The sequence below is a fragment of the Streptomyces sp. NPDC000348 genome (genome assembly GCF_042898795.1).
Taxonomy (GTDB): Bacteria; Actinomycetota; Actinomycetes; order Streptomycetales; family Streptomycetaceae; genus Streptomyces.
This window is the reverse complement of record NZ_JBIAZD010000011.1, coordinates 165,829-269,195: the sequence shown is the minus strand read 5'-3', so window position 1 is coordinate 269,195 and position 103,367 is coordinate 165,829. Positions and strand designations below refer to the sequence as shown.

Genomic DNA, 103,367 nt, shown 5'->3' with positions numbered 1-103,367 from the left:
AAACGCCCGGTTACATTCCGAACCCGGAAGCTAAGCCTTACAGCGCCGATGGTACTGCAGGGGGGACCCTGTGGGAGAGTAGGACGCCGCCGAACAATTTGTGGGAAAACCCCGTACCGTTACCGGTGCGGGGTTTTCTGCGTTTCAGGACGGTTCCACCAGTTTCGTGTCGTACGCCAGGATCACCGCCTGGATGCGGTCCCGTGAGCCGGTCTTCGCGAGGATCCGGCCCACGTGGGTCTTCACCGTGGATTCGGCCAGGTGCAGGCGGGCGGCGATCTCGGCGTTCGTCCAGCCCTTTCCGATGACCGTGAGGATCTCGCGTTCCCGCTCGGTGAGGGCGGACAGGCGTGCGTCGGCGGAGGGAACGTCCACGGTGCCGTCGCCGGTCGGCAGGTGCTGGGCGTAGGCGTCGAGGAGGCGGCGGGTCAGACCGGGGGCGACGACCGCGTCCCCGCCCGCCACGGAGCGGATGCCGAAGAGGAGTTCCTCCGGCTGGGCGTCCTTGACGAGGAAGCCGGAGGCGCCCGCGCGGAGGCCGGCGTAGGCGTACTCGTCCAGGTCGAACGTCGTCAGGATGAGGACGCGGGTGCGGTCGCCGGTGGCGACGATGCGGCGGGTCGCCTCGATGCCGTCCAGGCCGGGCATGCGGATGTCCATCAGGACCACGTCGGGGTGCAGCTCCGCCGTCATGCGGATCGCTTCGGCGCCGTTCGCCGCCTCGCCCAGGACGGTGAGGTCGTCCTGGCTCTCCAGGAGCATGCGGAAGCCGAAGCGCTGGAGGGGCTGGTCGTCGGCGATGAGGACGGTGGTCACTGCGGGGATTCCTCCGGAAGGTGCAGACGGACGCGCCAGCCCTGCTCGGGCCGCGGTCGGGGGCCGGCCTCAAGTGTGCCGCCGTACAGGGCGGTTCGTTCACGCATGCCGGGGAGGCCGCGGCCGTCGGCGGGGGCGGTCGTCGTCGGGTTTCCCGTGTCGGTGACGGTGACCGTGACGGCGCCCTTGTCGCCGTAGCCGATGGAGATCTCCGAGGTCGCACCGGGACCGGCGTGCTTGAGGGTGTTGGTGAGGGCTTCCTGGATGACGCGGTAGACGGTGAGCTGGCGGCCCGGGGGAAGGGCGGCCCGGCCCTCGACGGTGGTGTGGACGGGCAGCCCCGCGCTGCGGACGCCGTTGATCAGCTGGTCCAGGTCGGCGAGGGCCGGCTGGGGGGCCAGGTCCGCGGGACGGGCCGCTGTCCCCTCGTCCCTCAGGACGTCCAGGAGGCGGCGTAGTTCGCCGAGGGCCTGGCGGCTGGTGGTGGAGATGGCGTCCAGGGCCTGGGCGGCGCGTTCCGGGGACTTGCCGGCCGCGTACTTGCCGCCGTCGGCGAGGCCCGTGATGACGGAGAGGTTGTGGCCGATGATGTCGTGCATCTCGCGGGCGATGCGGGCGCGTTCGGCGGCGGCGGCGAGTTGGGCCTGCTGGTCGCGCTCGACCTCCAGGCGGCGGGCGCGGTCCTCCAGGGCCTCGGTGTAGCTCTGGCGGGTGCGGACCGTGATGCCGATGAGGACGGCCACGAGGACGGACGTCAGCTGGGAGCCGATCTGCTGGCTCCACTCGCCCTCGCCGTAGCGGGCCGCGGAGACCGCCACGGGGACGAGCACCAGGGCCGGGGCCCACCACAGATGGCGCAGGGGCAGGCGCAGGGTGATGTGGTAGATGACGACGAGCTGGAGCAGCGCCGCCTGGAGCGTGACGCCGGACCAGGCGTTGACCAGGGCGAACGGGGCCATGACGAGCAGCACCGCCGCGGGGTGGGTGCGGCGCCGCAGGAGGGGGAGGGACAGACCCAGGCTCAGGGCGAGGAGGAGCCAGCCGGGGGCGTCCGGGTTGTGGGTGACGTTGCGCCAGCCGTCGCCGGTGTAGTCGACGAGGGCGGCCATCACCCAGAAGCCGGTGAAGTGCAGGTCCCACAGCAGCGGGTGGCGCCGGTCGAAGGCGCGCACCCACTGGTTGGCGCGTTGCAGGTACGGGGTGAGGGGTTCGGCCGTCCGTATCCCCGTCGGTGGAGCATCCTGGTGGTCCGTCACGGGGTCCATGGTCGTGGGCGTGTCCGCCGGGGGGAACACGGTGGGGCGCACGGGTCAGACGTCCCGGCGGCGCAGGGTGGTCGCGGCCGCGGCGAGGGAGGCCGCCGCCCACAGGGTGAGGGCGAGCAGGGACGTGCCCGGGGAGGCGGTGTCGGCGGCGGTGAGGGACTGCAGGGCCTGGGCGGGGAAGTGGTCGACGGCGTCGTCGACGACGGCGTACGGGAGCATCGCCAGGACCTCCGGCACGATCATGACGAGGCCGATGTACGCGCCGGTGGCGAGGGGTACCGAACGGGTCACGGCGCCGATGCCGAGGGCCGTGACGGCGAGGAGGGTGAGGGCGGCCGCGTTGCCGACGAGGCCGCGCAGGACGCCGGGGTCGCCGAGGGCGGCGGACTGGTCGGTGTCCGTGAGGAAGGCCTGGGCCAGCGGGAAGGTGAGCAGGTTGGTCCACAGGCACAGGGGGAAGGCGACGGCGGCCAGGACGGCGGCCTTGGACCACAGGACGGGCAGGCGGCGCGGTACGGCCGTCATGGTGGCCCGGATCTGGCCGGTGGAGTACTCGCCGGCGGTGGCGAGGATGCCCAGGACGGCCAGGTTGACGGTGGCGAACTGGGTGCCGAGGAGGACGAAGACGACCGTGTCGAGGCCGCCCTCGCCGGTGCCGTCGTAGGCCGCGCTGATGCCGATGCCCATGGCGAGGGTGAGGGCGCTGGTGGCGACGAGGTTGATCCAGGTGGAGCGGAGCGTCCACAGCTTGTGCCATTCGGAGCGCAGGACGTGGGCCGGGGTCACCCGGTGGGGCTGGACGGCGGTGGTCATGCGGCTGTTCCTTCCAGGGCGGCGGGATACTCGACCGCGTCGTGGGTGAGCTCCATGAACGCCTCCTCGAGGGAGGCGGTGTTCGGGGTGAGTTCGAAGAGGGGGATGCCGTGGGCGGCGGCCGTGCGGCCGATGTGCTCGGCGTCGGTGCCGTGCACGGTGAGGGTGCCGGGGGCGTCGGTGGTGACGGTGACTCCGGGCGCGGTGAGACGGCGTACGAGGTCGGCGGCGTCCGGGGTGACGACCTTGACGGTGCCCGCGCCCGAGTGGCGTACGAAGTCGGTGACCGTGGTGTCGGCGAGGAGCCGGCCGCGGCCGATGACGACCAGGTGGTCGGCGGTGAGGGCCGTCTCGCTCATCAGGTGGGAGGAGACCAGGACCGTACGGCCCTCGGCGGCCAGGGACTTGAGGAGGGTGCGGATCCACAGGACGCCCTCGGGGTCGAGGCCGTTGACCGGTTCGTCGAGGATGACCGTGGCCGGGTCGCCGAGGAGCGCGGTGGCGATGCCGAGGCGCTGGCCCATGCCGAGGGAGAAGCCCTTGACCCGGCGGTGGGCCACCTCGGTCAGGCCGGTCAGGCCCAGGACGTGTTCGACGCGGCTTTTCGGGATTCCGTGGGTGAGGGCGAGGGCGCGCAGGTGGTGGAAGGCGGTGCGGCCGGGGTGGACGGAGCGGGCTTCCAGCAGGGCGCCGACCGCGGTGAGGGGTGCGGGGTGGGCGGCGTAGGAGCGGCCGCCGACGGTGGCGCGGCCGCGGGTGGGGGCGTCCAGGCCGAGGATCATCCGCATGGTGGTGGACTTGCCGGCGCCGTTCGGGCCGAGGAAGCCGGTGACGGTGCCGGGGCGGACGGTGAAGGACAGGTCGGTGACGACGGTCCGGTCGCCGTAGCGCTTGGTGAGGTCCTGTGCCGTAATCATGCTTCGATGCTCGGCCGTGCGGGGGCCGCGGGCGTCGGACCGTCGGCCGCATTCCGGGTGGCGGGTGGTACCCCGGTACTACGGCGGCGGCCATGAGCGCCGTGCCCTTCGGGGACGGTGTGATCCGGCCGGTGCGCGCGGCGGAGCGGCGGGGGAGCGGGAGGTGGTCCTCGGGCGCTGACGCGCTTACACCGGCAGTTCGTCGTGGGGCCAGCGGGAGCGGGCCTGCTCGCGGGAGCGGAGCAGCGCCAGGGTGGGCAGGCCGCGGTCCGCGCCGGTGGCGAGCAGGTCCGGGAGCTGGGGGAGCGGGGCCACGGCCGCCACGTCGTCCAGGACGAGGGTGAGTGGTGGGTCGAGCCGACCGGAGGATGACCGTTCGGCCATGCGCCGGCCGTGCTCGACCACGTGTGAGGCGAGGGCCGTCAGCAGGGGCATCGCGCCCGGGCTGCTACGGGGATCCTCGATGGATTCACCCACGACATAAAGCGTGCCCCCTTCGTGGACGAAGGAATCCAAGGCGAGGGCATCATTTCGGTGGGGAGTGCACGCCTCGCGGACGTTGACGGTGGAGAGCGCGGCCAGGGCGCGGGTGGTCAGCTGCTGGGCCATGTCCCGGCGCTCGGGGTGCGCGGTGAGGGCCGCCTCGAGCTCGCCGGCGGCGCCGGGGGCGGCCTTGGGGCTGGTGCGGAGGATGCGTACGGCGTCGTGGACCTGGAGGCCCTGGGACCAGCGGTGGACGTGGCGGATCGTACGGCCGTCGACGGCGGCGGCGTGCACGTAGCTGCGGAGCAGGGTCTCGGCGGTGTCGCTCACCGCCTGGTCGAGGCGGGAGGCGGGACGGACGGGGGCGAGGAGTGCGGCTGCCCTGGCCTTGGCCGTGTCCTTGCCCTCGCAGCCGGCCGTGGGGGACCAGTGCAGGCGGGCCGGGGTGTCGCAGAGGTGGGTGGGGTCGTAGAGGTGGGTGGGGCCGAGTTTGGCGCGGGCGTCCTTGGTGTCGTGCCAGAGGGCGGGGTTGGAGGTGAGGACGAGGACGGGGCCCTCCGCGTCGCGTACGGCCCGGGCCGCGGTGGGGTGGCGGGTGGCCGGGGGGCCGTAGTGGATCCCCATGTCCTCGGAGCGGGGTGGTTCCCATCCGCCCGCCCGTTCGTCCTTGGAGAGGGGGGCGAACGCCGCTTCCTGCGGTGCGGGTGACTGCCGGGGTGCCGGGGTCCGCACCGGCTCCGGTGCGGGCGTCTCCTGCTCGGGTCCTCTCGGGGCCGGTACCTCGTGCGGTTGCGGCGTCGGCCGCGGTTCCCGCTCGGGCAGGTGCTCCGGCTGCCGCTGCGCGGTCCCCGTCGCCCGCTGTGCCCGGCGCCGGGCCCGTACCGCTCTCCAGCGGGCCACCGTGCCCACGGCGAACACCGTCAGGACGGCCAGGATCATCAGCTGGCCGATGAGCAGGCCCCAGAAGAGGCCGTACCCCGAGAGGGCGGAGTCCGGGGCGTCCGGCCAGGCGCCGGGGAGGTCCTGCGGGGCGGCGACGAGGTGGCGCATGGCCATCGGCGTGCGGGCGAAGGCGACGCCGGACGGCCAGTGGCCGTGGGCGAGGAGGCCCGCGAGGCCGGTGGCCGTCCACACCATCGTGGTGACGCCGATGAGGAACGCGAGGATGCCGATCAGCAGCCCGTCGGGGATGCCGCCGCCCTGGCCGCCGGCCCGGCCGTGCCCACGGTGATCGTCCGGTCTCACGCGTGCTCCCCTACGCCACCGTCGATTCGGAGTCGCCGACGTGCTGCTCCACGAAGGCCGCCGCCCGTTCCTCCGCCTCCCGTTCGGCGGCGCGCAGGGCGTCGTCGGAGAGGTCGGCGGAGGACTCCGTCATCGCGCGGTCGGTGAAGACCAGCGGGCGTTCGGTCTCGGTGACCAGGTGTTTGACCACCTGGACGTTGCCGTTGACGTCCCAGACGGCGATACCGGGGGTGAGGGTCGGGATGATCTCCACGGCCCACCTGGGCAGGCCGAGCACCCGGCCGGTCGCCCTCGCCTCGTCCGCCTTCTGGGCGTAGATGGTCCGGGTCGACGCCATCTTCAGGATGGCCGCCGCCTCCTTCGCCGCCGCCCCGTCCACCACGTCGGACAGGTGGTGGACGACCGCGACGAACGACAGACCGAGCCGTCGGCCGAACTTCAGCAGTCGCTGGAACAGCTGGGCCACGAAGGGGCTGTTGATGATGTGCCAGGCCTCCTCGACCAGGAAGATGCGCTTCTTCCGGTCGGGGCGGATCCAGGTGTGCTCCAGCCACACGCCGACGATCGCCATCAGGATCGGCATGGCGATGGAGTTGCGGTCGATGTGGGACAGGTCGAAGACGATGAGCGGCGCGTCCAGGTCGATGCCGACGGTCGTCGGGCCGTCGAACATGCCGCGCAGGTCACCGTCGACCAGACGGTCGAGGACCAGGGCGACGTCCAGGCCCCACGCCCGTACGTCGTCTATGGGGACGTTCATCGCCTCCGCCGACTCCGGTTCGGGGTGGCGCAGTCGCTCGACGATGTCGGAGAGGACCGGCTGGCGTTCGACGATGGACTCGTTGACGTAGGCGTGCGCGACCTTGAGGGCGAAGCCGGAACGCTCGTCCAGGCCGTGCCCCATCGCGACCTCGATGATGGTCCTCAGCAGCGCGAGCTGCCCGGTGGTGGTGATCGACGGGTCCAGGGGGTTGAGCCGGATGCCCTGGTCGAGCGCGGCCATCGGGTCCAGCCGGATCGGCGTTATCCCCAGCTCCTGGGCGATGAGGTTCCATTCGCCGGCGCCGTCCTCGCCCTGGGCGTCCAGGACGACGACCTGGCGGTCGCGGAAGCGGAGCTGGCGCAGGACGTACGTCTTCTCCAGGGCCGACTTGCCGTTGCCGGACTCGCCGAGGACCAGCCAGTGCGGGGCGGGGAGCTGCTGGCCGTAGAGCTGGAAGGGGTCGTAGATGTAGCCCTTGCCGGAGTAGACCTCGCGGCCGATGATGACGCCGGAGTCGCCGAGGCCGGGGGCGGCGGTCGGGAGGTAGACCGCCTGCGCCTGGCCCGTGGACGTGCGCACCGGCAGCCGTGTCGTCTCGACCTTCCCGAACAGGAAGGACGTGAAGGCGTCGGTGACGACGGACAGCGGATCCCGCATATCGGCTCAGCCCCTACCTTCGAATGCCGGTGGCGAACGGGAGTGTGTTCACGAACGCGCGGTGGTGCTCGCGGTCGCACCACTCCAGCTTCAGGTACGACTTTCCGGCCGACGCCCGTATGGTCCGCTTGTCGCGGGCCAGGGCCTCGGGATTGCGGGAGGAGACGGTGATGTAGCCGACCAGGTTGACGCCGGCCGCGCCGCTGGCGAGGTCCTCGCCGCGCTGGTCCAGGCGGCTGTGGGCGGCCATGTCGCGCGGGTCGACGGTGCGGTTCATCTTGGCGGCGCGGGACGCCTCCGCCACGTCGTTGGTCTTCTCGGTCAGCATCCGCTCGATGGCGATCTCGGTGGGTTCGAGGTCCATGGTGACGGCGACCGTGCGGATCACGTCCGGGGTGTGGACGAGCAGCGGGGCCAGGAAGTTGACGCCCACCGGGGTCATCGGCCACTCCTTGATCCAGGCCGTGGCGTGGCACCAGGGGGCGCGGGTGGCGGACTCGCGGGTCTTGGCCTGGAGGTAGGTGGGCTCCATGGCGTCCAGCTCGGCCGGCCAGGCGTTGCGCTGCGTCATCGCCTGGATGTGGTCGATCGGGTGGTCCGGGTCGTACATGCCGTGGATCAGCGAGGACAGCCTGCTCTGGCCGAGCGGCTGCCGTACGCGGATGTCGGCCTCCTGGAGCCGGGAGCAGATGTCGGTCAGCTCACGGGCCATGACGACGGCGAGCCCCGCGTCCCGGTCCACCTTGCCGCCGCCCTGGCTGCGCATCGCCCGCGCCATGGCGTTGGCCTCGGCGGCCAGTTCGCGCGTGTAGTGCATGCAGGCGACGAGGTAGGCGCGGTGCTGCTCGCTGCTGGTCGACACCATCGACTGGAGTTGGTCGTACGACTGCTGCAGCCACGGCGGCGACGTGGCGTCCCCGCGGACGGCGACGTCCTTGGCGTGGGCGTCGGGGTCGGCGGGCAGGGTGCGGGCCAGCATCTGGATGCGGGTCACGAAGCCGTCACCGTTGGCGACGTGCTTGAGCAGCGTGCCGAAGCGGTCGACGAGGGCTTCCTGGTCCTCGGAGTCGCGCAGGCCGACGCCCGGGCCCTCGATCTCGATGGCGGCGGTGACGGTCTTGCGGTCCGCGTGCAGCAGGACGGCGATCTCGTCCGGGCCGAAGGGGGCGGCGAGCCAGGTGATCCGCCCGATCCCGGGCGGCGGTCCGATCTCCACCTCGCGCCCGTCCAGCCGGGTGCCGGCCTCGACGGCGCCGGAGCGGTAGGTGGTGCCGCGGCGCACGGTGCGCTTGTAGCTGCGGTTGATCTCGAACCATTTGTAGAAGGTGCGGTGCTTGTACGGCACGTACACCGCGGCCAGCGCCAGCATCGGGAGGCCCGCGAGCAGCACGATCCGCACGGACAGGACGGGGACGAGCAGTCCGCACATCATGCCGAGGAACGCGCCCACGACGATCAGCGCGATCTCACCGGTCTCGCGATTACGGCCGACGATCGCGTTCGGCCGGGCGCGGCCGATCAGATACGTACGGCGGGGCGTGACCGGATGGGACACATGGGCCTCGGTCGTCAACGCCCTTCACCTCCCGTGCTGTTGGTACTGCTGTTGCGGGTGTTGCTGGCGTGGGGGGTGTTCACCGGGCTGCTCGAGCGGGGTGCGGGGGCGGGGACGGACCCGCCGCCGTTCGACGTGCGCGAGCTGTGCGCGGCGACTCCGCCGGAGGCGGGGTTGGAGGGGCGGGGGCCGGTGGACTGGCCTCCGCCGCCTCCGTGGTTGTTGTCGGCGCGGGTGCTGTGGGTCTTGATGCCCTGGGAGACCAGGCTTGCCGGGGAGCTCATGACCGCGGCGGCCTTGCCTTCGGCACCCTGCATGAGGCGGTTGTTGCGGGAGTTGGCCAGTTCGTCACCGAAGCCGGGGACGAAGCGGTAGATCATCGCGGAGGCGAAGATGGCGAGCAGGATGATCGCCAGTCCGGAGACCACGGCGGAGAAGGCGCCGGGCCCGTCCTCGGCGGACAGTGCCCCGGCGAGGCCGAGCACGATCACGATGACGGGCTTCACCAGGATCACGGCGATCATGATGCCCGCCCAGCGGCGGACGTGGCCCCACAGGTTCTTGTCCACGAGGCCGGCGTAGACGACGGTGCCGAGGAGGGCGCCGACGTAGAGCAGGGCGGCGCGGATGACCAGCTCCAGCCAGAGGACGCCGGCGGCGAGGATCGACACGAGGGAGACGACGATCAGCATGATCGGGCCGCCGCCGATGTCGTCGCCCTTTTCGAGGGCGGCGGAGAACGTGCCGAAGAACGTGTCCGTCTGGGCGCCGGTCGCCTTGGCCAGGACCTCGGAGACGCCGTCGGTCGCCGACACGACCGTGTAGAGGATCAGCGGGGTGAAGGCGGAGGCGAGCACGGTCAGCCAGAGGAAACCGATGGCTTCGGAGAGGGCGGTGGTGAAGGGGACACCGCGCACCGCCCGCTTGGTGACCGCAAGCAGCCAGAGCACAAGGGTGAGGATCGCCGATGCCGCGAAGACGATGGCGTACTGCTGACGGAACTGGGCGTTCGTGAAGTCGACGTTCGCGGTCTCGTCGACGGCTTTGCTGAGCTGCTTGATGGTCCAGGAGGCCGCGTCGGCACAGCCCTGGGCGAGGGAGGCGAGGGGGTCGAGGGCGGAGGTGGGGTCGTTGAGGGTGGAGGAGCCGCCGGTGGAGTCGCCGCCGCTTTCGCCTCGTTCGCAGTAGTCCTTGGCGGGGCCGACGATGAGGTCGCAGTTGTCGTCCGACGGCGTGGGCGACGGCGTGGGTGCCGCAGTGGCACGGGTCGCCAGCAGCAGGACAGAAGCCTGTACGGCTGTGAGGGCTGCGGCGATCCTGAGTACGCGGCGCGGGCTACCGGGCATAGGTGAAGCCTCCGTACTCCTGGACGGCCTTGGCCATCTCCTCGGCGGTGGACGCCTTCTCGTCTCCGGGGACGGGCGCGGGCCCGTTCTTCTGCGAGAAGCTGTCGACCTTCCAGTCGCCGTCTTCCCAGCGCAGCTGGAGCGACATGGTGAACCAGTCGCTGGTGACCGGGTTGGTCGTCTTCTCGCCGGCTGTACCGAACACCCCTGTGCACCAGACCTCGACGGTGGCGGCGGTGCCCGAGTAGTTCGTGACCTTGGTGCCGACGGGCATGGTGCGCGAGATGTAAGGGCTGCCCGCCGTCGCGTTGCCGTTTTCGTCGAGACCGAGGTTGCTCAGGAACTCCTTGGTGTACGCCTTGTTGAAGCGGTCTTCCAGGGAGGCCTGCTTGGCTGCGGCGAAGACCTGTCGGACGATCTCCGTCCGCCGCGCGGGCTTGAGGATGTCGGCGGAGACGAGCACCACCGCGTAGTTCGCCGCCGCGCTCTCCGCCCCCTGGCGGTCATGGGCGAAGCCCGACGGGATGCCGGCCGCCTTCGCGTCCACCGGCTTCTCCCCCGAAGGGGCCGTCGCCGCCGACTGGGGGGAGTCGCCGGAGCCGCCCTCCTCCTCGGCGGAATCGCCGCCTCCACGGTTCGCGAAGGCGATCGCCGCGATCAGGAGGACCACCACGCCGACCACCGTCACCAGGCTGCGCGACGACGAACGGCCGCCTCTGCGCGCGCCGCCGTACGGATCGCCGCCCCGTTCCGGCAGGCGGGTACGGGTCTGACCCGTGTCGTCTCCGAGACTCATACCGCGTACGCCCCCTCAGCGTCGTGCGGAAACACCTCGTACTCCGCGTACTCCATGTACGACGGTAGCCGTGCTGGTCCCCGCGCGGGCGCGGTGTGGTGACTGGACATCAGGGAAACGCAACCTCAGCCGGTGGGCACGACGGGCGGGTGGGATGGAGGGGGCGCCGGGCGCACCCGGTCGGGAGCGGTGGGGCGGGGTTACACGGCCATTCCGTACACGATGGTGAACAGCGTGCCGAGCGAGCCGATGATGAAGACGCCCGTGAGTCCCGCGATGATGAGGCCCTTGCCCTGTTCGGCACTGAACGTGTCCCTCAACGCGGTGGCGCCGATGCGCTGTTTGGCCGCCCCCCAGATGGCGATGCCCAGGCAGAGGAGGATGGCCACCGCCATGACCACTTCGATCATGATCTTGGCCTCGTTGCCCAGGCTGCCGAAGGGGCCCCAATCCGGAGCGATCCCGCCGATAATGGTGTTGATGTCTCCCTCGTCGGCCGCGAAGAACATGTAAGTCACCGCCCCTGTATGGGTAGTTCCGCATCCCCTGCGGTTGTGCAGAGGTCAAGCCTCATTGTCGCCGACGATGAGGCCGTCGCATGTCGACTTGGCGTCATCTGTTGGCGGGTTTCGTACGAATAGCTTGCCACCGGCGCGCGCCGGACTCCGGGAGGGGCGCGCTCCGACGGGTGAGAAGTCGTATCGTTACTCTATGTATCACGCAGAGTAACGTCGAGCAATGATGTGGGGCTCCGCGCGGTCCGGGAGGTGCCGCCGGGGCGCGAGACTTCGCCGCGCCCCGTGGCAACCGCGCCAAAGTGCCGCGTGATCATTCCGAAGGACGGGCGCCGCCTCTACACTGACGTGCGGCAGTGGACTGCCGGACAGCGAGGGGCGGTTGACGGTGCGCAAGGCATGGGTCGCGGCGGGGATCGCCGTCAGTTCCGCGCTCGCCTTCGTGATGCTGCTCGTCGTCGGGGTCTACGTGGTCGCCGGGAACCTCGTCAACGGGGTCGGCGGGGCGGCCAAGTCGCTGGCCAAGGGGAGCGTGCCGGCCGCGTACCAGGCGCTGGTGCAGAAGTGGGGCAATTCCTGTCCGGCCATCAACCCGGCGCTGCTCGCCGCCCAGCTCTACCAGGAGAGCGGGTTCAACCCGAGGGCGCAGAGCCATGCGGCGGCGCAGGGCATCGCCCAGTTCATCCCCGGTACGTGGGCCACGCACGGGATCGACGGGGACGGGGACGGGGACCGTGACGTGTGGGACCCGGCGGACGCGATCCCGTCGGCGGCGATGTACGACTGCGCGCTGGCGTCCTATGTGAAGGACGTCGGCGGGAATCTGACCGAAAACATGCTCGCCTCGTACAACGCCGGGGCGTATGCGGTGATCAAGTACGGGGGCGTCCCGCCGTACGAGGAGACGCAGAACTACGTCAAGCGGATCCGGGCGCTGGAGGACAGCTTCGCCGCGCCGGTGGGGCGGGTCGATCCGTCGAAGCAGGCCGCCGGGGCCATCGCGTACGCGCAGAAGAAGCTCGGGACGCTGTATCTGTGGGGCGGCAACGGTACGCCTGAGCAGGGCGGACGGTTCGACTGCTCGGGGCTGACCAAGGCGGCGTACGAGAGCGTGGGGATCACGCTGCCGCGGGTGGCGAACGACCAGTACAACGCCGGGCCGCATCCGAAGCGGGACGAACTGCTGCCGGGCGATCTGGTGTTCTTCTCGGACGACCTCACCAATTCCCGGGCCATCCGGCATGTGGGTATTTATGTCGGCGGCGGGTACATGATCGACGCGCCCCGGACCGGGGCCGTGATCCGATTCGACCCGATCGACACGCCTGACTACTTTGGTGCCACCCGCGTCACCGAGGATGGCGCGAAAGCACTCCCCACCACGGTGTGAGCGGAGCGTTAACCCTCCCCCTGAGCTGCGGAGACGCATCTCTCTTCGATAACGTCTGCGTGATCATTCGGTGGAGGGTGGAACGTATCGGCGGGGACCGTGCGTTCCTGTTGTCGTAGCCGAGCGAACGAGCGGATCTACGGACCACGGGGGTGGCAGGAGAGGCGTGCGAACCGTGCGCCGGGAGACATGACGAAGGGGCCGCGCAGCACCATGGCTGGACTCGCCGATTCCGGGTCGAACCCCGACGTCGACCTGCTCTACGACATCAACGGCCTGGCGAAGGCCGCGCCGCCGTGGTTCGACCACCTCATGGAGTTCGTGGGCGAGTACGGCCTGCTCTTCGCCTTGCTGGCGCTCCTGGCATGGTGCTGGTGGGGCGTCAGGCGACGGGGCGGCGAGGACGCGGCCCCGACCGTGGCGGCCCTGGTGTGGGCCCCGCTCGCGGCGGGCGTCGCGGTCCTGGTGAACGTGCCGATACGCGGGTTCGTGGAGAGGCGCCGGCCCTTCCTCGACCATGAGGGGCTCGAGGTCCTGGTCGACGGCAAGAACGACTACTCGTTCGTCAGCGACCACGCGACGCTCTGCATGTCGCTGGCGGTGGGGCTGTTCCTGGTCAACCGGCGGCTCGGGATCATCGGCCTGGTGCTGGGGCTGCTGGGCGGGTTCATCCGGGTCTACATGGGTGTGCACTACCCGACGGACGTCGTGGGTGGGCTCGCGCTCGGTACGGCCGTCACCCTGCTGCTCTCGCCGCTCGCCATGGCGCTGCTGACGCCGTTGATGCGGGCGATCGAGCGGTCGCCGCGGGGTGGGTGGCTGGTTTCCGCGCGGGGGCGGCGGTGGGTCGAGCGGGGGCAGGTCGCTCCGGGTGCCCGGAACGGGGCGGCGGGGGCGGAGGAGCGGGACTTGGCGGCCTGAGCCGCCGCTGTTCGTCGGCGTACTGCTTCCGTTGCTGGGCGTGGGGTGTTCGCGCAGCCCGGCGTTTGCGGGGTGCCTCCCCCACTCCCGACTTCTCCCCCACTCTCGACTTCTCCCCCACTCTCGACTTCTCCCCCACTCTCGACTTCGCTCGAGCGGGGGGACCCCCATGAGCGGGGGGACCCCATGAGCGGGGGACCCCCATCGCCCACCCGTGCCGCCCTGGGGGTACCTCCCAGGCCCTTGAGGCACTGAGTGAGGCCGACTGCCCGCAGTTACTTGGCGGGTGGGCGCCCCAGCGGTATGGCTGCCCGCAGTTGTGCGGTGGCCGTGCCCCGGTGACGTCACTCCCCGGTGTGGTTCTCGGCGTCTTTTCTGGCCTGGCTTCTGGCTCTTCTGGCCGGGCCCCGCCAGCCGCAGGTGCAGTGGGCCGTGCAGAAAGGGCCCTGTTCGGTGGTGGTCGTGGTGTGGGGCGCGGAGGTCGGCTCGTCGTCCTGGTGCGGCACGTCGACCACGGTAACGCCCCGATCGCCGGCGTGACGGGGTCACTGACCGATCGTTGACCGGGCATGGCTCGGATGCGCGGCGTGGTGGCTGGGTTCGGGGTGGTGTGCTGTCTGGGGCTCGGGGGCGCGGGCTGCGCGAGCGGCGGCGCCGTGACCCCGGGGGCTCCCGCCGGGGATCCGGTGCGGGTGCTGCGGCAGGCCGCCGACGCGCTGGTGGACGCCGGGAGTTCCAAGGCGCGTACGTCCCTGGAGATGGCGACCGGCGGGACCCGGGTCACCATCCGGGGCGAGGGCGTGTACGACTACCGCAGGCGGCTCGGGCGGCTGAAGGTCCTGCTGCCGCAGGATCCGGCGGGGGGGACCGTGCGCCGGCCCATCACCGAACTGCTCGCTCCCGGGGCACTGTTCATGAAGAACCGGGGGGCCGGGGTGCCCGCCGACAAGTGGGTGCGGGTGGACACCGGGACGCTGTCCGACGGGAACCTCGTCACCGGCGGGGCCACCGATCCGTTCGCCGCCGCCGAGGTGCTGCGCGGGACGTGGTCGGCGACGTTCGTGGGGCGGACCGAGGTCGCGGGGGCGAAGGTGCGCCATTACCGGGGGACCGCCGACCTGCGGCGGGCCTCCCGGGACGCCTCGGACGCCAACCGGGAGGCGCTGGGCGCGGCGGCGAAAGGGTTCGCCACCGCGCGGGTGCCGTTTGAGGCCTACCTCGACGACGAGGGGCGGATCCGCAAGCTCCGGCACCGGTTCAGCTTCGTCAACGGCCGGCAGGACCGGCCCGTCGCGGTCGCCTCGACCACCCTGCTGTACGACTTCGGGGTCCCGGCCGACGTGCGGCTTCCCGAGGGCGGGGACATCTACGCGGGCCGGATCGCCGAGGAGCGGGGCCGGGAGTGACCGGCCTGAACTAGCCCTTCCGTGCCATGCGCGGTGTGTAGGGCGCTCCCTACTCTAGGAAGTCGGTGACGACAGGGACGAGGTGAGGCGCGTGGCACCGCTCGGCGGTGGGACGGTTCCGGTTCAGGACCACGTGGCGCTCGCCGAGATCGAACTCTGCGGGGAGCTGATCATCGCCGCCTCCAACGCCGAGGAGCGGCTCAGCCTGGAGAGCATCGACGAGGTGCTGAGGGTGGCCGAGGCGCGGGCGGAGCCGGACGGGCCCTGACACCGGTCAGGTGCGGAGCATGCGGGCGATGGCCTGCGTCGCCTCCTTGACCTTCGCGTCGATCTCGTCGCCGCCCTTGACGGCCGCGTCCGCGACGCAGTGGCGCAGGTGCTCCTCCAGCAGTTGCAGCGCGAACGACTGCAGTGCCTTGGTGGAGGCGGACACCTGGGTGAGTATGTCGATGCAGTAGACGTCCTCGTCGACCATGCGCTGCAGGCCCCGGATCTGGCCCTCGATGCGGCGCAGGCGCTTGAGGTGCTCCTGCTTCTGCTGGTGGTAGCCGTGGACGCCGCGGTCGTGATCGGTCACGATGTCCGTCGCGTCCGGGGAGGAGGGCGCGTTCGCGCCGGTCTCGGTGGTCGTCATCGCGTCCTCCTGGTGCACTGGCGGGCGACATATACCCCTGGTGGGTATATGGTAGCGAACTTTGCTGGGTATAGGCCCCTTGGCCGATGACATGCGCAGCGGCCGGAAACGGACCACGGACCGCCCCCGTGCCCATCACCCTGCCTGATGGGCGACACTGGTGGGCGGCCCGTTAGTCGTGGCCGGATGATGCGCCTAGCATCAGCCTGACCGAAACCGATGCTCACTGAGGACCCCACGTGCGCTTTCGTCTGACCCCCAGGGAGACGAGCTTCTACGACATGTTCGCCGCGTCCGCGGACAACATCGTCACGGGCTCGAAACTCCTGATGGAACTGCTCGGGGCGGACCCCTCCGCCCGGGCCGAGATCGCAGAGCGTATGAGGGCCGCGGAACACGCAGGTGACGACGCCACGCATGCGATCTTCCACCAGTTGAACTCCTCGTTCATCACGCCGTTCGACCGTGAGGACATCTACTCCCTCGCGTCGTCCCTCGACGACATCATGGACTTCATGGAGGAGGCCGTCGACCTGGTCGTCCTCTACAACATCGAGGAACTGCCCAAGGGCGTCGAGCAGCAGATCGAGGTCCTGGCGCGGGCCGCGGAGCTGACCGCGGAGGCCATGCCGCACCTGCGCACCATGGAGAACCTCACCGAGTACTGGATCGAGGTCAACCGGCTGGAGAACCAGGCCGACCAGATCCACCGCAAGCTGCTGGCCCACCTCTTCAACGGCAAGTACGACGCGATCGAGGTGCTGAAGCTCAAGCAGGTCGTGGACGTACTGGAGGAGGCGGCCGACGCCTTCGAGCACGTGGCGAACACGGTGGAGACCATCGCCGTCAAGGAGTCCTGAGCCCTTCATGGACACCTTGGCTCTGGTCGTGACCATCGGCGTCGCGCTCTTCTTCACCTACACCAACGGCTTCCACGACTCGGCGAACGCGATCGCCACGTCCGTGTCGACGCGGGCGCTGACGCCCCGGGCGGCGCTGGCGATGGCGGCCGTGATGAACCTCGCCGGCGCGTTCATGGGCTCCGGGGTCGCCAAAACCGTCAGCGAGGGCCTGATCCAGACGCCCGAGGGGTCCAAGGGGATGGGTATCCTCTTCGCCGCGCTGGTCGGGGCGATCGTCTGGAACCTGATCACCTGGTACTTCGGGCTGCCCTCGTCCTCGTCCCACGCCCTGTTCGGGGGCATGGTGGGGGCGGCGCTGGCCGGGGGGACCACGGTGTACTGGAACGGGGTGGTCGACAAGGTCGTCATTCCCATGTTCGTGTCGCCGGTGGTGGGCCTGCTCGCCGGTTATCTGGTGATGACCGCGATCCTCTGGATCTTCCGGCGGACCAATCCGCACAAGGCCAAGCGGGGGTTCCGGATCGCGCAGACGGTTTCCGCGGCCGGCATGGCGCTGGGGCACGGTCTGCAGGACGCGCAGAAGACGATGGGCATCGTGGTGATGGCGCTGGTCATCGCGGACGTCGAGGACTACGGCGATCCGATCCCGGTGTGGGTGAAGATCGCCTGTGCGGTGATGCTGTCCGCGGGGACGTACGCCGGTGGGTGGCGGATCATGCGGACGCTGGGGCGGAAGATCATCGAGTTGGATCCGCCCCAGGGGTTCGCCGCGGAGACGACGGGTGCGTCGATCATGTTCGGGTCCGCGTTCCTGTTCCACGCGCCCATCTCCACGACGCATGTGATCACCTCGGCGATCATGGGTGTGGGGGCGACGAAGCGGGTCAACGCCGTGCGGTGGGGGGTGGCCAAGAACATCGTTCTCGGGTGGTTCATCACCATGCCGGCGGCGGCGGCGGTGGCTGCGCTGTCGTTCGGGCTGGTGAATCTGGTGGTTCTGTAGCCGGTCTCGCCGGTGCTGTGTGTGGGTGCTGGGCGGGGGGTTGTTGCGCAGCCCGGCGTTTGCGGGGTGCCTCCCCCACGCTCGACTTCGCTCGCGCGGGGGGACCCCCATCGCCCACCCGTGCCGCCCTGGGGGCACCTCCCAGGCCCTCAAGGCACTGGGGGAGGCACGACTGCCCGCGGTGGCGCGGCAGCGGTGCCCCCAGTGACGCGGGAGTGGTGTCCGTGGTTCGTCGGCGTGTACGTGGAAGGGCCCGCCCCCGGGAGTCGGGGGCGGGCCCTTCGGGCCTCGCGGTGGCACCGCCATGCAGCACCGCGAGGAGTGGGGCGGTCTAGCCGAAGCGGCCGGAGATGTAGTCCTCCGTGGCCTGGACCGACGGGTTGGAGAAGATGCGCTCCGTGTCGTCGATCTCGATCAGCTTGCCGGGCTGGCCGACGGCCGCCAGGTTGAAGAACGCCGTGCGGTCCGAGACGCGCGCCGCCTGCTGCATGTTGTGCGTCACGATGACGATCGTGAAGCGTTCCTTCAGCTCCCCGATCAGATCCTCGATGGCGAGGGTGGAGATCGGGTCCAGGGCGGAGCAGGGCTCGTCCATCAGCAGGACGTTCGGCTCGACCGCGATGGCGCGGGCGATGCACAGGCGCTGCTGCTGACCGCCGGAGAGGCCCGAGCCCGGCTTGTTCAGCCGGTCCTTGACCTCGTTCCAGAGGTTGGCGCCCTTGAGGGACTTCTCGACGACGTCGTCCAGCTGGGACTTCTTGTACTTGCCGTTCAGGCGCAGGCCCGCCGCCACGTTGTCGTAGACCGACATCGTGGGGAACGGGTTCGGGCGCTGGAAGACCATGCCGACCTCACGCCGCACGGCCACCGGGTCGATGCCGGCGCCGTACAGGTTCTCGTCGTCGAGCATGACCTTGCCGTCGACCCGGCCGCCGGGCGTCACCTCGTGCATGCGGTTGAGCGTGCGCAGGAAGGTGGACTTGCCGCAGCCGGACGGGCCGATGAAGGCGGTCACGGAACGGGGTTCGACGGTCATCGAGATGTCCTCGATGGCCAGGAAGGAGCCGTAGTAGGCGTTGAGGCCGCTGACATCGATGCGCTTGGCCATGGGTATCACTTCTTCTTTCGGGTCCGGGGGGCCTTAGCGACCGGTCTTCGGGGCCTTCCAGCGGGCGATGCCGCGGGCCACGAGGTTGAGGATCATGATGAAGCCGATGAGCGTCAGGGCCGCCGCCCAGGCCCGGTCGAACGCCGCGCCGGAGCCGCCGCTGTTGGCGTACTGCAGGTAGATGTACATCGGCAGGGACGCCTGCGGGTCCTGGAACGGGTTGGTGTTGATGAAGTTCGTCACCCAGACCAGCAGCAGGACGGGAGCGGTCTCACCGGTGATGCGGGCGATCGCGAGCATCACGCCGGTGGTGATGCCGCCGATGGACGTGGGCAGGACCACCTTCAGGATCGTGCGCCACTTCGGCACGCCCAGGGCGAGGGACGCCTCGCGCAGCTCGTTGGGGACGAGCTTGAGCATCTCCTCGGTGGAGCGGACGACCACCGGGATCATCAGGATCGACAGGGCCATCGAGCCGGCGAAGCCGGACGGGCCCATCTTCAGGATCAGCACCCAGAGGCTCAGGATGAACAGACCGGCGACGATCGACGGGATGCCCGTCATGACGTCGACGAAGAAGGTGACGGCCTTGGCGAGCTTGCCGCGCCCGTACTCGACCAGGTAGACCGCGGTGAGCACACCGATCGGCACCGAGATCAGGGTGGCGAGGCCGACCTGCTCCAGCGTGCCGAGGAGGGCGTGGTAGATGCCGCCGCCGGGCTCGGAGTCGGCGACCACGCCCATCGAGTGGGTGAGGAAGTAGCCGTCGAGGACCTTCACGCCGCGCTCGGCCGTCTCCCAGATGAGGGAGGCCAGCGGGATCACGGCCAGCAGGAAGGCGACCCACACCAGGCTGGTCGCGGTGCGGTCCTTGGCCTGGCGGCTGCCCTCGACCTTCGAGGAGATGGCGTAGGAGCCGACGACGAAGAGGACCGCGGCGATCAGGGCCCACTGGATGTCGCTCTCCAGGCCGGCCACGGCGCTGACGGCGTAGCCCAGGACGAGGGAGCCGGCGGCGACCGCCCAGGCGAACCACTTGGGCAGGGTCGCGCCACGCAGCGAGCTGCGCCGGGGGGAAAGGGTTGCGTTGCTCATGCGTTGGCCCCCGAGTACTCCTTGCGGCGGGCGATGATCAGGCGGGCCGCGCCGTTGACCAGCAGGGTGATGACGAAGAGCACCATGCCGGAGGCGATCAGCGCGTCCTGGCCCATCACGGTGGCCTCGTTGAACTTGCTGGCGATGTTCTGGGCGAAGGTGCCGCCGCCCGGGTCGAGCAGGCTGGCGCTGATGTCGAAGGACGGCGAGAGCACCATGGCCACGGCCATCGTCTCGCCGAGCGCGCGGCCGAGGCCCAGCATCGAGGCGGAGATGATGCCGGAGCGGCCGAAGGGCAGCACCGACATCCGGATGACCTCCCAGCGCGTGGCGCCGAGGGCCAGGGCGGCCTCCTCGTGCATCCGCGGGACCTGGCGGAAGACCTCGCGGCTGACGTTGGTGATGATCGGGAGGATCATCAGGGCCAGCAGGATGCCGACGGTGAAGAGCGAGCGCGCGGGGCCGCCGTCCCACGCGAAGAGGCCGGTCCAGCCGAGGTAGTCGTCGAACCAGCCGTAGAGGCCGTTCATGTGCGGCACCAGGACGAGGGCGCCCCACAGGCCGTAGACGATGGACGGGACGGCGGCGAGCAGGTCGATCACGTACGCGATGGCACCGCCGAGCCGGCGGGGGGCGTAGTGCGTGATGAACAGGGCGATGCCGACCGAGATCGGGACCGCGATGACCATGGCGATGATCGACGACACGACGGTGCCGAAGGCCAGGACCGCGATGCCGAACTCCGGCGGTATGCCGCTGGGGTTCCACTCGAAGGACGTGAAGAAGTTCGCCTCGTCCTTGCTGATGGCCAGGGACGCGCGGTAGGTGAGGAAGACCGCGATGGCGGCCATGAGGACCAGGACGAAGATGCCGGATCCGCGGGAGAGCCCGAGGAAGATCCGGTCACCGGGGCGGGTGGCGCCGCGCGCGGCACGCTTGTCCTGCGGCGCGGCCGGTCCGGGTGCGGGGGGAGCGGCTGGTTGCTGTGTGGTGGTGTCCATCGGGTTCTCCGGTCTGCGGAACCGCCGGGACGGGCGGCTCGGTCGGAGCCTCCCGACGGCCGGGGGGCTCCTGATGGCGGTGCACCGGACGGTGCGGACCGGCCCCGTGGCACGGGGCCGGTCCGCACACTCGGGTCAGGCGAGGCTCGAGATGGTCTCGCGGACCTTGGTGATGATCTCCTCGGGCATCGGGGCGTAGCCCGCGTCGGCCAGCAGGGCCTGGCCGTCCTCGGAAGCCATGTAGTTCAGGAAGGACTTGGTGGTGGGCAGGGTCTCGGCCTTGTTGCCCTTGTCGCAGGCGATCTCGTACGTCACCAGGACGATCGGGTAGGCGCCGGCGGCGGACGGGGTGTAGTCCAGCTCCAGCGCGAGGTCCTTGCCGGTGCCGACGACCTTCGCGGCGCCGATGGCGGCGGTGGCGTTCTCGATGGTGGCCTCGACCGGCTCGGCGGCCTCGGTCTTCACGGAGACCGTCTTCATGCCGTCCTTGGCGTAGGACAGCTCCATGTAGGAGATCGCGCCGGGGGTCTGCTTGACCTGCTGGGCGACACCGGAGGAGCCCTGCGCGGACTGGCCGCCCTTGGCCTCCCAGGACTTGCTCGGCTCGTACTTCCAGTCGTCGGGCGCGGCGGCCTGGAGGTAGGTGGTGAAGTTGTCCGTGGTGCCGGACTCGTCCGAGCGGTGGAAGGCCTGGATCTTCAGGTCGGGGAGCTTGGCGTCGGGGTTGAGCTTCGCGATCGCCTCGTCGTTCCAGTTGGTGATCTTGCTGTCGAAGATCTTGGCGAGGGTCGGCGCGTCCAGGACGAGGCTGTCGACGCCCGTGACGTTGTAGCCGACGGCGATCGGGCCGCCGACCATGGGCAGGTCGATGGCCTGGCCGTCCGTGCAGACCTTCTTGGACTGCTCGATCTCCTCGGCGTCCAGCGCGGAGTCCGAGCCGGCGAACGCGGTCTGGCCCTGGAGGAACGCGGTGATGCCGGCGCCCGAACCGGTCGGGTTGTAGTTGACCTGAACACCCTTGCACGCCGCGGCGTACTGCTTGACCCAGGCGTCGATGGCGTTCTTCTGGGCGGAAGAGCCGGAGGCCTGGAGCTGGCCCTTGGCGTCGCCGCAGTCGATGTTGCCGGCCTGCGCGGTGGCGGAGGCGTCGCCACCGTTGCTGTTGCCGGTGTCGTCGGAGCCGCACGCCGTGAGGGCCAGGGCGCCGGAGACGGCGAGAGCACCGAGAGCGAGGGCCCGCCGGTTCTTGCGCTGAAGCTTCACTTGAGTCCCTTCCAGTGGCCGCCGTCCTGAATTCGGCGGCGTGCGAAGTGTGGGTGACACGGTCACCCCTTCTCCGGGCGATCCGCATCGCGTAAGGCCGAAATTAGGCAGAACAGGTGAAGCAGCCGATGGGCGTAAATGAACGCGGGGTGAACCCCTGTGGACGGTGCGGTGAGGTCACGGAACGCTCACGTCGAGGACACGGGGGGATACCGGGCGGGAACGGGACACTCACGGTGCCGGGCGGAGGGTGGCGAGGAGGGCGTCCACCAGATCGGCGTCCCGGGGCTCGGTGAGGCGGACGCGGGCGGCCTCCGGGGGGAGCCAGAGGACGCGGTCGACCTCGTCGTTCGGGGTGAACGTGCCGGAGACGGCCTCGGCCGCCCAGTAGCGGACCCGCTTGGGGCGGCCGTTCGCCAGGTACCGCGCGCTGGGGAGTTCGGCGGACGGCACGGCGGTGTGGCCGGTCTCCTCGGCCACCTCGCGCAGGGCCCCGGCCAGCGGGTCCTCGCCGCGCTTGAGCTTGCCCTTGGGCCAGGACCAGTCGTCGTACTTCGGCCGGTGGACGAGGCAGAGCTCGAGCCCGCCGGTCACGGGGGAGCGGCGCCACAGGACGCAGCCGGCGGCCTGGACGGTGAGGGTGCGGTGCCGCGCGGAGCCGGGGGTGCTCACCGGGTGCCTCCCTATAACGTGCCGAGGGCCTCCTTCTGCCAGGCCCGCTGGAACGCGTACCGCGCCGCCTCCACCTCATGCCGCTGGTCGGCGTGGAGCACGCCCAGCGCGTACGCCGTGGCCGGGGCGATCCGCGGGGTCCGGGCCGCCTGCGCGGCGGCGGCCGCGGCCTCGGAGGCGTCGCGGTGCCGGTCCAGTGCCTCGCCGGCGGCGAGGAGGCCCGGCTCCGGGCCGGCCCGGAGGACCTCGAGGGCGTAGCGGTGCAGGCGCAGGAGGAGCCGGACCTGGTGCCAGGGGGCGTCCTGCGGGTGCGGGGCGGGGTCCGGGGAGAGCCCGTGGATCAGCGCCTCGGCGTTGTACGGGCTGCCCGCGGTGAGCAGGGGCAGCGCGGCGACGGCGTCGGCGAGCCGCTCGCGCGCGGCGTCGGCGAGCGGGCGCAGATCGGCGCCGGCCGCCGCCGGGGACAGCGGGACCTCGCTGGCGAGCACGGCCACCTTGTCGGCGACCGCGTGGAACCGGGAGGAGCCGAGGGCCTGCAGCGCGGTGGAGTGCGCCCGGGTCCGCGCCAGCGTCAGCTGCCGGTCCAGCAGCGCCCCGGCCTTGGCGGCCCCGACGGTCAGGTTCCCCCGGTCCGGCGCGGGGACGGTCCGGTCGGCGAGCACACCGGTGCGGGGGCCCTTGGGGGCGGTCGCGGTGACCTTGCGGTCGGCGGTGGCCGTCACGGTGCCGGACCGGTGGGCCGAGGCGGCCACGGCGCGCCGGGGCGCGGCCGTACCGTCGCCGGCCGCGCCGACGGTACGGCCGGGGGCGCTGCCCGCCGTGCCGGCCGTCACGGTGGCCGCGGGGCGCGCGCCGTCGGCCGGGGCGGGGGACTCGCCGGCGGGGACGGTGGCGCGGCCGGGGGCCGTGCCGGCCGTCACGACGGCCGGGGGGCGGGTCGTCGCCGCGGTACGGGGCGTGCCCGTCGCCTCGTCGGGGGTGGGCGGGGGCGTGTCCGTGGGGCCGTCGCCGGTGGGGGCGGTCGTGCCCGGCGGGCCCGCCGCGGGCCCCCGGGAGGGGAACGGGGCCGCGCCCGACAGGCGGTGGAGGGCGAGGAGGAGCTGGTCCAGGCGGGACGTGCAGGCGTGTTCCAGGGCCAGGGTGCCGGAGACCCAGGCCAGTTCGGGGCGCATCGCCTCCGACCAGTCGGGGTCCAGGACCGGCTGGAAGGTGTGCAGGCTGGCGCTGATCCGGCGGGCCGCGCGGCGCAGCGCGCGGGCCGCTTCGACGGGGCCCTCCGACGCGGCCGCGCCCGCACCGGTCTCCCGGTGGAGGCGCAGCGCGCGGAGGAACTCGGTCGCCTGGGCCCGCAGGTAGCCGGCCAGGACGTCCGCCGGTACCGGACCGGCCGTCGGGTCAAGGTGTCGCTGTGCCACGCCGGCGCCTCCGGGCGTCTATGAGCATCTCCTGGACGTTGCGCAGGGGCTGGCCGTCCGCGTCCGTCGCGTGCCGGGTCCACTCGCCGTCCGCGCCGAGGTGCCAGGACTGGGTGGTGTCCGACATGCCGGTCTCCAGCAGCCGGTTCAGAGCCGCCCGGTGAGCCGGGTCGGTGACCCGTACCAGCGCCTCTATCCGGCGGTCGAGGTTGCGGTGCATCATGTCCGCGCTGCCGAACCACACCTCGGGGTCGCCGCCGTTGCCGAAGGCGAACACGCGGGAGTGCTCGAGGAAGCGGCCGAGGACGGACCGTACCCGCACGTTCTCCGACAGGCCCGCCACGCCCGGCCGGATCGCGCAGATGCCGCGCACCCAGATGTCCACCGGCACGCCGGCCTGCGACGCCCGGTAGCAGGCGTCGATGACGGCCTCGTCGACCATCGAGTTGACCTTGATGCGGACGTAGGCGGGCCGCCCGGCGCGGTGGTGCTGGGCCTCCTTGTCGATGCGGGAGACCAGGCCGTCCCGCAGGGACTTGGGGGCGACGAGGAGGCGCCGGTAGGTCTCGCGGCGGGAGTAGCCGGAGAGCCGGTTGAACAGGTCGGAGAGGTCCGCGCCGACCTGCGGGTCCGCGGTGAGCAGCCCGAGGTCCTCGTAGAGGCGGGCCGTCTTCGGGTGGTAGTTGCCGGTGCCGACGTGGCTGTAACGCCTCAGCGTCTCGCCCTCCTGCCGGACCACCAGGGAGAGCTTGCAGTGGGTCTTCAGGCCGACCAGGCCGTACACGACGTGGCAGCCGGCCTCCTCCAGCTTGCGCGCCCACTTGATGTTCGCGTGCTCGTCGAAGCGCGCCTTGATCTCGACCAGCACCAGCACCTGCTTGCCGGCCTCGGCGGCGTCGATGAGCGCGTCGACTATGGGGGAGTCGCCCGACGTGCGGTACAGGGTCTGCTTGATGGCCAGCACGTCGGGGTCCTCGGCGGCCTGCTGCAGGAACGCCTGCACCGACGTGGAGAACGAGTCGTACGGGTGGTGCAGCAGCACGTCCCGGCTGCGCAGGGCGGCGAAGACGTCGGGCTGCGAGGCCGACTCGACCTCCGCCAGGTCGCGGTGCGTGCCGGCGATGAACTTCGGGTACTTCAGCTCGGGCCGGTCCAGGCCGTGGATGCGGAACAGACCGGTGAGGTCCAGCGGACCCGGCAGCGGGTACACCTCGGCCTCGCCGACCTTCAGCTCGCGCACCAGCAGGTCCAGCACCTCCCGGTCGATGGACTCCTCCACCTCGAGGCGCACCGGCGGCCCGAAGCGGCGCCGCATGAGCTCCTTCTCCAGCGCCTGGAGCAGGTTCTCCGCGTCGTCCTCCTCGACCTCCAGGTCCTCGTTGCGGGTGAGCCGGAAGGCGTGGTGCTGCAGCACCTCCATGCCCGGGAACAGCTCCTCCAGGTGCGCGGCGATGACGTCCTCGATGGGGACGTACCGGCCGGGGGAGCTCTCCAGGAAGCGGGAGAGCAGCGGCGGCACCTTGACCCGGGCGAAGTGCCGGTGGCCGGTGACCGGGTTGCGGACGACCACGGCCAGGTTCAGCGACAGGCCCGAGATGTACGGGAAGGGGTGCGCGGGGTCGACCGCGAGCGGGGTGAGGACCGGGAAGATCTGGTGCCGGAAGAGGGTGAACAGGCGGGCCTGCTCCTTCTCCGTCAGCTCGTTCCAGCGGACCAGGTGGATGCCCTCCTCCGCGAGCGCGGGGGCGACGTCCTCGTGGTAGCAGGCGGCGTGCCGGGCCATCAGCTCGCGGGAGCGGGCCCAGATCATCTCCAGCACCTCGCGCGGCTGGAGGCCGGAGGCGGAGCGGGTGGCGACACCGGTGGCGATGCGGCGCTTCAGTCCGGCCACGCGGACCATGAAGAACTCGTCCAGGTTGCTGGCGAAGATCGCGAGGAAGTTGGCGCGCTCCAGCAGCGGGGTGGCGGGGTCCTCGGCGAGTTCGAGGACGCGTTCGTTGAACGCGAGCCAGCTGCGTTCCCGGTCGAGGAAGCGGCCCTGCGGCAGCGGGGCGGCGCCGTCGGCGTGCGACTCCTCGTAACCGTCGAGGTCCGCGTCGATGTCGGGTTCCAGGTCGGAGACCACTCCGGCCACGGTGTGCGGGCGGTGTGCGGCGATGGAGCCCACGGAGGGCTGCGGGTGCTGTACCTGTGCCTGGGTGTTGGGCTGGCTCATGACCCCATTGTTCCGCGCCACCAGCGTCACGGGCGCGTCGGAAAACGCGGGTGGGAGCGGTGGTGGCCCTGAGGCGTCCCCGTTCCCTCCGTTCACCCTTCGGGGCGGTGAAGGCTCTGGTACGGCGGGATTCATTGGCCGAGCGTCGCAAGCCTGTCTGAATCAATGGTTACGGAGACATGACGTCCGGGATATGGGGCGGCGGCCCGCAGGGGTGCGCGCCTCCCGACGGTGGGAGCCGTACGCCCTTCCCCGCCGGAGGGGACGTACGGACGTGTGCGGCGGCACGGCACCCCGGGGCGGCGGTGACGGGGACCGCGGCGGCCGGTACGACGCCGGTTCCCACCGGGTGCGGCGGCCGGGAAGGGGGCCGTCGCTGAGCGGGCGGATCCGTTCGTCGGGCTCCAGGCCGCGGACCGTCCGGGCCGGACCGGGTTCCCCGGGCGTGAGGGACTCCGTCCCCGCCCTCCGCCCTCCGGACCACGGACGCGGTCCGTGCCGCCGGACGCGGGCGGACGCGGGCGACCGGCACACCCGGAACCGCTCGGGAGGTCCGCAGCGGGCGGGAGCGGGTCCGGGACCCGCTCCCGCTCATGTGCCGGGAGCGGTGGGAAAGTCGGTCGCGCTCCCGTGAACCGATCCGCGGGGCTCGTTCGATGAGGGGGTGTGAGCGAAACGAGAAGCGACGGGGAGCTGCTGCGCGCCGTCGCGGCGGACGGGGACCGGCGCGCCTTCGAGGAGCTGTACCGGCGGTACGCGCCGTGGCTGACCGCCCGGATGCGCGGCCGGTGCGCCGACGCGGGGATCGTCGACGACGTCGTGCAGGAGACGTTCCTGGCGGTGTGGCGGGGGAGCGCGCGCTACCGGGAGGACGGGGACGTGGCCGGCTGGCTGTGGCGGATCGCCTCCCGCCGGCTGGTCGACGCCCTGCGCGGCGCCGGGGCGCGCGGCCGGCTGCGGCAGGCGCTGGCGCGGCTGCGGCACCGGGACGAGGCGTCGGCGGAGGACCGCGTGCTCGCGGGGGTGGAACACGGGGATCTCGCCGGTGCGCTGGTCCGGCTGTCGCCGGAACTGCGCGCGGTGCTCCAGGCCACGGTCGTCGACGGGCTGACCACCCGTGAGGCCGCCGTCCTGCTCGGCATCCCGCCGGGCACGGTCAAGACGCGGGCGATGCGCGCCCGCAGGCAACTCCGGGAGGCGCTGGCATGACGTACGGAACCACGGGCTGGCACGTACCCGAAGAGGACCTGCGGGCCTACGCGCACGCCGCACTGGAGCCGCCCGCGCTCTGGTCGGCCGACGCCCACCTCACCGCCTGTGCGCGCTGCCGGGCCGTCCTCGCCGACGTGAGCGATCCCGTCGCCCTCGACGCCGGATGGGAACGGCTCGACGCCGAACTCGACGCCCCCCGCCCCGGCCTCCTGGAGGCACTGCTCCTCCGGCTCGGCGTCGCCGACCACACCGCACGGCTGCTCGCCGCCACCCCGGCGCTGCGCCGCTCCTGGCTGGGCGCGGTCGCCGCCGTCCTCCTGCTCACCGTGACCGTGACCGTCACCGCCGCCCACGACACCACCGGCTCACCCACCCTCTTCCTCGCCCTCGCACCGCTGCTGCCGCTCGCCGGGGTCGCCCTGTCCTACGGGCCCGCGCTGGACCCGACGTACGAGATGGCGGTCGTCGCCCCGACCCACGGCTTCCGGCTGCTGATGATCCGCACGGTGGCGGTGCTCGGCGCCGGGCTCGGCCTCAACGGGCTGGCCACCCTCGCCCTGCCCGGGTACGGACTGCGCGCCCTGGCCTGGCTGCTGCCCGCCCTCGCGCTCACCGCGACCGCCCTCGCGCTGACCGCCCGGCTCGGCCCGGTGCTCGCCCCGTCCCTCGTCGGCGGCGGCTGGATCGCGCTGCTGCTCACGGCGGACATCGTCCGGGCCGGCGAGGACGGCCCGATCGCTCCGTTCACCGCGGCCGGGCAGGGCGTGTCGGCGGTGGTCGCCGTGCTCGCCGCCGGGCTGCTCGTCCTGTTCCGGGACCGCTTCGACCGCAGCAGCCGACGTGCGGTCTGACGGCCGCCCGGTGTCCCGCCGGAAGGGGAGCGCGGCTTGACGGCCCCGCCTCCCCCTCCGCCGGGAAACCCGGACCGTCCGCCCCGGTGCCCGGTCGGCCGGGGACCCGGGGCCGTCTGCCCGGCACTTGGCCGTCCAGAGGCCCCCGGCCGTCCACCCCGGCACGGGCCGGTCCGGGATCCCCGACCGTCCGCCCCGGTGCCCGGTCGGCCGGGATCCCCGGCCGTCCGCCCCGGCCGCTTCTCGGCCCGGGAAAGCCCGGCCCGGCCGCCCTCGACTCCGTCCACCCGCCTCCACCCGTACGGGAGTTCCGTATGACCCCCACCGTCTCCGCCTCCGGGCTGAGCCTCCGCTACGGCGGCACCCGCGCCCTCGACGACGTCTCGCTGCGGCTGTCCGCCGGCGTCACCGGGCTGCTCGGGCCCAACGGCGCGGGCAAGACCACGCTGCTGCGGGTGCTCGCCACCGCCGTACCGGCCGACCGGGGCACCTTCACGGTGCTCGGCCACGACCCGGGCACCTCGCGCGGCCGGCAGGAGGTCCGGCGCGCCCTCGGCTACCTGCCGCAGACGCCCGGCTTCCACCCCGACTTCACCGCCTTCGAGTTCGTCGACTACGTGGCGATCCTCAAGGAGCTCACCGACCGCTCCGCCCGCCACCGCGAGGTGCGCGGGGTGCTCGACGAGGCCGGCCTCGTCGACGTGCGCGGCAAGCGGATCCGCACGCTGTCCGGCGGCATGCGGCAGCGGGTGGCGCTGGCGGCGGCGCTCGTCGGCGACCCCGCGTTCCTCGTCCTCGACGAGCCCACCGTCGGGCTCGACCCCGAACAGCGCATGCGGTTCCGCGAGCTGATCGCGCGGGCCGGCGAGGGCCGCACGGTGCTGCTGTCCACGCACCAGACCGAGGACGTGGCGATGCTCTGCCACCGGGTCGTGGTGCTGGCCGGCGGCACCGTCCGCTTCGACGGCACCCCCGCCGAACTGACCGCGCGGGCCGCCGGCCGGGTGTGGAGCAGCACCGAACGCGCCCCCGGCGCGAAGGCCGGCTGGCGCACCGGACTCGGCACCTTCCGCAACGTGGGCGACCCGCCCGCCGGCGCGGACCTCCTCGAACCCACCCTGGAGGACGGCTACCTGCTCACCCTCGACGGCGTGGACGCGGAGGCGGCCGCATGACCGCGCTCACCGCCGGCGCCCCGGCCGCCGTCACGACGTCCGGTCCCCGCGCGTCCTGGGCGGCCGTGTTCGTCCTGGCCCGCTTCGAGACCCGCCGGCTCCTGCTGCGGACGCCGGTCCTCGTCGCCTTCGCGGTGTACCTCGGCTGGACGGTGTGGAGGACCCGCACCTCCTGGGACGGCTTCCCCGCGCTGCAGGACGCCGACCGCGCCACCCAGTCGCCGCCCCTGCTCGTCGGCCTCGCGGTGCTGCTGTGCGCCAACCGGGCCGTGCTGCGCTCCCGGCGGCACGACACCGACCGGTACCTCGCCGTGCTGGTGGTCCAGCCGTGGCGCCGCACGGCCGCGCATCTGCTGTCCGTCGCGGCCGTCGCACTGCTCACCGGGGTGTGCGTGGCCGGCCAGTTCACCTGGGAGGCGCTCAAGCCCGGTGCCGTGGGGCACGGTTCGCCGGGCGAACTGCTCGTGGGCCCGCTGTGCGTGCTGCTGTTCGGCGCGGCCGGGGTCCTGCTCGCCCGGCTGGTGCCGTCGGCGTTCGCGGCCCCGCTGCTGATCGTCCTCTGCCTGTTCTTCGCCCTGTTCGCCCCCATGGCGTCCGACGAGGACGGCGCGACACGCTGGTTGTTGCCGGTGATCGAGGAGAACGGTCCCCATCCCCTGCCGTCCGAACTGCTGGGCCGCCCCGCCGCCTGGCACGCCCTGTACCTCGCCGGGCTGGCCCTGAGCGTGGCCCTGACCGCCGTGCTGCTCTCCGGAGCCGGCCGGCTGCGGTCCCTCCGGGCGGCCTGCGCCGGCGCCGCGCTGCTGACCCTGGTGGGCGCGGTGGCCCAGTCCCAGGGCGTGTCGCGGGAGACGGCCGAGGCGCGGACACGGTACTCCGTCACCCCGGAGAAGGCGCAGCGGTGCGCCGAACGGGACGCCACGACGTACTGCGCCTTCCCGGAGTGGGGAGCGCGCACCGACGACTGGGCGGAGGTCCTGGACGGCGTGCGCTCCCTCGCGGGCGGCACCGCGCAGGACCGGCCGCTCGTCGTACGGCAGCGGATCGAGGCGCGGTACGGCCTGGACGGCGACGCGGCGATCGAGCCGTCCGGCCGCCCGGACGAGGTCACCGTCGGCACGGCCTGGGGCGGCAACCGGGTCCCGGAGTTCGCCGCCGCCGCGGCCGGTGTGCTGGTCACGGGGTCGGAGGAGAGGCTGGGCACGATGTGCGACGGCCGGACGGTCACGGTGATGTGGCTGGCGCTCGCCGGCCGCCCGGACCCGATGTCCGACCTGCGCCGGGTGCGCCTGGACGACAGCGACGTCGGCTCGGCGGTCGTCCTCTCGCGGACGAATCCGCTGTCCATGACCGCCGCGCACACGGAGGTGGTGCGCGAACTGCTGCACCGCCCGAAGGACGGGACCGCCGCGAAGGTGAAGGCGCACTGGGCCGAGCTGACGGCCCCGGAGGTGACGACGGACCGGGTCGCGCGGCTGCTGGGCCTGGAGGCACCGGAGGCGAAGGACGAGTGCCCGTGAGGACCGTCGACCCGGCTCTGCTGCGGCCGACCGTACGGACCATGCCCTGGAGGGCGGTCGGCGCGGCCGGCACCCTGGGCCTGCTGCTCGCCGCCGCGCCGGGGCTGATGGGCGAGGGGGTGGACGGCCGGCTGGCGCTGAACGTGCTGCGGGCGTCCGCCGTGGCCTTCGCGCTGGGGGCGGCCTTCCTCCTGGACGACCCGGCCCGGCACACCACGGCCGCCGTCCCCACCCGGCGGGCCGTCCGGCACGGACTGCGCCTCCTCTGCCTGGCCCCGGTCGCCGCCGCGTGGTGGACCGCAGCGCTGCTCCTCGTCCCGGAGGCCGTGCGCCCCCCGGCCGCCGACGTCACCGTGGAGGCGGCGACGGTCCTCGCGCTCGCCCTGTCCGGGGCGGCGCTGGCGGTCCACCGGGGGGACGGCGCCCGGCCGGGTCAGGCGGTCGCCGGGTTCCTGCTCGCGCCGGCGGTGCTGGGCCCGCTGCTGGCCCCCGGGAGCTGGGCCCTGTTCACGACCCCGGACGACACGAGGTGGGCGGCGGCCCACGACCGGTGGGCGGTGCTGCTGTGCGCGGCGGTGGCGGTGGGCGCGGTGTGCGCGGCGGAGCCGGTACGGCGCATCGGCCGGGGCCGGCTCAGGTCTCCGTCCGGTACATCAGGTCCGTCTCGTGCGTGACGAAGCCCAGCCGCTCGTAGACGGACACCGCCGCCTTGTTGTCGGCGTCGACGTAGAGCATGGCCGTCGGCAGGCCCCGGCCGGCCAGGTGCCGCAGCCCGATCGTGGTGAGGGACCTGCCGAGGCCCCCGCCCTGGGCGTCGGGGCTCACGCCCAGGACGTACACCTCACCGAGGCGCTCCGCCGCGTGCACCTTGGTCCAGTGGAAGCCGACGAGCCGGCCGTCCTTCTCCGCCAGGAAGAACCCCTCGGGGTCGAACCACGCCTCGGCCTTGCGGTCGTCCAGGTCGCGCTGGGTGAGGGCGCCCTGCTCGGGGTGGTGGGCGAAGGCGGCGGCGTTCAGCGCGAGCCAGGCGGCGTCGTCCCGGCCCGGCACGAACGTCCGTACGGTCACGCCTTCCGGCAGCACCGGGTCGGGCAGGTCGAGGTCGGCCAACGGCCGCCGCATCTGCCGCAGTTCCCGGAACAGCGTCAGGCCGAGCACCTGCGCGAGATGCCGGGCGGCGGAGTGACCGCCGTGCGCCCACACCCGCAGCCGCTTCCCGGAGACGGCGAGCAGTGCCGAACCGAGCGCCCGCCCGTGTCCGTTGCCCCGGTGCGAGGGGTGCACGACCAGCTCGGCGGCCGGCGGCTCCACCGGGTCGGTGTCCTCCAGCTGGGCGTACCCGACGAGTTCGCCGTCGACGGAGAGCAGCAGGTGCGAGACCCCGTCCCGCTCCCCGCCGCGCAGCTGCAACCGCCCCTGTTCGGACACTGCCTGCTGTCCGTCGGTCCGGGCGGCCTCGGCGAGCAGGGCGAGAACCGCCTCGGTCTGCTCGGGGCCGAGCGCGGCGTACGTCTGGAGCGAGCGGGGGCGGCCGGGCCGTGCGAAGTCGTCGCTGGTCATGCGTACGAGACTAAGGGGAGGGGGCCCCAAAACGGACGGCGGCGGTGTCGACGAAAGTTAAACCAGGCCGTAACCCTGAATACCCTGTTGCGCTACGCGCGTTGACTCTAGGCTGCGCCGGTACCCACTCGGACCCACAGGGGGGCGCATGCCAGCCACATCCCCGGCGCACCACCAGCGCCGCAGACGCCGTACCCACCGTCTCCTCGCGACCGCCGCCGGTGTGCTCACCGTCGGCGCGCTGGCCGCGGCCGCGCTGCCCGGGTCGGCGACCGCGGACGAGAACCACGGGAGCAAGGGCAGGACCCACCCCGGCCGTTACCAGGACGTGCAGCTGCTGTCCTTCAACGACCTGCACGGCAACCTGGAGCCGCCGTCCGGCTCCTCGGGCCGGGTCACCGAACTCCAGCACGACGGCACGACGAAGACCGTCGACGCGGGCGGCGTGGAGTACCTCGCCACCCATCTGCGCGAGGCGCGCGAGGGCAACCCCTACTCCATCACCGCCGCCGGCGGCGACATGGTCGGCGCCTCCCCGCTCCTCTCGGGCCTCTTCCACGACGAGCCCACCATCGAGGCGCTGAACGGGCTCGACCTGGACGTGACCAGCGTCGGCAACCACGAGTTCGACGAGGGCGCGGCCGAGCTGGCCCGTCTTCAGAACGGCGGCTGCCACCCGGACGAGGGCTGCTACACCGACGAGGAGTTCGAGGGCGCCGACTTCCCGTACCTGGCGGCGAACGTCCTGGACGAGAAGACCAGGAGGCCTCTCCTCAAGCCGTACTGGGTGTGGAAGAAGCAGGGCGTCAAGGTCGGCTTCATCGGCGTGACCCTGGAGGGCACCCCGGACATCGTCTCGGCGGAGGGCGTGAAGGGCCTGGTCTTCAAGGACGAGGTCGAGACGATCGACAAGTACGCCAAGGAGCTCCAGCGCCAGGGCGTGAAGTCGATCGTGGCGCTCATCCACGAGGGCGGCTTCCCGGCCTCCTCCGCCTACAACTACGACTGCGACTCCCCGGGCGCCGGCGACGGCGTCTCCGGCCCGATCGCGGACATCGCGAAGAACATCACGCCGCAGGTGGACGCGCTGGTCACCGGCCACACCCACAACGCGTACGTGTGTACGATCCCCGACCCGGCGGGCAAGCCCCGCACGGTCACCTCGGCCGCGTCCTTCGGCCGCCTCTACACGGACACCACGCTGACCTACGACCGCGTGACGGGTGACATCGCCCGTACGGCCGTGAAGTCCGCGAACCACGTGGTCACCCGGGACGTCCCCAAGGCGCCCGACATGACCGCGCTGATCGACGAGTGGAACACCCTCGCCGCCCCCATCGGCAACCGCCCGATCGGCTACATCTCCGGCGACATCGTGCGCGACGGCACGGAGTCCCCGCTCGGTGACCTGATCGCCGACGCGCAGCTGGCGTACGGCAGGACGCTGGACCCGGAGACCGACCTGGCGCTGATGAACCCGGGCGGCATCCGCGCGTCCCTCACCCACGCGGCCGGCGGCGCGGAGGGCGACGGCGTGGTGACCTTCGCCGAGGCCTTCACCGTCCAGCCGTTCGCCAACACGGTCAACCTCCAGGACTTCACCGGCGATCAGGTCGTCCAGGCCCTGAAGGAGCAGGTCAGCGGTTCGAACGAGGCGGCCCCGAAGATCCTCCAGATCTCCTCCGGCCTGACCTACACCCTGGACCTGACGAAGACCGGCGCGGACCGCGTGGTCACGGACTCGATCAGGCTCAACGGCTCCGCGATCGACCCGGCCGCCACCTACCGCGTCGCGACGAACAGCTTCCTCGCGGGCGGCGGCGACGGCTTCCCGACCCTGGGTCAGGGCACGAACGACCTGGTCGGCGAGGACGACCTGGCGGCCCTGGAGCGGTACCTGACCGCCAACTCGACGCCCACGACCCCGATCGCCCCGCCGAAGGCGGACCGCATCACGATCGTGCGCTGACCGTCCGGGCGGCCGGGGCCGGTGCGAGGCGGTTCACCGCCTGGCACCGGCCCCGTCGCACGCCGGCCCTCACGCGTCGGGCCACACGACCGCCTGCGCGACGATCACCCGCTGCCCGTCGAAGGTGACCGCCGGCCCTCCGTGCAGCAGATAGCCCATCCCCAGCGCCTCGCTCACCCGGTGGCAGAAGGCCGGGTCGTCGGGACCGGTCAGTACGCGGTAGACGGGCAGTCCGTCCGGTGGCGTCGTCATGCCCCGAAGCGTGTCACACGCGCCTGCGGCGTCCGACCGGCCGGGGCTCCCCACCGGGGGCCCGGGGTCAGGACGCCGTGGGGGTCCAGCCCGCCAGCCAGTCGGCGACCTCCTGGTCGGCCGCCTGGGCGTCCGTCAGGTGGGGGCGGTCGCTGCTCGCCGAGCCCGCACCGGAGCCGGTGTTCCTGTACTCGGCGAAGCGGTCGCCCTTCCAGGAGAAGCCGCTCATGTCGGTCCAGGGCGTGGTGCGGACCGCGGCGCTGAGGTTGGTGTTGCGGACCGTGGTCTGCGGGTCCAGGGAGGCGTCGCCGCCGGCGTGCCAGGGGCGGCCGAGGTAGAAGGTGCGGTCGGAGACGTCGCCGTTCACCGTCGAGTTGGCGATGAGGATGCCCTTGCGGTTCGCGGCCGTGCTCGGGGCCGTGACGTAGCCGGCGGAGGTGCCGTCCCAGCGCTTCTTCAGGGTGATGACCGAGCGGTCGATCACCGCGGTGGCCCGGCCGAAGATGAAGTCGACGTTCCCGATGACGTAGGAGTTGGTGACGTAGACCCGGCCCAGCCTGTCCTTGGCGGCCGTGTCGAGGAGGAGGGTGTCCTGGTCGCCCTCGACGATCACGCCGTCGAGGAGGACCTGGTCGGCCGCCGTGCGCAGGGCGACCGCCTGGTGGCCGGAGAGGGACTGGTTGGCGCCCTCGTCGAAGTCGTTGGAGATGGTCAGGTTACGGGCCTGGAAGTCGTCGGCCTCCACGGCGACCGTGGCGCTGCCGGAGGTGCCGTAGGTGCCCGAGCCGTCCGGCTTCTGCGTGCCGGCCGCGTTGTTGTGGACGATCACCGTGTCCTTGCGGCTGCCGCCGGTGCCCTGGAAGGTGACGTGCGGCTTGTTGGACGGGACCTTGACCGTCTCGCGGTACGTGCCCGGCTTGATGGAGACGACGACGCGGGAGGCGTTGTTCGCGGGGACCGCGTTCACGGCCGCCTGGACCGTCCTGTACTGGCCGGTGCCGTCCTTGGCGACGGTGAGCGTGGTGGCCGCCGCGGCCTTCGTCGAGCTCTCCGCCGCGGCCTTCGTCGTGCCGATGGCCGTGCGCGGGCCCGTGCCCGACTTCAGCAGCGACGGCACGTCCGCCGCCTTGTCGAGCGTGTACGCGTAGTACGCCTTCGGGTCGAACGCCGTGCCGCCGCTCTCGTTCCGTCCCGAGGTGCCCGAGAAGACGTTGCCGCGCTGCACGATCGTCGCCGTCGCGTCCTTGATGACCGGGTTCTTCATGCCTTGGAAGTAGCTGTTCTCCAGGACCATCCGGGTGCCGCCGCGCGAGTAGTTGCCGTACGAGGAGTTGATGCTCGTGTTCGCGACGTCCTCGAGGAAGTTGTTGTAGAGGTGCGCGTGGGCGGCGTTGTCCGTGGAGGGGTTGCGCTGCTCGGTCTCGCGGAACCAGTTGTGGTGGATCGTGATGTCCGTCGTGACGTTCTCGGTCCAGCCGATGCCGAAGGTCTTGTTGTTCTGGCCGAGCCTGTTCCAGGAGACCGTCACGTACGTGCTGTCCTTGCGGACGTCGATCAGGCCGTCCGCCATGTTCCGCAGGTCGTTGTGGTCGATCCAGACGTGGTGGGCGCCGTCCATCTGGACCGCGTCGAAGTCGTGGTCCTTGTCGTTCCAGATGCCCTGGTAGGCGTCCCGGATCGTCAGGTTGCGGATGATCACGTTGTGTACGCCCTGGCCGAGGAAGAAGCCGCCGCCGACGATGTGCCCGGACGTGCCGGAGCCCACGATCGTCTTGTCGGAGGCGACCTTGATCTCCTTGCCGACCGGGTTCATCGTGATCGTCCCGGCCACGACGATGACGTACGGCTCGGCGGCCGTGGCGTACTTCTCCAGGTCCGCCTGCGTGCGCACGGTGACGGTCTGCCCGTCCCGGCCGCCGTACGTGCCGTTCTGGCCGAGCGCGTCGACGGAGGCGAAGCCGTCGGCGGTGGCGGTGGCCCAGGCGGGCGCCGCAGCGGTCGCGGCGGACGCCTGCTGGGGGACGAAGTCGGTGCCGTACACCAGGACTCCGGCGGTGGTCAGGGCCAGCGGGAGGCCGACCGCCAGGAACTTCGCGGGCCTGCGGTGACGGGCCCTGCTGCGGTGCTCGCTCATGCGGCGATCCGTTCCGTGTGGGGGTGGGGACGCCGATCGGTCGCCGCCCGGCACGGAAAGGTTGCCGCCGTCTTCGGTCAGGGCACCTCGGGCGGCGGGACCGGGGCGCCCGGCAGACGGACCGTGGCCGTGGTGCCGCCGCCGTCCGCCCGGGTCAGGGAGACGTCGCCGCCCGCCTGCTGCACCGTGCGGGCCACGATGGACAGGCCGAGGCCGGAACCGGGGAGGGCGCGGGCGCCGGGAGAGCGCCAGAACCGGTCGAAGACGTGCGGGAGTTCGTCGGCGGGGATGCCGGGGCCGTGGTCGCGGACGGTGAGGACGCCGTCGGTCAGGCGTACGTCGACCGTGCCGCCCCCCGGGCTGAACTTCACCGCGTTGTCCAGGATGTTGACCACCGCCCGCTCCAGCGCGGACGGCTCCGCCCGTACGTACCACGGGTGGACGTCCGCCGTGATGGTCAGCTCGGGGCCGCGCAGCCGGGCGCGGCGCAGGGCCGACTCGACGACGTCCTGCCAGGCGACGATCTGCGCACGGTCCGCGTGCTGGCCGGTGTCCGGGCGGGACAGTTCCTGCAAGTCGCCGATGAGCGAGGCCAATTCCGTCATCTGCGCCTTCACGGAGGCGAGCAGGGCCTTGCGGTCGGCCTCCGGGATCGGGCGGCCCGTCTCCTCGCTGCGGGTGAGGAGCTCGATGTTGGTGCGCAGGGAGGTGAGCGGGGTGCGCAGCTCGTGGCCGGCGTCCGCGATCAGCTGCTGCTGGAGGTCGCGGGAGCTGGCGAGGGCGGACGTCATGGAGTTGAAGGAGCGGGAGAGCCGGGCGACCTCGTCCTCCGACTCGTCCGCCACGGGGATGCGGATGCCCAGGTCCTCGGTGCGGGCGACGTGTTCGACGGCCTCGGTGAGCTTGTCCACGGGACGCAGACCCGCGCGGGCCACCGCGAGACCGGCGGCCGAGGCGCCGAGCACGCCGACACCGGAGACCAGGAGCAGCACCAGGGCCAGTTCGTTGAGCGTGGACCGGGTGTTGTCCAGCGGCAGGGCGACGACGAGGGCGTAGTCCTGGACCACGCCCCGGTCCACCGGACCGGTCTTGATGGTGACGGCCGTCGTCAGCACACGGATCCGCTCGCCGTCGCTGTCGGTGCCGTCGCGGAAGACGCCCTCGCCCGGGTCCGGGTTCTCGGCCACCTTCTTGTCGCCGCCGGTGACGGCGACCGCGGCCGCGGAGTTCGGGAACAGGCACACGCTGCCGTCCGAGCGCACCAGCTGCGCGTACTGCGTGCTGCGCGGGCCGATGGTGTCGGTGTCGGCCGGCTCCTGGACGCAGTTGTCGGTGAGCTGCCGGAATTCCTCCGGCTGGAGCGCGATGACCGACGACCGCAGATCGTCGTCGACCTCGTCGTACAGCTTGCCCCGCACGATGAACCAGCACGTCACCGACACCGCCGCCACCGCGAACGCCACCGCCGCCGCCACCAGCAGCGACAGCCGGGCCCGGATGGGCAGGGCGCGGACGCGGCGGGTCAGCCCGCTCACTCCGCACCGCCCTGCCGCAGCACGTACCCCACCCCCCGCACCGTGTGCACCAGGCGCGGCTCGCCGCCCGCCTCGGTCTTGCGGCGCAGGTACATGACGTACACGTCGAGCGAGTTGGACGAGGGCTCGAAGTCGAAGCCCCAGACCGCCTTCAGGATCTGCTCACGGGTGAGCACCTGGCGCGGGTGCGCCATGAACATCTCCAGCAGGGTGAACTCCGTGCGGGTCAGCTCCACCTGCCGGGTGCCGCGCGTGACCTCGCGGGTCGCCAGGTCCATGCGCAGGTCGGCGAAGGAGAGGACGTCGTCCGACTCGGCGGAGGCGGCCACCGCCGCCGCGTACGAGCTGCGGCGCAGCAGCGCGCGGATACGGGCGAACAGCTCGTCCAGCTCGAACGGCTTGACCAGGTAGTCGTCCGCTCCCGCGTCCAGGCCGGTCACCCGGTCGCCGACCGTGTCCCGGGCGGTCAGCATCAGGATGGGCGTGGTGTCGCCGGTGGCGCGGATGCGGCGGGCGGCGGTCAGGCCGTCCATGCGGGGCATCTGGATGTCCAGGACGAGCAGGTCGGGCCGGTACGCCGCCGCCTTCTCCAGGGCGTCCGCGCCGTCGACGGCGACCTCGGTGTCGTACCCCTCGAAGGCCAGGCTGCGCTGGAGCGCTTCGCGCACCGCCGGCTCGTCGTCGACGATCAGGATGCGCTGGGGGTCACGGTCGCCTTCTGCGGGGCTCATGGGCTCGGGGTTCCTCACGGCTCTCTACGGTTTCAGGCCTTCAGCCTCGCACGTTACGCGGGCGGCGGGTCAGTTCGTCGAGCCGGAGCGCAGCGCCGACAGGTCCGACTTCAGGGTGTTGACCGGGATGGCGAAGCCCAGGCCCACGCTGCCCGCGTCGGACGAGGACGAGCCGCTGCCGCTCGCCGAGTACATCGCGGAGTTGATGCCGATGATGTTGCCGTTCATGTCGATCAGCGCGCCGCCGGAGTTGCCCGGGTTCAGGGACGCGTCGGTCTGGATCGCCTTGTACGTGGTCGTGGAGCCGCCCGTGTCGCCGTTGAACTCCTGGCCGCCGTACTCGAACGGCCAGCCGCCGCCCTGCTGCTGTTGGCCCCCGCTCTCGTCCGTCGAGACCGTCACGTCGCGGTCGAGGGCGGAGACGATGCCGCTGGTCACCGTGCCGGTCAGACCCTCGGGGGAGCCGATCGCCACGACCTGGTCGCCGACCTGCACGCCGTCGGAGTCGCCGAGGGTGGCCGCCTGCAGGCCGGAGGCGTCCTGCAGCTTGATCAGGGCGAGGTCCTTGCTGCTGTCGGTGCCGACGGTCTCCGCCGTGTACGTCTTGCCGTCGCTCGTCCGCACCTTGATCGACGAGGCGCCGGACACCACGTGGTTGTTGGTGACGATCTCACCGTCGGACGTGATGATCACACCGGAGCCGGTGGAGGACCCCGAACCGGAGGTGGCGTTGATCTCGACGATGCTCGGGGCGACCGCCTCGGCGACGCCGGACACCGTGCCCTTCTGGCTCGACGGTACGACGGTGGTGCTGGTCGAGCTGGAGGCCACGGTGCCGTTGCCGGTCAGCTCCTGCACGCCGTAGGCGGTGGCGCCGCCCACGGCCGCCGCGACGATCGCCACGGCGGCGAGCAGGGCCGCCGGACCGCGGGCGCGCTTCCTCCGCGCGGGCTGCGGCGCGGATCCCTCCGCGCATCCCTGTGCGGGCTCCTCCGCGAATCCCTGCGCGGACCCCTGCGCGAATTCCTGCGTGGGCTGCGGCGCGGACCCCTGCGCGCATCCCTGTGCGGGCTCCTGCGCGAACCCCTGCACGGGCTGCTGAGGCGGCGCGTACGCCGGCGGGGGAGGCCACTCGGGGTTCACCGGGGCGGGGCTTCCGTACTCGCCGCTGGGGCGGAGGCTCTCGGTCATGGCTCCGAGCCTCGCGCCCGACGATGAGAGCGAGCTGAGTGTGTGCTGAGAAGCCCGGCAGAACCTCGTATGCCCGATATAAAGGCCGCCGGGGCCGGTCGCGGGCCCCGGTTACCGGCAGCCGCAGGAGTGGCGTACCACCAGGCGGGACGGGTACACCTTCAGCCGCTCGCGGCGGGAGCCCGCCACCCGTACGCCGTCGTCCAGGACGAGGTCGACCGCCGCGCGGGCCATCGCCGAACGGTCGGAGGCGACCGTGGTCAGCGGCGGATCGGCGAGCGCCGCCTCCTTGATGTCGTCGAACCCGGCGACCGCCAGCTCGCCCGGCACGTCGATCCGCAGCTCCCGCGCGGCGCGCAGAATGCCGATCGCCTGGTCGTCGGTGGAGCAGAAGACCGCGGGCGGGCGGTTCGGGCCGGAGAGGATGTCCAGGCCGACACGGTAGGCGTCGTAGCGGTTGTACGGGGCCTCGAAGAGGCGGCCCTCCGTCGGGATGCCGGCCTCCTCCATCGCCCGCCGCCAGCCCTCGACGTGGTCGGAGACCGGGTCGCCGACGGCGGGGGTCTCCGCGGTGCCGCCGAGGCAGGCCACGTACGCGTTGCCGTGCTCCAGCAGGTGGCGTACGGCGAGCTGGGCGCCGCCGAGGTCGTCGGTGACGACGGCGACGTCGTCGATCGCCTCCGGGCGCTCGTGCAGCAGGACGATCCGGGCGTCCCACGCCTCGATCTCCGCGGCGGCCTGGTCGTTGAGCGCGTGGCTGACCAGGATCAGGCCGGAGACCCGCATGCCGAGGAAGGCCCGCAGATAGTGGACCTCGCGCTCGGCGATGTAGTCGGTGTTGCCGACGAGCACCATCTTCCCGCGCTCGGAGGCGGCCTGTTCGACCGCGTGCGCCATCTCGCCGAAGAACGGCTGGCGGGCGTCCGGGATGATCAGGCCTATGAGGTCCGTGCGCCGCGAGGCCATCGCCTGGGCGACCCGGTCCGGCCGGTACCCCAGCTCCTTGATCGCGGCGAGGACGCGCTCGCGCGTGGCCGGGGCGACCGGCCGGGGTCCGTTGTTGATGACATAGCTGACGACGGCGGTGGACGTCCCCGCCAGCCGCGCCACATCATCCCTGGTTACCTTGGCCACGCGCGGAGTCTACGCGGATATACCCGGTGCGGGCAGGGAGTATCACACCTTGGATGACGCCGCTTCCACGGTCTCCGTCTCCTCCTCGGCCGTGGCGTCCTCCGCGGCGCGCGCCGGCTTCTCGGGCTTCTCGGGGGTGACGAACCGGTAGCCGACGTTGCGGACGGTGCCGATCAGCGACTCGTGCTCGGGACCGAGCTTGGCGCGCAGGCGCCGTACGTGGACGTCGACCGTGCGGGTGCCGCCGAAGTAGTCGTAGCCCCAGACCTCCTGGAGCAGCTGGGCGCGGGTGAAGACCCGGCCGGGGTGCTGCGCGAGGTATTTGAGCAGTTCGAATTCCTTGAAGGTCAGGTCGAGGACCCGGCCCTTGAGTTTCGCGGAGTAGGTCGCCTCGTCGACCGACAGGTCGCCGTTGCGGATCTCCATCGGGGAGTCGTCGTTGACGATCTGCTGGCGCCCCATGGCGAGGCGCAGGCGTGCCTCCACCTCGGCCGGGCCCGCGGTGTCCAGGAGGACGTCGTCGATGCCCCAGTCCGCGGTGACGGCGGCCAGGCCGCCCTCGGTCACGACCAGGACGAGGGGGCAGCCGGGGCCGGTGGAGCGCAGCAGCTGGCACAGGCTGCGGACCTGCGGGAGGTCGCGCCGGCCGTCGATCAGGATCACGTCGGCACCGGGGGTGTCGACGAGTGCGGGGCCCTCCGCGGGGGCCACGCGCACGGTGTGCAGCAGCAGGCCGAGGGCGGGGAGCACCTCCGTCGACGGCTGGAGGGCATTGGTCAGGAGCAGCAGAGAGCTCATCGCACCCCACCGGCCCGGGTCGTCGTCGTTCGCTCGTGCACGGTTCGCTCGCCCATAACGTCTGGTTCCTCCTCGGTCCCTGCGAGGACGTTTACGGCATTGCTGCGTCCGGCGGCTCGTATACGAACGGTTTCCCGCGTCGTATACAAAGCTTCCGAAAGCACAAAAGGACCCGGGGGCTTCACTGCCCGAGTCCTCTTCGCAGCAGAATAGCCGACATGAGTATCGGTCCGGCAGGTCGTGTGGCGCGATCCACCGCGCGATCCCCCCTTCGTCCGTATTCCGAGACACCCGATGTAACGCGGGGACGTGCGCCTTTGCGGACTTTTCTGCGCACCGCGGACGGGGTGGCGATCGATTCCGTATACGAACCGGGGACTTCTCCTTCCCGCGATCTCGTCTTCGTGATCGCACACGGGTTCACCGGGGACGCGGACCGGCCGCACGTGCGGCGGGTGGCGCGGGTTCTCGCGCGTTACGGCGGTGTCGTGACGTTCTCCTTCCGGGGTCACGGGGCGTCGGGCGGGCGGTCGACGGTCGGGGACCGGGAGGTGCTCGACCTCGCGGCGGTGGTGGAGTGGGCGCGCGGACTGGGGTACGCGCGGGTGGCCACCGTCGGGTTCTCCATGGGCGGCTCGGTGGTGCTGCGGCACGCCGCGGCCGGCCGGGACGGGGACGCCGGGGTCGACGCGGTCGTCTCCGTGAGCGCGCCCGCGCGGTGGTTCTACCGGGGGACGGCCCCCATGCGGCGGCTGCACTGGCTGGTGACCCGGCCGTCCGGGCGGCTGGTGGGGCGGTACGGGCTGCGGACGCGGATCCACCACCGGCAGTGGGACCCGGTGCCGGTGTCGCCCGTCGAGGCGGTGCCCCGGATCGCGCCCACGCCGTTGCTGATCGTGCACGGGGACCGGGACGGGTACTTCCCGCTCGACCATCCGCGGATGCTGGCGGCCGCCGCCGGGGAGCACGGGGAGCTGTGGGTCGAGTCCGGCATGGGGCACGCGGAGAACGCGGCACCGGAGGCGCTGCTGGGGCGGATCGGGGACTGGGTGGTGGGCCGAGCGGGCTAGCCTGACGGTGTCCACCGTCAACCCGATGAGGAATCCAGCAGATGGCAAAGGTCACGGTGCGGTACTGGGCCGCCGCCAAGGCCGCGGCCGGGGTGGCCGAGGAGACGTACGAGGCGGCCACGCTCGCCGAAGCGCTCGACGCGGTGCGCGGGCGGCACTCCGGCGACGTCGCACGCGTGCTGCTGCGGTGCTCGTTCCTCGTCGACGGCGACCCCGTGGGCAAGCGCGCGCATGAGACGGTACGGCTGGCCGACGGCGGCACGGTCGAGGTGCTTCCGCCGTTCGCAGGAGGATGAGCGATGACGAACCAGCCGTACGGGGCCTACGACCCCCACCAGGATCCGCAGCAGGCCCAGGGCGTGTGGCCGGGGCAGCAGCAGGCGTACGGGGATCCGTACGCGGACCAGCAGTACACGCAGCAGTGGCAGGGGCAGACGTGGGAGACGCAGATGCAGCCGCCGGTGGCCGCCGCGTACGCCCCGGTCTCCCCCGATCCCGCTCCCGCCCCTGTTCCCCCGCCGGCTCCGGCGGCCCCGCAGGTTCCGGCGGCCGAGGCGGCCGGCGGATCCGGGCCCGGGTACGGGCCGGCCACGCTGGGCGGCAACTCGCGTGTCACGGACGCCCAGCGGGCGCGCGCCGAGGGGCGGTCGCCGATCATCGAGCCCGGGATGCAGCCCGCGGTGCTCACCGCGCTGCTGGGGCTGCTGCTGGCCGGCGGGGCGGCGCTGGGGACGTACGCGCTGCTGGTGCCGTTGGTGGTGCTCCAGGGGCTCACGGCGGCGGGCTGGTTCCGGCTGAACGGGATGTGGCCGGCGCGGCAGGGGATCGCGCTGGGCTTCCTCGGCGCGCTGGCCGCGGACGCGGCGCTGCTGGTCTCCGACCGGTCGCCGGCGGCGATCCTGGGGACGCTGGGGGTGTGGGTGCTGCTGTCGCTGGTGCTCCAGCTGCGGTCGCACGCGGATCCCGACGAGCGGATGTACGGCCTGATGGCGACGGTCGTGGCGGCTGCGCTGGCGATCGCGGCGGCCGGGTACCTGGCGGCGGACGCGGCCGCGGTGACCGTGGGCGCGGTCGCCGTGGCGGCGGGGGTGGTGGCGCGGGCGCTGCCGCTGCCGACGCCGGTCTCCGTGGTGTTCGCGTCGGCGGTCGCGGCGGGCGCGGGGTTCGCGGTCGACGGACGGGCGGGAGCGCTGCTGGGGGCGGGCGCGGCGGTGTGCGCGCTGATCGGCCACCGGGCGGCGGGCTACGACTACCCGTCCCGGTTCGTCCACTTCACGGCGGGCGTGGCCCTGCCCCTGGCCGCGGCGGCCCCCGCGGTGTACGTCCTGGACCGCGTACTCGGCTGACGGCGGCCGGGCGGGCCCTCTGTCACAGGTGATCCACAATCCCCCGCCCCCCGCCCTCCCCGGCACTACCCTCGCGCAGGGACGGCCGCCCGGCCGTCGGCGAACGCCGTCGTCAAGCGTCAGGTGGGGGAAGACCGCATGCGAGCACTGCGCGTACTGCTCATCGTCACGGTGGTACTCGGCGCCGTCTTCGTGGTCGTCGACCGCGTGGCGGTGCACATCGCCGAGGGCGAGGCGGCCGACCGTCTGAAGGCGTCCGAGAACCTGGCGCACACCCCCGACGTGTCGATCGGCGGCTTCCCGTTCCTCACCCAGCTCGCCGGCGGCACCCTCGACGAGGTGCGGGTGGGCATCGAGGACTACGAGGCCGGCACCGGTGACGACGCCCGGACGATCCGCATCGCCGACCTGCGCGCGGACCTGCGCGGCGTCGACTTCTCCGGCGACTTCGGCTCCGCCGTCGCCGCCGACGCCACCGGTACGGCCACCGTCGCCTACGACGAGCTGCTGAAGACCGCCGGCAAGTCCGAGCCCGGCCGGGTGGGCCCCGGTGTCACCGCCCGGGTCGTCGGGCTGTCCGACGGCGGCAACGGGAAGACCGAGGTCGTGGTGGAGGCCACCGTGCTGGGCGTCGAGCTGCCCGAGCCGGTCTCCGTGCTCAGCTCCGTGACGGTCGTGGACGGCGACACGGTGCGGGTGAGGGCCGACGCGGTGCCGGAGTTCGGCGGGGTCGAGATCGTCGAGGCCGGCGTGCGGCGGATCACCGACTTCGAGCAGCGGATCGACGGTCTGCCCGGCGGCATCCGGCTGGACAAGGTCGAGGCCGCGCGGGACGGGGTGGAGATCACGGTGAAGGGTTCCGGCGTCCGTCTGGTCGGGTGAGGACCGGTTCGGCGGGGGCGCTGTCCGGAGAGTGAGACGGGCGTGTCCGCGCAGTGCGTGCGATCGCGGCCGTCCGCGCGGACGGGGCGGGGGAACGGCGGCTTCCGAGGGTGCGCGTCCCATATCGCGGACGATCGCGTCTCACCATGCGACACATCGGTGACACGCGTACCCGTCCGTCCCTACGATCGGACCCATGCAGTGTCAGACGAGCGTCCTCCGGTCGAGGGGACAGGCGGATCTCACGAAGCGGCGGGCAGTGGACCTGTGCCGTGTCGCCGCCATGCTCTGTCGCACTTTCTGACGAGCGGACGCCTCGCCGTCCGCATCCCGCCCCGCCCCCGCTGAGGGCATCCGTGCGCCGGTCCCGCCGAGGCCGCGCGCACCCTCTCACCCGCACGCCCCGCCGCAACTGCCCCGGAGGAGAAGAAGCATGAGTCGCAGCGACGTCCTGGTCGACGCCGACTGGGTCCAGGAGCACCTGGACGACCCGTCCATCGCCATCGTCGAGGTGGACGAGGACACGTCCGCCTACGAGAAGAACCACATCAAGAACGCCATCCGGATCGACTGGACGCAGGACCTGCAGGACCCGGTCCGCCGTGACTTCGTCGACCAGGAGGGCTTCGAGAAGCTCCTGTCGGACAAGGGCATCGCCAACGACCACACGGTCGTCCTCTACGGCGGCAACAACAACTGGTTCGCCTCGTACGCCTACTGGTACTTCAAGCTGTACGGCCACGAGAACGTCAAGCTCCTCGACGGCGGCCGCAAGAAGTGGGAGCTCGACGCCCGCGAGCTGGTCCCCGGCGACGAGGTGCCGGAGCGCCCGAAGACCGACTACAAGGCGAAGGCCCAGGACACCTCCATCCGTGCCTTCCGCGACGACGTCGTGGCCGCCATCGGCAACCAGAACCTCGTCGACGTGCGTTCGCCCGACGAGTTCTCCGGCAAGCTGCTCGCCCCGGCCCACCTGCCGCAGGAGCAGTCGCAGCGTCCGGGTCACGTCCCGACGGCCGCCAACATCCCGTGGTCGAAGAACGCCAACGACGACGGCACCTTCAAGTCCGACGACGAGCTCAAGGCGCTCTACGAGGCCGAGCAGGTCGACCTCGCCAAGGACACCATCGCCTACTGCCGCATCGGTGAGCGTTCCGCGCTGACCTGGTTCGTGCTGCACGAGCTGCTCGGCGTGGAGAACGTCAAGAACTACGACGGCTCCTGGACCGAGTACGGCTCCCTCGTCGGCGTGCCGATCGAGCTCGGCCCCGGCAAGTAACCCCTCCCGACCGACCTTTCCAGACCACTTCAGGAGTAAGACATGTGCGGTGCGAAGGCCGGTGGCCCGGACGCCTCGACGATCAAGCCCGGTGAGACCACGATCCAGGGTCAGGTGACCCGCGACGGAGAGCCGGTGACGGGCTACGTCCGTCTGCTGGACTCGACCGGCGAGTTCACCGCGGAGGTCCCGACCTCCGCCACCGGGCAGTTCCGCTTCTACGCGGCGGAGGGCACCTGGACCGTCCGCGCCCTGGTGCCCGGCGGCACCGCCGACCGCACGGTCGTCGCCCAGCAGGGCGGTCTGGCCGAGGTCGCGATCGCGGTCTGAGGACACGGGAACGGCTGAAGGGCCGCACCCCACGGGTTGGACGCCCGGGGTGCGGCCCTTCGGCGTGTCCGGACCTACGCTGGACGTATGTACGCGCGCAGACGGCACGCCTACTTCGCCCTGATGGGCACCTGCGTCGGGCTGTTCGTCCTGGCCTGGGGCGTGGTGCGGCTGTGGTCGGTGCCGGCGGCCGTGGCCATGTGCCTCGTGGCCATGGTCATCCCGCCGGTCGCCGCGATGGTCGCCAACCGGCGGGGGCCGGAGGACCGCTGGTGGGACGACCCCTCCGGCGATCCGACGTCCGACGCGTGGTGGGACGAGCTGGACGGCAGGAAGCGGCCCCGGTAGGCAGGCCGCTCGGTACGGTGGGGCGGGCCGCTCAGTAGACGAGCGCCTGCGTCCCGTCCGCCATCGCCTCCTGGACGAAGACCTGCGCGCCGGCGATGCGGACGCCCTCGACGACGTCCTTCTCCGTGATGTCGCGGCGGGCCGCGCACTGGGTGCACAGGGTGATCCGGCCGGTGGCCAGGACCGAGTCCAGCAGGTCGGGCAGCGGGGCGGCGTGCGGCAGCTCGAACTCGGCCGCGCGGCCCGGCAGGGCGAACCACGAGGACTCGCCGGTGAGCCACAGGGAGACCTCGACACCGCTGGCCGCGGCCACCGCCGCCACCGTGAACGCCTGCGAGCAGCGCTCGGGTGCGTCGGTTCCCGCGGTCACCTTGATCACAAGCTTCTTCGCCATGACCGAATCGTAATCATGATCGCCACAACTTCGGTCGCCGCCCGTGGGTCTCCTGTGCGCGCGTGGACGGAATACGCGCTTCACCTTCTGTGGGGGGACGTCTTGGAACAACCCGAAGAAGCAGCCGACGCCCCGGACGCACCGAGACCGGCGGATGCGCCGGAGAGCGGCCCGGCACCGGACGTGTCGGCGGATCCGCGTCCGGAGTCTCCGGAGGTTCCGGCTCCGGACGCGGCCCGGAAACGCCGGCGGGGGCGCACGGCCGTGCTGATCGCCGCCGCGGCCGTGCTCGGCGTGGTCGCCGGCACCTGCGCCGGATACCTCGTCCAGGCCGACCGCGAGCCCACCGGGCTGCCGCCGCTGTCGCAGCCGGTGCTCGCGCAGTCGAAGGGCGAGGCGCCCGAGCCGTTGCCGGCGGACCGGGACCGCCGCGTGAAGACCGACGGCGACCTGCGCGATCTGCTGCTGAAGAAGCCGAGCGGCACCCGGGAGCCCGACTGGCCGATGGGTGAGGACGGCTGGATGGACCTCGCCGAGTACGCCGGCCACTACGAGACGGCCGACTCGGTGTTCGGACAGCTGGCCACGGACGAGTTCCGCAGGGCGGCCGTCGTCGGCTGGCTCGACGACGACGAGTACAGCGTGGAGATCCGGCTGGTCCAGTTCCGCCAGGAGGAGGCCCTGGGGGCCGCCGGCACCGTCGACGACAGCCAGTACTGGGCGGAGGACGCGGAGGACACCGACAGCTGGGCCGTCCCCGGCACCGAGGAGGGCCGGGCGTACGTCCACCACAGCCCTGACGCCGAACCCGGTTACGAGCCCCTGTACGGCGCGGAGGCGCACGCCTGGCGCGGCGACATCGCCATGGAGATCTGGGTGTACGGCAGCAAGCCCGTTCCCAAAGGAATGATCATGGATCTGGCCGAGCGGCAGATGGAGCGGCTGTGAACGAGACGCAGAGCCCTACGCCCCTGCCGCCCACCCCCGACGGCGCTCCCGCCGCGGCCCCCGCGAAGCGGCCCGCGCGGTGGGGCCGTGTCGCGTCCGTCGTCGGCTCCGTGCTGCTGGCCGGGGCCGTCGTCACGGGCGTCGGGTACACCGTGGTGACCGTGCGGGACGCCGACCGTGACGCCGGCGCGCCCCGATGGAAGTTCCCCGAGGCGGCGGCCGCCGGGGGCGAGGCGCCCGAGGCGCGGGGGCTGGCCGGGATGCTCGTGCCGTACGGGCACGACAACTGGCTCCGGGGACCGGACCTGGGCGAGTTCGGCTCGGACGCGCGGCTCAGCGGCGCCCGGGCCACGGCGCTGCAGAAGGAGTCGCTGCGCGACCTGCCGCGCTCCCAGCGCAAGCGGCTGGAGAAGGAGATCGACAGGTGGCGCGTCGAGGGCATGGCGATGCGCAGCTACACCAGCGGGTCGGTCAGCATCTATCAGGAGGACGAGATCTTCACCGTGGGCATCGTGCTCGCCCGGATGGAGAACGAGGCGGCCGTGCGGGACCTCGCGCGGTTCCAGGGCGAGTTCCTCGACACCCTCGACGTCTTCCGCAAGGGACCGAAGATCAAGGGCCACGAGGACGCGCGGTGCTTCCTGCCGCCCGCGGACGCGGAGACCGACCTCGACACCATGCAGTGCTCGGCCCACGTCGGCAACGTCCTGGTCACCCTCACCGCGGACGGCGCGAAACCGCTGGACACCAAGAGCGTCGCCGCGCTGCTGGAGGAGCAGCTCGACCGCATCGACGAACCGGGGAAGGCCGTATGACCGAGCAGCCGCAGACCCTCGTACCCGCCCCGCCCGCGGAGCCGCCGGCCGTACCGGATGCGCCGGCCGATCCCGGGCCGCCGGTGCGGGGGGACCGCCGGGCGCTGCGCGCCGCCCTGCGCTGGACCGCCGCCGTCGCCGTCTTCGCCGTGGCCGGCGCGGGCACGGCTTACGGCATCACCCGGATGGAACGGACGGACGTGCCCGGCCTGGCGACCGCCTCCGACGGGCGCTGGGACTACCCGGAGCTGACGAAGCCGCCGCTGCCCGCCGGCAGCCCCGGACCGCAGGAGGAGTCCAACCCGGCCGGCACCCACCACGCCGACCTGCGCGCCCTCCTGCTGCCCGCCCCCGAGGGGGCGGAGGAGGACAAGGCGCTGCGCGGCACGGACGGCTGGCTGCCGACGGACGACTTCCTCCAGGAGTACGCGGAGGAGGATCAGCGGGAGACCTTCCGGCAGCAGCTCGTCGACGGCGGCCTGCGGCACATCGCGGCCCGCGGCTGGACGACCGGGGACGGCACCCGGACGAGGATCTACCTGCTGCGGTTCGACACCGCGGCCGTGGTGGAGGAGGCGTTCTTCATGCCCCACTTCTCGTACACCTCGGCCTACGCGGTGCGGGGTGCCGAGGACGCCGTGAACGACGAGACGTTCCCGGTGCGGTCGGAGGTCGCGGGGGTCCAGCGCTCGGCCCAGGTCGAGACCGAGCCGTACGGCGCCGAGCAGGAGCGGCTGGCCTACCTCGCCGCCGGTGACGTCCTCGCCGTCGTGCTGCAGTCCCGGAAGGGGAGCGCGCCCGCCGTGCCGTTCCGGCAGACGGTCGTGCTGCAGAGCCAGCTGCTGGCCTGAGGGGCGGGAGGCACCACCTCGCACGACGGGGGCCGGACCCGGCCGCGTAAGCTGGGGTCCGGCCCTGTGCACACCACCGCACCCCGCTCAAGGAGCACCCCGTGGAACTCTTCTTCGAAATCCTGTTGGTCCTGGTTGCCGTCGGCGTTCTCGCCTTCGCCGGGCTGACCGTGAAGAAGCTGTACCAGGGCCAGCGCTGATCACCGACGCCAGGAAGTTCCGCTCATGATCGAGATTCCGTCCGACCTGCACAAGGAGCTCCTCCCGCTCGCCTTCCTGCTCGGCAACTGGGCGGGCGCCGGCGTGCACGATTTCCCCGGCGCCGAGAAGTGCAACTTCGGCCAGGAGGTCACGTTCACCCACGACGGCCGGGACTTCCTGGAGTACAGCTCCCGCACCTGGGTGCTGGACGGCGACGGCAACAAGGTCCGCCCGCTGGAGTCGGAGCACGGCTTCTGGCGGATCGACGCGAGCCGCAAGGTCGAGGTGACGATGACCCGCGACGACGGCGTCATCGAGATCTGGTACGGCGAGCTGGCCGACCAGAAGCCGCAGATCGACCTGGTCACGGACGCGGTGGCGCGCACCGCCGCCTCGCAGCCCTACAGCGGCGGCAAGCGGCTGTACGGCTACGTCAAGAGCGACCTGATGTGGGTCGGCGAGAAGCAGACCCCCGAGGTCGAGCTGCGCCCCTACATGTCGGCGCACCTGAAGAAGGTCGTCACCCCGGAGGAGGTCGAGCGCTGGGCCAAGGCCCTGCCCGACGACATGCCGGACGACGGGATCGCCTTCTTCAAGTAGGTCCTCTTCTTCAAGCGGGTCCTCTTCGGCGAGGCACGGGTCGCTCTAGACTCGTGGTGTGGTGAGCACCGACTGGAAGAGCGACCTCAGGCAGCGCGGCTACCGGCTGACCCCGCAGCGGCAGCTGGTGCTCGAAGCCGTGGACACCCTGGAACACGCGACCCCCGACGACATCCTCGGCGAAGTGAGGAAGACGGCGTCGGGGGTCAACATTTCCACCGTGTACCGCACGCTCGAGCTCCTGGAGGAGCTGGGCCTGGTCAGCCACGCCCACCTCGGGCACGGCGCTCCGACGTACCACCTCGCCGACCGGCACCACCACATCCACCTGGTCTGCCGGGACTGCACGAACGTGATCGAGGCCGACCTCTCGGTGGCCGCCGAGTTCACCGCCAAGCTGCGCGAGCAGTTCGGGTTCGACACCGACATGAAGCACTTCGCGATCTTCGGCCGGTGCGAGGACTGCCGGAAGGCGTCGGGCACCGAGGCGTAGGCGCACGCTCCCGGAGCGGCCGGACCGCCGTGCCGGCCGAGGACCTCGGACGGTGCCCGGTTCCGCGGGAACCTCACGGGTCTGCCCGGCTCCCGCCCGCGAGCAGCCCGGATACAACCCTCACGGCCCCTCGCGGGTCAAAGACGCCGCGATGAGGTGAGGGCCTTCGTACGACCCGGCCACGGGAATGGCATACGATGCGCGCGACTCTCATAAAGATCACATAAGAGGATGTGCACGTCATGGCGATCCGCGCCCCCTACCGTTCCCTTCGCGGCATATCCGCCGTCGTCGCCCTGCTCGCGATCGGCGCGGTGGGGTGCTCGGACGTCTCCGACGCCGTCGACAGCGCCAAGGACGGCGCGAAGAAGGCGGCCCGCCAGCGCTCGGTGTTCTCGCTGGACGTCGGCGACTGCTACAACCCGAACGGCAAGGCCGAGGGGACGGCGTACCTGGTCGAGATCGTGCCCTGCGACGAGGCGCACGAGGGCCAGGTCGTCGGCGAGTTCGCGATCGACGAGGGCAAGGAGTTCCCCGGCGACGACGGGGTCTCGACGATCGCGGACGACCGCTGCCCGGTCGAGGCGCAGAAGTACGCCCCGGACACCTGGGCGCTCCCCGAGGGCGCCGCCCTCTTCTACTACACCCCGACCAAGGAGAGCTGGGCGACCGGCGACCGCGCGGTGAGCTGCACCTACACCGCGGAGAAGGGCACGCTCAGCGGCTCGCTGGACACCGCGAAGTCCCTCGAGCCCGAGCAGGTCACGTACCTCGAGGGTTCGAACGCGGTCTACGAGGCCCTGTGGGCGAACCAGCCCGAGAAGGACACCGTCGAGGCCGACCTGGCCGGCTACAAGGCGCAGGCCAAGGCCGTCGCGGCCGCCCTCGGCGCGCACGTCGAGGGCCTGAAGGGCATCGAGGGCACCGAGGTCGGCAGGCTCCGCACGACGCTGACGAAGGCGGCCGGGAACTGGGAGAAGGCCGCGAACGCCGCCGACGCCGACGCGTTCTACCTCGCCTACGACCCGGCGTTCACCGACATCGACCCGAGCAAGTCGGTCGCCGCCCGCAAGGAACTGGGCCTGGCCACCACCGTCCCGGCCGACGAGGCCGAGGTCTGGGCGGGCTGACGCCCCGTTTCCCGGGACCTGCCCGGTCCCGGCGCCGCCGACGGGGGAAGGGAGTCCTCCCCCTGTCGGCCGCGTCCCGCTCGCGGGCCGGGACGCGCGGCCGCGGCGCCGGCCGCGGCACGGGCGGTGCCCGCCGACGGGGTACGACGGCCCCCGGCCGGGGCCCCCGGCCGGACCGGCGTCCGGCGGGACACGCGCGCCCGGACCGGCCGCGGCCGCCCCGCGCGGTCCACCGGCGCCGGCCGCCACCTCCGGTGTGGATCGTCCGGCCGATCTGAGACGCTAGGCATATGAAGAGCCCCCTGCTGACCCTGCCCGGCGCCGTCCCCGCCGAGGGCGTGGACGAAGGCGTGGCCGCCCACTACGGCGACCTGTTCCGCGAGCAGCGCGCCCTCGCCGACGGCACCGGTTTCGTCGACCTGTCCCACCGCGGGGTCGTCACCGTCTCCGGACCGGAACGACTGGCCTGGCTGCACCTGCTGCTCACCCAGCACGTCAGCGACCTGCCGCCGCACCGGGCCACCGAGGCGCTGATACTTTCCGCCAACGGCCACATCGAGCACGCGCTCTACCTGGTCGACGACGGGGAGACGGTCTGGGCGCACGTCGAGCCCGGCACCCGTCAGGCGCTGATCGCGTACCTGGAGTCGATGAAGTTCTTCTACCGGGTCGAGGTCGCCGACCGCACCGCCGACACCGCGGTGGTGCACCTGCCGGCCGGGTCCATCGCGGAGGTGCCCGAGGGGATCGCCGTCCGCGAGACGCCGTACGGGCGGGACCTGTTCCTGCCGCGCGGCGACCTGGAGTCGTACGCCGGGAAGGCCGGGCCGGCCGCCGGGATCCTCGCGCACGAGGCGCTGCGGGTCGAGCGGCACCAACCGCGGCTCGGTTTCGAGACCGACCACCGCACCATCCCGCACGAGCTGGGCTGGATCGGCACCGCCGTGCACCTGCAGAAGGGCTGTTACCGGGGGCAGGAGACGGTGGCCCGGGTGCAGAACCTGGGGAAGCCGCCGCGCCGGCTGGTCTTCCTGCACCTGGACGGCAGCGAGGTCCACCTGCCCACGCCGGGGACCGAGCTCCGGCTCGCGGACGACGGTCCCGAGGGGCGCAAGATCGGGTTCGTCACCACGTCCGCACGCCACTACGAGCTGGGGCCGGTCGCCCTGGCGCTGGTGAAGCGGAACGTGCCGGTGGACGCGCGGCTGCTCGCCGGGGAGACGGCGGCGGCGCAGGAGACCGTCGTCGAGCCCTGATCCGTACGGCTCAGATCTCCAGCAGGACGGTGAACGGGCCGTCGTTGGTCAGCGACACCCGCATCCGCGCGCCGAAGCGGCCCGTCGCCACCGTCGCGCCCAGCGCGCGCAGCTGCGCGACCACCTCGTCGACCAGCGGCTCGGCGAGGTCACCGGGCGCCGCGGCGTTCCAGGTGGGGCGGCGGCCCTTGCGGGCGTCGCCGTACAGGGTGAACTGGCTGATCACCAGCAGCGGGGCGCCGATGTCGCTGCACGACTTCTCGTCCTGGAGCATCCGGACCGACCAGAGCTTGCGGGCGAGCTGCGCCGCCTTCTCCTTGGTGTCCTCGTGGGTGACGCCGACGAGGACGCACAGCCCCTCGCCCTCGATCGCCCCCACCGTCTCGCCGTCCACGACCACGCTCGCGCCGTCGACCCTCTGCACCACTGCTCGCATACGACCATCATGCCGGTCGGCGAACAGGCGGCCGACGGCGGCCCGCGCGGGACCCCGGTCGGGCTATTTTTACTCCTTAGCGCCCATCTGGGGCGGATCGGGGACACTCGCTCACATTGCGGCCGCTTGGGGTGGCACGATGCTGGCACACGCCGGTCGAGGGGACGGTTGAGGCACATGAGCACACCGGGGATTGGACAGCCGCCTGGGGCTGTCTCGTTGACCCAAGCGGGAATCGGGGAGCGGGAGTTCTGCCGGCCGCCCACACAGCGCACGGACAGCCCGGTGCTGCCCGAGGACCGGGTGGTGCGCGATCTGATCGTGCTCAGCCTGGCCGAGCTGCGCACGGTGCGGCGGGACGCGCAGCGCGACGAGGCCGACCTCAGTTACGTGCGGCGGCTGCTGCAGGGGCGGATCGACATCCTGCGGGCGGAGCTGGCCCGGCGCGTCCCGGAGGGCGTCTCCTCGGCCGTCGCGCCCGGGGAGGCGTCCGTCGTCGAGCGGCTGGGGGAGATCCTGCGGGACACCCCGGCCCGGCACCGTTCCTCCGCCCGGCACGTGACGCTGGGGACGCCGCGGGGCGAGGAGTACCGGCGGCTGGCGGCCGAGATGCTCGCCGAGGTGGAGCTGTCCGACCTGGCCGCCCGCACGGACGGGGAGCTGAGCACCGCGATGGGGCGGCTGGTGCGGTACGAGCAGCAGGTGTCCCGGCGGCGGCAGCGGCTGCAGCGCACGGCCGACGAGTGCAGCGCGGAGATCGCGCGCCGGTACCGGGACGGGGAGGCGCAGGTCGACGACCTGCTCGCGTGAGCGGGCCGGGGAAAACCTCTTCGACACCCGGCGCGGGGCCGACCTACCGTGGGCCCATGACCTCCCGCGCCGGCATCGACGTACGCCCGATCACCGAGTCCGAGTTCGCCGACTGGCAACGGGCCCTGAACACCGGGTTCCTGCGGGAGCCCACCCCGACCGAGGAGATCCTCGAGGCGCGCCGGGCGCAGTTCACGCCCGGCCGGTCGGTCGGGGCCTTCGACGACGGGCGCTGCGTGGCGACGTTCCGGTCCTTCGCGCAGGAGCTGACGGTGGTCGGCGGGGCGACCGTGCCCGCCGACGCCGTCACCAACGTCACCGTCACCGCCACCCACCGCCGCCGTGGTCTGCTCACCCGGATGATGGCGCAGGACCTCGCCGCCGCGAAGGAGCGCGGGGACGTCGTCGCGACGCTGATCGCGGCCGAGTACCCGATCTACGGGCGGTACGGCTTCGGTCCGGCCACCACGGCGACCGAGTGGACGGTCGACGTGCCGCGCGCCGGTCTCGACCCGCGCCGTTCGGGCCCGGAGGACGGCGGCCGGGTCGACCTCGTGGACGCGGAGGACGTCCGCAAGCTCGGCCCCGAACTGCACGAGCGGCTGCGCCGCGTCCAGCCGGGTGCCGTCAGCCGGGACGAGCTGTGGTGGAAGGTGACGACCGGGGCGGTGCGCTTCTGGCCGGCCTTCGAGGAGCCGTACTACGTGGTGTACCGCTCGGCCGCCGGCGAGGTCGAGGGCATGGCCGCCTACACGGCCGACGACAACTGGGGTGACGCCAAGCAGCCGTTGAACACGGCGCGGGTGAAGTGGCTGACCGGGGTGACCCCGGCCGCCGAGCGCGCGCTGTGGCTCTACCTGTGCTCGATCGACTGGGTGGTGAGGGTGCGCAGCGGCTGGCGGGCGCCCGACGACCTGCTCCCGCACTTCCTGCCGGACCCGCGTGCCGCCGCCGTGACCACGCAGGCGGACTGGCTGTGGGTGAGGATGCTGGACGTCGCAGGGGCCCTCGGGGCGCGGACGTACGGGGCCGCGGGGTCGCTGGTGCTGGAGGTGACCGACCGGTCCGGACTGGCCGGGGGGCGCTACCGGCTGGAGGCGTCCGCGGACGGGACCGGGGACTGCGCGCCGACCACCGGGAGCGCCGATCTCACGCTGGACGTCGCCGAGCTGTCCGCGCTGTGGCTGGGGGACGAGTCGGCGGTGCGGCTGGCGGCGCTGGGCCGGGTCCGGGAAGAACGAGCGGGCGCCGCCCGTCAGGCCGACGCCCTGCTGCGTACGTCCAGGCGACCGTGGTGTCCGGACGTGTTCTGAGCGCTGTCGCCCTCGCGCCCCTGCTGCCTTCCTCCTTCCGCCGACGACGGGTGACTCGTCCGTAGCGAGCTGTTCGGTTGTGGTGGTGGTGCGGGTGGTGCCCGTCGGCGGGACTCCCGGCTCCCCTCCGGAAGGGAGCCCGGCCGGCGGTCCGTGCGGTGTGCTGTCAGCCGGACTGGGCGAGCAGCATCACGAGGATGACCGCGCCGATGCCGCTGATCACGGTGTTCCGTGCCTTGATGCCCACGGTGAGGGCGACGAAGGCGATGATTCCCATCGGCCCGTACTTCCACTGGACGAGTTGCTCGAACCCGATGGCCAGGGCCGCGAGGGCGATGGCGACGAACGGCATGGCGGTCCCCCTTGGTGATCGTGGTGTCCAGCCCCTTCCCCGATGGCCGACCTTCGGGCCGGTCGACCAGGTTGCGGGAGTTGGTTACCAACTTGCTCCTAGTTATAGCCACTTGGAAGAGGCTTATAACCACCCTCCGCTGAACTGCCTTAAGATGGCGGGAAGTTGTAGTGTTCGGCTGTGGACCCGGAACACGCCTCCGTCAATGGACGGAAGAATCCCCAGCGGCCACGGCGGACACCTCGCGAGGTGGCCGACGAACTGCGCGCGCGGATCAGGTCCGGGGCGCTGCGGCCGGGCCGGCGCATGCCCACCCAGGCCCAGCTCGCCGCCGAGTTCGGCGTGGAGCGCCCCGCGGTGCGCCAGGCGCTGCGCATCCTGCAGTCCGAGCACCTGCTCACCAGCGTCTCCAAGGGGTCCCCGGCGACCGTCGCCACCGACCCCGGCAGGGCGCCGACCGGCCCCTCGGCGCTCCCGCTGCCCACCACCGTCGGTCTCGCGCCCAGGATCGCCGCCGCCTTCGAGGCCGAGCACGTCGAAATCGACGCCATCTGCCTGACCTCGGTCTCGCTCACCCTGGCCATCGGGGAGGCGCTGCGCCGGATTCACTCCGGACGGCTGAAACCGGCCAGGGTCGACCTCCGGGTGCTGCTGCCCAGCCGCGACATCGACCTCGCCTTCCCCGTCCCGGTCGAGGGGCGCGACGTCAACGGCGGCCTGGTCCACGAGCGGTGGCTGGACCAGCGCAACGCCCAGGGCCAGGTGCTCCGCCACAACCTGCTCGTCCTGCGCGCCACCCACGGCATCGACGTGCGGGTCTCCTTCCGCGCGCTGCCGTTCACCCCGCCGGTGAAGCTGTACCTGCTCAACGGGGAGGAGGCGCTGTTCGCCTACTACACGCCGGCGCGCGGCAGGGCGCAGATCGACCAGGAGTACCTGGAGACGTACGACGCGCAGGGCGTCCGGTCCCTGCTGTTCGCCTTCGGGCAGGGGGCCGTCCTGCGGGACACCGCGTTCGTGGAGCAGTCGCGCCTGTGGTTCGACGCGCTGTGGGAGACGATCAGCTCGGAGCTGGTGCTCACGGGCTGACGTCTCCCCGGGGCTCGGGGCCGCGGTGGCTTCTCACAGGGCCGGCCTCGCCACCAGCAGCGCGAGCAGGACCGCTCCGGCGGAGCTGACCCCCGGCCGGTTGGCCCTGATGCCCGCGGTGAGCAGCAGCAGGCCGAGGATGCCGGCCGCGCCGTACCGCCACTGGACGAGCTGTTCGACGGTGACGACCAGGACGGCGGAGACGAGGGCGAGGACGGGCATGGCGTGTTCCTCCTTTGGGTCGGGGCGGGATGCGGAACCAGAGACTCACCAACTTCGAAAAGTTGGCAACCAACTCTGTGTAGGTTGTCCCCACTTGGTCCCTACTCACAAACAACTTTCAAACAACTCCCTTCAGATGGATCAAAGTTGTAGCTTTTGGTCGTGACCCAGGAGAACGTGTCAGTGAACGGCAGCAGCAGAGTCTCGCCGCAGGAGATCGCCGACATCCTGCGGGAACGCATCCGGGCCGGCGTGCTCAGGACGGGCGACCGCCTGCCCACCCAGGCCGAGCTCGCCGAGGAGTTCGGCGTGGAGCGCGGCACCGTTCGCCAGGCCCTGCGCGCCCTCCAGGAGGACGGCCTGCTCAGCAACGTCAGCAAGGGCAGCCCGCCGCGGATCGCCGAACCGGCCTCCGCCCGGGAGGAACCCCAGCCGACGACGGTGGGACTGGCGCCGCGCCTGACGGACGCGTTCTCGGCGGCTCATGTGCGGATCGACGCGGTATGCCTGACCGCCGAGAGCCTGATGCTGACGCTGAGCGAACCGATCCGGCACATCCACGAGGGCCGTACCCGTCCCGAGTCGGTCGACGTCCGCCTCCTGCTGCCCTCCCGGGAGATCAACCTGGCCTTCCCCGTCCCGGTCGAGGGCCGGGGGGAGGAGGAGGTCGGCCTGGTCCACCAGCGGTGGCTGGACCAGCGCAACGCCCAGGCCCGGGTGCTCCAGCACAACCTGCTCGTCCTGCGCGCCACCCACGGCATCGACGTGCGGGTCTCCTTCCGCGCGCTGCCGTTCACCCCGCCGGTGAAGCTGTACCTGCTCAACGGGGAGGAGGCGCTGATCGGCTACTACATGCTGACCCGGCGCGAGGAGGAGTGGGAGAGCCACACCCTGGAGATGTACGACGTCCTGGGCTCCCAGTCCCTCCTCTTCCCCTTCGCCAAGCGGGACGGACAGCGGGAGCGGGCGTTCGTGGAGGAATCCCAGAAGTGGTTCGACGCCCTCTGGGAAACCATCACCACGGACCTGACACTCTCCTAGTGACCTCTGAGACGAAGCGGACTGATGCGGTGACGGCCGGGAAGCGGAACGGGACCGACGACGAACCGGACGGACTGCGGCACCTGATCGAGGGCGCCCGTGTCGTGCTGTGGGACTTCGACGGCCCCGTCTGCCGTCTGTTCGCGGGCCACTCGGCACAGCGGGTGGCGAACGCGCTGGCGTCCTGGCTCGAGGAGCGGGGCCTGCACGGCCTGCTCACCGAGGCCGAACGCGAATCCCCGGACCCGCAGGTGGTCCTGCGCGCCGTCGACCGCCGGCACCCCGGCAGCGACCTGGTCGCCGAGCTGGAGGAGCGGCTCACCCGGGAGGAGCAGCGCGCCACCGCCTCGGCGATGCCCACCCCGTACGCGGATCCGCTGATCCGCACCTGGACCGCGGCGGGCTCCCGGCTGGCCGTCACCACCAACAACTCCCCCCGTGCCGTACGCGCGTACCTCGCCTCCCGCGGCCTCGGCGCCTGCTTCGCTTTTCACGTGTACGGCCGCTCCCGGGAGCTGAGCCGCCTCAAACCCGACCCCCACTGCGTCCACCGGGCCCTGGACGCCCTGGCCGCCGCCCCCGCGACCGCCCTGATGATCGGTGACGCCCCGACGGACCTGTACGCCGCGCAGGCGGCCGGCGTGCCCTTCCTCGGGTACGCGCGCAACGAACGCAAGGCCGGGCTCCTGCGGGACGCGGGCGCCACGACGGTCGTGGACTCGCTGGAGACCGTCCTCGGGCTGGTCCGCGCCGGGGCCCGGGCCTGAACCACCGGCACGGTGAGCATCACGGCCGCCGCGACGGCGGGCCCGTCGCGGCGCGTCCTCACCCACGTGCGCAGGCGGGTGACCGACGGCGGGCGGGTGCGTGGGCTCGCCGCATGAGCGAGATCGGCCTGCGGGAGCGCAAGAAGCGGCGGATGTGCCGGACCGTGTCGGACACCGCCGTCCGGCTCTTCCTGGAGCGCGGCTTCGACGCCGTGTCCGTCGCCGAGGTGGCGGCCGCGGCCGGTGTCGGCGTACGTCGACGCGGTGCGGGACGCGCTGGAGCGGGAGGGGTCCGTCGGCGTCGTTGCGGCGGACGCCGACGTGCCCCGGCTGCGGCGGGCGCCGGCCGGGGCGGGGGTGGAGGCGTCGGGCCCGGAGGCACCGGGCGCACGTGTCGCGGTGGTGCCGGCGAGCGTCGTCAAGGGCCTGGAGTACGACCACGTGGTGGCCGTCGAACCCGCGGCGATCGCGGAGGCGGAGGAGCGGGGACTGCACCGGCTGTACGTGGTGCTGACCCGGGCGGTGTCCCGGCCGGAGGCGGTGCGGGCGCGGGGACTGCCCTGCTGACGCTCCATCAGCGGGGGGCGATCACCTCGGCCACCCGGGTGAAGCCGTCCCCGCCGTGTCCCCGGGCGATGACGCGGCGGGCCTGTCCCTCGATCACCCGCATCACGCCCGCGTCGATGCCGTGGGCCTCGGAGGCGTGCACGACGTGGGCCATGGTCGACGCGGCCGAGGTGATCGGGTTCAGCTCGCCCGAGTACGTGCCGGCGTCGGTGTCGGCCGCGAACTCGGTGAACAGCGGCGGCAGGATCGCGGCGATCCCCTGGGCGAAGGGGGCGAGTTCCGTCGCGGTGACGCCCTCCGCGCGGGCCACGGCGAGGGCGTGCGTGTAGCCGGCCATCGCCGTCCAGAAGATGTCGAGCAGCGCGATGTCGTACGCCGCCGCGCGGCCGATCTCCTCCCCGAGGTGGGTGTGGCTGCCGCCGAGCGCGTCGAGGACGGGGCGGGCCTCGTCGTACACGCCCGCGGGGCCGCTGTACAGGAACACCGCGTCGTCCGTGCCGATGGACGGGGTCGCGGTCATGATCGCCCCGTCCAGGTAGCGGACGCCGTGCCGGTCGGCCCACTCGGCCGTGTCCCGGGCGCGGTCGGGAATGTCGGCGCTCAGGTTCACGAGCACACGGCCCTTGAGGGCGGCGGTGACGGCGTCCTGGCGCAGTACGGCGTCCGAGGCGTCGTAGTTCACCACGCAGACGACGGTGAGCGGGGCGGCGGCGGCCGCCTCCGCGGGCGACGACGCCGGGACCGCGCCCCGGGCGATCAGCTCGGTGTCCCGGCCGGGCGTGCGGTTCCAGACGGTGGTGCGCACCCCCGCGTCCAGGAACGCGCCGGCCAGCGCCCGGCCCATCGGGCCGAGACCGAGGACGGTGACGGAGGGCTGGTCGGTGTGCACGGACATGTTTCAACTCCCGTAATATTCATGGCAATTAATGAGGAAAGGGGCATGGCATGGTGCACCGGCGCCACGATCCGGACGTCTGCGGGGTGACCGCCGCGATCGCCGTGATCGAGGGCAAGTGGAAGACCACGCTGCTGTGGCTGCTGGAGTCCGGCCCGCACCGGCCGGCCGAACTGCGCCGACGGGTGCCCGGCCTCACCGAGAAGGTGCTGACCCAGGCGCTGCGCGAGATGGAGGCGGACGGGCTGGTGCACCGGGAGGTGCACGACGTACTGCCGCCGAAGACGGTCTACTCCCTGACCGCGTTCGGCCGTGAGCTCGCCGAGGCGCTGGCGCCGCTGTCCGACTGGGGCCACCGCCGCCTGGCGACGCTGACCGGGGCCCCGGCCTCCTGAGGGCCGCCCGTTCCCGCTCCCTTCCCGTCCGGCGCCCGCATCCAGGTTCGCCGCACGCCGCCGCGCTGCCAAGTACGCACAAAAAAGTGGGTGTGCCCGCCGTGGGGACGCCGCAGGGACGCCCCGTGGCGTTCCCGCCGCCGCGCTAGGATCCGGTGTTCCTCACGGAGGGGAGTCATGTGAGCGAGACCGAGGTCACCACCGCACCCAGCCCCCTGCTGCTGCCCGACGGCCGGCCGGCCGCGCGGGCGTGGAGCCTGGACCCCGCCCTGCGCCACCTCAACCACGGTTCGTTCGGCGCCGTGCCGCTGGCCGCCCAGGAGCGGCAGCAGGAGTTGCGCGCGCGGATGGAGAGCGCCCCGGTGGTGTGGTTCTCCGGGCTGCCGCGGCGGCTCGCGGCGGCCCGGGCCGAGCTCGCCGCCTTCCTCGGCGCGGACCCCGGCGACCTCGCCCTGGTGCCGAACGCGAGCGCCGGCGCGAGCGTCGTGTACGCCGGCCTGGACCGCCGGGGCGGCGGGGAGATCGTCGTCACCGACCACGGCTACGGCGCCGTGACGACGGGCGCCGAGCGGCTGGCCCGCCGCTGGGGCGGCCGGGTGCGCACGGCCCGGGTGCCGCTGGACGCCGGGGAGGAGGAGGCGTACGAGGCGGTGATGGCCGAGGTGGGCGAGGAGACCGGGCTCCTCGTCGTCGACCAGATCACCTCGGCGACCGCCCGCCGGCTGCCGGTGGAGCGGATCGGCGCGCGGGCGCGGCGGCTCGGGGTCCCGCTGCTCGTGGACGGCGCGCACGCGCCCGGGCTGATCCCTGCCCCGCTCTCCGGCCTCGCCTGCGACTTCTGGGCGGGCAACCTGCACAAGTGGGGCTGCGCGCCGCGCGGCACCGCGGCCCTGGTGGCGCGCGGTCCGCTGCGGGACGGGCTGTACCCGCTGATCGACTCGTGGGGCGCCGCCGATCCGTATCCCGACCGCTTCGACCAGCAGGGCACGCTCGACGCCACCCACCAGCTGGCGGCCCCGGCCGCCCTCGACTTCGTCGACCGCACCTGGGGCTGGCCCGCCGCCCGCCGGTACATGGACGAGCTGGCCGCTTACGGCGAGCGGATCGTGGGCGCCGCGCTCGCCGAACTGACCGGTGCGGACGCGTCCGTCGACGTCGGCATGCCCGTGCCCGGCATGCGACTGGTGCGGCTGCCCGACGGCCTCGGCGAGAGCCGCCTCGCGGCCGACGCGCTGCGCGACCGGGCCCCGGCGGAACTGGGCGTCGAGGCGGCGTTCACCAGTTTCGGCGGCGTCGGCTACCTGCGGCTGTCCGCGCACGTCTACAACACGGCCGAGGAGTACGAGTACGTCGCCGAGAAGTGCGTCCCCGTCCTCGTCGCGTGGGCCCGCGCGGCCCGGTGAGGGCCGCTGCCGGTGGCGGCTGACGGGGCGGGCCGGTCACGCCTCCCGGCCGGCCTCCCGCGCCGCCCGCTCCAGGCGGCCGCGGTAGGCCTCCCACCAGGCCGGGTCGTCCGACGGCAGGCTGGTCCCGGTCGCGCTCTCTCCCGCGGCACCGTCCATGAGTTCGCGGAGGATGTCGGCGTGACCGGCGTGCCGGTGGGTGTCGGCGATCACGCGGACCACGGCGTGGTGCAGCGTCAGCCCGTCCCTGCCGTCCGGCCACCACGGCACCCTGCCGGTGGTGTCCAGCGGCAGGGCGTCGACCGTGGCGTCCGCGTGGGCCCACGCCCGGCGGTACAGCTCCACGACGAACGCGCGGGACTCCTCCGCGGTGGCCCACATGTCCGCGTTGGTCTCCGCCCCGTCCGAGAGCCAGGGCAGCGGCTCGCCGGACGGACGGCCGAAGGTGTCGCCGAGGTAGCCCAGTTCCACGCCGGCCGCGTGCTTCACCAGGCCCAGGAGGTTGGTGCCGGTCGGTGTTATCGGGCGGCGGACGTCGTACTCGGAGAGGCCTTCGAGCTTCCACAGCAGGGCGTCGCGGGCCTCCTGGAGGTAGCGGCGGAGGTCGGACTTGGCGGCATCGGCATCGGCTGCGGCGGTCATACGGATCAGTCTGCCGTGCGCGGCCCGCCGGGCCGGCGGCCTTTCGCGCAGGAGGGCGCGCCCTGGCGTCCCGTTCACCTCGCGCCGGGCCCGGCCCTTGCCGGGGCCACGGGATGGAGCGTCCGGCACGGTGCCACCGCGGCCGGCGGCATGGCCTGCCGGGCGAACCCCTCGGAGTCCGCGAAGCCCCCGCGTCGGTACGGCGCCGGCGTGCCGGGGCCTGACGCCCGTCGGCCGGATCGGCGTCCGTACGGCCGGAGCCCTCCGCCACGGCACGGCCCGCGCGGCCCGGCCGGTGGCGTCACGGCTGTGGGGCCGGGCCCGTCGCGTAGCCGACGAGGCTGTCCGCGTGGCCGTGCCGGAAGCGTTTGGCCACGCGCTGGACGGGCCAGATGAGGGAGCCGTCCGGGAGGCGGAGCCTGAGGTGCACCTCGCTGTGCGGGTCCTCGTCGTCGGTCTCCCAGGTCCCGCCGGCACTGCGCCGGACCGTCTCACCGAGGTAGGCGCCGAGGGCGAACAGGAGCGGCCCCGGGTCCGTCGCGAGGAGGCCTCCGGCGACCGCGATGCCGCGGTCGCTGTGCTCGGCCATGAAGCGCTCGACGTCCCGGAGGCTCGGGGGCGTGAAGTCCGCCCGGTACCCGGAGCTGTCGAGCACGCGGGCGATCCGGGCGGCGCTGGTGCGGACGTCGTCCAGGAGGGTTCGTGCGTCGGCGGCGGTCGCAGTCATGCCAGGGATCCTCGCCGACGGCACTGACAACGGGTGTCCCGTCGTGCCGCACGCGGCGTGGACCCGGTCTCCCCCCGCCTCACCCCTTGACGGCCTCCGCGATCCGCAGGGCGGCCCGGTCGGGGGTGAGGCGGGTGGTGTCGACGACCTCGGCCGCGCCGTGCAGCCAGGTGCGGGCCGCCTCGGCGTAGGGCTCCAGGTACCTGAGACGGAACGGGGAGTCGGGACCGAGGACGGTGTCCCCGGCGATGCGCCGGCGGAGGGTCTCCCGGTCGGCGTGGAGGACGAAGTGCCGGACCGGGACCGCGTGGTGGGCCAGGCCCGAGCTGATCTCGCGCCAGTACTCCTCGACCAGGACGGTCATGGGCATCACCAGGGTGCCGCCGGTGTAGTCGAGCACGCGGCGGGCGGTCTCGACGACGAGCGGCCGCCACGGCGGCCAGTGCTGGAAGTTGTCCGTCCCGGGCAGCCCCGGCGTGATGTCCATGAGCGTCTCGCCGACCTTCTCGGCGTCGAACACCCGTGAGTCCGGGATCAGCCGCTGCACGAGCGCGGCGGTCGTCGTCTTGCCCACGCCGTGGGTGCCGTTGATCCACACGATCATGCGCCCCACGCTAGCGCCGCGCGGGCCGCGGGGTTGGGCGCGGCGGACATCCGGGTCATCCAGTCCCAGAGAAGTATGGGTAAGTCGAGGCGCTGACCTGCGGTGCCCACGGTTGAGCGGGACAAGTCGGCGTTCGGTGTTCCGCTCAACCGTAGGCAGCGTGATGGCTCACCCGCGAAGCCAAGTCAGCAGGCGCCGTGGAGTTGGTCGCCATGTACTGGCCGGCATGGATCGGTGGTCGATTCGGCTTTCCCGACGTGCTGGGCGAGTCGGTATTCGTCCACCTCTCGGATGAGTTCGTGGGAGCGGACCTGGTGCAACTCGACGTGCATGCCGCTCGCTCCTACTGCTGGAGCTCCATGACGTCGGCGACCACGCAGCTGACGTTGTCGGGGCCGCCGGAGCCGTTGGCGAGGACGATGAGTTCGCGGACCGCCTGCTCGGGCTCACTGACCCCGGAGAGCACCCGGTGGATCTCTTCGGTCGGCACGACGGTGGAGAGGCCGTCGGAACAGAGCAGGTAGCGGTCTGCCCGCCGGGCGTCGTGCAGGCGCATGTCGTGGGTGTCATCGGCTCCTTGGCCCAGAGCGCGTATCAGCAGTGACCGCTGGGGGTGGGAGGCGGCTTCCTCCGGGCTGAGGCGTCCTTCGTCGACCATCGACTGCACCATGGTGTGGTCGTGGGTGATCTGGAACAGCTCTCCGTCTCGCAGGAGGTGGACGCGGGAGTCGCCGATGTGGACGAGGGCGAGCTGCGAGCCGGTCCAGAGCATCGCGGTGAGTGTGGTCCCGGCGTCCTCGGCGGAAGGGCCGAGTCCGCCGGAGATGCTGTGCACGGCCTGCTTGGCCTGGTCGATTGCGTCTTCGAGGACGTCGAGGAGATTCCCCGCCGGGATGCTGTCGGTTTCGAGACTCTTGAGCGCGTCGACAGCGGCGGCGCTTGCGGGGGCACCTCCGCTGCCGTAGCCGTCGGCGACGGCGAGCAGGCGGGACCCTGCGTAGGCGGTGTCCTGGTTGGTTTCGCGGACAAGGCCGGTGTCGGAAAGAGCGGCGTAACGGATGCCCAGGGGCTTGGCGGTCGGGGACATGGCAGGGTCCTTCCAGGAGAGGTGGTCGATGAGGAAGGCGGCCAAGTCCCGCCGTGCGGCGGTGTCGGCTTCGACCTGGGCCCAGAACGCGCGGATCTCCTGGGCTGCCGCGCCTGCCTCCAGCGTGCTGATGTGCTGGATACGGGCCAGGGGCATTCCCAGGCGTCGGAGCCAGGCGACCATCCGGGCCTGATCCAGTTGTTCCGGTGCGTAGAGGCGGTAGCCGGTCACCGGGTCGACGCGAGTGGGGGTCAGCAGGCCGAGCCCGTCGTAAAGGCGCAGTGCCTTCGGCGACAGCCGGGACGCCTTCGCGAACGTCCCGATGGTCAGCAACCCCATGCTCGTTCCTCCTCATGCCAGGCACGTCGCCCGGCCCCACCGATGCTGTGGGCTCCCCCGAGGTGAAGGTCAACCAAGGGCTCTGTTCGGCCCCGTCTGATGGTCTCCCACTCGGTCGGAGGCCGCGTGATCAGCCGAGGACGCTGGTTCGCAGTTGGGCTCACCGGGCGGGTTCAGGAGGCTTTCGATCTGTCCGGCTGTGGCCGTGGCGGTGGGCCAGGCCGCTCCAGAGCCTGCTGGTGGCTTCCTGACGGATAACGGCATGCAGTCCACCCGGGGCGAAGCCGCGACCTCGTCCGTCGGCGTTCAGCGAACCACGACAGGAGGTCTGGGGGGTGGACGTGCCGGCGGTCCGGGACAGGCATGCACCCCGTGGATATATATACTGGATATTGCTCTTGAATAAAGGAGTCCAGTATGAGCGTGACGACGATCGACCTCGATGACGATGCGCTGGAGAAGGCCATGCGTGTCGCCGGTGGCGGCACCAAGAAGGACGTGGTCAATGCCGCCCTTCGTGAGTACGCCGAACGCCATGAGCGAGCCGCGCTCGTAGCCAGGCACTTCCACGCCGCCCAGCAGTGGGACTACGAGGGCTGGCGGCAGCGTCGCGTCGAGGACAAGCAGGGTGGCGCGTGATCCATTACCTGCTCGACTCCTCGGGTCTGTGGCGCCTCCTGCGCGAGGAGCAGTTGAGGGACGCGTGGCTGGAGACCACCACCCTCCGGGCCATCGGGTCGTGCGCTGTCCAGCGGGCCGAGTTCCGGCGTTCAGCGCGCAACGCAGTGGAGTACGAGGCCATGGGGGAGATGTTCACGGATCTGTACCCCGACGTACCTCTCCCGAAGAGGTTGTGGGACTGGGTCGACACAGCCCAGTACGCGCTCGCCGAGAAGGGGGCCCTCGGTGCGGCCGGGCCGCTCGACCTGATGATCTGCGCGACCGCCGTGCATCATGGGCTGGTCGTCCTGCACGACGACGCCGATTTCGTCACCGTGGCCCGCTTCCTGCCCGACGTCAGCGAGCGGAATGTGCGCAACGCTCCAGGCCTCTAGCATCCTCGGCCGTCGTGGACGCGCGAGTACACCGGAGCCCCGCCTTCATCACGCACCCGGCTGAGCCGACAGCGGGGTACGTCGTGGAAGAGGTGCACGACGCTCCTGACAGGCCGGGCACGGAGTTCGTCTTCGTCGTGCGGCGCCCGTAGGACCACCTGCGGGAGACCTCGCTGCGCAGGTGGTCCGGGACCCGTTCACTTCACATTGCAGACCCGGTGGGAAATCGCGGATGGGCCGGGAACGGACAGGTACGGCTCCGGCGTCCCTCCCGGGCCCTCCGTACCGTGGCGCACTATTGCAAGCAGGTGCTTGCAATAGTTAGCGAGGTGGGGCAGTGTGGAGGCATGGCCTCGCTCAACGTCGGCAATCTCGGTGAGTACCTGCGCGAGCAGCGGCGCAGTGCGCAGTTGTCGCTGCGGCAGCTCGCCGATGCCGCCGGGGTGTCCAATCCGTATCTCAGTCAGATCGAGCGCGGGCTGCGCAAGCCGAGCGCGGAGGTGTTGCAGCAGGTCGCCAAGGCGCTGCGGATCTCCGCCGAGACGCTGTACGTCCGGGCCGGCATCCTCGACGCCGAGCGGGACCGGTCCGAGGTCGAGACGCGGGCCGCCGTCCTCGCCGATCCCACCCTGACCGGGCGTCAGAAGCAGGTGCTGCTCCAGATCTACGAGTCGTTCCGCAAGGAGAACGGTTTCGGGAGCGCCGAGGACGGTGAGGCGACGCCCGGGGACCCCGTCGACGTCCCGGCGGGCGACAGCGGCACGGCCGGCGACGGCGGCACCGGTCCGCGGCGGACGGCCGGCTGAGCCGGACCAGGGCACCGGCCGCCCACCGCGGACCACACGAAACCCCCAGCCGAAAACGAATCCGGGAGGACCCTCACCATGGCCATCACCGACGACCTGCGCAAGACCCTCAGCGACCCGACCCCGCTCTACTTCGCCGCCGGCACCGCCGACCTCGCGTTGCAGCAGGCCAAGAAGGTGCCGGCCCTGGTGGAGCAGCTGCGCACCGAGGCCCCGGCCCGCATCGAGGCCGTGCGCAACACCGACCCCAAGGCCGTCCAGGAGCGGGCGACCGTCCGGGTCCGGGAGACGCAGGAGACGCTCCAGACCAAGGTCGGCGAGCTCTTCGGCTCGCTCGACACCGACCTGAAGAAGCTCGGCGAGAACGCCCAGGACCTCGCGCTGCGCGGGGTCGGCATCGCCGCCGAGTACGCCGTCAAGGCCCGGGAGACCTACGAGAAGGTCGCCGAGCACGGCGAGCAGGCCGTACGGACCTGGCGCGGCGAGGCCGCCGAGGGCATCGAGGACATCGCCGTCGCCGTCGAGCCGCCGGCCGAGCCGAAGCCCGCGACCCGGCTGGAGCCGGTCGAGGTCAAGGACGACAGGCCCGCCAACGGGTCCGCCGAGGTGAAGAAGCCCGCCGCCGCCAAGAAGGCCCCGGTGCGCAAGACCACGGCGAAGAAGACGACTCCGCCCGCGAAGTAGGCGGGACGGAACCGGACGGGCCGGGCACTCTCGGAGTGCCCGGCCCGTTGTCCGGGTAGCCGGCCGGTGGATGCGGGTACGGTGACGGCGTAGAGGACGAGCCGAGTCTGGTGGTGGACGTTGTGCTGATGCAGGGCTTCGCGGGGTTCATGTGGCTGCTGAGCATGGCCCTGATCGTGTTCAGCGGCTTCGCTCTGATCGACGCCGCCACACGCCGTGAGGACGCCTACCGCGCGGCCGACAAGCAGACCAAGCCCTTCTGGCTGATCATCCTCGGCATCGCCTTCGTGGTGAACCTGATCTTCAACATCCTGTCGTTCCTGCCGATCATCGGGCTGATCGCGACCATCGTGTACATGGTCGACGTCCGTCCCGCGCTCCGCGGCCTCTCCGGCGGCGGGCGCGCCCGCAGGGGCTCCAGCAGCGACGGCCCCTACGGCCCGTACAACGGGGGCCGCTGAACCGCGGCGGCCCCGGGCGGCGGGCCCCCGCTCACCCCGCCCGGTCCAGCAGCAGCACCGCCACGTCGTCCGTCAGCTCGCCCCCGTTGAGGTCCCGGACCTCGTTGACGGCGGTGCGCAGCAGCCGCTCCCCGCGCAGCCCCTCGGAGAGCTGGCGGCGGATCATCTCCACCATGCCGTCCTGGCCGAGCCGCTCCCCGGTGTCGCCGACCCGGCCCTCGATCAGGCCGTCGGTGTAGAGCATCAGGCTCCACTCGCCGCCCAGCTCCACCTGCATCCGCGGCCAGCGGGCGTTCGGCAGCAGGCCGAGCGCCGGGCCGTTGTTGTCGTACGGCAGCAGGCGCGCGGGGTGGCCGGGGCGGGCGAGCAGCGGGGACGGGTGGCCGGCCAGGCACAGGCCCGCCCGGCGGCCGTCCGGCGCGATGTCCACCGTGCACAGGGTCGCGAAGATCTCGTCGTCCGGCCGCTCGTGCTCCAGCACCTGCTGGAGCGTGCCCAGCAGCTGGTCCCCGCAGAGCCCCGCCAGGGTCAGCGCGCGCCAGGCGATGCGCAGCTCCACACCGAGCGCGGCCTCGTCCGGACCGTGCCCGCAGACGTCGCCGATCATGGCGTGCACGGTGCCGTCCGGGGTGCGGACGACGTCGTAGAAGTCACCGCCGAGCAGGGCCCGGGAGCGGCCGGGGCGGTAGCGGGCGGCGAACCGCAGCGGAGAGCCGTCCAGCAGCGGGGTGGGCAGCAGGCCGCGCTCCAGCCGGCGGTTCTCCTGGGCGCGCACGCGGCCCTCGGCGAGCCGCCGCTCGGCGGAGTCGGACCGCTTGCGCTCCACCGCGTACCGGATCGCCCGGCTCAGCAGCCGGCCGTCCAGCTCGTCGCGGACGAGGTAGTCCTGGGCGCCCACCCGTACGGCCTCGGCGCCGCGCTCGGCGTCGTCGGCGCCGGTGAGCGCGAGGACGGCGTGCCGGGGCGCGAGCTCCAGGACGTGCTTGAGCACGGCGAGCTCGTCGTCACCGTCGCCCGCCCGGCCCGGCGCGGGCAGCGCGAGGTCCAGCAGGATGCAGTGGACGTCGTCGGTCAGCAGCCGCTCGGCCTCGGTGAGGTTGCGGGCGGTGCGGACGCGGATCGGCTTGCCGGACCGGTCGAGCAGCTCCGGCACGATCGGCGACCCGCCGGGGTCGTCCTCGATCAGCAGCAGGGTGAGGTGGGCGGGGGCGGCCGTCTCGGCCCGGTCCGGCGCGGTGCCGGCCCGGTCCGCGGTGTTCTGGGACGGGTCCGCGGCGCGTAGGGCCGTCGCCCCGGTCTCCGGGGAGTCCTGGGCGGCGCCGCCGTTCGGTGCGGCGATCGGCGCCTGACCGCTTTCCGCGGCCGGGATCGCCCTCTGCCGCGGTACGGGTGCGGGCATTGTTGCGGGTTCCTTCCCTCCCCCCGAGAGCACGGTGGGGGCTTCGGCCGTAGGCCTGTGTCCGGCTCCCACCTCCGTGTGCGAGCGGGGGACGCCCCTTCGAACGGGGACCATAGCGGCTGACGGCGCCGCAGCGGAATGGTGTGAGCCACGCCGCTCCGCCACCGGCCACCGGCATATGCCGCGTTTACTGCCGCAGTTGGACAGGCCGCGAGCGCCACGGGGATGACGAACGTCACGTCCACGGGGGCTTCGGCCGCACGACCGGGGTGCGCTGTGTCACGTGGCGCGTGTCACCGGGGAGTTGGGCGGGCGGCCCGGAGGGCCGAACCGCTCAGTCCGCGTCCGCGTCCGGCCGTACCACCCCGAGGATCGGCATCGTTCCGGCCCCCGCGAGCGTCACCGACCGCCCCGGGCGCGGCGCGTGCACGATCATGCCGTCCCCGACGTACATCCCCACGTGGCTGGCGTCGTCGAAGTAGATGACGAGGTCGCCGGGCCGCATGTCCTCGAGGTCGACGCGCGTCAGCTGCCGCCACTGCGCCTGCGAGGTGCGCGGCATGCTCCGTCCGGCCGAGATCCAGGCCTGTGAGGTCAGTCCGGAGCAGTCGTACGCCTTCGGCCCCTCGGCGCCCCACTGGTACGGCTTCCCGATCTGCGCGGTGGCGTACGCGACGGCCTTCTCGCCCTGCTCCGTCGCCCTGCCCCTGATCTCGTCGAGGATGCCGGAGCCCAGCCAGTCGGCCTGCGCCTCGGCGGCGGCCTGCCGCTCCAGCCGGGCCAGGCGCTCCTTCTCCTCCTGCTCCAGCTCGGACTCGACCTTCTCGGCCGCCTCGATCCGCTTCTCGATCTTCCTCTGTGCCTCGGCCTTGGCCCTGCGGCCCGCCTCGAGCTTCTTCATCTGCGCTTCGGCGTCCTGCGCGTACTGCTCCAAGTCCTGCTGGGTGCGGGTCATCTCCCCGAGCAGGCCCCTGGTCGCGTGCTCGCCCTGGCGCACCCGGCCCGCGCCGTCGAGGAAGTGCTGCGGATCGTCGCTCAGCATCAGACGGGCCTCGGGCAAAAGCCCGCCGCCGCGGTACTGGGCGGCGGCCGCGGCGCCCGCGCGGGCCTTCAGCCGGTCCAGCTTCTCCCGGCCCTCGACGATCTTCTTCGCCAGCCGGACGATCTGGGCGGACTGCTGCCGCGCCTTCTCCTCGGCGGCGTTGTACTCGTCGGTGGCGACGGCCGCCGCGCGGTAGAGCCCGTCGAGCTTCTCGCGCACGGCCTCGAGGTCCTTGTCGGTGACCACGGTGACGCTCGCGCTCGTACCGGGGGACGGCGGGGGAGCGGGAGCCGCGAACGCCGTACCGGGCACCGCCAGCACGGTGACCGCACAGACCACGGTCACGGCCGCCGTGAGCAACCCGCGCTTGCCCGTCCTCATGAGGCACACCCCCGTTGATTAACCGTCAGTAACATACGGTCGCCCAGGGGATGCTGCCATGCCGACACGCGAAACGACAGAGGGCGTGCTTCCCGTCTCCTCCCGCCCGTCATCCCCCGGCGCGGCGATCGTCCCGCCCGTGTGACGAACGACTCACCGGGGCCGCTGCCGCTCCGCGCCGCCGCGGGGTCACCCCCGGGGCGCCAACGCCTCCCAGCGCACCGTCACTTCCCCCTGCCGCCACCGCCCGGGCCCGTCCGCCACGGGCCAGTCGGCCGTGAGGTCCCGCACCGCCCGGATCCAGCGCTGCCGCGCGCCGTACGAGGCGTAGGGCGCGGCGGCGGCCCAGGCGCGGTCGAAGTCGCGCAGGAAGGCGTGCACCGGTTCGCCCGGCACATTGCGGTGGATGAGCGCCTTCGGCAGGCGTTCCGCCAGGTCGGAGGGGCGCTCCAGGGAACCCAGCCGGGTCGCGAAAGTGACCGTGCGCGGCCCTTCCGGCCCGAGGGCGACCCACACGTGCCGGCGCCCGATCTCGTCGCAGGTCCCCTCGACCAGCAGCCCGCCGCGCGAACCCGTCGCCGGGTCGGCGGGGGCGAGCCGCGCGCACAGCCGCCGCCACACGGCGCCGACCTCGGCCTCGTCGTACTGGCGCAGCACGTTCGCCGCGCGGACCAGCACCGGCCGCCCGGTCACCGGGACCTCGAAGCCGCCGCGGAGGAAGACCAGTCCCTCGCGCTCGTACGGCCGTGCGGCCGCGACCCGGGCCGGTTCGATCTCGACGCCCGTCACGCGGGTGCGGGGCGCCGCGGCGCGCAGCCGGTGCAGCAGTTCGACCGCCGTCCAGGGGGCCGCGCCGTAGCCGAGGTCGACGGCGACGGGGTCGGCCGCGCGGCGCAGTTCCGCGCCGTGCACGGCCGCGATCCAGCGGTCCATGCGGCGCAGCCGGTTGGGGTTGGTCGTGCCGCGCGTCACCGTGCCGATGACGGGGGTCCCCCCGCTCGGGCGCAGCCGGGAGCGGGGGAGGGCGCGGGCTGTCATACGGACGAGTATGCGGGTACCCGGAGACGGCGCCGACGGGAGTGACGCGGCCCGCTCTCGAACGGTTGAACGAGCTTCGGTAATGACTCGGTAAAAACCCGAACCGGGGACGTCGTCCGGAAATGAGGAAGCGGTTTTCCGACGTTGACGTCGCCGAGGGCCCCACCCCCTCCGACAGCCATGCCCGCAGCGAGGAGGAACGCCACGTGAGCCAGTACATCGCGAGGCTCGGGCGGCGCTCCCCCGCCGCGTCCCCGCGGCTGCGGCTGCACCGCAGGCCCCGCCGGGTGGCGATGCTCTCCGTGCACACCTCCCCGCTCCACCAGCCGGGCACCGGCGACGCGGGCGGCATGAACGTCTACATCGTGGAGCTCGCGCAACGCCTCGCCGCGATCAACATCGAGGTCGAGATCTTCACGCGCGCGACCACCGCCGCCCTCCCGCCCACCGTCGAACTCGCCCCCGGCGTCCTCGTCCGGCACGTCGACGCGGGCCCCTACGAGGGCCTCGCCAAGGAGGACCTCCCGGCCCAGCTGTGCGCCTTCACCCACGGCGTGATGCAAGCCTGGGCCCGCCACCGCCCCGGCCACTACGACCTGGTCCACTCCCACTACTGGCTCTCCGGCCACGTCGGCTGGCTCGCCGCCCAGCGCTGGGGCGTGCCCCTGGTGCACGCCATGCACACCATGGCCAAGGTCAAGAACGCCAACCTGGCCGACGGCGACACGCCCGAGCCCGCCGCGCGCGTCATCGGCGAGACCCAGATCGTCGCCGCCGCCGACCGGCTGATCGCCAACACCGCCGAGGAGGCCGGCGAACTCGTACGGCACTACGCGGCCGACCCCGGCAAGGTCGCCGTCGTCCACCCCGGCGTGAACCTGACCCGCTTCCGCCCGGCCGACGGCCGCGCCGCCGCGCGGGCCCGCCTCGGCCTGCCGGGCGACGCCCTGATCCCGCTCTTCGCGGGCCGCATCCAGCCCCTCAAGGCGCCCGACGTGCTCCTGCGCGCGGTGGCCGCCCTGCTCGGCGAGCGTCCCGAGCTGCGCTCACGCATCTGCGTCCCCGTGGTCGGCGGCCCCAGCGGCAGCGGCCTCGCCAAGCCGGAGGGGCTGCAGAAGCTCGCCGCGCGGCTCGGCATCGCGGACGTCGTGCAGTTCCGCCCGCCCGTCGGCCAGGAGCAGCTCGCGGACTGGTTCCGCGCGGCGTCCGTGCTCGTCATGCCGTCCTACAGCGAGTCCTTCGGACTGGTCGCCATAGAGGCGCAGGCCGCCGGCACCCCGGTGCTCGCCGCCGCGGTCGGCGGCCTCCCGGTGGCCGTGCGGGACGGGCACACCGGCTTCCTCGTCCAGGGCCACGACCCCGACGCCTACGCGCGCGTGCTGTGCGACTTCGCCGACCACCCGCACCTCGCCGACCGCATGGGCGAGGCCGCCGCCCGGCACGCCCAGGCCTTCGGCTGGGACACCGCCGCCGCGGCCACGGCCGACGTCTACACGGCCGCGACCCAGGCCCACCGCCGTCGCGTACGCTCCCACCATGGCTGACGACAAGACGGCGGAGGCGATAAAGGTCATCGAGGGCGTGCTGGGGGACGCCGACCTGGAGTGGGAGAACCCCGCGCCCGGCAGTTACGTGGTGAAGCTCCCCGGCACCCGCAAGCTCTCCACGACCGTGTCCCTGATCGCCGGCCGGCACACGCTCTCCCTGAACGCCTTCGTCATCCGCCACCCCGACGAGAACGAGGGAGCCGTCCACCGCTGGCTCCTGGAACGCAACCTCAAGCTCTTCGGCGTGAGTTACGCCGTCGACCCGCTCGGCGACGTCTACGTCACCGGCCGCCTCCCCCTCTCCGCGGTCACCGCGGAGGAACTCGACCGCCTCCTCGGCCAGGTCCTCCAGGCCGCCGACGGCAGCTTCAACACCCTCCTGGAACTCGGGTTCGCCTCGGCGATCCGCAAGGAGTACGACTGGCGGGTGTCGCGCGGCGAGTCCACCCGCAACCTGGACGCGTTCACCCACCTGCTGCGGCGCCCCTCGGACGGGTGACGACCGCGCAGGTCACGGCAGGGGCGCCGAACGGGCGTGCGGGTGCGGGCTGTTAACCTGCCGCGATCCGGACCCCGGTCTCAGGGGTCCCGTGCATGAAGAGGACGTGCATGCGCACAGGCAGATCCACCCTCATGGCCGCGCTCACCGGAGCGCTCGTCCTCGGGGTGTGCACCGCGACGCCCGCACAGGCGGCCGACACCGGCGTCACGGTGTCGAACGTGGTCGTGAACAACGGCAAGCCCATCGTCGTGGGCGTCTCCGAGGAGAAGTACCCCAGCGTCGGCTTCCGCATGACCTGGCCCGCGGGCTACTCGTCCGGCGACATCACCGCGTTCCCGTACCTGTACCACGACACCACGGCCGCCGAGGGCGCGGAGAGCGGCATCCGCACGGGCCACGTCATCTACTACGACGACACCCCCGGCTCGGCGAACGTCGAGGGCGATCTCTACATCGACCCCCGCTGGACCCTGGACTCCACCAAGGACGCCACCACCTGGAAGATCGCGGTCAACGTCCGTCTCTGGGCCCCGGGCTCGGAGACCGAGCTCAAGGCCGAGGAGAACCTGACCGGCCTCGGTACGGTCCAGGTCAAGCGCGCGGCGCGGGCCACCGTCAACGCCTCGCCGGAGCCGGTCGCCAAGAACGGGACGCTCACCGTGACGGGCAAGCTGACCCGCGCCGACTGGGGGAAGGAGGCGTACGTCGGCTACGGCGACAAGCTGGCCAAGCTCCAGTTCCGCAAGGCGGGCACGAGCACCTACACGACCGTCAAGACCGTGCGGGCGAACTCCACGGGCTCCCTGAGGACCACGGCGACGGCCACCACCGACGGCTACTGGCGCTGGACGTTCGGCGAGACGTCCACGACGGGCGGGGCGACGGCGGCGGGCGACTACGTCGACGTGAAGTGACTCCCGCAGGACCGGTGGCCCGCCTCCACGGGTGTCACCGGCCCTCCGCGCGGTAACGGCCCGGCGTGACCCCGACCAGCCTGCGGAAGTGCCGGGTGAGGTGCGCCTGGTCGTAGAAGCCGGTGGCGACGGCGACCTCGCCCGGCGAGCGTCCCTCCAGGAGCAGCCGCCGGGCGCGGCCGACCCGGCGGGACATCAGGTACTGGTGCGGCGCGATGCCGTAGGCCCCGCTGAACGCCCGTACGAGGTGCGCGGGATGGGCGGACAGCACCCCGCCGGCCTCCGCCAGGCCGACGCCCTCCACCACCCGCTCGTCGAGCAACTCCCGCAGCCGCCGCGCGAGTCCGGGGTCCCGCCGGGGCGCGCCCGCGCCGGGGACGTCCCGGGACCGCAGATGCTCCCGCAGCCGCTCCCCGACCAGCGTCAGCCTGCTCTCGGCCTCCAGCTCGTCCCCGGGCCGCACGAGCGCGGAGTGCACCTGTCCGACGCGCCGCCGCAGCAGGGGATCACGCAGGTCGGGCCGGTCGACGGCGGCCCCGATGAGACCGTCGGCGAGATGGTGGCCGTCGAGGTACAGCACCCGCTTGCGGAAGCCGTCGGGGGTGACGGGGGCCCCGTTGTGGGGGACGTGCGGAGGCAGCAGTGTCACCGTGTCGTGCGGCGTGCCGTGCTCGTGCCGGTCGAGGTCGTACCGCACGGCGCCGTCGTCGACGATGAGCAGCGTCCAGGAGTCGTGGACGTGCATCGGGTAGGCGTACTCGGTGAAGCGGGCGTGGAACACCTCGACGACGCCCGGAACGCGGGGCCGCCAGGCGGAAACGGCCCGCTCGGGGCGGTCTGCTGCCATGCAAAGAACGTACAAGACGCGGACCGGACCCGATCGGCAGTCTCGGGGCATGAGCACTCGCTTCGACACGAAGATCGCCGTACTGCTGCGCGAGGACCTGGAGCCCTGGCAGCGCCTCAACGTCACCGCGTTCCTGGTCAGCGGCCTGGGCACACGGCTCCCGGAGCTGATCGGCGCACCCTACGAGGACGCGGACGACGTGCCGTACCTGCCGATGTTCCGTCAGCCGGTCCTGGTCTTCCAGGGCACGAAGGAGGTGCTGAAGGCGGCCCACGCGCGCGCCCTCTCCCGCGCCCTCCCGCGTGCGGTCTTCACCTCCGACCTGTTCGCCACGGGCCACGACGAGGCCAACCGCGCGGCGGTCCGCGCGGTGGGCACGGCGGACCTCGACCTGGTCGGCCTGTCGGTCCACGGCCCGAGGAACGCGGTGGACAAGGTCCTGAAGGGCGCGCGGATGCACCCCTGACACGTCGACGGCGCCACCTGACCCGGCGCGGGGACGTGGACACGGAGCGTCATCACCTCGGGGGGCGATCAATGCGGAACGGACGTACCGTCGAGGTGGACTTCCGGTCGAGCGGAGGGCGCCGCCCTCGCACGGACGGCGTCAAGCCCCCGCATCCCGGTGTCCGCCGATTCCCCTTCCGCCACTGACAGGAGAAGACGGCCCATGGCCACAGCATCCGAGACCCCGGTACTGGACACCCTCGCCGCGATGACGGTCGACTCGCTCGAGCGGTGCGGGCTGGACCAGGAGACGTTCATGCTCACCCGCATCGCGGTCCTCGCCGCGTCGGACGCCCCACCGATCTCCTACATCGCGCACATCGACCCCGCCGTCCAGTCCGGTGTGACCGCCGAGAAGGTGCAGGACGTCCTGGTCGCGATCGCGCCCATCGTGGGAACGGCCCGCGTCATGACGGCGGCGGCGAACATCGCCAAGGCCCTCGGCATCACGATCGCGGTCGCCGACGCCGAGATGGAGGGCCGGGCGTAGGGACGCGTGGACACGTAGCAGTCCGGCGGCCGCCGCGAATCCCGCGGCGGCCGCGTGTCAGCGCGAGCAGACCACGCTGATCAGCGTGAACGAGGCGTAGAAGGGCCCCTCGGAGAGGCCGGCGAACCAGTCATGGCCGCGGGCCGGGTCGATGTGGCCCCCGCCGACGGCCTTCTGCGGATTGCGGCCCAGACCCAGCGTGTGGTCAGCCTCCTGGAGGTCCAGGAGGCGGGTGTCACGGCGCTCACGTCCTCGACGTCGAAGGCAGGCGGGTGAGTGCCTGTGCGCGGCGCCGGTGCTCCAGCACCTCACGCAGCGCGGCGTTCACCGTGTCCTCCTTGGTGCCCGTGCCGAGTGCCTTGGCCACGTCCGCCACGAGCTCATCGTCCAGATCGAGCACGGTACGACTCACTGCTCACACCTCATTGCGGTCGAGGAAGAACTCAGGCGGCAAGGTGCACCACTGCCCGGCACAGTTCGTCCACTTGCTCGGGCGTCATGTCGTAGTCGTACGCGATGTCCTCGACGCTCTCCCCGGCCTCCCACAGGTCGCTGATGGCCTTGACGGTGACCCGGTTGGCGGCGACCACCGGCAGGCCGTGCCCGAACCTGGGGTCGATCACGACGGGAACGGAGTCCGGGTACTGCCTCAACCGCAGGCTGGAGGGGAAGTCGTCGCCCGGCTCCCAGTTGAGGTAGCGGAGGTAGTCGGAGACCACTTCCTGGATGGGGACTTGGCCGTCCCGGGCTCTGCGGAGGTCCCCCCACCCGTGCTCGATGAAGATGTCCACGCCGTCCGTGGCGACCCTCTTCGAGACCAGGCCGTACGGAGTGTCGAAGGCGTCCCGCACGGCAGCGGCTGCCTCCCTGATCTCGCTCATGCGGAGCCCGAGAGAGCGCAGCGACCGCAGAACATGTGCCTCGGCCACCGCGATGAAAGGCACGGAGGGCTGCCCCTTCCGTACCGGCTCCACCTGATGGACCAGCGGTGCTCCGGCGGCCTGACCCCTCAGCCACGAGGTGAGAGTCGACTGCGGGATCTCGAGGTAGGAGGCTGTCTCCGCGGGCGTCAGAAGGCCGTCCGTGAACCTGTCGACCATGCCCCACCTCCTCTTGACGCCGGGTTTCGCATCGTCGCACACCCAGCCTCCCCTCTGGGGGCGCACCGCACCCCCGGCCACCGGCTCAGCCCGCCGCACAGGGCGGCGATGGAGACGGGGGTGCCGGTGGGCAGGGAAAGGATGTAGACCGCGACGCCGACGGTGACCGCGCTGCCGCGCCGCTGGGCGAGGGCGTTGGAGATCACGGTGAAGTCGGCGGTGAGCCGGGTGCGGACGTGGATCACGCCGGAGGTCGGAGCTCCGGCGTCGGCGCGCAGGGGCGCGTTAGACTGCGGGTCAGCCATTGGGAAGGTTGGTTCTTCCTGATCGGTCAGGTCCTCGTCCGGGACGGCGAATCCTGGGCGGGGGCCGTATTCGTTTGTGGTGGTTGCCGCGAACGTAGCCGCCCGCGTTCCGCGACTGCAAGCCGGTCACTCGCACGGGTGACGCGGGCGTTCTCGCGGGGAGGGTGGGCGGGCGGGTAGTTCTTTCTCCCGGTTCTTTGGGGAGGCCAGCGGCCCACCGGACCCTCGCGGACGAGGAACCGGCGGGCCGGGACGACGCAGCGCGACCGGTGCCCGGCCGACTCAGATCCGGTGCCGGCCGGCAGCCTTCAACTCGCCTATGAACGCGGTCCAGGCGCGGCCTCCGAAGCAGAGTGCGGGCCCCTGCGGGGCCTTGCTGTCACGGACGGGGACGGCGTCGGGGAATCCGTCCGCCACTTCCACGCAGTTGCCGCCCGCTTGATTGCTGTAGCTGCTCTTGCGCCAAACGACGCCGTTCGGATCGGGACGGAAGTTTCGCACCACGGTAGTTGCCCTCCATCGCGGACCGGATCATGTCGAGGGACATGAACGGGGGCAGGGCTGCTGCCCTGAGCCGATCGTAAATCGCTTTGTAGCGGTTGACGCCGTCCGGTTCCTCGATGAGCTGTCCGTAGTCCGAGCCTTCGGTGTAGGCGACCTCCGTGCCGTCAGGAAGTGTGAGAAGCGTCAGTGAACCTCCCATCGCTTCATGCCCACCGTGATCGAACGGCAGCACCTGCACGGTGATGTGGCGCTCCGCCGCTGCCTCGATCAGTCGATCCAACTGCGCCCGCATCACGGCGCGTCCGCCGATCGGTCGCTTCAGCACCGACTCGTCGAGGATCACGCACAGCTCCGGTCGGCCGGGCGAGCCGAGTCGGGTCTGGCGTGCCATGCGGGCGGTGACGCGCTCCTCCAGTTGCTCTTGACCGTCTAGCAGCACATCCAGACTCAACACTGCTCGTGCGTACTCCTCGGTCTGGAGGAGGCCGGAGACGACGTGGGCGGTGTACTCCCGAACGGACACCGCGCGCTCCGAGTACGCCATGAACTTCCGCGACCAGTCCGGGAACGTCTCCCGGTACACGTACGGCCACAGCTCTACGAGCAGATCGTCCGCACCGAGGGCCGCGTCCAGCGCCCGCGCCAGTTCCAGCGTCGGTTTCGCTCCCGAGGCCCGCTCGATCTGGGTGATCCGCGTGCCCACCACGTGGACCCGCGCGCCGAGTTCCGCCTGGGTCAGTCCGGCCGCCGTACGGAGCCTGCGCACCCGCGTGCCGAACAGCGCGGCCATGGACGTACCGGGATCAATTCCGTTGGCCAAAGGGTCACTTCCGTCCTTTACGAACCGAAAGGTAAGGCTGTGTCACCTTCCGAGCGTAGGACGCTCCGGCCACCCTTGAGCACGGAACGTGATGATTCGCGTACGACGCGAGACGACAGGCAAGGACGGCCCGCTGTGCTCCCAGGAACGACGACGACCACCACCACGCGCGAGGAGCGGTTCGCCTCGACACCCCGGGGCGCCCGGCTCGCGCGGCATCTGGCCGTGCGGTGGATGGAGGAGTGGGGGCACCCGCCGGAGTCGGACGTGTCCTGCGCGGTCGCCCTGGTCGTCGGCGAACTCGCCGCGAACGCCGTTCGGCACGGCCGCGTACCGGGGCGGGACTTCCGCCTCGGGCTCGCGTACGACGAGTCGTCCGGGCTGGTCCGGGTCGAGGTCGCCGACGCCGCGTCCGGCAAGCGGCGGCCGCCCGTGGTCCCGCCCTCGTCATGCCCCGAGGGGGAGTCGGGCCGCGGCCTGTTCCTGGTGGACGTCCTGGCCGCACGTTGGGGTTGGGAGCCGCGGGATCCCGTGGGCAAGACGGTGTGGGCGGAAGTCCCGTGTCAGCCGGGATGAGAAGCCGCGTACGACGCCCGCGGCCCGTGGACGTACCCGTACGGACCGACCGGACCGGTACCCGCGCCTGACCGCCGCCGCCGCGCCGTGAGCGCCTCAGTCGGGCAGCGGGGCGGAGGTCGCGCGGCCCGGCTGCTTACCCTCCGGCGGGTAGTCGCAGTCGATGCTGGTCACCTCGCGGTCGTCGTCCTCGGAGTCGACCACCGCCACGCCCGTACAGGCCCGGCCGTGTTCATCGGTCCACGTGACGATCTCGCTCCGGTCGGGCTTGGCGCAGCCCGCGAGCAGCAGCGCGCTCAGCAGCGCCGACGCCGTGAGTACGGTCCTGCGCGGTCTCCTCATAGCATCCCCCGTGTCAACTCGACTGTGCGGCAAGTGGATTCGAGCAAGGGGATACCCGGCGGAGGTGAACCGTCCGCCAACCGTGGGGCGCGAAGCCGTCACGACACGGTCAGGACCGCCAGCCACTCGGTGAGGAGACGGTTGACCTCGTCGGGGCGTTCCCGCTGGATCCAGTGGCCGCAGCCGTCGAGCAGGTGCGAGGAGACCAGGCCCGGCAGCGTCACCGGGTACGCCTCGATCGCGTCGGCCAGCCAGGTCGTGGGGGCGTCCAGGGTGCCGCCGACGAACAGGGACGGCTGGGTGACGGGGGCGCCGTCGAAGGCGGCGAGCCAGCCCCGTACATCGGGTTCGATCTCGGCCTCGGCGCGGCCCGGCTCCGGGAGGCCGTGAGGGGCCGGCCCTCGTTCCTCAGGGGCGGCGGCCGGACCGCTCAGGGAACTGACACGGGGGCCGCCGCGCCTTCCCCGTACACACCGGTCCGGATCGCCGAAATGGTGCGGCGACAGCAGGGCGAGTAGCAGGGGGAGGGGATCGGCGGGGCACCGCTCGCACGGGCTACTGCCCCACCCGCCCGTCGACGCATTCGCGCAGCAGGTCGGCGTGGCCGCAGTGGCGGGCGTACTCCTCGACGCGGTGGACCCACAGCTCGCGGACGGAGCTGCCGTCCTGGACCACCCGCGCGCCCGGGTCCGGGTACTCGGCCAGCACCGCGTCGGTGGCCGCCTGTTCGCGGGCGAGATCGGCGAAGGCGCCGTCGACCACCGTCTGATCCGCGACGGCACCGTCGAAGTCGGCGTCGCGCGCTCCGTACAGCCTCGGTTCCGGGCCGCCGGGCCGGATCCAGCCCCGCCAGTCCCGCTCCACCTCCGCGAGATGCCGGACCAGGCCCAGCAGGGACATGGTCGACGGCGGCACCGACCGGCGCGCCAGCTGCTCCGGATCCAGCCCCTCGCACTTCATCTCCAGGGTCAGCCGGTAGTGCCGCAGGTACTCCCGCAGCGTCGCCAGCTCATCACCCGGAGCGGTCCCGTCACCGTCGCGGGGATCGTCGTCGGGATCCACCCACATGTCGGGCTGGACAACGGCCCGGCTCCATCGCTCCGTCGCATCGCTCACCGGACTCACGATGCTGAGCGGTGACCTCGGGACGCAAGCGAATATCCGGGCCGGGCGGTGGCCCGGTGCGAGACCCGGACAGTCGAAACTCCTTGCGCATCAAGGAGCAGGCCGGGACGATCACTTCGGAATCTTGACCAGTTTCTGAAAAGGGGGGGGGACATGCACGACAGATATCGCGCCGCCTTCGTGGTGGCGGGCGCCGTCGCGCTCTCGTTCGCACTCGGTGGGCTCCCTGCTGCCGCCCACGCAGCGGACGAAGGACACGGTGCCCAGTCCGTGGAGACGTCGCTGAGCCGGAAGGGCTACTGGCCGCTGGACGCGGCGCCCGGCGGGGTCGCACCCAACGTGGAGCCCGGGGGCCTGCCGCTGACCCTGAACGGCGATGCCCGGATCTACCAGAACGAGGACATCTTCGGAGATCCCACCCTGGTCGGTCAGGGCGATCTCCGGCTCGACGGCGACGGCGACTGGGCGGCGACGTCTGCGGCACCGGTCGGCGGGGACGGGAGCTTCACCCTCGCCGTCCGCGCCCGCCTGGCCGCAACCGACGACAGGACGCAGACCGTCCTCTCGCTCCCGGGCTCGCACACCGACCGCCTCGCGATCCGGTACGGGGCGGGGAGCGGGAAGTGGGAGGTCGTGGTGTCCACCGAGGACGAGGCGAACGCTCCGCAGGTGGTCATCGCCGAGGAGCAGACCCTGCCCAACGACGACCCCAACGACGTGGGCGAGCACCTGGCCGTCGTCTTCGACGCCCCCGCCCAGGAGCTCCGCTTCTACGTGGACGGGCAGCTCTCCACCACGTCCACCGCCGTGGACACGACGTCGTGGACGGCCTCGGGCGGTCTCCAGGTGGGCCGTTCGGCGATCCGGGGGGAGTACTTCGCGGGCACGGTGGACGAGGTCCGCGCCTATTCCGGCGTCGCGGACCCGACGAAGATCATCCAGATGTCCGCCCTGGCGGGACTCCCCGACCTCTGAGCGCCGGGCGGGCCGGCCGCGCCCGCGGCTCCCTGAAGCCCGTACGGCACTCCCGAGCCCTGCGCGCGGACCGTGGATCGTCCGCGCGCAGGGCGGTCGAGCCGCCGCTGTCGTCCCTCGGCAGTTGCCGTGCTCCGCCGCCCTGCCGCAGGATCGGACGATGTCCCGCTCGACAGGCGCACACACCGCCGATCCATGCCCCAGGTGCCGCGTCGAGGGGGTCCGTACCGGCACCCCTTCCTCCGTCCGAGGACGGGATGTCGTCGGCTACCGCTGCGGCCGCTGCGGGCGCACGTGGTTCCGCCCGGTGGAGGACGACCTGGACGTGTACGACACCGTCAGGGTGGACCTCCCGGACGCCACGCTCTACGGCACCGTCCGGCAGGTGGAGGACGACCGGGTCCAGGTGCGCGACACGGACAGCGGCCGGATGCTGTGGGTCGAACGGTGGAGGGTCATCCTTTACTGAGACCCACCCGGCCCGCACCACCCCACGGAGCCGGCGGAGTCCTCGTGACCGGTCCGAACCACCGACGATCTCCGGAACCCTCGTGGCAGCGATGTCGCCGAGGGCCCGCCGTCCCCTGGCGACGTACGGGCCGAGAGGTCCCGGATCGCGCCCCGGTGCGCTCAGGCGGATTCCAGCAGCTCCTTGAGCCGGGCCAGGTCGGCGGCGACCATGCCGGCGTCGCGCTCGAAGTCGGCGTCGCTCGCGTCCCGCTGCCGGCGCAGGGTGAACACCACCTCGCTCCCCGTGCCGCAGGCGATCACGCGGACCGGGTTGTAGACGCTTTCCCCGGTGGGCAGCGTGACGTGGTGGTCGAGTACGCCCAGCTCGTTGTGTGGTGCGAAGGTGACCGTGACCCGTCCCATGAGGGTGGATTCCGCGACCCACTGATCGCCGACCCTCTCGATGGATTCCCCCAGGCCATGAGCCCACGCGGGCAGGTTGGCCGGATCCGACGCATAGGTGTGGACGTCGTCGACGGGGCGGTCGATACGGACGCTGATGTGACGTGATTCCTTGCCGTCGTCGCTCATGGCGGTGACGGTAGCGGGCCACCCTCCCTGTCCTCTTGAACGAATCGGACGTGCTCGCGGCACTTGGGCGGCAAGCTGCGTGGGCTCCGCTTCGAGTTGGACGGCGAAGCCGTACGCATCCCGTACTGGCTCGCGCCAGGGCAACGGATCGTGCTGCTGACGGTCTTCCGTAGGACGTCGACGGCACCCTGATTCCCACCGACCGGATCCGCGCGGACGAGCCGCACCACTCGATGAAGCACCGCAAGCACCGCAAGCACGGCATGAACGTGCAGGTCATCGCTCGTCCCGACGGCACACCACTCTGGTTCTCCCGCGCGACGCCGGGCAGAACCCATGACCTGACCGCGGCCCGTGCCCACGGCATCGTCCAAGCCGTTCACGCACTGCCGATCTGCAACTATTCAGGATGAAAGAGGTTCACTGTCCCGAATGCCCCGTTGTCGCGCTCCCGTGTCAACGGGCCGAACGGCACGCGCTCGCCAGCCCTTTGCCGAGCCCTCCGCGGACGGCCCAGGTCACACCGTGAGCCGGACCGCCTCGATCCACGAGTCGTTGTCGTGGGTGCCGGCGTAGGTGAAGTCGTACCCGGTCCCGGGCTCGTCGCACGCCAGGCCGAGCCAGGCGTCGTCGTGGACGTAGGAGGACTGGCAGACGGCGCCGGCGCCACCGTCGACGTTGATGGTGAACCCCAGCATGTGCGGGGCGTTCTTTCCGGTGCTGCCGACGTAGTTGTCGATGCCGTCGACGGCGTTCGACCACGGCTCGGGGAAGTGTCCCTCGCCGTTGGTCGACGCGGGGTCGTGGACGAAGGCGCCGCCGGACGTGCCCCTGGTTCCGGACACGGCGATGTTGACGGCCGTGATCGGTGCCCCCGAGCCCGCCGTGCCCGCTGTCCCGCCGTCGCACACCGCGTCGCTCCAGCCCCGGCCCGCCACATGGACCCGGTAGCAGATGTGCCGTCCGCCCGGATCCTCCGCGGCCAGTCGCCGGACGGTGGTCGCCGCGCTCCTCTTCGGTGCCTCGGCCTCCTTCACCTCGGCCGAACGGGACGGCGCAGACTTGGACTTGGACTTGGACTTGGGCTCGGACTTGGGCTCGGACTTGGGCTCGGCCCCGGAATCGGACTCGGCCGGTGAGCCGGACGCGGACTCGGATCCGCTCGGCGACGCCGAGGGCGACGGGGAATCGGCCCGGTAGTCGGCGGCCGGGATGCCGTCGGACGTACCGGGGTCGAGCGTCGTTCCGCCGGCGGGAGCCGTCTCGACCGTGCGCTCGTCCTCACGGTTCAGTCCGAGTATCAGCAGCGGTACGCAGATCAGCACCGCCCCCACGAGGGCGGCCGCGGCCACCATGGGCCCGCGCAGACGTCCCGGCCCCGTCCCGTCGGCGTCCGTGTCCGCCTTCCCGCCGTCACCGTTCCCGGCCGCGACCGCACCGGCCACCGCACCGGCCACCACCCCGGCTCCCGCTCCGCTGGGCTCCGCCGCCTGCTGCCGCTGTTCCTCCGGCTGCCGCTCTTTCTCCTGCCGTTCCTCCTCCTGCTCGGCTGCCGCCGGTTCCTCGGTGGTGGACCGGAAGCCCCATCGGGTGCGCCGCCCGGGAGCGGGCTCGGAGGACGACACCGTCGACACCGAGGCGTCCGGATCGGCGGCGGAGTCGGGAGCAGGGGCGGACTCCGGCGTGCGCGGTCTCAGGTCCGCGCCGGGATCCTCGCCCGGCACGGGTACGGCGACCGCGCGGCGGACGGCCAGGGAAGACGTCGTCTCACCGGCCCGGGGTTCATGCTGACGCGGCATGGGCACTGCTCCTTGTCGAAGGTGGGGCGGACGGTGCGATGTCGTCGGTGCTCGCCGGTGCCGCCGGCCGGTCATCCGTGCACGGCACCGGGCCGGACGGGCGCTCCGTCGGCTCACGACTCACTCAACTAACTCTGGATGACACCTGGTTGCGTCCAAACCCTGGCGGGATGAACGGAAGGCTACACAAGGTCCCGTTCGCTCGTCGGCCGCACCACGCTGCCAAGGGGGACCCTCCGGAACGCGCCCCGGCCGACGGCGGGGGCCGCGCCCCGCGAGGCCGTCGCCGGTGGCGATCCTGCCGGCACCACGGATCAGGTCGCGGACCCACGCGGCACCGGAAGGCTCGCGGTGACCACGCACGGGGGTGGCGCGAGTGGTAGGTCCGTTCACCTGGTGGTCGACGTTGGTCGTCATTGACCACTGTCGAGCGGCCTTGGACGGCCCAGGCTTTCGCTCAGCGGGCGCTTTCGGAGGCGGTGTCCGCGGCAGCGGTGGCTCTCCGATACGACCACATCGCGGTTCGCAGGGCTTCGCCTTCGATCCGGTGCGCCGGGCAGTATCGCTGGTGGCTGGTGACAAGGCCGGGAACGGGCAGCGTTGGTACGACATCAACATTCCGCTTGCTGAGGAGCGGTACCGGACACATCTGGCCGATCTTGAAACCGGGGAGTACGAATGAGCACCGTGAGCTGGGAGGAAACCAAGCGCAAGGCGCGTGAGCGGCGTGCGGCCGCTGGGTTGCCGATGCGGTCGGCTCAGGAGAAGCAAGCGGCGATGGACCGGTTGACCGCCGAAGTGCGTGCTCACAAGCTTGCGGAGGTCAGACGTGAACAGGCGCTGACTCAGCGCCAAGTGGCCGCGTCGATGGGGGTCTCAGCACCTCGGGTCTCCGCGATCGAGCACGGTGAGCTGGATCGCGCGGAGGTCGCGACCCTCCGGGCCTACGTGGAAGCGCTCGGCGGTCGACTGCGCGTAGTCGCAGACTTCGGGGACGCGGAGTACACCGTCGCCTGAGACGCTCGCCAAAGCACTCGTCAACCATCAAGGCCCAGGTCTCCGACTTGGGCCTTGATCATGGAGCGGGTGACGAGAACCGAACTCGCGCTCTCAGCTTGGGAAGCTGCGATGTACGCCCACCTCATGCCGGGCAGCCGTCGGCGCACCCGAAAAGCCGTGGCTGCCGTCTTCGGGGGCGCATACGCTCCCGTTCGCTGACGCAGGAGGGCGAGATGTCCGACGAGGAGTCCACCGAGTACTGCACGCTGCTCTGCGACGACCCGTCCCACGAGGTGGTGCTCGTCGACTGCGGGCCCCGCGAGATGGACGTGATCCTGGCGGTGCGCAAGGTGACCGGGCAGAGCTTGTGGCACAGCCGGGTCCTGACGCGCCAAGCGCCCGTCACCCTCCTCGGGGGTCTGCCTGCGTACAGGGCCCAGTCCGCTGTCGCTGTGCTCCAGGGCGCCGGAGCCAGAGCGGAGTGGAGACAGGAGCCGGAGCCCGGAGAGCGCACGACCTCATCGCCCTGACGGCCCGGAGACGGCCCGGAGGCGGCGAAAAGCCCCCTGCCTGCGGAGAAACCGCAGGCAGGGGGCTTGTTCGTGGGCGGTTACTTCTTCTTGCCCTGGTTCTTGACCGCCTCGATCGCCGCCGCCGCGGCCTCCGGGTCGAGGTACTTGCCGCCGGGGGTGACCGGCTTGAAGTCGGAGTCGAGCTCGTAGTACAGCGGGATGCCCGTCGGGATGTTCAGGCCCGCGATGTCGGCGTCCGAGATGCCGTCGAGGTGCTTGACCAGGGCGCGCAGGCTGTTGCCGTGGGCGGCGACCAGGACCGTGCGGTTGGCCAGGAGGTCGGGGACGATCGCGTCGAACCAGTACGGGAGCATGCGGACGACGACGTCCTTCAGGCACTCCGTCTGCGGGCGCAGCTCCGGCGGGAGGGTCGCGTAGCGCGGGTCGGAGAACTGGGAGTACTCGGCGTCGTTGGAGAGCGCCGGCGGCGGGGTGTCGTAGGAGCGGCGCCACAGCATGAACTGCTCCTCGCCGAACTCCGCGAGGGTCTGCGCCTTGTCCTTGCCCTGCAGGGCGCCGTAGTGGCGCTCGTTCAGGCGCCAGCTGCGGTTCACCGGGATCCACAGGCGGTCGGCGGCCTCCAGGGCGAGCTGCGCGGTGCGGATCGCGCGCTTCTGGAGGGAGGTGTGGAGCACGTCGGGCAGCAGGCCGGCGTCCTTGAGCAGCTCGCCGCCGCGCGTCGCCTCCTTCTCGCCCTTCGGGGTGAGGTTGACGTCCACCCAGCCGGTGAACAGGTTCTTCTCGTTCCACTCGCTCTCGCCGTGGCGGAGGAGGATCAGCTTGTACGGTGCGTCGGCCATGCGCCCGAGCGTAATCGACGTCCCGCGGGGCCCGCGCGCCCCGCCCGCTTGGCGGACGGTTGACGGGATCTGTTAATCGAGTGGTTCCCCGTGCGCGTTCCTTCGTAAGTTGTGTCCACTGTCTTCGCTGCTTACATCTCGGGGGTTCCAGCCATGTCGTCCATCGTCCGTGCGAGACGTGCCCTCAAGGAGACCGTCTCCGGGCTGCCTCCGGCGTTCTGGTGGCTGTGGACCAGCACTCTGGTCAACCGGCTCGGCGCCTTCGTCGCCACCTTCATGGCGCTCTACCTGACCCTGGACCGCGGCTACTCCGCCACGTACGCCGGTCTCGTCGCCGCGCTGCACGGGCTCGGCGGGGTGATCTCGTCCCTGGGCGCCGGGGTGATGACCGACCGGCTCGGGCGGCGGCCCACGCTGCTCGTGGCGCAGGTCTCCACGGCCGTGTCCGTGGCGGCCCTCGGGTTCGTGCGCGACCCGGTCGGCATCGCCGCCGTCGCCTTCCTCGTGGGCATGGCCTCCAACGCCTCCCGGCCGGCCGTGCAGGCGATGATGGCCGACATCGTGCGGCCGGAGGACCGTATCCGGGCCTTCTCGCTCAACTACTGGGCCATCAATCTCGGCTTCGCGATCTCCTCCGCGGCGGCCGGTCTCATCGCCGGGTACAGCTATCTCGCCGGGTTCCTGATCGAGGCCCTGATGACCCTGGCGTGCGCCGTCGTCGTCTTCCTGAAGCTGCCCGAGTCGAAGCCCGCGCGGAGTGCGGAGGCCCAGGCGCGGGAGGAGGGCGTGGGGCTGGGGACCGTGCTGCGGGACGGGCGCTTCATGGGGGTCGTCGGACTGTCCTTCCTCATCGCGCTGATCTTCCAGCAGGCGTCCGTCGGGCTGCCCATCGCGATGGGCGAGGCCGGGTTCACGCCGGCCGACTACGGCATGGCCATCGCCGTCAACGGTGTCCTCATCGTCGTGCTGCAGATCCCGGTCACCCGGTTCATCGAGCACCGGGACCCCGGACGGCTGCTGGTGATCTCCTCGCTGCTCGCCGGGTACGGCCTCGGCCTGACCGCGTTCGCCGGGTCGGTCGGCGTCTTCGCCCTCACCGTCTGCGTGTGGACCCTCGCCGAGATCGTCAACGCGCCGACCCAGACCGGCCTCGTCGTACGGCTCTCCCCGGTGCACGGACGCGGGCGCTACCAGGGCATGTACACCATGTCCTGGGCCGTGGCCGCGCTGGTCGCCCCGCTGATGGCGGGATTCGTCATCGACCGGTTCGGGGCCGCGTGGCTGTGGGGGACGTGCGCCCTCATCGGCACGGTGGCCGGCCTCGGGTACGGACTGCTGATGCGGAGGCTGCCGGAGAAGGAGAAGGAGAAGGAGAGCGAGGAGACGGTGGCGGTGGTGGTGGAGAGGGCCGCGGAGGTCGGCGCTCCCTGACGGGCGACGCCGAGGACCCCGGTACCCGTGACGGGCGCCGGGGTCCTCGGTCGGTACGGGCCGGGTGCGTACGGCGTCAGCCGCACTGGCAGGGGCTGCCCGACTGGCAGCCGCAGCCGCAGCCCGAGCCGCAGCCGCAGGCGGCGATCAGGGTGAGGTTTCTGATCTCGGCGGGCTGCTCGGTCTCGCGCTCCCGCGCGGGGTCGGGGGTCGTGCTCGGGGATTCGGCCATGGGTCCCTCCTCAGGGCTGGCGCCTGTGCACACCTGCCCCCATTGGACGCCCGCCCCGCCGGGCGCATCAACGGCGCATTGAGGCTCGGACGAGTCCCGGCCGGGGACGTGCACGCCCCCGGCCCGGTGTGCGCCCGGCGGACACGCGGACACGCGCACACGCGCCCGCACGTCCGCCGTCAGGCCCCCTCGGCCCCCGGAACCGACTGGACGTCCGCCTGGATCTCGTCCGCGTACTCGCCGGTGACCAGGTACACCACCCGCTTGGCGACCGAGACCGCGTGGTCGGCGAAGCGCTCGTAGTAGCGGCCCAGCAGCGTGACGTCGACGGCCGTCTCGATGCCGTGCTTCCAGCGCTCGTCGATCAGGTGCTGGAAGAGGGTGCGGTGCAGGAGGTCCATCGCGTCGTCGTCCTGCTCCAGCTGGAGCGCCAGGTCGACGTCCTTGGTGATGATCACCTCGGCCGCCTTCGCCATCAGGCGCTGGGCGAGCTGGCCCATCTCCAGGATGGTGGCGTGCAGGTCCTGCGGGACCGCGCGCTCCGGGTAGCGCAGCCGGGCCAGCTTCGCCACGTGCTGGGCCAGGTCGCCCGAGCGCTCCAGGTCGGCCGACATCCGCAGCGAGGTGACGACTATGCGCAGGTCGGTGGCGACCGGCTGCTGGCGGGCCAGCAGGGCGATCGCCCGGGCCTCCAGGTCGTGCTGGAGCTCGTCGACCTTCTGGTCGGCCTCGATCACGCTCTCCGCCAGCTTCAGATCGGCGTCGAGGATGGCCGTCGTGGCGCGTCCGATCGCCGACCCGACCAGCCGGGCCATCTCCACCAGACCGTCGCCGATCGAATCAAGTTCCTCGTGGTACGCGTCCCGCATCAGGGTTCCTCTCGTGCGTCTCTGTTCCGGGCTTCAGGGGCCTGGTCTCCTCCCCACGCTCCCACGTTCCGTTCCGTACGCGTCCGATTCCGGCCCCTCAAATGAACCATCCCTGGCTCCAAGGTGAACTCTGGGCGACGACTGATCGAGCTCGCCCGTCGACGGCTGTGGGCACCGCCCGCGCCATGCCTAACCTGGACGCATGGACGTGAACGCGGCGGTCGCCGCAGTGGCAGCGATCGCCGGAGTGCTCACCGGCGTCATCGCCGTGCTGGCGTTCCGCTTCAGTGAGCGCGAACAGCGGCGCCCCACGCGCACCTCGCTGCACACGGACCCGGTGCTCCCGCCGGGTGTGGACACCGTCCTGTCCGTGCTGCGTTCGTCCGCCGTCGTCCTCGACGAGGCCGACGGCGTGGTCAAGGCCAGCTCCGCCGCGTACGCCCTCGGGCTGGTGCGCGGCGGCAAGCTCGCCGTGGAGCCCATGCTGCAGATGGCCCGCGACACCCGGCGCGACGGCGAGATACGCCAGGTCGAGCTGGACCTGCCCCGCCGGGGGACCGGACGCGGCGAGGCCCTCGCGGTGTCCGCGCGGGTGGCGCCGCTCGGCTCCCGGCTCGTTCTGCTGCTCGTCGAGGACCTCACCGAGGCCCGCCGCATCGAGGCGGTGCGACGCGACTTCGTCGCCAACGTCAGCCACGAGCTGAAGACCCCCGTCGGGGCGCTCTCGCTGCTCTCCGAAGCCGTGATGGACGCCTCCGACGACCCCGAGGCGGTGGAACGGTTCGCCGGACGGATGCAGATCGAGGCGACCCGGCTGACGAACCTGGTGCAGGAGCTCATCGACCTCTCCCGGGTGCAGAACGACGACCCGCTGGAGGACGCCGAACCCATCCGCGTCGACGAACTGGTCGCCGAGGCGATCGACCGCTGCCGGCACGCGGCGGGCACCAAGGAGATCACGATGGCCGCGGGCGGCACCGCCGACCTGCACGTGTGGGGAAACCGCGGCCAGCTCGCCGCCGCGCTCGGCAACCTCGTCGAGAACGCGGTCAACTACTCGCCCGCCCGCACCCGCGTGGGCATCGCGGCCCGTACGGTCGCGCAGCCCGGCGGGGACCTGATCGAGATAGCGGTGACCGACCAGGGCATCGGCATCTCCGACAAGGACAAGGAGCGCATCTTCGAGCGCTTCTACCGCGTCGACCCGGCCCGCTCCCGCGCCACCGGCGGTACGGGGCTCGGCCTCGCGATCGTGAAGCACGTGGCCGCCTCGCACGGCGGCGAGGTCACGGTGTGGAGCGCCGAGGGCCAGGGCTCCACCTTCACCCTGCGGCTGCCGGAGGCCCGTGCGGCCCGCGACCGCGCCCATCAGATGTCCCACCGGGACGAAACCGAGGGCCTCGACGACGAGGCCGGACGGACGTCCCACCCATCCCCCCACTCTTCCGATCCATCCGCGTACGAAACGCTTCCCTCCCCGGAGGTCCTTCCGTGACCCGTGTGCTCGTCGTCGAGGACGAGGAGTCCTTCTCCGACGCCCTGTCGTACATGCTCCGCAAGGAGGGCTTCGAGGTCGCCGTCGCGACCACCGGGCCCGACGGACTCGACGAGTTCGAGCGCAACGGCGCCGACCTCGTGCTGCTCGACCTGATGCTGCCCGGGCTGCCGGGCACCGAGGTGTGCCGCCAGCTGCGCGGCCGTTCCAACGTCCCCGTCATCATGGTGACGGCCAAGGACAGTGAGATCGACAAGGTTGTCGGCCTGGAGATAGGGGCCGACGACTACGTCACCAAGCCGTTCTCCTCGCGCGAGCTGGTGGCCCGCATCCGCGCGGTGCTGCGCCGGCGGGGTGAGCCGGAGGAGGTCGCTCCGGCGGCCCTGGAGGCCGGACCGGTGCGGATGGACGTCGACCGGCACGTGGTGACCGTGGGCGGCACCAAGGTCGACCTGCCGCTGAAGGAGTTCGACCTGCTGGAGATGCTGCTGCGCAACGCCGGGCGGGTGCTGACCCGGATGCAGCTCATCGACCGGGTGTGGGGTGCGGACTACGTCGGTGACACCAAGACGCTCGACGTGCACGTGAAGCGGCTGCGCGCCAAGATCGAGCCGGATCCGGGGGCGCCGCGGTATCTGGTGACGGTTCGGGGGCTGGGGTACAAGTTCGAGCCGTAGGCCTGTGGCGCGGGGGTGTTCGGTGCCGGTGCCGGTGCCGGTGCCGGTGCCGGTGCGGGGATTGGGGCTGGGCGGGGGTGGTTCGCGCAGCCCGGCGTTTGCGGGGTGCCTCCCCCACGCTCGACTTCGCTCGCGCGGGGGGACCCCCATCGCCCACCCGTGCCGCCCTGGGGGTACCTCCCAGGCCCTTGAGGCACTGGGGGAGGCACGACTGCCCGCGGTGACGCGGTGCGATTGCCCGCGGTGACGCGACGAAGGGCGGGACCCCCTGTGGGGTCCCGCCCTTCGGTGTGTGCGTGTGCTCAGTGGTCGGTCGACTGGCTTGCCGAGGACGCGTCGGTCGGGGTGTCCGACGAGGTGCCGGTCTCCGTGTCCTCCGGGGTGCCGGCCTCGCCCGTGGCGGCGTCGGCCGGCTCGTCGGAGGACTCCGCCGACGGCTCCGTCGACGGCTCCGCCGAGGCGCCCGGCACGGCCGCGGCCTCGGTCGGGCCCCACTCCTTGAAGAAGTGCTCGGCCGGGAAGACCAGCGCGCGCAGGCTCACGTCACCGGTCTTGCTGAAGGTGAAGGTCACCTTCTGGGCGTTGCCGTCCTGGACGGCCTCACGGCTGCTGGGCAGGACGGCGGCCGCGTTGCCCTCGCCGCCGAGGACCAGCGAGCCGCCGGCCGGGACGGTGAGGCTGCCGCCCTCGGCGGGGGTCAGCTCGGCGGTCTTGCCGGTGCCGGGGACGGTGACCGACTCCAGCGTCTGGTCGGTGCGCCCCTCGTTGAACAGCGTGGCGGAGACGACCGCCGGGCCCGTCGACTCCAGGTCGGGCTGGGTGATGACCGTGGCGTTCTGGACCTTGATGTCGCCGACGGTCGTCGACGCGTTGTCCGGCTTGATGTCCAGGGTCTGGGCGTTGTGGCCGGCCGCGCACGCGGAGAGCGAGGCGATCGAGAACGCGATGGCGGCGGCGGCGAGAGCACCGCGTCGAAGGCTGCTGCTCACGGCGGCGGCAACTCCTTGACTCGAGCGTTTGGCGACCGGGTAAAGCCGCCCTAAGTTTCTGTCAGCGGCCTCAGGTTACCGAGCCGTTCCCGCACGGCCGCACCCGACCCTCCCGAGACGTCCCGCGTTGGCCCGGGAAGACGCTTCCGGAACCCCCCCGTCACCGCTCCGCCGGCGGTCGGGAGCGGGCACCCGGCGCCTCTTGAGTCCCAAGTGACTCACCAGTCACTTGGAGCACTTTCACGCCATACTCCCGCGCCATTCCCATAGGGATCGCGCATTTCTCGCGAAGGAATGAGCGGAGGGCTCCGGAATTGATCACCGGCCGCTCGCCCCCGCGCCACGTGATCAATTTCGGATTCGACCGGAACCCGGCTCCGCTCACCGAACGGAGTAGCGGAAGTCGAGCACTTGGAACCGGACATATGGGGATGTTCAGCCGCTCGTGCGGGGCTCCGGATGCGTGTAACGTACGCGTTTCGCTCGCGCCGGAGAGCCGCTCCCACCTGCGAATACCTGGTTCCGCTAGACGTCCGCAGCACGTCCCCGTCGCTGTTGTCAAGCCCCGAGAATGGCCCTGACCTGCGAAAACGCCATTCAGAAGACGCCGTATCCGTGTTACCCTGGATAGCCACGGAAGGGGTACCTGTCACATGACGTTCAAGGTTGGCGACACCGTGGTCTATCCCCATCACGGGGCCGCGCTGATCGAGGCTATCGAAACTCGCCAGATCAAAGGCGTGGACAAGACCTACTTGGTGCTGAAGGTCGCCCAGGGTGACCTGACGGTACGTGTGCCAGCGGACAATGCGGAGTTCGTCGGCGTGCGTGATGTGGTCGGTCAGGACGGGCTGGACCGGGTCTTCGAGGTGCTGCGCGCTCCGTATGCCGAGGAGCCCACGAACTGGTCCCGTCGTTACAAGGCAAACCTGGAGAAGCTCGCCTCGGGCGATGTCATCAAGGTCGCGGAAGTCGTGCGTGACCTGTGGCGTCGTGAGCGCGAGCGCGGACTCTCCGCCGGTGAGAAGCGCATGCTCGCCAAGGCGCGTCAGATCCTGGTCAGCGAGCTCGCCCTCGCGGAGAACACCAACGAGGACAAGGCCGAGGCCCTGCTCGACGAGGTTCTCGCCTCCTGAGATTCCTGAGTCGCCGCTCGCGGTCCCGGCGGGCAGCTCGCTCTCAGCACTCAGCACATCGAAATGCCGCGGTGCCCGATGACGTCATGGACGTCGCCGGGCGCTGCGGCATGTTCGCACCCGGCCGCCTTGTCCGCGGTGCGCGTGCGGTGTACTTGCGCGTGTGCGGTGCACTTGCGTCCCCTCGGGGAATGTGTCATGACTCACGTCCCCGCCCCCGGCGTGCCGGGCCCGGGCGGTCGGCTCGACCAGAATCACGGAAGGGGCTGGTCAAGGCGTCACGCCCGGTACTCCCCCGCTCCGGGAGCAGGGGGTACGCCCAGGCCATACCCACCTGGGCCGAGCACACAAACCTGACAGGAACCGATGTCTGACGATCCGCTCCCCCCGCCCTCGCCGAGCCCCGCGTCCGGCCGTACGACCACCCGTACGGCGGCCGTGATCCCGGCCGCCGGCCGCGGTGTACGCCTCGGTCCGGGTGCCCCCAAGGCGCTCCGCGCGCTGGGCGGCACGCCCATGCTCGTCCACGCCGTCCACGCGATGGCCGACTCCCGCGCCGTCTCCCTGGTGGTCGTCGTGGCCCCGCCCGACGGCGCCCCCGAGGTGAGGTCGCTGCTCGACGCGCACGCGCTGCCCGAGCGCACCGACTTCCTCGTGGTCCCCGGCGGCGAGAGCCGCCAGGAGTCCGTGAAGCTCGGTCTGGACGCGCTGCCGCCCGGCTACGACATCGTCCTGGTGCACGACGCGGCCCGCCCGCTCGTCCCCGTGGACACCGTCGACGCCGTCGTCGAGGCGGTGCGCGACGGAGCGCCGGCCGTCGTGCCCGCGCTGCCGCTCGCCGACACCGTCAAGCAGGTCGGACCCGCCGCCCCGGGCGAGCCGGAGCCCGTGGTCGCCACGTTGGACCGCTCGCTGCTGCGGGCGGTGCAGACCCCGCAGGGCTTCGACCGGGCCACCCTGGTGCGCGCGCACGAGACGGTGAAGGACGACGTCACCGACGACGCGAGCATGGTCGAGCGGCTCGGCCTCACCGTCGTCACCGTCCCCGGGCACGAGGAGGCCTTCAAGGTCACCCGTCCCCTCGACCTGGTCCTCGCCGAGGCGGTCCTGGCCCGCAGGAGGCTCAACGATGGCTTCTGAGCCGTACCCCCTGCCCCGGGTCGGCATCGGCACCGACATCCACGCCTTCGAGGACGGCCGCGAACTGTGGTGCGCCGGCCTGAAGTGGGAGGGCGAGGGCCCCGGCCTCGCCGGCCACTCCGACGCGGACGTCGTCGCCCACGCCGCCTGCAACGCCCTCTTCTCCGCCGCCGGCCTCGGCGACCTGGGGCAGCACTTCGGCACCGGCCGCCCCGAGTGGTCGGGCGCGTCGGGCGTCACCCTGCTGACGGAGGCCGCACGCATCGTCCGGGAGGCCGGCTTCCGCATCGGCAACATCGCCGTACAGGTGGTCGGCCCCCGCCCGAAGATCGGCAGGCGCAGGGACGAGGCCCAGGAACTCCTCTCGGAGGCGGCCGGCGCCCCGGTCTCGGTCTCCGGCGCCACGACCGACGGCCTGGGCTTCCCGGGCAGGGGAGAGGGCCTCATGGCGGTGGCGACGGCGTTGGTCGTGCAAGAAGGGTGAGCCGTCCGACCGAAGGGGCGCGGGGCTGTGCCGGTATGCGGCTCCGCCGCGCGGGCGCGACAGGCCCTCACCGGGCCCGCGCGTGACATGGGCCGGCGAAACCGCCGGAGGCGCACCGCACGCTCCCGCGCCCACTACCCTGGTGTCGTGACCATTCGCCTGTACGACACCAGCGCCCGGCAGATCCGTGACTTCACCCCGCTCCGGCCGGGTTGCGTCTCGATCTACCTGTGTGGTGCCACCGTGCAGGCGGCACCCCACATCGGGCACATCCGCTCGGGCCTGAACTTCGACATCATGCGCCGCTGGTTCGAGTACCGCGGCCTGGAGGTGACGTTCATCCGGAACGTCACCGACATCGACGACAAGATCATCGCCAAGTCCGCCGAACAGGGCCGCCCCTGGTGGTCCATCGGCTACGACAACGAGCGCGCCTTCACCGACGGCTACCGGGCCCTCGGCTGCCTGCCGCCGACCTACGAGCCGCGCGCCACCGGCCACATCACCGAGATGGTCGAGATGATGCGCGGCCTCATCGAGCGCGGGCACGCCTACGAGGCCGACGGCAACGTGTACTTCGCTGTCGCCTCGTTCCCCGAGTACCTGAGGCTGTCCAACCAGGAGCTCGACAACCTGCTCCAGCCGTCCGGCGAGGGCGAGACCGGCAAGCGGGACCCGCGCGACTTCGCGATGTGGAAGGCGGCCAAGCCCGGCGAGCCGAGCTGGGAGACGCCGTGGGGCCGCGGGCGCCCCGGCTGGCACCTGGAGTGCTCGGCGATGGCGCACAAGTACCTCGGCGGCGCCTTCGACATCCACGGCGGCGGCCTCGACCTGATCTTCCCGCACCACGAGAACGAGATCGCCCAGGCCAAGGCCTACGGCGACGAGTTCGCCCGGTACTGGGTGCACAACGCCTGGGTCACCATGAGCGGCGAGAAGATGTCGAAGTCGCTCGGCAACTCGGTGCTGGTCAGCGAGATGGTCAAGCGCTGGCGGCCCATCGTGCTGCGCTACTACCTCGGCACCCCGCACTACCGCTCGATGATCGAGTACAGCGAGGAGGCCCTGCGCGAGGCCGAGTCCGCGTTCGCGCGGATCGAGGGCTTCGTGCAGCGCGTGGTGGAGAAGGCCGGGGGTGTCGTCGAACCCGCCGCCGAGGTGCCGCCCGCGTTCGCCGACGCGATGGACGACGACCTGGGCGTCCCGCAGGCGCTCGCCGTCGTGCACACCACCGTCCGGCAGGGCAACAGCGCGCTGGCCGCCGACGACAAGGAGGAGGCCGTCGCCCGGCTCGCCGAGGTCCGCGCCATGCTCGGCGTGCTCGGCCTCGACCCGCTCGACCCGCACTGGGCCGGCGAGAGCGACCGCGGCGAGGACCTCCACGGCGTGGTCGACACCCTGGTCCGCATGGTCCTCGACCAGCGCGAGGCCGCCCGCGCCCGCAAGGACTGGCCCACCGCGGACGCCATCCGTGACCAGCTCAACCAGTCGGGCCTGGTGATCGAGGACAGCCCGCAGGGGACGCGCTGGAGCCTCGGCCCGCGCTGAGCGGCCGGGCCCCGACAGGTCCTGACCTCGGCGTTCGAAGATCGACTGTGCCGTCCGGGCCTCCGGGCGGCACACTTCATAGGCACACCGCACAGACGTACGCACACCAGCACCACCCACGACTTCACGGAGACGGATACCTCATGGCCGCGAACAACCGCCGCATGTCCGGCAAGAAGGGCGCGCAGGTCGGCAGCGGCGGCCAGCGGCGCCGGGGCCTGGAAGGCAAGGGGCCCACGCCGCCCGCCGAGATGCGCAAGGGGCACGCCAAGCAGCGTGCCGCCCAGGCGAAGGCGCGCCGCGCCCAGGGCCGCACGCCGCAGCGGCGCGGCGGGGGCCGCTCGGCCTCGGAGCTCGTCGTCGGCCGCAACCCGGTCGTCGAGGCGCTGCGCGGGGGCGTGCCCGCGTCCACGCTGTACGTCCAGCAGTTCATCGACAACGACGAGCGGGTGCGCGAGGCGCTCCAGCTCGCGGCCGAGCGCGGCGGCATCAACCTCATGGAGGCGCCGCGTCCCGAGCTCGACCGCATGACCAACGGACTGAACCACCAGGGCCTGGTGCTCCAGGTCCCGCCGTACGAGTACGCGCACCCGGAGGACCTGGTCGCCGCCGCCCACGACGAGGGGGAGGACCCGCTGATCGTCGCCCTCGACGGGGTCACCGACCCGCGCAACCTCGGCGCGGTCGTCCGGTCCGTCTCCGCCTTCGGCGGCCACGGCGTCGTCGTGCCCGAGCGGCGCGCCGCCGGGATGACCGCCGGCGCCTGGAAGACGTCCGCCGGTACGGCCGCCCGTACGCCCGTCGCCCGCGCCACCAACCTGACGCGCGCCCTGGAGGCGTACAAGAAGGCCGGGATCGCGGTCGTCGGCCTGGCCGCCGACGGGGAGGCCGAGCTCGGCGACCTGGAGGCGCTGGACGGGCCGGTCGTCATCGTCGTCGGCAGCGAGGGCAAGGGGCTCTCCCGGCTGGTCGGCGAGACCTGCGACGTCCGGGTGCGGATCCCGATGCCGGGCGGCGCGGAGTCGCTCAACGCCGGTGTGGCGGCGGGCATCGTGCTGTACGAGGCGGCACGCCGACGGGTCTGAACGGACGTTCGAACGGTTCACCCGTGCGGGGTGTTCCGGGTGGTCCGGGCAGGCTTGACGCGGTCCGGACACTTCCGGCGGGTCAAGGCAGTGTCCTAACGCCGTGTCACTCGGTTAGATGAGTGTGGACACCAGAACACCCCGCACACCCACGGGGGACCGCTCGTCGGGACTCGACGACGCTCCCGCGCTGAGCATGGTGAAGGTGCCGAGCGATCCGGCGCAGGTCATCGTCAATCACGCCAGCTTCCGCGTGCAGCTGGGCGTCTCGGCGCGGCGCGCCCCCTCGCCGCGGATCGCACGGCACACGAGTGCCGCCGAGGACACCGCCCGCATCCCCGTCGTCACCACCGTGGGCACGCCGGGCCAGGCGCCCGCCCGCCGCCGGCCCGTCGTCTGGAGCGGCAGGTCCGCGCCCGACGACACCGGCGCCCACCGGCTGCTCCAGGCCGTACGGCACGAAGGCGTCCACCACGCCGACGAGCCGCTCACCGACGCCGGGGCCACCCAGGTCATCCCGCGCGTCGGCGCCGGGTACGACCACACCGACGACCCGGTCACCCAGACCCTCGAGACCCCGTTCGTCGGCGCCCAGCGCGGCCCCGCTGACGGACCCCTGCTGCCCCCGATGCGCACCGTCGGCAGCGCCTACGACGAACCCGCCTACGACCGACCCGCCCACGACGACGGCTCCGAGGACACCGGCCGGCACGCCAGGCGGCACGGCGACGACGCGGCCCGGCACGCCTACTACCCCGGGCGCCGGATGAACCTCGGCGTCGTCCTGCTCCCGCTGCGCGTCTTCCTCGGCGGCATCTCCGTCTACGCCGGGATGAGCAAGCTCTGCGACCCCCTCTACTTCGAGGGCGGCACACGCGGCTCCATGGTCAAGTGGCTGCACACCCTGCATCCCTGGGAAGTCGCCGAGCCACTGCGCCAGTTCGCCCTCGCGCACCCCGTCGGCTCCGGGCTGGCCATCGCCTTCGCCCAGATCGTCGTCGGCGTCCTGACCGCCCTCGGCTGCTGGCAGCGCCTGGCCGCCGTCGTCGGGGCGACACTCTCGGCGGCGCTGCTGGTCACCGTCAGCTGGAAGACCGTCCCCGCCTACGAGACGCCCGACATCATCTACCTCGCCGCCTGGTCGCCGCTGATCATCGCGGGCGCCCCCGTCTACTCCGTCGACGGCCGCCTCGCGGGCGGGGCCTGGCGCCGGCTCGGCCCCCGCGCCGACATCTGGGACCTGCGCCGGTACGTGCTGCGCCGGGGCGCCCTGATCACCTTCGTGGTCTGCGGGTTCAGCATGCTCGTCGGCTCACTGCTCGGCGGTGCCGTACGGGACGCCGACCGGGTGGTCGTCCCCGGGCCCGGCGAGGCCCCGCGCAACGAGCTTCCCGGCTCCCCGCTGCCGGAGGACTCCGGCGAGCGCCGGAAGGAGGAGGAACGGACCCCCTCCGCCTCCACCCCGCCCACCCGGAGCGCCACTTCGGACCCGGCGAGCCCGTCCGCCGGCACCACAACCCCCGGCGCGACCCAGGGCGCCACCACCGGGGCGCCCAGCCAGACCCAGGGCAGCGCCGGCCAGGCCCCGCCCCGGCAGTCCTCCCCGGCCGACCAGGCGCCGAGCACCAGCTCCGGTCCGACCTCGGGCGGCGCCGGCGCCTCCGGCGGCAGCGGCACCCCGAGCGGCAGCGGCGGCAGCGGCGACACCTCCCGAAAGCCCGGGCTCGTGGGCGGCCTCCTGGGATAGGGGCGGCCACCCGCGTACGACGACGGGGCCCGGCACGATGACGTGCCGGGCCCCGTCGTCGTACGCGGGTGGACGGAAGAGAGGTCAGCGGCCCTGCGACGCCAGTTCCCTGGCCGCCTCCGTCAGGTCCTTCGCGGTGTCGATCGCGCGCCAGTAGGAGCCCTGGGGGATCGGGAAACCGGCCAGACGGCGCTCACGCGCGAGGCGCGGGAACGTGGTGCGCTCGTGGTCGCCGCGCTCCGGGAGCAGGCCGGCGAACTCGGGGGAGAAGACGTACACGCCCGCGTTGATCTCGAAGGTCGACGGCGGGGCCTCGATGAAGTCGGTGATGTGCCCGAAACCGTCCGTGCGCACCGCGCCCCACGGGATGCGCGGACGGGCCAGGGCGAGGGTCGCGACGGCGTCCCGCTCGGTGTGGAAGTCGGCCATGTCGCGCAGCGAGAAACGGGTCCAGATGTCGCCGTTGGTGGCGTACCAGGGCCGGTCCGGATGGGGGAGACGGGCGGCGGCGTACCTCAGGCCGCCGCCGCGGCCGAGGGGTTCCGTCTCGACGACGGTGGTGACGGAGAGCGGCAGGTCGGCGCCGTCCAGCCACTCCTGCAGGACCTCGGCGAGGTGGCCGCAAGAGACCACCACGTCCGTCACGCCCTCCTCGGCGAGCCAGGAGAGCTGGTGGCCGATGATCGGGGTTCCCGTGCCGGGGATCTCGACCATCGGCTTGGGGCGGTCGTCGGTGTACGGACGAAGCCGGGATCCCTGGCCTCCGGCCAGGACTACGGCTTGCACGGGGCGGGCGACGGCACGCGGATCGGTCATGCCCGCACTTTACGCGGCGCGGGGGGTGGGGCTTTGGGGCGGTGCGGGGTGGGTTGCGCGGCACGGTGCGCCCTGTTGGTGCGGGCCGGGGGTGGGGCGCGCAACCCGGCGCTTGCGGGGTGCCTCCCCCACTCTCGGCTTCGCTCGAGCGGGAGGTACCCCCACCGCCCACCCGTGCCGCCCTGGGGGTACCTCCCAGGCCTTCAAGGCACTGGGGGAGGCACGACTGCCCGCGG

General features: G+C 72.1%; 111 protein-coding genes, 1 rRNA gene and 6 pseudogenes. 63 read left to right on the top strand and 55 right to left on the bottom strand.

The window, feature by feature from the left end; genetic code table 11:
• A 5S ribosomal RNA gene (gene rrf, locus ACFY3N_RS23130) occupies nt 1-95 on the top strand; the annotation flags it as partial.
• 49 nt (nt 96-144) lie between these two features.
• On the opposite strand, the gene ACFY3N_RS23125 is transcribed toward rrf, so the two are convergent.
• The 10 genes from ACFY3N_RS23125 to ACFY3N_RS23080 all read right to left on the bottom strand — a co-directional run bounded on the left by ACFY3N_RS23125 (nt 145) and on the right by ACFY3N_RS23080 (nt 11,165).
• Entirely contained in the window at nt 145-816 is a 672-nt protein-coding gene (locus ACFY3N_RS23125; RefSeq protein WP_390818585.1) for a response regulator, read from the bottom strand.
• Entirely contained in the window at nt 813-2,081 is a 1,269-nt protein-coding gene (locus ACFY3N_RS23120) for a sensor histidine kinase (RefSeq protein ID WP_390818584.1), read from the bottom strand. The genes ACFY3N_RS23125 and ACFY3N_RS23120 overlap by 4 nt, the downstream gene beginning before the upstream one ends.
• A 45-nt stretch (nt 2,082-2,126) precedes the next feature.
• The gene (locus tag ACFY3N_RS23115) at nt 2,127-2,894 is read right to left on the bottom strand and encodes an ABC transporter permease (RefSeq protein WP_390818583.1); all 768 of its coding nucleotides are present in this window, start codon (nt 2,892-2,894) and stop codon (nt 2,127-2,129) included.
• Nucleotides 2,891-3,811: an ABC transporter ATP-binding protein gene (locus tag ACFY3N_RS23110; RefSeq protein ID WP_390818582.1), complete on the bottom strand. Its 921-nt coding sequence runs from the start codon at nt 3,809-3,811 to the stop codon at nt 2,891-2,893. Before ACFY3N_RS23110 ends, ACFY3N_RS23115 begins: the two co-directional genes overlap by 4 nt.
• A gap of 186 nt (nt 3,812-3,997) precedes the next feature.
• Nucleotides 3,998-5,539 (bottom strand): TraM recognition domain-containing protein, encoded by a 1,542-nt coding sequence (locus ACFY3N_RS23105; RefSeq protein ID WP_390818581.1) that lies wholly within the window; start codon nt 5,537-5,539, stop codon nt 3,998-4,000.
• 10 nt (nt 5,540-5,549) lie between these two features.
• Nucleotides 5,550-6,959: an ATP-binding protein gene (locus ACFY3N_RS23100; protein WP_390818580.1), complete on the bottom strand. Its 1,410-nt coding sequence runs from the start codon at nt 6,957-6,959 to the stop codon at nt 5,550-5,552.
• 13 nt (nt 6,960-6,972) lie between these two features.
• Nucleotides 6,973-8,532 (bottom strand): SCO6880 family protein, encoded by a 1,560-nt coding sequence (locus ACFY3N_RS23095; protein WP_390818579.1) that lies wholly within the window; start codon nt 8,530-8,532, stop codon nt 6,973-6,975.
• The gene (locus tag ACFY3N_RS23090) at nt 8,529-9,860 is read right to left on the bottom strand and encodes a hypothetical protein (protein WP_390818577.1); all 1,332 of its coding nucleotides are present in this window, start codon (nt 9,858-9,860) and stop codon (nt 8,529-8,531) included. Before ACFY3N_RS23090 ends, ACFY3N_RS23095 begins: the two co-directional genes overlap by 4 nt.
• Nucleotides 9,850-10,656, bottom strand: coding sequence for a hypothetical protein (locus tag ACFY3N_RS23085; RefSeq protein ID WP_390818576.1), 807 nt, complete (start codon nt 10,654-10,656; stop codon nt 9,850-9,852). The genes ACFY3N_RS23090 and ACFY3N_RS23085 overlap by 11 nt, the downstream gene beginning before the upstream one ends.
• A 200-nt stretch (nt 10,657-10,856) precedes the next feature.
• Nucleotides 10,857-11,165 carry a hypothetical protein gene (locus ACFY3N_RS23080; RefSeq protein ID WP_004929725.1) on the bottom strand — a complete coding sequence of 103 codons (309 nt, stop codon included), beginning with the start codon at nt 11,163-11,165 and terminating at the stop codon, nt 10,857-10,859.
• Nucleotides 11,166-11,616: 451 nt separating this feature from the next.
• On the opposite strand from ACFY3N_RS23080, the gene ACFY3N_RS23075 reads away from it, so the two are divergent.
• Entirely contained in the window at nt 11,617-12,561 is a 945-nt protein-coding gene (locus tag ACFY3N_RS23075) for an NlpC/P60 family protein (RefSeq protein ID WP_390818594.1), read from the top strand.
• Between the two features lie 213 nt (nt 12,562-12,774).
• On the top strand, nt 12,775-13,482 hold the full coding sequence (locus ACFY3N_RS23070; protein WP_390818593.1) for a phosphatase PAP2 family protein: 708 nt from the start codon (nt 12,775-12,777) through the stop codon (nt 13,480-13,482).
• A gap of 344 nt (nt 13,483-13,826) precedes the next feature.
• On the opposite strand, the gene ACFY3N_RS23065 is transcribed toward ACFY3N_RS23070, so the two are convergent.
• On the bottom strand, nt 13,827-13,988 hold the full coding sequence (locus ACFY3N_RS23065; protein ID WP_390818595.1) for a hypothetical protein: 162 nt from the start codon (nt 13,986-13,988) through the stop codon (nt 13,827-13,829).
• A gap of 72 nt (nt 13,989-14,060) precedes the next feature.
• Here ACFY3N_RS23065 and ACFY3N_RS23060 point away from each other — a divergent pair, with 72 nt between their 5' ends.
• Together ACFY3N_RS23060 and ACFY3N_RS23055 are read left to right on the top strand one after the other, a co-directional pair.
• Nucleotides 14,061-14,888, top strand: a complete 828-nt coding sequence (locus ACFY3N_RS23060) for a hypothetical protein (protein WP_390818592.1) — start codon at nt 14,061-14,063, stop codon at nt 14,886-14,888.
• Between the two features lie 82 nt (nt 14,889-14,970).
• Nucleotides 14,971-15,156, top strand: coding sequence for a hypothetical protein (locus tag ACFY3N_RS23055; RefSeq protein ID WP_390818575.1), 186 nt, complete (start codon nt 14,971-14,973; stop codon nt 15,154-15,156).
• A 6-nt stretch (nt 15,157-15,162) separates the two neighbouring features.
• Here the strand turns inward: ACFY3N_RS23055 and ACFY3N_RS23050 are convergent, their stop codons facing one another.
• Nucleotides 15,163-15,522 (bottom strand): metal-sensitive transcriptional regulator, encoded by a 360-nt coding sequence (locus tag ACFY3N_RS23050; protein ID WP_390818574.1) that lies wholly within the window; start codon nt 15,520-15,522, stop codon nt 15,163-15,165.
• Between the two features lie 239 nt (nt 15,523-15,761).
• On the opposite strand from ACFY3N_RS23050, the gene ACFY3N_RS23045 reads away from it, so the two are divergent.
• Complete coding sequence (locus ACFY3N_RS23045) at nt 15,762-16,382, top strand: DUF47 domain-containing protein (RefSeq protein WP_030223622.1); 621 nt, start codon at nt 15,762-15,764, stop codon at nt 16,380-16,382.
• 7 nt (nt 16,383-16,389) lie between these two features.
• Nucleotides 16,390-17,388, top strand: coding sequence for an anion permease (locus tag ACFY3N_RS23040; protein ID WP_390818573.1), 999 nt, complete (start codon nt 16,390-16,392; stop codon nt 17,386-17,388).
• A 331-nt stretch (nt 17,389-17,719) separates the two neighbouring features.
• Here ACFY3N_RS23040 and pstB read toward each other — a convergent pair whose 3' ends face one another.
• From pstB to ACFY3N_RS23005, 7 genes are all read right to left on the bottom strand, one after another.
• Entirely contained in the window at nt 17,720-18,496 is a 777-nt protein-coding gene (gene pstB, locus ACFY3N_RS23035) for a phosphate ABC transporter ATP-binding protein PstB (RefSeq protein WP_356313175.1), read from the bottom strand.
• Between the two features lie 33 nt (nt 18,497-18,529).
• On the bottom strand, nt 18,530-19,591 hold the full coding sequence (pstA, locus tag ACFY3N_RS23030) for a phosphate ABC transporter permease PstA (protein WP_390818572.1): 1,062 nt from the start codon (nt 19,589-19,591) through the stop codon (nt 18,530-18,532).
• Nucleotides 19,588-20,592, bottom strand: coding sequence for a phosphate ABC transporter permease subunit PstC (pstC, locus tag ACFY3N_RS23025; RefSeq protein WP_390818571.1), 1,005 nt, complete (start codon nt 20,590-20,592; stop codon nt 19,588-19,590). Before pstC ends, pstA begins: the two co-directional genes overlap by 4 nt.
• Before the next feature lie 135 nt (nt 20,593-20,727).
• The gene (pstS, locus tag ACFY3N_RS23020; RefSeq protein WP_390818570.1) at nt 20,728-21,855 is read right to left on the bottom strand and encodes a phosphate ABC transporter substrate-binding protein PstS; all 1,128 of its coding nucleotides are present in this window, start codon (nt 21,853-21,855) and stop codon (nt 20,728-20,730) included.
• 231 nt (nt 21,856-22,086) lie between these two features.
• Complete coding sequence (locus ACFY3N_RS23015; protein WP_390818569.1) at nt 22,087-22,527, bottom strand: NUDIX hydrolase; 441 nt, start codon at nt 22,525-22,527, stop codon at nt 22,087-22,089.
• An 11-nt stretch (nt 22,528-22,538) separates the two neighbouring features.
• Nucleotides 22,539-23,942, bottom strand: a complete 1,404-nt coding sequence (locus tag ACFY3N_RS23010) for a CHAD domain-containing protein (protein WP_390818568.1) — start codon at nt 23,940-23,942, stop codon at nt 22,539-22,541.
• On the bottom strand, nt 23,923-26,292 hold the full coding sequence (locus ACFY3N_RS23005; RefSeq protein ID WP_390818567.1) for an RNA degradosome polyphosphate kinase: 2,370 nt from the start codon (nt 26,290-26,292) through the stop codon (nt 23,923-23,925). The genes ACFY3N_RS23010 and ACFY3N_RS23005 overlap by 20 nt, the downstream gene beginning before the upstream one ends.
• A gap of 531 nt (nt 26,293-26,823) precedes the next feature.
• On the opposite strand from ACFY3N_RS23005, the gene ACFY3N_RS23000 reads away from it, so the two are divergent.
• The 5 genes from ACFY3N_RS23000 (at nt 26,824) to ACFY3N_RS22980 (ending at nt 31,589) form a co-directional block, all read left to right on the top strand.
• Nucleotides 26,824-27,366: an RNA polymerase sigma factor gene (locus ACFY3N_RS23000; protein WP_366814943.1), complete on the top strand. Its 543-nt coding sequence runs from the start codon at nt 26,824-26,826 to the stop codon at nt 27,364-27,366.
• Nucleotides 27,363-28,220, top strand: a complete 858-nt coding sequence (locus ACFY3N_RS22995) for a zf-HC2 domain-containing protein (protein WP_390818566.1) — start codon at nt 27,363-27,365, stop codon at nt 28,218-28,220. Before ACFY3N_RS23000 ends, ACFY3N_RS22995 begins: the two co-directional genes overlap by 4 nt.
• Before the next feature lie 314 nt (nt 28,221-28,534).
• Nucleotides 28,535-29,395: an ABC transporter ATP-binding protein gene (locus tag ACFY3N_RS22990; protein WP_390818565.1), complete on the top strand. Its 861-nt coding sequence runs from the start codon at nt 28,535-28,537 to the stop codon at nt 29,393-29,395.
• Entirely contained in the window at nt 29,392-30,915 is a 1,524-nt protein-coding gene (locus tag ACFY3N_RS22985; protein WP_390818564.1) for an ABC transporter permease, read from the top strand. Before ACFY3N_RS22990 ends, ACFY3N_RS22985 begins: the two co-directional genes overlap by 4 nt.
• Nucleotides 30,912-31,589 (top strand): ABC transporter, encoded by a 678-nt coding sequence (locus tag ACFY3N_RS22980; protein WP_390818563.1) that lies wholly within the window; start codon nt 30,912-30,914, stop codon nt 31,587-31,589. The genes ACFY3N_RS22985 and ACFY3N_RS22980 overlap by 4 nt, the downstream gene beginning before the upstream one ends.
• On the opposite strand, the gene mshD is transcribed toward ACFY3N_RS22980, so the two are convergent.
• Complete coding sequence (mshD, locus tag ACFY3N_RS22975; RefSeq protein ID WP_390818562.1) at nt 31,549-32,475, bottom strand: mycothiol synthase; 927 nt, start codon at nt 32,473-32,475, stop codon at nt 31,549-31,551. The two genes, ACFY3N_RS22980 and mshD, sit on opposite strands and share 41 nt — an antisense overlap.
• 148 nt (nt 32,476-32,623) lie before the next feature.
• Here mshD and ACFY3N_RS22970 point away from each other — a divergent pair, with 148 nt between their 5' ends.
• The gene (locus tag ACFY3N_RS22970; RefSeq protein ID WP_390818561.1) at nt 32,624-34,444 is read left to right on the top strand and encodes a bifunctional metallophosphatase/5'-nucleotidase; all 1,821 of its coding nucleotides are present in this window, start codon (nt 32,624-32,626) and stop codon (nt 34,442-34,444) included.
• Nucleotides 34,445-34,513: 69 nt separating this feature from the next.
• Here ACFY3N_RS22970 and ACFY3N_RS22965 read toward each other — a convergent pair whose 3' ends face one another.
• From ACFY3N_RS22965 to ACFY3N_RS22935, 7 genes are all read right to left on the bottom strand, one after another.
• Nucleotides 34,514-34,696 carry a DUF1737 domain-containing protein gene (locus ACFY3N_RS22965; protein ID WP_390818560.1) on the bottom strand — a complete coding sequence of 61 codons (183 nt, stop codon included), beginning with the start codon at nt 34,694-34,696 and terminating at the stop codon, nt 34,514-34,516.
• A gap of 67 nt (nt 34,697-34,763) precedes the next feature.
• Nucleotides 34,764-36,830, bottom strand: a complete 2,067-nt coding sequence (locus ACFY3N_RS22960) for a pectinesterase family protein (RefSeq protein ID WP_390818559.1) — start codon at nt 36,828-36,830, stop codon at nt 34,764-34,766.
• Nucleotides 36,831-36,907: 77 nt separating this feature from the next.
• Nucleotides 36,908-38,365 carry a sensor histidine kinase gene (locus tag ACFY3N_RS22955; RefSeq protein ID WP_390818558.1) on the bottom strand — a complete coding sequence of 486 codons (1,458 nt, stop codon included), beginning with the start codon at nt 38,363-38,365 and terminating at the stop codon, nt 36,908-36,910.
• The gene (locus tag ACFY3N_RS22950) at nt 38,362-39,096 is read right to left on the bottom strand and encodes a response regulator transcription factor (RefSeq protein WP_390818557.1); all 735 of its coding nucleotides are present in this window, start codon (nt 39,094-39,096) and stop codon (nt 38,362-38,364) included. The genes ACFY3N_RS22955 and ACFY3N_RS22950 overlap by 4 nt, the downstream gene beginning before the upstream one ends.
• Nucleotides 39,097-39,165: 69 nt before the next feature.
• Nucleotides 39,166-40,287 carry a S1C family serine protease gene (locus tag ACFY3N_RS22945; RefSeq protein WP_390818556.1) on the bottom strand — a complete coding sequence of 374 codons (1,122 nt, stop codon included), beginning with the start codon at nt 40,285-40,287 and terminating at the stop codon, nt 39,166-39,168.
• A 111-nt stretch (nt 40,288-40,398) separates the two neighbouring features.
• Nucleotides 40,399-41,421, bottom strand: a complete 1,023-nt coding sequence (locus ACFY3N_RS22940; protein WP_390818555.1) for a LacI family DNA-binding transcriptional regulator — start codon at nt 41,419-41,421, stop codon at nt 40,399-40,401.
• Between the two features lie 42 nt (nt 41,422-41,463).
• Nucleotides 41,464-42,219, bottom strand: coding sequence for a response regulator transcription factor (locus tag ACFY3N_RS22935; protein WP_390818554.1), 756 nt, complete (start codon nt 42,217-42,219; stop codon nt 41,464-41,466).
• A 218-nt stretch (nt 42,220-42,437) separates the two neighbouring features.
• On the opposite strand from ACFY3N_RS22935, the gene ACFY3N_RS22930 reads away from it, so the two are divergent.
• The 8 genes from ACFY3N_RS22930 to ACFY3N_RS22895 all read left to right on the top strand — a co-directional run bounded on the left by ACFY3N_RS22930 (nt 42,438) and on the right by ACFY3N_RS22895 (nt 47,474).
• Nucleotides 42,438-43,289, top strand: a complete 852-nt coding sequence (locus ACFY3N_RS22930; RefSeq protein ID WP_390818553.1) for an alpha/beta hydrolase — start codon at nt 42,438-42,440, stop codon at nt 43,287-43,289.
• A 41-nt stretch (nt 43,290-43,330) separates the two neighbouring features.
• A complete protein-coding gene (locus ACFY3N_RS22925; protein ID WP_390818552.1) occupies nt 43,331-43,585 on the top strand; it encodes a MoaD/ThiS family protein in 255 nt (84 codons plus the stop codon).
• A gap of 3 nt (nt 43,586-43,588) precedes the next feature.
• The gene (locus ACFY3N_RS22920; protein ID WP_390818551.1) at nt 43,589-44,635 is read left to right on the top strand and encodes a hypothetical protein; all 1,047 of its coding nucleotides are present in this window, start codon (nt 43,589-43,591) and stop codon (nt 44,633-44,635) included.
• 138 nt (nt 44,636-44,773) lie between these two features.
• Entirely contained in the window at nt 44,774-45,517 is a 744-nt protein-coding gene (locus ACFY3N_RS22915) for a DUF2993 domain-containing protein (protein ID WP_390818550.1), read from the top strand.
• 196 nt (nt 45,518-45,713) lie between these two features.
• Nucleotides 45,714-45,821, top strand: coding sequence for a putative leader peptide (locus tag ACFY3N_RS22910; RefSeq protein WP_351998383.1), 108 nt, complete (start codon nt 45,714-45,716; stop codon nt 45,819-45,821).
• 129 nt (nt 45,822-45,950) lie between these two features.
• Nucleotides 45,951-46,796, top strand: a complete 846-nt coding sequence (locus ACFY3N_RS22905; RefSeq protein WP_390818549.1) for a sulfurtransferase — start codon at nt 45,951-45,953, stop codon at nt 46,794-46,796.
• Between the two features lie 42 nt (nt 46,797-46,838).
• Nucleotides 46,839-47,126: a DUF1416 domain-containing protein gene (locus tag ACFY3N_RS22900; protein ID WP_004986406.1), complete on the top strand. Its 288-nt coding sequence runs from the start codon at nt 46,839-46,841 to the stop codon at nt 47,124-47,126.
• An 87-nt stretch (nt 47,127-47,213) separates the two neighbouring features.
• Nucleotides 47,214-47,474 (top strand): DUF3099 domain-containing protein, encoded by a 261-nt coding sequence (locus tag ACFY3N_RS22895; protein ID WP_390818548.1) that lies wholly within the window; start codon nt 47,214-47,216, stop codon nt 47,472-47,474.
• 31 nt (nt 47,475-47,505) lie between these two features.
• Here the strand turns inward: ACFY3N_RS22895 and ACFY3N_RS22890 are convergent, their stop codons facing one another.
• On the bottom strand, nt 47,506-47,868 hold the full coding sequence (locus ACFY3N_RS22890) for a DsrE family protein (protein WP_390818547.1): 363 nt from the start codon (nt 47,866-47,868) through the stop codon (nt 47,506-47,508).
• Between the two features lie 264 nt (nt 47,869-48,132).
• On the opposite strand from ACFY3N_RS22890, the gene ACFY3N_RS22885 reads away from it, so the two are divergent.
• The 7 genes from ACFY3N_RS22885 to ACFY3N_RS22855 all read left to right on the top strand — a co-directional run bounded on the left by ACFY3N_RS22885 (nt 48,133) and on the right by ACFY3N_RS22855 (nt 54,162).
• Nucleotides 48,133-48,816 carry a hypothetical protein gene (locus tag ACFY3N_RS22885; RefSeq protein ID WP_390818546.1) on the top strand — a complete coding sequence of 228 codons (684 nt, stop codon included), beginning with the start codon at nt 48,133-48,135 and terminating at the stop codon, nt 48,814-48,816.
• Nucleotides 48,813-49,631, top strand: a complete 819-nt coding sequence (locus ACFY3N_RS22880) for a hypothetical protein (protein ID WP_390818545.1) — start codon at nt 48,813-48,815, stop codon at nt 49,629-49,631. Before ACFY3N_RS22885 ends, ACFY3N_RS22880 begins: the two co-directional genes overlap by 4 nt.
• A complete protein-coding gene (locus tag ACFY3N_RS22875) occupies nt 49,628-50,482 on the top strand; it encodes a hypothetical protein (protein WP_390818544.1) in 855 nt (284 codons plus the stop codon). The genes ACFY3N_RS22880 and ACFY3N_RS22875 overlap by 4 nt, the downstream gene beginning before the upstream one ends.
• A 225-nt stretch (nt 50,483-50,707) precedes the next feature.
• Complete coding sequence (locus ACFY3N_RS22870; RefSeq protein WP_390818543.1) at nt 50,708-51,283, top strand: FABP family protein; 576 nt, start codon at nt 50,708-50,710, stop codon at nt 51,281-51,283.
• A gap of 58 nt (nt 51,284-51,341) precedes the next feature.
• Complete coding sequence (locus ACFY3N_RS22865; RefSeq protein ID WP_390818542.1) at nt 51,342-51,776, top strand: Fur family transcriptional regulator; 435 nt, start codon at nt 51,342-51,344, stop codon at nt 51,774-51,776.
• Nucleotides 51,777-52,018: 242 nt separating this feature from the next.
• Nucleotides 52,019-52,906, top strand: coding sequence for a septum formation family protein (locus ACFY3N_RS22860; RefSeq protein ID WP_390818540.1), 888 nt, complete (start codon nt 52,019-52,021; stop codon nt 52,904-52,906).
• A gap of 290 nt (nt 52,907-53,196) precedes the next feature.
• A complete protein-coding gene (locus tag ACFY3N_RS22855; protein WP_390818539.1) occupies nt 53,197-54,162 on the top strand; it encodes a YgfZ/GcvT domain-containing protein in 966 nt (321 codons plus the stop codon).
• A gap of 10 nt (nt 54,163-54,172) precedes the next feature.
• Here the strand turns inward: ACFY3N_RS22855 and dtd are convergent, their stop codons facing one another.
• A complete protein-coding gene (gene dtd, locus ACFY3N_RS22850) occupies nt 54,173-54,598 on the bottom strand; it encodes a D-aminoacyl-tRNA deacylase (RefSeq protein ID WP_390818538.1) in 426 nt (141 codons plus the stop codon).
• A gap of 177 nt (nt 54,599-54,775) precedes the next feature.
• Between dtd and ACFY3N_RS22845 the strand changes: the two genes are divergently transcribed.
• Both ACFY3N_RS22845 and ACFY3N_RS22840 read left to right on the top strand, forming a co-directional pair.
• Nucleotides 54,776-55,408 carry an aerial mycelium formation protein gene (locus ACFY3N_RS22845; protein ID WP_390818537.1) on the top strand — a complete coding sequence of 211 codons (633 nt, stop codon included), beginning with the start codon at nt 54,776-54,778 and terminating at the stop codon, nt 55,406-55,408.
• 56 nt (nt 55,409-55,464) lie between these two features.
• Complete coding sequence (locus ACFY3N_RS22840; protein ID WP_390818536.1) at nt 55,465-56,721, top strand: GNAT family N-acetyltransferase; 1,257 nt, start codon at nt 55,465-55,467, stop codon at nt 56,719-56,721.
• 166 nt (nt 56,722-56,887) lie between these two features.
• On the opposite strand, the gene ACFY3N_RS22835 is transcribed toward ACFY3N_RS22840, so the two are convergent.
• On the bottom strand, nt 56,888-57,073 hold the full coding sequence (locus ACFY3N_RS22835) for a hypothetical protein (RefSeq protein ID WP_390818535.1): 186 nt from the start codon (nt 57,071-57,073) through the stop codon (nt 56,888-56,890).
• A gap of 180 nt (nt 57,074-57,253) precedes the next feature.
• Here ACFY3N_RS22835 and ACFY3N_RS22830 point away from each other — a divergent pair, with 180 nt between their 5' ends.
• On the top strand, nt 57,254-58,162 hold the full coding sequence (locus tag ACFY3N_RS22830; protein ID WP_390818534.1) for a GntR family transcriptional regulator: 909 nt from the start codon (nt 57,254-57,256) through the stop codon (nt 58,160-58,162).
• 33 nt (nt 58,163-58,195) lie between these two features.
• Here the strand turns inward: ACFY3N_RS22830 and ACFY3N_RS22825 are convergent, their stop codons facing one another.
• Complete coding sequence (locus tag ACFY3N_RS22825; protein ID WP_390818533.1) at nt 58,196-58,384, bottom strand: hypothetical protein; 189 nt, start codon at nt 58,382-58,384, stop codon at nt 58,196-58,198.
• A gap of 156 nt (nt 58,385-58,540) precedes the next feature.
• Between ACFY3N_RS22825 and ACFY3N_RS22820 the strand changes: the two genes are divergently transcribed.
• From ACFY3N_RS22820 to ACFY3N_RS22805, 4 genes and pseudogenes are all read left to right on the top strand, one after another.
• Complete coding sequence (locus ACFY3N_RS22820) at nt 58,541-59,425, top strand: winged helix-turn-helix domain-containing protein (protein WP_390818532.1); 885 nt, start codon at nt 58,541-58,543, stop codon at nt 59,423-59,425.
• Nucleotides 59,425-60,192: an HAD family hydrolase gene (locus ACFY3N_RS22815; RefSeq protein WP_390818531.1), complete on the top strand. Its 768-nt coding sequence runs from the start codon at nt 59,425-59,427 to the stop codon at nt 60,190-60,192. The genes ACFY3N_RS22820 and ACFY3N_RS22815 overlap by 1 nt, the downstream gene beginning before the upstream one ends.
• Before the next feature lie 113 nt (nt 60,193-60,305).
• A pseudogene (locus ACFY3N_RS22810) lies at nt 60,306-60,440 on the top strand (TetR family transcriptional regulator); the annotation flags it as partial.
• A 1-nt stretch (nt 60,441) separates the two neighbouring features.
• Nucleotides 60,442-60,759, top strand: a pseudogene (locus ACFY3N_RS22805) (AAA family ATPase); the annotation flags it as partial.
• Nucleotides 60,760-60,766: 7 nt separating this feature from the next.
• Here the strand turns inward: ACFY3N_RS22805 and ACFY3N_RS22800 are convergent.
• Entirely contained in the window at nt 60,767-61,654 is an 888-nt protein-coding gene (locus tag ACFY3N_RS22800; RefSeq protein ID WP_390818530.1) for an NAD(P)-dependent oxidoreductase, read from the bottom strand.
• A 50-nt stretch (nt 61,655-61,704) separates the two neighbouring features.
• Between ACFY3N_RS22800 and ACFY3N_RS22795 the strand changes: the two genes are divergently transcribed.
• Both ACFY3N_RS22795 and ACFY3N_RS22790 read left to right on the top strand, forming a co-directional pair.
• Nucleotides 61,705-62,049: a winged helix-turn-helix transcriptional regulator gene (locus ACFY3N_RS22795; protein WP_390818529.1), complete on the top strand. Its 345-nt coding sequence runs from the start codon at nt 61,705-61,707 to the stop codon at nt 62,047-62,049.
• Between the two features lie 179 nt (nt 62,050-62,228).
• The gene (locus ACFY3N_RS22790; protein WP_390818528.1) at nt 62,229-63,452 is read left to right on the top strand and encodes an aminotransferase class V-fold PLP-dependent enzyme; all 1,224 of its coding nucleotides are present in this window, start codon (nt 62,229-62,231) and stop codon (nt 63,450-63,452) included.
• A 36-nt stretch (nt 63,453-63,488) separates the two neighbouring features.
• On the opposite strand, the gene ACFY3N_RS22785 is transcribed toward ACFY3N_RS22790, so the two are convergent.
• The 4 genes from ACFY3N_RS22785 to ACFY3N_RS22770 form a co-directional block, all read right to left on the bottom strand.
• Nucleotides 63,489-64,094 carry a DinB family protein gene (locus tag ACFY3N_RS22785; protein WP_390818527.1) on the bottom strand — a complete coding sequence of 202 codons (606 nt, stop codon included), beginning with the start codon at nt 64,092-64,094 and terminating at the stop codon, nt 63,489-63,491.
• Between the two features lie 301 nt (nt 64,095-64,395).
• Nucleotides 64,396-64,821, bottom strand: a complete 426-nt coding sequence (locus ACFY3N_RS22780; RefSeq protein ID WP_390818526.1) for a hypothetical protein — start codon at nt 64,819-64,821, stop codon at nt 64,396-64,398.
• Between the two features lie 79 nt (nt 64,822-64,900).
• Nucleotides 64,901-65,425, bottom strand: coding sequence for an AAA family ATPase (locus ACFY3N_RS22775; protein WP_390818525.1), 525 nt, complete (start codon nt 65,423-65,425; stop codon nt 64,901-64,903).
• Nucleotides 65,426-65,768: 343 nt separating this feature from the next.
• On the bottom strand, nt 65,769-66,851 hold the full coding sequence (locus tag ACFY3N_RS22770; protein ID WP_390818524.1) for a protein phosphatase 2C domain-containing protein: 1,083 nt from the start codon (nt 66,849-66,851) through the stop codon (nt 65,769-65,771).
• 417 nt (nt 66,852-67,268) lie between these two features.
• Between ACFY3N_RS22770 and ACFY3N_RS22765 the strand changes: the two genes are divergently transcribed.
• From ACFY3N_RS22765 to ACFY3N_RS22745, 5 genes are all read left to right on the top strand, one after another.
• The gene (locus ACFY3N_RS22765; RefSeq protein WP_390818523.1) at nt 67,269-67,490 is read left to right on the top strand and encodes a type II toxin-antitoxin system VapB family antitoxin; all 222 of its coding nucleotides are present in this window, start codon (nt 67,269-67,271) and stop codon (nt 67,488-67,490) included.
• Nucleotides 67,487-67,906, top strand: coding sequence for a PIN domain-containing protein (locus ACFY3N_RS22760; RefSeq protein WP_390818522.1), 420 nt, complete (start codon nt 67,487-67,489; stop codon nt 67,904-67,906). Before ACFY3N_RS22765 ends, ACFY3N_RS22760 begins: the two co-directional genes overlap by 4 nt.
• 347 nt (nt 67,907-68,253) lie before the next feature.
• Nucleotides 68,254-68,712, top strand: a complete 459-nt coding sequence (locus ACFY3N_RS22755; protein ID WP_390818521.1) for a helix-turn-helix domain-containing protein — start codon at nt 68,254-68,256, stop codon at nt 68,710-68,712.
• 78 nt (nt 68,713-68,790) lie between these two features.
• A complete protein-coding gene (locus ACFY3N_RS22750; RefSeq protein ID WP_390818520.1) occupies nt 68,791-69,396 on the top strand; it encodes a hypothetical protein in 606 nt (201 codons plus the stop codon).
• Between the two features lie 128 nt (nt 69,397-69,524).
• Nucleotides 69,525-69,857: a DUF2516 family protein gene (locus tag ACFY3N_RS22745; RefSeq protein WP_390818591.1), complete on the top strand. Its 333-nt coding sequence runs from the start codon at nt 69,525-69,527 to the stop codon at nt 69,855-69,857.
• A 31-nt stretch (nt 69,858-69,888) separates the two neighbouring features.
• Here ACFY3N_RS22745 and ACFY3N_RS22740 read toward each other — a convergent pair whose 3' ends face one another.
• The 3 genes from ACFY3N_RS22740 to ACFY3N_RS22730 all read right to left on the bottom strand — a co-directional run bounded on the left by ACFY3N_RS22740 (nt 69,889) and on the right by ACFY3N_RS22730 (nt 73,717).
• Complete coding sequence (locus ACFY3N_RS22740) at nt 69,889-71,256, bottom strand: PP2C family protein-serine/threonine phosphatase (RefSeq protein WP_390818519.1); 1,368 nt, start codon at nt 71,254-71,256, stop codon at nt 69,889-69,891.
• Nucleotides 71,257-71,590: 334 nt separating this feature from the next.
• The gene (locus ACFY3N_RS22735; protein ID WP_390818518.1) at nt 71,591-72,679 is read right to left on the bottom strand and encodes a C40 family peptidase; all 1,089 of its coding nucleotides are present in this window, start codon (nt 72,677-72,679) and stop codon (nt 71,591-71,593) included.
• A 189-nt stretch (nt 72,680-72,868) separates the two neighbouring features.
• Complete coding sequence (locus ACFY3N_RS22730; RefSeq protein ID WP_390818517.1) at nt 72,869-73,717, bottom strand: class I SAM-dependent methyltransferase; 849 nt, start codon at nt 73,715-73,717, stop codon at nt 72,869-72,871.
• A 206-nt stretch (nt 73,718-73,923) separates the two neighbouring features.
• Here ACFY3N_RS22730 and mshA point away from each other — a divergent pair, with 206 nt between their 5' ends.
• The 3 genes from mshA to ACFY3N_RS22715 all read left to right on the top strand — a co-directional run bounded on the left by mshA (nt 73,924) and on the right by ACFY3N_RS22715 (nt 76,680).
• Nucleotides 73,924-75,261 (top strand): D-inositol-3-phosphate glycosyltransferase, encoded by a 1,338-nt coding sequence (gene mshA / locus ACFY3N_RS22725; protein WP_390818516.1) that lies wholly within the window; start codon nt 73,924-73,926, stop codon nt 75,259-75,261.
• Nucleotides 75,254-75,763: a YbjN domain-containing protein gene (locus ACFY3N_RS22720; RefSeq protein ID WP_390818515.1), complete on the top strand. Its 510-nt coding sequence runs from the start codon at nt 75,254-75,256 to the stop codon at nt 75,761-75,763. Before mshA ends, ACFY3N_RS22720 begins: the two co-directional genes overlap by 8 nt.
• A 110-nt stretch (nt 75,764-75,873) precedes the next feature.
• A complete protein-coding gene (locus ACFY3N_RS22715; RefSeq protein ID WP_390818514.1) occupies nt 75,874-76,680 on the top strand; it encodes a hypothetical protein in 807 nt (268 codons plus the stop codon).
• Between the two features lie 34 nt (nt 76,681-76,714).
• Here ACFY3N_RS22715 and ACFY3N_RS22710 read toward each other — a convergent pair whose 3' ends face one another.
• Nucleotides 76,715-77,527 (bottom strand): AraC family transcriptional regulator, encoded by an 813-nt coding sequence (locus tag ACFY3N_RS22710; protein ID WP_390818513.1) that lies wholly within the window; start codon nt 77,525-77,527, stop codon nt 76,715-76,717.
• Between ACFY3N_RS22710 and ACFY3N_RS22705 the strand changes: the two genes are divergently transcribed.
• Nucleotides 77,526-77,993: a DUF2000 family protein gene (locus tag ACFY3N_RS22705; RefSeq protein ID WP_390818512.1), complete on the top strand. Its 468-nt coding sequence runs from the start codon at nt 77,526-77,528 to the stop codon at nt 77,991-77,993. The two genes, ACFY3N_RS22710 and ACFY3N_RS22705, sit on opposite strands and share 2 nt — an antisense overlap.
• A 204-nt stretch (nt 77,994-78,197) precedes the next feature.
• The gene (locus ACFY3N_RS22700; RefSeq protein WP_390818511.1) at nt 78,198-78,524 is read left to right on the top strand and encodes a carboxymuconolactone decarboxylase family protein; all 327 of its coding nucleotides are present in this window, start codon (nt 78,198-78,200) and stop codon (nt 78,522-78,524) included.
• Between the two features lie 244 nt (nt 78,525-78,768).
• Here ACFY3N_RS22700 and ACFY3N_RS22695 read toward each other — a convergent pair whose 3' ends face one another.
• The 5 genes and pseudogenes from ACFY3N_RS22695 to ACFY3N_RS22675 all read right to left on the bottom strand — a co-directional run bounded on the left by ACFY3N_RS22695 (nt 78,769) and on the right by ACFY3N_RS22675 (nt 81,223).
• The gene (locus tag ACFY3N_RS22695; RefSeq protein ID WP_390818510.1) at nt 78,769-78,936 is read right to left on the bottom strand and encodes a type II toxin-antitoxin system VapB family antitoxin; all 168 of its coding nucleotides are present in this window, start codon (nt 78,934-78,936) and stop codon (nt 78,769-78,771) included.
• Nucleotides 78,937-78,967: 31 nt separating this feature from the next.
• Nucleotides 78,968-79,624, bottom strand: coding sequence for a DUF433 domain-containing protein (locus tag ACFY3N_RS22690; RefSeq protein WP_390818509.1), 657 nt, complete (start codon nt 79,622-79,624; stop codon nt 78,968-78,970).
• Between the two features lie 95 nt (nt 79,625-79,719).
• Nucleotides 79,720-79,929: pseudogene (locus ACFY3N_RS22685) on the bottom strand (hypothetical protein); the annotation flags it as partial.
• A 282-nt stretch (nt 79,930-80,211) separates the two neighbouring features.
• Nucleotides 80,212-80,346: a DUF397 domain-containing protein gene (locus tag ACFY3N_RS22680; protein ID WP_390818508.1), complete on the bottom strand. Its 135-nt coding sequence runs from the start codon at nt 80,344-80,346 to the stop codon at nt 80,212-80,214.
• Nucleotides 80,309-81,223 carry a Scr1 family TA system antitoxin-like transcriptional regulator gene (locus ACFY3N_RS22675; RefSeq protein ID WP_390818507.1) on the bottom strand — a complete coding sequence of 305 codons (915 nt, stop codon included), beginning with the start codon at nt 81,221-81,223 and terminating at the stop codon, nt 80,309-80,311. Before ACFY3N_RS22675 ends, ACFY3N_RS22680 begins: the two co-directional genes overlap by 38 nt.
• Before the next feature lie 165 nt (nt 81,224-81,388).
• Here ACFY3N_RS22675 and ACFY3N_RS22670 point away from each other — a divergent pair, with 165 nt between their 5' ends.
• The gene (locus ACFY3N_RS22670) at nt 81,389-81,829 is read left to right on the top strand and encodes an ATP-binding protein (protein ID WP_390818506.1); all 441 of its coding nucleotides are present in this window, start codon (nt 81,389-81,391) and stop codon (nt 81,827-81,829) included.
• Between the two features lie 96 nt (nt 81,830-81,925).
• Here ACFY3N_RS22670 and ACFY3N_RS22665 read toward each other — a convergent pair whose 3' ends face one another.
• The 3 genes and pseudogenes from ACFY3N_RS22665 to ACFY3N_RS22655 form a co-directional block, all read right to left on the bottom strand.
• On the bottom strand, nt 81,926-82,171 hold the full coding sequence (locus tag ACFY3N_RS22665; protein WP_390818505.1) for a hypothetical protein: 246 nt from the start codon (nt 82,169-82,171) through the stop codon (nt 81,926-81,928).
• Between the two features lie 98 nt (nt 82,172-82,269).
• Nucleotides 82,270-82,629, bottom strand: a pseudogene (locus ACFY3N_RS22660) (alpha/beta fold hydrolase); the annotation flags it as partial.
• 97 nt (nt 82,630-82,726) lie between these two features.
• Nucleotides 82,727-83,239: a DinB family protein gene (locus ACFY3N_RS22655; RefSeq protein ID WP_390818590.1), complete on the bottom strand. Its 513-nt coding sequence runs from the start codon at nt 83,237-83,239 to the stop codon at nt 82,727-82,729.
• Between the two features lie 210 nt (nt 83,240-83,449).
• On the opposite strand from ACFY3N_RS22655, the gene ACFY3N_RS22650 reads away from it, so the two are divergent.
• Entirely contained in the window at nt 83,450-84,271 is an 822-nt protein-coding gene (locus ACFY3N_RS22650) for a LamG domain-containing protein (RefSeq protein WP_390818504.1), read from the top strand.
• Between the two features lie 307 nt (nt 84,272-84,578).
• Nucleotides 84,579-84,740, top strand: a complete 162-nt coding sequence (locus tag ACFY3N_RS22645; RefSeq protein WP_390818503.1) for a hypothetical protein — start codon at nt 84,579-84,581, stop codon at nt 84,738-84,740.
• 161 nt (nt 84,741-84,901) lie between these two features.
• Here the strand turns inward: ACFY3N_RS22645 and ACFY3N_RS22640 are convergent, their stop codons facing one another.
• Nucleotides 84,902-85,312 (bottom strand): SRPBCC family protein, encoded by a 411-nt coding sequence (locus tag ACFY3N_RS22640; RefSeq protein WP_390818502.1) that lies wholly within the window; start codon nt 85,310-85,312, stop codon nt 84,902-84,904.
• Between the two features lie 54 nt (nt 85,313-85,366).
• Between ACFY3N_RS22640 and ACFY3N_RS22635 the strand changes: the two are divergent.
• Together ACFY3N_RS22635 and ACFY3N_RS22630 are read left to right on the top strand one after the other, a co-directional pair.
• Nucleotides 85,367-85,489 (top strand): annotated as a pseudogene (locus tag ACFY3N_RS22635) (type II toxin-antitoxin system RelE/ParE family toxin); the annotation flags it as partial.
• A pseudogene (locus ACFY3N_RS22630) lies at nt 85,489-85,689 on the top strand (transposase family protein); the annotation flags it as partial. The pseudogenes ACFY3N_RS22635 and ACFY3N_RS22630, both read left to right, overlap by 1 nt.
• A 141-nt stretch (nt 85,690-85,830) precedes the next feature.
• On the opposite strand, the gene ACFY3N_RS22625 reads toward ACFY3N_RS22630, so the two are convergent.
• Nucleotides 85,831-87,111, bottom strand: a complete 1,281-nt coding sequence (locus ACFY3N_RS22625; protein WP_390818501.1) for a hypothetical protein — start codon at nt 87,109-87,111, stop codon at nt 85,831-85,833.
• Between the two features lie 678 nt (nt 87,112-87,789).
• Between ACFY3N_RS22625 and ACFY3N_RS22620 the strand changes: the two genes are divergently transcribed.
• Together ACFY3N_RS22620 and ACFY3N_RS22615 are read left to right on the top strand one after the other, a co-directional pair.
• A complete protein-coding gene (locus ACFY3N_RS22620; RefSeq protein ID WP_390818500.1) occupies nt 87,790-88,128 on the top strand; it encodes an XRE family transcriptional regulator in 339 nt (112 codons plus the stop codon).
• Between the two features lie 215 nt (nt 88,129-88,343).
• Complete coding sequence (locus tag ACFY3N_RS22615; protein WP_390818499.1) at nt 88,344-88,640, top strand: ribosomal protein L7/L12; 297 nt, start codon at nt 88,344-88,346, stop codon at nt 88,638-88,640.
• 80 nt (nt 88,641-88,720) lie between these two features.
• On the opposite strand, the gene ACFY3N_RS22610 is transcribed toward ACFY3N_RS22615, so the two are convergent.
• Complete coding sequence (locus ACFY3N_RS22610) at nt 88,721-89,482, bottom strand: phosphoglyceromutase (RefSeq protein ID WP_344559489.1); 762 nt, start codon at nt 89,480-89,482, stop codon at nt 88,721-88,723.
• 153 nt (nt 89,483-89,635) lie between these two features.
• On the opposite strand from ACFY3N_RS22610, the gene ACFY3N_RS22605 reads away from it, so the two are divergent.
• Nucleotides 89,636-90,913 carry an MDR family MFS transporter gene (locus tag ACFY3N_RS22605; protein ID WP_390818498.1) on the top strand — a complete coding sequence of 426 codons (1,278 nt, stop codon included), beginning with the start codon at nt 89,636-89,638 and terminating at the stop codon, nt 90,911-90,913.
• 76 nt (nt 90,914-90,989) lie between these two features.
• On the opposite strand, the gene ACFY3N_RS22600 is transcribed toward ACFY3N_RS22605, so the two are convergent.
• Both ACFY3N_RS22600 and phoU read right to left on the bottom strand, forming a co-directional pair.
• Nucleotides 90,990-91,145 (bottom strand): hypothetical protein, encoded by a 156-nt coding sequence (locus ACFY3N_RS22600; protein ID WP_199822113.1) that lies wholly within the window; start codon nt 91,143-91,145, stop codon nt 90,990-90,992.
• Between the two features lie 179 nt (nt 91,146-91,324).
• Nucleotides 91,325-92,014 (bottom strand): phosphate signaling complex protein PhoU, encoded by a 690-nt coding sequence (gene phoU, locus ACFY3N_RS22595; RefSeq protein WP_390818497.1) that lies wholly within the window; start codon nt 92,012-92,014, stop codon nt 91,325-91,327.
• A 202-nt stretch (nt 92,015-92,216) separates the two neighbouring features.
• On the opposite strand from phoU, the gene ACFY3N_RS22590 reads away from it, so the two are divergent.
• Together ACFY3N_RS22590 and ACFY3N_RS22585 are read left to right on the top strand one after the other, a co-directional pair.
• Nucleotides 92,217-93,509 (top strand): sensor histidine kinase, encoded by a 1,293-nt coding sequence (locus ACFY3N_RS22590; RefSeq protein WP_390818496.1) that lies wholly within the window; start codon nt 92,217-92,219, stop codon nt 93,507-93,509.
• Nucleotides 93,506-94,186: a response regulator transcription factor gene (locus ACFY3N_RS22585; RefSeq protein WP_030829297.1), complete on the top strand. Its 681-nt coding sequence runs from the start codon at nt 93,506-93,508 to the stop codon at nt 94,184-94,186. The genes ACFY3N_RS22590 and ACFY3N_RS22585 overlap by 4 nt, the downstream gene beginning before the upstream one ends.
• A gap of 302 nt (nt 94,187-94,488) precedes the next feature.
• On the opposite strand, the gene ACFY3N_RS22580 is transcribed toward ACFY3N_RS22585, so the two are convergent.
• Nucleotides 94,489-95,175, bottom strand: coding sequence for a DUF461 domain-containing protein (locus tag ACFY3N_RS22580; RefSeq protein WP_390818495.1), 687 nt, complete (start codon nt 95,173-95,175; stop codon nt 94,489-94,491).
• 653 nt (nt 95,176-95,828) lie between these two features.
• Here ACFY3N_RS22580 and ACFY3N_RS22575 point away from each other — a divergent pair.
• The 6 genes from ACFY3N_RS22575 to ACFY3N_RS22550 all read left to right on the top strand — a co-directional run bounded on the left by ACFY3N_RS22575 (nt 95,829) and on the right by ACFY3N_RS22550 (nt 102,315).
• Nucleotides 95,829-96,311: a CarD family transcriptional regulator gene (locus ACFY3N_RS22575; protein WP_003953493.1), complete on the top strand. Its 483-nt coding sequence runs from the start codon at nt 95,829-95,831 to the stop codon at nt 96,309-96,311.
• A gap of 366 nt (nt 96,312-96,677) precedes the next feature.
• Nucleotides 96,678-97,451 (top strand): 2-C-methyl-D-erythritol 4-phosphate cytidylyltransferase, encoded by a 774-nt coding sequence (gene ispD / locus ACFY3N_RS22570; protein WP_390818494.1) that lies wholly within the window; start codon nt 96,678-96,680, stop codon nt 97,449-97,451.
• The gene (gene ispF, locus ACFY3N_RS22565; RefSeq protein ID WP_390818493.1) at nt 97,441-97,935 is read left to right on the top strand and encodes a 2-C-methyl-D-erythritol 2,4-cyclodiphosphate synthase; all 495 of its coding nucleotides are present in this window, start codon (nt 97,441-97,443) and stop codon (nt 97,933-97,935) included. The genes ispD and ispF overlap by 11 nt, the downstream gene beginning before the upstream one ends.
• 147 nt (nt 97,936-98,082) lie before the next feature.
• Nucleotides 98,083-99,483, top strand: coding sequence for a cysteine--tRNA ligase (gene cysS / locus ACFY3N_RS22560; RefSeq protein ID WP_390818492.1), 1,401 nt, complete (start codon nt 98,083-98,085; stop codon nt 99,481-99,483).
• A 143-nt stretch (nt 99,484-99,626) separates the two neighbouring features.
• Nucleotides 99,627-100,568, top strand: coding sequence for a 23S rRNA (guanosine(2251)-2'-O)-methyltransferase RlmB (gene rlmB / locus ACFY3N_RS22555; RefSeq protein WP_390818491.1), 942 nt, complete (start codon nt 99,627-99,629; stop codon nt 100,566-100,568).
• Between the two features lie 118 nt (nt 100,569-100,686).
• The gene (locus ACFY3N_RS22550; RefSeq protein ID WP_390818490.1) at nt 100,687-102,315 is read left to right on the top strand and encodes a DoxX family membrane protein; all 1,629 of its coding nucleotides are present in this window, start codon (nt 100,687-100,689) and stop codon (nt 102,313-102,315) included.
• Nucleotides 102,316-102,399: 84 nt separating this feature from the next.
• Here the strand turns inward: ACFY3N_RS22550 and ACFY3N_RS22545 are convergent, their stop codons facing one another.
• Nucleotides 102,400-103,131 (bottom strand): NDP-sugar synthase, encoded by a 732-nt coding sequence (locus ACFY3N_RS22545; protein ID WP_390818489.1) that lies wholly within the window; start codon nt 103,129-103,131, stop codon nt 102,400-102,402.
• Between the last annotated feature and the right edge of the window lie 236 nt (nt 103,132-103,367).

Bases quoted from the DNA above. Each gene is read 5' to 3' on its own strand.
- ACFY3N_RS23120 (WP_390818584.1), bottom strand. From the start codon at position 2,081: ATGGACCCCGTGACGGACCACCAGGATGCTCCACCGACGGGGATACGG.
- ACFY3N_RS23115 (WP_390818583.1), bottom strand. From the start codon at position 2,894: ATGACCACCGCCGTCCAGCCCCACCGGGTGACCCCGGCCCACGTCCTG.
- ACFY3N_RS23110 (WP_390818582.1), bottom strand. From the start codon at position 3,811: ATGATTACGGCACAGGACCTCACCAAGCGCTACGGCGACCGGACCGTC.
- ACFY3N_RS23100 (WP_390818580.1), bottom strand. From the start codon at position 6,959: ATGCGGGATCCGCTGTCCGTCGTCACCGACGCCTTCACGTCCTTCCTG.
- ACFY3N_RS23090 (WP_390818577.1), bottom strand. From the start codon at position 9,860: ATGCCCGGTAGCCCGCGCCGCGTACTCAGGATCGCCGCAGCCCTCACA.
- ACFY3N_RS23085 (WP_390818576.1), bottom strand. From the start codon at position 10,656: ATGAGTCTCGGAGACGACACGGGTCAGACCCGTACCCGCCTGCCGGAA.
- ACFY3N_RS23080 (WP_004929725.1), bottom strand. From the start codon at position 11,165: ATGTTCTTCGCGGCCGACGAGGGAGACATCAACACCATTATCGGCGGG.
- ACFY3N_RS23075 (WP_390818594.1), top strand. From the start codon at position 11,617: ATGCTGCTCGTCGTCGGGGTCTACGTGGTCGCCGGGAACCTCGTCAAC.
- ACFY3N_RS23070 (WP_390818593.1), top strand. From the start codon at position 12,775: ATGGCTGGACTCGCCGATTCCGGGTCGAACCCCGACGTCGACCTGCTC.
- ACFY3N_RS23060 (WP_390818592.1), top strand. From the start codon at position 14,061: ATGCGCGGCGTGGTGGCTGGGTTCGGGGTGGTGTGCTGTCTGGGGCTC.
- ACFY3N_RS23050 (WP_390818574.1), bottom strand. From the start codon at position 15,522: ATGACGACCACCGAGACCGGCGCGAACGCGCCCTCCTCCCCGGACGCG.
- ACFY3N_RS23040 (WP_390818573.1), top strand. From the start codon at position 16,390: ATGGACACCTTGGCTCTGGTCGTGACCATCGGCGTCGCGCTCTTCTTC.
- pstB (WP_356313175.1), bottom strand. From the start codon at position 18,496: ATGGCCAAGCGCATCGATGTCAGCGGCCTCAACGCCTACTACGGCTCC.
- pstA (WP_390818572.1), bottom strand. From the start codon at position 19,591: ATGAGCAACGCAACCCTTTCCCCCCGGCGCAGCTCGCTGCGTGGCGCG.
- pstC (WP_390818571.1), bottom strand. From the start codon at position 20,592: ATGGACACCACCACACAGCAACCAGCCGCTCCCCCCGCACCCGGACCG.
- ACFY3N_RS23005 (WP_390818567.1), bottom strand. From the start codon at position 26,292: ATGAATCCCGCCGTACCAGAGCCTTCACCGCCCCGAAGGGTGAACGGA.
- ACFY3N_RS22995 (WP_390818566.1), top strand. From the start codon at position 27,363: ATGACGTACGGAACCACGGGCTGGCACGTACCCGAAGAGGACCTGCGG.
- ACFY3N_RS22990 (WP_390818565.1), top strand. From the start codon at position 28,535: ATGACCCCCACCGTCTCCGCCTCCGGGCTGAGCCTCCGCTACGGCGGC.
- ACFY3N_RS22985 (WP_390818564.1), top strand. From the start codon at position 29,392: ATGACCGCGCTCACCGCCGGCGCCCCGGCCGCCGTCACGACGTCCGGT.
- mshD (WP_390818562.1), bottom strand. From the start codon at position 32,475: ATGACCAGCGACGACTTCGCACGGCCCGGCCGCCCCCGCTCGCTCCAG.
- ACFY3N_RS22970 (WP_390818561.1), top strand. From the start codon at position 32,624: ATGCCAGCCACATCCCCGGCGCACCACCAGCGCCGCAGACGCCGTACC.
- ACFY3N_RS22965 (WP_390818560.1), bottom strand. From the start codon at position 34,696: ATGACGACGCCACCGGACGGACTGCCCGTCTACCGCGTACTGACCGGT.
- ACFY3N_RS22960 (WP_390818559.1), bottom strand. From the start codon at position 36,830: ATGAGCGAGCACCGCAGCAGGGCCCGTCACCGCAGGCCCGCGAAGTTC.
- ACFY3N_RS22950 (WP_390818557.1), bottom strand. From the start codon at position 39,096: ATGAGCCCCGCAGAAGGCGACCGTGACCCCCAGCGCATCCTGATCGTC.
- ACFY3N_RS22945 (WP_390818556.1), bottom strand. From the start codon at position 40,287: ATGACCGAGAGCCTCCGCCCCAGCGGCGAGTACGGAAGCCCCGCCCCG.
- ACFY3N_RS22935 (WP_390818554.1), bottom strand. From the start codon at position 42,219: ATGAGCTCTCTGCTGCTCCTGACCAATGCCCTCCAGCCGTCGACGGAG.
- ACFY3N_RS22930 (WP_390818553.1), top strand. From the start codon at position 42,438: ATGAGTATCGGTCCGGCAGGTCGTGTGGCGCGATCCACCGCGCGATCC.
- ACFY3N_RS22925 (WP_390818552.1), top strand. From the start codon at position 43,331: ATGGCAAAGGTCACGGTGCGGTACTGGGCCGCCGCCAAGGCCGCGGCC.
- ACFY3N_RS22920 (WP_390818551.1), top strand. From the start codon at position 43,589: ATGACGAACCAGCCGTACGGGGCCTACGACCCCCACCAGGATCCGCAG.
- ACFY3N_RS22915 (WP_390818550.1), top strand. From the start codon at position 44,774: ATGCGAGCACTGCGCGTACTGCTCATCGTCACGGTGGTACTCGGCGCC.
- ACFY3N_RS22910 (WP_351998383.1), top strand. From the start codon at position 45,714: ATGCAGTGTCAGACGAGCGTCCTCCGGTCGAGGGGACAGGCGGATCTC.
- ACFY3N_RS22905 (WP_390818549.1), top strand. From the start codon at position 45,951: ATGAGTCGCAGCGACGTCCTGGTCGACGCCGACTGGGTCCAGGAGCAC.
- ACFY3N_RS22900 (WP_004986406.1), top strand. From the start codon at position 46,839: ATGTGCGGTGCGAAGGCCGGTGGCCCGGACGCCTCGACGATCAAGCCC.
- ACFY3N_RS22895 (WP_390818548.1), top strand. From the start codon at position 47,214: ATGTACGCGCGCAGACGGCACGCCTACTTCGCCCTGATGGGCACCTGC.
- ACFY3N_RS22890 (WP_390818547.1), bottom strand. From the start codon at position 47,868: ATGGCGAAGAAGCTTGTGATCAAGGTGACCGCGGGAACCGACGCACCC.
- ACFY3N_RS22875 (WP_390818544.1), top strand. From the start codon at position 49,628: ATGACCGAGCAGCCGCAGACCCTCGTACCCGCCCCGCCCGCGGAGCCG.
- ACFY3N_RS22870 (WP_390818543.1), top strand. From the start codon at position 50,708: ATGATCGAGATTCCGTCCGACCTGCACAAGGAGCTCCTCCCGCTCGCC.
- ACFY3N_RS22860 (WP_390818540.1), top strand. From the start codon at position 52,019: ATGGCGATCCGCGCCCCCTACCGTTCCCTTCGCGGCATATCCGCCGTC.
- ACFY3N_RS22855 (WP_390818539.1), top strand. From the start codon at position 53,197: ATGAAGAGCCCCCTGCTGACCCTGCCCGGCGCCGTCCCCGCCGAGGGC.
- dtd (WP_390818538.1), bottom strand. From the start codon at position 54,598: ATGCGAGCAGTGGTGCAGAGGGTCGACGGCGCGAGCGTGGTCGTGGAC.
- ACFY3N_RS22845 (WP_390818537.1), top strand. From the start codon at position 54,776: ATGAGCACACCGGGGATTGGACAGCCGCCTGGGGCTGTCTCGTTGACC.
- ACFY3N_RS22840 (WP_390818536.1), top strand. From the start codon at position 55,465: ATGACCTCCCGCGCCGGCATCGACGTACGCCCGATCACCGAGTCCGAG.
- ACFY3N_RS22835 (WP_390818535.1), bottom strand. From the start codon at position 57,073: ATGCCGTTCGTCGCCATCGCCCTCGCGGCCCTGGCCATCGGGTTCGAG.
- ACFY3N_RS22825 (WP_390818533.1), bottom strand. From the start codon at position 58,384: ATGCCCGTCCTCGCCCTCGTCTCCGCCGTCCTGGTCGTCACCGTCGAA.
- ACFY3N_RS22800 (WP_390818530.1), bottom strand. From the start codon at position 61,654: ATGTCCGTGCACACCGACCAGCCCTCCGTCACCGTCCTCGGTCTCGGC.
- ACFY3N_RS22795 (WP_390818529.1), top strand. From the start codon at position 61,705: ATGGTGCACCGGCGCCACGATCCGGACGTCTGCGGGGTGACCGCCGCG.
- ACFY3N_RS22785 (WP_390818527.1), bottom strand. From the start codon at position 64,094: ATGACCGCCGCAGCCGATGCCGATGCCGCCAAGTCCGACCTCCGCCGC.
- ACFY3N_RS22780 (WP_390818526.1), bottom strand. From the start codon at position 64,821: ATGACTGCGACCGCCGCCGACGCACGAACCCTCCTGGACGACGTCCGC.
- ACFY3N_RS22775 (WP_390818525.1), bottom strand. From the start codon at position 65,425: ATGATCGTGTGGATCAACGGCACCCACGGCGTGGGCAAGACGACGACC.
- ACFY3N_RS22770 (WP_390818524.1), bottom strand. From the start codon at position 66,851: ATGGGGTTGCTGACCATCGGGACGTTCGCGAAGGCGTCCCGGCTGTCG.
- ACFY3N_RS22765 (WP_390818523.1), top strand. From the start codon at position 67,269: ATGAGCGTGACGACGATCGACCTCGATGACGATGCGCTGGAGAAGGCC.
- ACFY3N_RS22755 (WP_390818521.1), top strand. From the start codon at position 68,254: ATGGCCTCGCTCAACGTCGGCAATCTCGGTGAGTACCTGCGCGAGCAG.
- ACFY3N_RS22750 (WP_390818520.1), top strand. From the start codon at position 68,791: ATGGCCATCACCGACGACCTGCGCAAGACCCTCAGCGACCCGACCCCG.
- ACFY3N_RS22745 (WP_390818591.1), top strand. From the start codon at position 69,525: ATGCAGGGCTTCGCGGGGTTCATGTGGCTGCTGAGCATGGCCCTGATC.
- ACFY3N_RS22740 (WP_390818519.1), bottom strand. From the start codon at position 71,256: ATGCCCGCACCCGTACCGCGGCAGAGGGCGATCCCGGCCGCGGAAAGC.
- ACFY3N_RS22735 (WP_390818518.1), bottom strand. From the start codon at position 72,679: ATGAGGACGGGCAAGCGCGGGTTGCTCACGGCGGCCGTGACCGTGGTC.
- ACFY3N_RS22730 (WP_390818517.1), bottom strand. From the start codon at position 73,717: ATGACAGCCCGCGCCCTCCCCCGCTCCCGGCTGCGCCCGAGCGGGGGG.
- ACFY3N_RS22720 (WP_390818515.1), top strand. From the start codon at position 75,254: ATGGCTGACGACAAGACGGCGGAGGCGATAAAGGTCATCGAGGGCGTG.
- ACFY3N_RS22715 (WP_390818514.1), top strand. From the start codon at position 75,874: ATGCGCACAGGCAGATCCACCCTCATGGCCGCGCTCACCGGAGCGCTC.
- ACFY3N_RS22705 (WP_390818512.1), top strand. From the start codon at position 77,526: ATGCAAAGAACGTACAAGACGCGGACCGGACCCGATCGGCAGTCTCGG.
- ACFY3N_RS22710 (WP_390818513.1), bottom strand. From the start codon at position 77,527: ATGGCAGCAGACCGCCCCGAGCGGGCCGTTTCCGCCTGGCGGCCCCGC.
- ACFY3N_RS22700 (WP_390818511.1), top strand. From the start codon at position 78,198: ATGGCCACAGCATCCGAGACCCCGGTACTGGACACCCTCGCCGCGATG.
- ACFY3N_RS22690 (WP_390818509.1), bottom strand. From the start codon at position 79,624: ATGGTCGACAGGTTCACGGACGGCCTTCTGACGCCCGCGGAGACAGCC.
- ACFY3N_RS22675 (WP_390818507.1), bottom strand. From the start codon at position 81,223: ATGGCCGCGCTGTTCGGCACGCGGGTGCGCAGGCTCCGTACGGCGGCC.
- ACFY3N_RS22665 (WP_390818505.1), bottom strand. From the start codon at position 82,171: ATGAGGAGACCGCGCAGGACCGTACTCACGGCGTCGGCGCTGCTGAGC.
- ACFY3N_RS22655 (WP_390818590.1), bottom strand. From the start codon at position 83,239: ATGTGGGTGGATCCCGACGACGATCCCCGCGACGGTGACGGGACCGCT.
- ACFY3N_RS22650 (WP_390818504.1), top strand. From the start codon at position 83,450: ATGCACGACAGATATCGCGCCGCCTTCGTGGTGGCGGGCGCCGTCGCG.
- ACFY3N_RS22640 (WP_390818502.1), bottom strand. From the start codon at position 85,312: ATGAGCGACGACGGCAAGGAATCACGTCACATCAGCGTCCGTATCGAC.
- ACFY3N_RS22625 (WP_390818501.1), bottom strand. From the start codon at position 87,111: ATGCCGCGTCAGCATGAACCCCGGGCCGGTGAGACGACGTCTTCCCTG.
- ACFY3N_RS22620 (WP_390818500.1), top strand. From the start codon at position 87,790: ATGAGCACCGTGAGCTGGGAGGAAACCAAGCGCAAGGCGCGTGAGCGG.
- ACFY3N_RS22615 (WP_390818499.1), top strand. From the start codon at position 88,344: ATGTCCGACGAGGAGTCCACCGAGTACTGCACGCTGCTCTGCGACGAC.
- ACFY3N_RS22610 (WP_344559489.1), bottom strand. From the start codon at position 89,482: ATGGCCGACGCACCGTACAAGCTGATCCTCCTCCGCCACGGCGAGAGC.
- ACFY3N_RS22605 (WP_390818498.1), top strand. From the start codon at position 89,636: ATGTCGTCCATCGTCCGTGCGAGACGTGCCCTCAAGGAGACCGTCTCC.
- ACFY3N_RS22600 (WP_199822113.1), bottom strand. From the start codon at position 91,145: ATGGCCGAATCCCCGAGCACGACCCCCGACCCCGCGCGGGAGCGCGAG.
- phoU (WP_390818497.1), bottom strand. From the start codon at position 92,014: ATGCGGGACGCGTACCACGAGGAACTTGATTCGATCGGCGACGGTCTG.
- ACFY3N_RS22590 (WP_390818496.1), top strand. From the start codon at position 92,217: ATGGACGTGAACGCGGCGGTCGCCGCAGTGGCAGCGATCGCCGGAGTG.
- ACFY3N_RS22575 (WP_003953493.1), top strand. From the start codon at position 95,829: ATGACGTTCAAGGTTGGCGACACCGTGGTCTATCCCCATCACGGGGCC.
- ispD (WP_390818494.1), top strand. From the start codon at position 96,678: ATGTCTGACGATCCGCTCCCCCCGCCCTCGCCGAGCCCCGCGTCCGGC.
- ispF (WP_390818493.1), top strand. From the start codon at position 97,441: ATGGCTTCTGAGCCGTACCCCCTGCCCCGGGTCGGCATCGGCACCGAC.
- rlmB (WP_390818491.1), top strand. From the start codon at position 99,627: ATGGCCGCGAACAACCGCCGCATGTCCGGCAAGAAGGGCGCGCAGGTC.
- ACFY3N_RS22550 (WP_390818490.1), top strand. From the start codon at position 100,687: ATGAGTGTGGACACCAGAACACCCCGCACACCCACGGGGGACCGCTCG.
- ACFY3N_RS22545 (WP_390818489.1), bottom strand. From the start codon at position 103,131: ATGACCGATCCGCGTGCCGTCGCCCGCCCCGTGCAAGCCGTAGTCCTG.